At 72.5% G+C, this 111,796-nt stretch carries 109 protein-coding genes and 3 pseudogenes (1 of these 112 running past the window's edge); 41 read left to right on the top strand and 71 right to left on the bottom strand.

What is annotated here, in order from left to right; translation table 11 throughout:
• The first annotated feature begins 192 nt into the window (after positions 1–192).
• Positions 193–975, top strand: coding sequence for a hypothetical protein (locus ACFFHU_RS22545; RefSeq protein WP_377341985.1), 783 nt, complete (start codon positions 193–195; stop codon positions 973–975).
• Between the two features lie 524 nt (positions 976–1,499).
• Positions 1,500–1,931 carry a restriction system modified-DNA reader domain-containing protein gene (locus ACFFHU_RS22550; protein WP_377341987.1) on the top strand — a complete coding sequence of 144 codons (432 nt, stop codon included), beginning with the start codon at positions 1,500–1,502 and terminating at the stop codon, positions 1,929–1,931.
• A 133-nt stretch (positions 1,932–2,064) separates the two neighbouring features.
• On the opposite strand, the gene ACFFHU_RS22555 is transcribed toward ACFFHU_RS22550, so the two are convergent.
• From ACFFHU_RS22555 to ACFFHU_RS22580, 6 genes are all read right to left on the bottom strand, one after another.
• Positions 2,065–2,511 (bottom strand): NUDIX hydrolase, encoded by a 447-nt coding sequence (locus ACFFHU_RS22555; protein ID WP_377341989.1) that lies wholly within the window; start codon positions 2,509–2,511, stop codon positions 2,065–2,067.
• Complete coding sequence (locus ACFFHU_RS22560; RefSeq protein ID WP_377341990.1) at positions 2,508–3,344, bottom strand: protein phosphatase 2C domain-containing protein; 837 nt, start codon at positions 3,342–3,344, stop codon at positions 2,508–2,510. Before ACFFHU_RS22560 ends, ACFFHU_RS22555 begins: the two co-directional genes overlap by 4 nt.
• Before the next feature lie 5 nt (positions 3,345–3,349).
• Entirely contained in the window at positions 3,350–3,889 is a 540-nt protein-coding gene (locus tag ACFFHU_RS22565; RefSeq protein ID WP_377341992.1) for a tetratricopeptide repeat protein, read from the bottom strand.
• Positions 3,882–4,079, bottom strand: coding sequence for a hypothetical protein (locus tag ACFFHU_RS22570; protein ID WP_377341995.1), 198 nt, complete (start codon positions 4,077–4,079; stop codon positions 3,882–3,884). Before ACFFHU_RS22570 ends, ACFFHU_RS22565 begins: the two co-directional genes overlap by 8 nt.
• 61 nt (positions 4,080–4,140) lie before the next feature.
• Positions 4,141–4,413: a hypothetical protein gene (locus tag ACFFHU_RS22575; protein WP_377341996.1), complete on the bottom strand. Its 273-nt coding sequence runs from the start codon at positions 4,411–4,413 to the stop codon at positions 4,141–4,143.
• Entirely contained in the window at positions 4,410–4,721 is a 312-nt protein-coding gene (locus ACFFHU_RS22580) for a DivIVA domain-containing protein (RefSeq protein WP_377341998.1), read from the bottom strand. The genes ACFFHU_RS22575 and ACFFHU_RS22580 overlap by 4 nt, the downstream gene beginning before the upstream one ends.
• A 352-nt stretch (positions 4,722–5,073) precedes the next feature.
• On the opposite strand from ACFFHU_RS22580, the gene ACFFHU_RS22585 reads away from it, so the two are divergent.
• A complete protein-coding gene (locus ACFFHU_RS22585; protein ID WP_377342000.1) occupies positions 5,074–5,310 on the top strand; it encodes a GntR family transcriptional regulator in 237 nt (78 codons plus the stop codon).
• Between the two features lie 12 nt (positions 5,311–5,322).
• Here ACFFHU_RS22585 and ACFFHU_RS22590 read toward each other — a convergent pair whose 3' ends face one another.
• From ACFFHU_RS22590 to ACFFHU_RS22615, 6 genes are all read right to left on the bottom strand, one after another.
• Positions 5,323–6,846 carry a CBS domain-containing anti-phage protein gene (locus tag ACFFHU_RS22590; RefSeq protein ID WP_377342001.1) on the bottom strand — a complete coding sequence of 508 codons (1,524 nt, stop codon included), beginning with the start codon at positions 6,844–6,846 and terminating at the stop codon, positions 5,323–5,325.
• Entirely contained in the window at positions 6,843–8,369 is a 1,527-nt protein-coding gene (locus ACFFHU_RS22595; protein ID WP_377342003.1) for a serine/threonine-protein kinase, read from the bottom strand. Before ACFFHU_RS22595 ends, ACFFHU_RS22590 begins: the two co-directional genes overlap by 4 nt.
• 74 nt (positions 8,370–8,443) lie before the next feature.
• Entirely contained in the window at positions 8,444–11,485 is a 3,042-nt protein-coding gene (locus tag ACFFHU_RS22600; protein WP_377342005.1) for a type I restriction endonuclease subunit R, read from the bottom strand.
• Complete coding sequence (locus ACFFHU_RS22605; RefSeq protein WP_377342007.1) at positions 11,482–12,744, bottom strand: restriction endonuclease subunit S; 1,263 nt, start codon at positions 12,742–12,744, stop codon at positions 11,482–11,484. Before ACFFHU_RS22605 ends, ACFFHU_RS22600 begins: the two co-directional genes overlap by 4 nt.
• Positions 12,741–14,702 carry a type I restriction-modification system subunit M gene (locus ACFFHU_RS22610; RefSeq protein ID WP_377342009.1) on the bottom strand — a complete coding sequence of 654 codons (1,962 nt, stop codon included), beginning with the start codon at positions 14,700–14,702 and terminating at the stop codon, positions 12,741–12,743. The genes ACFFHU_RS22605 and ACFFHU_RS22610 overlap by 4 nt, the downstream gene beginning before the upstream one ends.
• 116 nt (positions 14,703–14,818) lie before the next feature.
• On the bottom strand, positions 14,819–16,723 hold the full coding sequence (locus ACFFHU_RS22615) for an N-6 DNA methylase (protein ID WP_377342010.1): 1,905 nt from the start codon (positions 16,721–16,723) through the stop codon (positions 14,819–14,821).
• A gap of 107 nt (positions 16,724–16,830) precedes the next feature.
• Here ACFFHU_RS22615 and ACFFHU_RS22620 point away from each other — a divergent pair, with 107 nt between their 5' ends.
• The 4 genes from ACFFHU_RS22620 to ACFFHU_RS22635 all read left to right on the top strand — a co-directional run bounded on the left by ACFFHU_RS22620 (position 16,831) and on the right by ACFFHU_RS22635 (position 20,632).
• A complete protein-coding gene (locus tag ACFFHU_RS22620) occupies positions 16,831–17,394 on the top strand; it encodes a DUF4352 domain-containing protein (protein WP_377342011.1) in 564 nt (187 codons plus the stop codon).
• 75 nt (positions 17,395–17,469) lie between these two features.
• Complete coding sequence (locus ACFFHU_RS22625; protein ID WP_377342013.1) at positions 17,470–19,257, top strand: DUF6119 family protein; 1,788 nt, start codon at positions 17,470–17,472, stop codon at positions 19,255–19,257.
• A 24-nt stretch (positions 19,258–19,281) separates the two neighbouring features.
• Entirely contained in the window at positions 19,282–19,551 is a 270-nt protein-coding gene (locus ACFFHU_RS22630) for a hypothetical protein (protein ID WP_377342015.1), read from the top strand.
• Positions 19,552–19,696: 145 nt separating this feature from the next.
• On the top strand, positions 19,697–20,632 hold the full coding sequence (locus tag ACFFHU_RS22635; protein WP_377342017.1) for an HNH endonuclease: 936 nt from the start codon (positions 19,697–19,699) through the stop codon (positions 20,630–20,632).
• 14 nt (positions 20,633–20,646) lie between these two features.
• On the opposite strand, the gene ACFFHU_RS22640 is transcribed toward ACFFHU_RS22635, so the two are convergent.
• The 11 genes from ACFFHU_RS22640 to ACFFHU_RS22690 all read right to left on the bottom strand — a co-directional run bounded on the left by ACFFHU_RS22640 (position 20,647) and on the right by ACFFHU_RS22690 (position 29,711).
• Positions 20,647–21,027 carry a VOC family protein gene (locus tag ACFFHU_RS22640; protein ID WP_377342019.1) on the bottom strand — a complete coding sequence of 127 codons (381 nt, stop codon included), beginning with the start codon at positions 21,025–21,027 and terminating at the stop codon, positions 20,647–20,649.
• Positions 21,028–21,154: 127 nt separating this feature from the next.
• Entirely contained in the window at positions 21,155–21,748 is a 594-nt protein-coding gene (locus ACFFHU_RS22645) for a hypothetical protein (protein WP_377342021.1), read from the bottom strand.
• Between the two features lie 3 nt (positions 21,749–21,751).
• The gene (locus tag ACFFHU_RS22650; protein WP_377342023.1) at positions 21,752–22,165 is read right to left on the bottom strand and encodes a hypothetical protein; all 414 of its coding nucleotides are present in this window, start codon (positions 22,163–22,165) and stop codon (positions 21,752–21,754) included.
• Positions 22,162–23,247, bottom strand: coding sequence for an amidase domain-containing protein (locus tag ACFFHU_RS22655; protein WP_377342024.1), 1,086 nt, complete (start codon positions 23,245–23,247; stop codon positions 22,162–22,164). Before ACFFHU_RS22655 ends, ACFFHU_RS22650 begins: the two co-directional genes overlap by 4 nt.
• Before the next feature lie 574 nt (positions 23,248–23,821).
• The gene (locus ACFFHU_RS22660) at positions 23,822–24,697 is read right to left on the bottom strand and encodes an alpha/beta hydrolase (protein WP_377342026.1); all 876 of its coding nucleotides are present in this window, start codon (positions 24,695–24,697) and stop codon (positions 23,822–23,824) included.
• A gap of 24 nt (positions 24,698–24,721) precedes the next feature.
• Positions 24,722–25,060, bottom strand: a complete 339-nt coding sequence (locus tag ACFFHU_RS22665) for a YciI family protein (protein WP_377342027.1) — start codon at positions 25,058–25,060, stop codon at positions 24,722–24,724.
• 22 nt (positions 25,061–25,082) lie between these two features.
• Complete coding sequence (locus tag ACFFHU_RS22670; RefSeq protein WP_377342028.1) at positions 25,083–25,472, bottom strand: hypothetical protein; 390 nt, start codon at positions 25,470–25,472, stop codon at positions 25,083–25,085.
• Between the two features lie 139 nt (positions 25,473–25,611).
• Positions 25,612–26,700: a CE1 family esterase gene (locus ACFFHU_RS22675; protein WP_377342030.1), complete on the bottom strand. Its 1,089-nt coding sequence runs from the start codon at positions 26,698–26,700 to the stop codon at positions 25,612–25,614.
• Between the two features lie 56 nt (positions 26,701–26,756).
• Positions 26,757–28,754, bottom strand: a complete 1,998-nt coding sequence (locus ACFFHU_RS22680) for a P-loop NTPase fold protein (protein WP_377342031.1) — start codon at positions 28,752–28,754, stop codon at positions 26,757–26,759.
• A gap of 105 nt (positions 28,755–28,859) precedes the next feature.
• Positions 28,860–29,366 carry an SRPBCC family protein gene (locus ACFFHU_RS22685; RefSeq protein ID WP_377342032.1) on the bottom strand — a complete coding sequence of 169 codons (507 nt, stop codon included), beginning with the start codon at positions 29,364–29,366 and terminating at the stop codon, positions 28,860–28,862.
• Positions 29,367–29,369: 3 nt separating this feature from the next.
• Complete coding sequence (locus tag ACFFHU_RS22690) at positions 29,370–29,711, bottom strand: ArsR/SmtB family transcription factor (RefSeq protein ID WP_377342034.1); 342 nt, start codon at positions 29,709–29,711, stop codon at positions 29,370–29,372.
• Positions 29,712–29,831: 120 nt separating this feature from the next.
• Between ACFFHU_RS22690 and ACFFHU_RS22695 the strand changes: the two genes are divergently transcribed.
• Positions 29,832–30,404, top strand: coding sequence for a calcium-binding protein (locus ACFFHU_RS22695; protein ID WP_377342036.1), 573 nt, complete (start codon positions 29,832–29,834; stop codon positions 30,402–30,404).
• Here the strand turns inward: ACFFHU_RS22695 and ACFFHU_RS22700 are convergent.
• The 4 genes from ACFFHU_RS22700 to ACFFHU_RS22715 form a co-directional block, all read right to left on the bottom strand.
• Positions 30,346–33,630 (bottom strand): AfsR/SARP family transcriptional regulator, encoded by a 3,285-nt coding sequence (locus ACFFHU_RS22700; RefSeq protein ID WP_377342038.1) that lies wholly within the window; start codon positions 33,628–33,630, stop codon positions 30,346–30,348. The genes ACFFHU_RS22695 and ACFFHU_RS22700 overlap by 59 nt on opposite strands.
• A 254-nt stretch (positions 33,631–33,884) precedes the next feature.
• A complete protein-coding gene (locus tag ACFFHU_RS22705) occupies positions 33,885–34,457 on the bottom strand; it encodes a calcium-binding protein (RefSeq protein ID WP_377342039.1) in 573 nt (190 codons plus the stop codon).
• A 26-nt stretch (positions 34,458–34,483) separates the two neighbouring features.
• The gene (locus ACFFHU_RS22710) at positions 34,484–35,341 is read right to left on the bottom strand and encodes a calcium-binding protein (protein ID WP_377342042.1); all 858 of its coding nucleotides are present in this window, start codon (positions 35,339–35,341) and stop codon (positions 34,484–34,486) included.
• A 121-nt stretch (positions 35,342–35,462) separates the two neighbouring features.
• The gene (locus ACFFHU_RS22715) at positions 35,463–36,425 is read right to left on the bottom strand and encodes an AraC family transcriptional regulator (protein ID WP_377342044.1); all 963 of its coding nucleotides are present in this window, start codon (positions 36,423–36,425) and stop codon (positions 35,463–35,465) included.
• A gap of 82 nt (positions 36,426–36,507) precedes the next feature.
• Here ACFFHU_RS22715 and ACFFHU_RS22720 point away from each other — a divergent pair, with 82 nt between their 5' ends.
• The 3 genes from ACFFHU_RS22720 to ACFFHU_RS22730 all read left to right on the top strand — a co-directional run bounded on the left by ACFFHU_RS22720 (position 36,508) and on the right by ACFFHU_RS22730 (position 37,976).
• Entirely contained in the window at positions 36,508–37,008 is a 501-nt protein-coding gene (locus tag ACFFHU_RS22720) for an anthrone oxygenase family protein (protein WP_377342046.1), read from the top strand.
• 74 nt (positions 37,009–37,082) lie between these two features.
• Complete coding sequence (locus tag ACFFHU_RS22725; RefSeq protein WP_377342048.1) at positions 37,083–37,379, top strand: cold-shock protein; 297 nt, start codon at positions 37,083–37,085, stop codon at positions 37,377–37,379.
• The gene (locus tag ACFFHU_RS22730) at positions 37,380–37,976 is read left to right on the top strand and encodes a GNAT family N-acetyltransferase (RefSeq protein WP_377342050.1); all 597 of its coding nucleotides are present in this window, start codon (positions 37,380–37,382) and stop codon (positions 37,974–37,976) included.
• A gap of 49 nt (positions 37,977–38,025) precedes the next feature.
• On the opposite strand, the gene ACFFHU_RS22735 is transcribed toward ACFFHU_RS22730, so the two are convergent.
• Positions 38,026–38,604 (bottom strand): TetR/AcrR family transcriptional regulator, encoded by a 579-nt coding sequence (locus ACFFHU_RS22735; protein ID WP_377342052.1) that lies wholly within the window; start codon positions 38,602–38,604, stop codon positions 38,026–38,028.
• Positions 38,605–38,692: 88 nt separating this feature from the next.
• Here ACFFHU_RS22735 and ACFFHU_RS22740 point away from each other — a divergent pair, with 88 nt between their 5' ends.
• The 3 genes from ACFFHU_RS22740 (at position 38,693) to ACFFHU_RS22750 (ending at position 40,378) form a co-directional block, all read left to right on the top strand.
• Complete coding sequence (locus ACFFHU_RS22740; RefSeq protein ID WP_377342054.1) at positions 38,693–39,139, top strand: anthrone oxygenase family protein; 447 nt, start codon at positions 38,693–38,695, stop codon at positions 39,137–39,139.
• Between the two features lie 90 nt (positions 39,140–39,229).
• Positions 39,230–39,940, top strand: coding sequence for a hypothetical protein (locus tag ACFFHU_RS22745; RefSeq protein WP_377342056.1), 711 nt, complete (start codon positions 39,230–39,232; stop codon positions 39,938–39,940).
• Between the two features lie 216 nt (positions 39,941–40,156).
• The gene (locus ACFFHU_RS22750; RefSeq protein WP_377342057.1) at positions 40,157–40,378 is read left to right on the top strand and encodes a hypothetical protein; all 222 of its coding nucleotides are present in this window, start codon (positions 40,157–40,159) and stop codon (positions 40,376–40,378) included.
• 7 nt (positions 40,379–40,385) lie between these two features.
• Here the strand turns inward: ACFFHU_RS22750 and ACFFHU_RS22755 are convergent, their stop codons facing one another.
• The 5 genes from ACFFHU_RS22755 to ACFFHU_RS22775 all read right to left on the bottom strand — a co-directional run bounded on the left by ACFFHU_RS22755 (position 40,386) and on the right by ACFFHU_RS22775 (position 45,710).
• Entirely contained in the window at positions 40,386–42,023 is a 1,638-nt protein-coding gene (locus tag ACFFHU_RS22755) for an MFS transporter (RefSeq protein WP_377342059.1), read from the bottom strand.
• Complete coding sequence (locus tag ACFFHU_RS22760; RefSeq protein ID WP_377342060.1) at positions 42,020–42,715, bottom strand: SDR family NAD(P)-dependent oxidoreductase; 696 nt, start codon at positions 42,713–42,715, stop codon at positions 42,020–42,022. Before ACFFHU_RS22760 ends, ACFFHU_RS22755 begins: the two co-directional genes overlap by 4 nt.
• Before the next feature lie 111 nt (positions 42,716–42,826).
• Positions 42,827–43,906 carry a glycosyltransferase family 4 protein gene (locus ACFFHU_RS22765; RefSeq protein ID WP_377342062.1) on the bottom strand — a complete coding sequence of 360 codons (1,080 nt, stop codon included), beginning with the start codon at positions 43,904–43,906 and terminating at the stop codon, positions 42,827–42,829.
• 409 nt (positions 43,907–44,315) lie between these two features.
• The gene (locus ACFFHU_RS22770; RefSeq protein WP_377342064.1) at positions 44,316–44,897 is read right to left on the bottom strand and encodes a type 1 glutamine amidotransferase domain-containing protein; all 582 of its coding nucleotides are present in this window, start codon (positions 44,895–44,897) and stop codon (positions 44,316–44,318) included.
• Between the two features lie 129 nt (positions 44,898–45,026).
• The gene (locus ACFFHU_RS22775) at positions 45,027–45,710 is read right to left on the bottom strand and encodes a TMEM175 family protein (RefSeq protein ID WP_377342065.1); all 684 of its coding nucleotides are present in this window, start codon (positions 45,708–45,710) and stop codon (positions 45,027–45,029) included.
• A gap of 166 nt (positions 45,711–45,876) precedes the next feature.
• Between ACFFHU_RS22775 and ACFFHU_RS22780 the strand changes: the two genes are divergently transcribed.
• The 5 genes from ACFFHU_RS22780 (at position 45,877) to ACFFHU_RS22800 (ending at position 51,002) form a co-directional block, all read left to right on the top strand.
• Positions 45,877–47,034 (top strand): glutathione-independent formaldehyde dehydrogenase, encoded by a 1,158-nt coding sequence (locus ACFFHU_RS22780; protein ID WP_377342067.1) that lies wholly within the window; start codon positions 45,877–45,879, stop codon positions 47,032–47,034.
• 231 nt (positions 47,035–47,265) lie between these two features.
• Entirely contained in the window at positions 47,266–48,276 is a 1,011-nt protein-coding gene (locus ACFFHU_RS22785; RefSeq protein WP_377342068.1) for a mechanosensitive ion channel family protein, read from the top strand.
• A 340-nt stretch (positions 48,277–48,616) separates the two neighbouring features.
• Positions 48,617–49,159: an SRPBCC family protein gene (locus ACFFHU_RS22790; protein WP_377342070.1), complete on the top strand. Its 543-nt coding sequence runs from the start codon at positions 48,617–48,619 to the stop codon at positions 49,157–49,159.
• Complete coding sequence (locus ACFFHU_RS22795; RefSeq protein WP_377342072.1) at positions 49,156–50,331, top strand: zinc-dependent alcohol dehydrogenase; 1,176 nt, start codon at positions 49,156–49,158, stop codon at positions 50,329–50,331. Before ACFFHU_RS22790 ends, ACFFHU_RS22795 begins: the two co-directional genes overlap by 4 nt.
• A 110-nt stretch (positions 50,332–50,441) precedes the next feature.
• Complete coding sequence (locus ACFFHU_RS22800; RefSeq protein WP_377342074.1) at positions 50,442–51,002, top strand: DUF1345 domain-containing protein; 561 nt, start codon at positions 50,442–50,444, stop codon at positions 51,000–51,002.
• A 42-nt stretch (positions 51,003–51,044) separates the two neighbouring features.
• Here ACFFHU_RS22800 and ACFFHU_RS22805 read toward each other — a convergent pair whose 3' ends face one another.
• The gene (locus ACFFHU_RS22805) at positions 51,045–53,840 is read right to left on the bottom strand and encodes an FAD-binding and (Fe-S)-binding domain-containing protein (RefSeq protein WP_377342075.1); all 2,796 of its coding nucleotides are present in this window, start codon (positions 53,838–53,840) and stop codon (positions 51,045–51,047) included.
• 143 nt (positions 53,841–53,983) lie between these two features.
• Here ACFFHU_RS22805 and ACFFHU_RS22810 point away from each other — a divergent pair, with 143 nt between their 5' ends.
• Positions 53,984–54,823, top strand: coding sequence for an SDR family oxidoreductase (locus ACFFHU_RS22810; RefSeq protein ID WP_377342077.1), 840 nt, complete (start codon positions 53,984–53,986; stop codon positions 54,821–54,823).
• A 175-nt stretch (positions 54,824–54,998) separates the two neighbouring features.
• Here ACFFHU_RS22810 and ACFFHU_RS22815 read toward each other — a convergent pair whose 3' ends face one another.
• Complete coding sequence (locus ACFFHU_RS22815) at positions 54,999–55,370, bottom strand: glyoxalase superfamily protein (protein WP_377342079.1); 372 nt, start codon at positions 55,368–55,370, stop codon at positions 54,999–55,001.
• Positions 55,371–55,435: 65 nt separating this feature from the next.
• Positions 55,436–56,248 carry a MerR family transcriptional regulator gene (locus tag ACFFHU_RS22820; protein ID WP_377342081.1) on the bottom strand — a complete coding sequence of 271 codons (813 nt, stop codon included), beginning with the start codon at positions 56,246–56,248 and terminating at the stop codon, positions 55,436–55,438.
• 80 nt (positions 56,249–56,328) lie between these two features.
• On the opposite strand from ACFFHU_RS22820, the gene ACFFHU_RS22825 reads away from it, so the two are divergent.
• Complete coding sequence (locus ACFFHU_RS22825) at positions 56,329–56,697, top strand: nuclear transport factor 2 family protein (protein WP_377342083.1); 369 nt, start codon at positions 56,329–56,331, stop codon at positions 56,695–56,697.
• Entirely contained in the window at positions 56,694–57,569 is an 876-nt protein-coding gene (locus ACFFHU_RS22830; RefSeq protein WP_377342085.1) for an SDR family NAD(P)-dependent oxidoreductase, read from the top strand. The genes ACFFHU_RS22825 and ACFFHU_RS22830 overlap by 4 nt, the downstream gene beginning before the upstream one ends.
• 36 nt (positions 57,570–57,605) lie before the next feature.
• Here ACFFHU_RS22830 and ACFFHU_RS22835 read toward each other — a convergent pair whose 3' ends face one another.
• Positions 57,606–58,103 carry an Lrp/AsnC family transcriptional regulator gene (locus ACFFHU_RS22835; protein ID WP_377342087.1) on the bottom strand — a complete coding sequence of 166 codons (498 nt, stop codon included), beginning with the start codon at positions 58,101–58,103 and terminating at the stop codon, positions 57,606–57,608.
• A gap of 10 nt (positions 58,104–58,113) precedes the next feature.
• The gene (locus ACFFHU_RS22840) at positions 58,114–58,614 is read right to left on the bottom strand and encodes a MerR family transcriptional regulator (RefSeq protein WP_377342089.1); all 501 of its coding nucleotides are present in this window, start codon (positions 58,612–58,614) and stop codon (positions 58,114–58,116) included.
• 177 nt (positions 58,615–58,791) lie between these two features.
• Between ACFFHU_RS22840 and ACFFHU_RS22845 the strand changes: the two genes are divergently transcribed.
• On the top strand, positions 58,792–59,841 hold the full coding sequence (locus ACFFHU_RS22845; RefSeq protein ID WP_377342090.1) for an aldo/keto reductase: 1,050 nt from the start codon (positions 58,792–58,794) through the stop codon (positions 59,839–59,841).
• A gap of 73 nt (positions 59,842–59,914) precedes the next feature.
• On the opposite strand, the gene ACFFHU_RS22850 is transcribed toward ACFFHU_RS22845, so the two are convergent.
• The 6 genes from ACFFHU_RS22850 to ACFFHU_RS22875 form a co-directional block, all read right to left on the bottom strand.
• The gene (locus ACFFHU_RS22850; RefSeq protein WP_377342092.1) at positions 59,915–61,060 is read right to left on the bottom strand and encodes an acyl-CoA dehydrogenase family protein; all 1,146 of its coding nucleotides are present in this window, start codon (positions 61,058–61,060) and stop codon (positions 59,915–59,917) included.
• The gene (locus ACFFHU_RS22855) at positions 61,057–62,319 is read right to left on the bottom strand and encodes a M24 family metallopeptidase (protein WP_377342094.1); all 1,263 of its coding nucleotides are present in this window, start codon (positions 62,317–62,319) and stop codon (positions 61,057–61,059) included. Before ACFFHU_RS22855 ends, ACFFHU_RS22850 begins: the two co-directional genes overlap by 4 nt.
• Before the next feature lie 126 nt (positions 62,320–62,445).
• Positions 62,446–63,525, bottom strand: a complete 1,080-nt coding sequence (locus ACFFHU_RS22860; protein ID WP_377342096.1) for a DUF4037 domain-containing protein — start codon at positions 63,523–63,525, stop codon at positions 62,446–62,448.
• 254 nt (positions 63,526–63,779) lie between these two features.
• Positions 63,780–64,445 (bottom strand): response regulator, encoded by a 666-nt coding sequence (locus ACFFHU_RS22865; RefSeq protein ID WP_377342098.1) that lies wholly within the window; start codon positions 64,443–64,445, stop codon positions 63,780–63,782.
• Positions 64,418–65,794: a sensor histidine kinase gene (locus ACFFHU_RS22870; protein ID WP_377342100.1), complete on the bottom strand. Its 1,377-nt coding sequence runs from the start codon at positions 65,792–65,794 to the stop codon at positions 64,418–64,420. Before ACFFHU_RS22870 ends, ACFFHU_RS22865 begins: the two co-directional genes overlap by 28 nt.
• A 208-nt stretch (positions 65,795–66,002) precedes the next feature.
• Complete coding sequence (locus tag ACFFHU_RS22875; RefSeq protein WP_377342102.1) at positions 66,003–66,980, bottom strand: hypothetical protein; 978 nt, start codon at positions 66,978–66,980, stop codon at positions 66,003–66,005.
• A 273-nt stretch (positions 66,981–67,253) separates the two neighbouring features.
• Here ACFFHU_RS22875 and ACFFHU_RS22880 point away from each other — a divergent pair, with 273 nt between their 5' ends.
• A complete protein-coding gene (locus ACFFHU_RS22880) occupies positions 67,254–68,174 on the top strand; it encodes a 5'-3' exonuclease (protein ID WP_377342104.1) in 921 nt (306 codons plus the stop codon).
• 52 nt (positions 68,175–68,226) lie between these two features.
• Positions 68,227–68,421: pseudogene (locus tag ACFFHU_RS22885) on the top strand (VOC family protein); the annotation flags it as partial.
• A 101-nt stretch (positions 68,422–68,522) separates the two neighbouring features.
• Here the strand turns inward: ACFFHU_RS22885 and ACFFHU_RS22890 are convergent.
• The gene (locus ACFFHU_RS22890; RefSeq protein WP_377342106.1) at positions 68,523–69,464 is read right to left on the bottom strand and encodes an MHYT domain-containing protein; all 942 of its coding nucleotides are present in this window, start codon (positions 69,462–69,464) and stop codon (positions 68,523–68,525) included.
• A gap of 26 nt (positions 69,465–69,490) precedes the next feature.
• Positions 69,491–72,238 carry a DEAD/DEAH box helicase gene (locus ACFFHU_RS22895; protein WP_377342108.1) on the bottom strand — a complete coding sequence of 916 codons (2,748 nt, stop codon included), beginning with the start codon at positions 72,236–72,238 and terminating at the stop codon, positions 69,491–69,493.
• A gap of 164 nt (positions 72,239–72,402) precedes the next feature.
• On the opposite strand from ACFFHU_RS22895, the gene ACFFHU_RS22900 reads away from it, so the two are divergent.
• A complete protein-coding gene (locus ACFFHU_RS22900; RefSeq protein ID WP_377342514.1) occupies positions 72,403–73,086 on the top strand; it encodes an HAD family hydrolase in 684 nt (227 codons plus the stop codon).
• Positions 73,087–73,162: 76 nt separating this feature from the next.
• Here the strand turns inward: ACFFHU_RS22900 and ACFFHU_RS22905 are convergent, their stop codons facing one another.
• From ACFFHU_RS22905 to ACFFHU_RS22930, 6 genes and pseudogenes are all read right to left on the bottom strand, one after another.
• Positions 73,163–74,107: a diacylglycerol kinase gene (locus tag ACFFHU_RS22905; RefSeq protein ID WP_377342110.1), complete on the bottom strand. Its 945-nt coding sequence runs from the start codon at positions 74,105–74,107 to the stop codon at positions 73,163–73,165.
• Between the two features lie 113 nt (positions 74,108–74,220).
• Complete coding sequence (gene tatC / locus ACFFHU_RS22910; protein WP_377342112.1) at positions 74,221–75,171, bottom strand: twin-arginine translocase subunit TatC; 951 nt, start codon at positions 75,169–75,171, stop codon at positions 74,221–74,223.
• Between the two features lie 18 nt (positions 75,172–75,189).
• Positions 75,190–75,576 (bottom strand): Sec-independent protein translocase subunit TatA, encoded by a 387-nt coding sequence (tatA, locus tag ACFFHU_RS22915; protein WP_377342114.1) that lies wholly within the window; start codon positions 75,574–75,576, stop codon positions 75,190–75,192.
• Positions 75,577–75,880: 304 nt separating this feature from the next.
• Complete coding sequence (locus tag ACFFHU_RS22920; RefSeq protein ID WP_377342116.1) at positions 75,881–76,129, bottom strand: hypothetical protein; 249 nt, start codon at positions 76,127–76,129, stop codon at positions 75,881–75,883.
• A gap of 235 nt (positions 76,130–76,364) precedes the next feature.
• Positions 76,365–77,381: pseudogene (locus ACFFHU_RS22925) on the bottom strand (helix-turn-helix transcriptional regulator); the annotation flags it as partial.
• Positions 77,378–78,373 carry a helix-turn-helix transcriptional regulator gene (locus ACFFHU_RS22930; protein WP_377342118.1) on the bottom strand — a complete coding sequence of 332 codons (996 nt, stop codon included), beginning with the start codon at positions 78,371–78,373 and terminating at the stop codon, positions 77,378–77,380. The pseudogene ACFFHU_RS22925 and the gene ACFFHU_RS22930, both read right to left, overlap by 4 nt.
• Before the next feature lie 107 nt (positions 78,374–78,480).
• Here ACFFHU_RS22930 and ACFFHU_RS22935 point away from each other — a divergent pair, with 107 nt between their 5' ends.
• Together ACFFHU_RS22935 and ACFFHU_RS22940 are read left to right on the top strand one after the other, a co-directional pair.
• Positions 78,481–79,524, top strand: a complete 1,044-nt coding sequence (locus ACFFHU_RS22935; RefSeq protein WP_377342120.1) for a cation diffusion facilitator family transporter — start codon at positions 78,481–78,483, stop codon at positions 79,522–79,524.
• Positions 79,525–79,605: 81 nt separating this feature from the next.
• Positions 79,606–80,700 carry a DUF3866 family protein gene (locus ACFFHU_RS22940; protein WP_377342121.1) on the top strand — a complete coding sequence of 365 codons (1,095 nt, stop codon included), beginning with the start codon at positions 79,606–79,608 and terminating at the stop codon, positions 80,698–80,700.
• Between the two features lie 168 nt (positions 80,701–80,868).
• Here the strand turns inward: ACFFHU_RS22940 and ACFFHU_RS22945 are convergent, their stop codons facing one another.
• The 4 genes from ACFFHU_RS22945 to rfbA all read right to left on the bottom strand — a co-directional run bounded on the left by ACFFHU_RS22945 (position 80,869) and on the right by rfbA (position 84,215).
• Entirely contained in the window at positions 80,869–81,072 is a 204-nt protein-coding gene (locus ACFFHU_RS22945; protein ID WP_377342123.1) for a hypothetical protein, read from the bottom strand.
• A 193-nt stretch (positions 81,073–81,265) separates the two neighbouring features.
• Positions 81,266–82,624: a Pup--protein ligase gene (gene pafA / locus ACFFHU_RS22950; protein WP_377342125.1), complete on the bottom strand. Its 1,359-nt coding sequence runs from the start codon at positions 82,622–82,624 to the stop codon at positions 81,266–81,268.
• Between the two features lie 68 nt (positions 82,625–82,692).
• On the bottom strand, positions 82,693–83,316 hold the full coding sequence (locus ACFFHU_RS22955) for a dTDP-4-dehydrorhamnose 3,5-epimerase family protein (protein WP_377342127.1): 624 nt from the start codon (positions 83,314–83,316) through the stop codon (positions 82,693–82,695).
• Positions 83,313–84,215 (bottom strand): glucose-1-phosphate thymidylyltransferase RfbA, encoded by a 903-nt coding sequence (gene rfbA, locus ACFFHU_RS22960; RefSeq protein ID WP_377342129.1) that lies wholly within the window; start codon positions 84,213–84,215, stop codon positions 83,313–83,315. Before rfbA ends, ACFFHU_RS22955 begins: the two co-directional genes overlap by 4 nt.
• A gap of 74 nt (positions 84,216–84,289) precedes the next feature.
• Here rfbA and rfbB point away from each other — a divergent pair, with 74 nt between their 5' ends.
• Entirely contained in the window at positions 84,290–85,303 is a 1,014-nt protein-coding gene (rfbB, locus tag ACFFHU_RS22965; protein ID WP_377342132.1) for a dTDP-glucose 4,6-dehydratase, read from the top strand.
• A gap of 59 nt (positions 85,304–85,362) precedes the next feature.
• On the top strand, positions 85,363–86,274 hold the full coding sequence (rfbD, locus tag ACFFHU_RS22970; RefSeq protein WP_377342515.1) for a dTDP-4-dehydrorhamnose reductase: 912 nt from the start codon (positions 85,363–85,365) through the stop codon (positions 86,272–86,274).
• Between the two features lie 286 nt (positions 86,275–86,560).
• On the opposite strand, the pseudogene prcA reads toward rfbD, so the two are convergent.
• The 9 genes and pseudogenes from prcA to ACFFHU_RS23015 form a co-directional block, all read right to left on the bottom strand.
• A pseudogene (prcA, locus tag ACFFHU_RS22975) lies at positions 86,561–87,385 on the bottom strand (proteasome subunit alpha); the annotation flags it as partial.
• 51 nt (positions 87,386–87,436) lie between these two features.
• Positions 87,437–88,276: a proteasome subunit beta gene (gene prcB / locus ACFFHU_RS22980; RefSeq protein WP_377342134.1), complete on the bottom strand. Its 840-nt coding sequence runs from the start codon at positions 88,274–88,276 to the stop codon at positions 87,437–87,439.
• Positions 88,195–88,422: an endonuclease VII domain-containing protein gene (locus ACFFHU_RS22985; RefSeq protein ID WP_377342136.1), complete on the bottom strand. Its 228-nt coding sequence runs from the start codon at positions 88,420–88,422 to the stop codon at positions 88,195–88,197. The genes prcB and ACFFHU_RS22985 overlap by 82 nt, the downstream gene beginning before the upstream one ends.
• Positions 88,423–88,521: 99 nt before the next feature.
• Positions 88,522–88,737, bottom strand: coding sequence for a ubiquitin-like protein Pup (locus ACFFHU_RS22990; protein ID WP_377342138.1), 216 nt, complete (start codon positions 88,735–88,737; stop codon positions 88,522–88,524).
• 162 nt (positions 88,738–88,899) lie between these two features.
• On the bottom strand, positions 88,900–90,417 hold the full coding sequence (dop, locus tag ACFFHU_RS22995) for a depupylase/deamidase Dop (RefSeq protein ID WP_377342140.1): 1,518 nt from the start codon (positions 90,415–90,417) through the stop codon (positions 88,900–88,902).
• Positions 90,418–90,571: 154 nt separating this feature from the next.
• Positions 90,572–92,353 (bottom strand): proteasome ATPase, encoded by a 1,782-nt coding sequence (gene arc / locus ACFFHU_RS23000; RefSeq protein ID WP_377342142.1) that lies wholly within the window; start codon positions 92,351–92,353, stop codon positions 90,572–90,574.
• 141 nt (positions 92,354–92,494) lie between these two features.
• Positions 92,495–93,067, bottom strand: a complete 573-nt coding sequence (locus tag ACFFHU_RS23005; protein ID WP_377342144.1) for a hypothetical protein — start codon at positions 93,065–93,067, stop codon at positions 92,495–92,497.
• 25 nt (positions 93,068–93,092) lie between these two features.
• Complete coding sequence (locus ACFFHU_RS23010; protein WP_377342146.1) at positions 93,093–94,130, bottom strand: tRNA (adenine-N1)-methyltransferase; 1,038 nt, start codon at positions 94,128–94,130, stop codon at positions 93,093–93,095.
• Complete coding sequence (locus tag ACFFHU_RS23015) at positions 94,131–95,504, bottom strand: site-2 protease family protein (protein WP_377342148.1); 1,374 nt, start codon at positions 95,502–95,504, stop codon at positions 94,131–94,133.
• A gap of 194 nt (positions 95,505–95,698) precedes the next feature.
• On the opposite strand from ACFFHU_RS23015, the gene ACFFHU_RS23020 reads away from it, so the two are divergent.
• The 5 genes from ACFFHU_RS23020 (at position 95,699) to ACFFHU_RS23040 (ending at position 102,891) form a co-directional block, all read left to right on the top strand.
• Entirely contained in the window at positions 95,699–96,871 is a 1,173-nt protein-coding gene (locus ACFFHU_RS23020; protein WP_446686794.1) for a RecB family exonuclease, read from the top strand.
• A gap of 243 nt (positions 96,872–97,114) precedes the next feature.
• Positions 97,115–98,317: a sensor histidine kinase gene (locus ACFFHU_RS23025; RefSeq protein ID WP_377342150.1), complete on the top strand. Its 1,203-nt coding sequence runs from the start codon at positions 97,115–97,117 to the stop codon at positions 98,315–98,317.
• Positions 98,314–99,012, top strand: a complete 699-nt coding sequence (locus tag ACFFHU_RS23030; protein WP_377342152.1) for a response regulator — start codon at positions 98,314–98,316, stop codon at positions 99,010–99,012. Before ACFFHU_RS23025 ends, ACFFHU_RS23030 begins: the two co-directional genes overlap by 4 nt.
• A 568-nt stretch (positions 99,013–99,580) precedes the next feature.
• Entirely contained in the window at positions 99,581–100,348 is a 768-nt protein-coding gene (locus ACFFHU_RS23035; RefSeq protein ID WP_377342154.1) for an ABC transporter ATP-binding protein, read from the top strand.
• Positions 100,348–102,891: an ABC transporter permease gene (locus ACFFHU_RS23040; protein WP_377342155.1), complete on the top strand. Its 2,544-nt coding sequence runs from the start codon at positions 100,348–100,350 to the stop codon at positions 102,889–102,891. Before ACFFHU_RS23035 ends, ACFFHU_RS23040 begins: the two co-directional genes overlap by 1 nt.
• Before the next feature lie 148 nt (positions 102,892–103,039).
• On the opposite strand, the gene ACFFHU_RS23045 is transcribed toward ACFFHU_RS23040, so the two are convergent.
• The 4 genes from ACFFHU_RS23045 to ACFFHU_RS23060 form a co-directional block, all read right to left on the bottom strand.
• The gene (locus ACFFHU_RS23045) at positions 103,040–103,687 is read right to left on the bottom strand and encodes an HAD family hydrolase (protein WP_377342518.1); all 648 of its coding nucleotides are present in this window, start codon (positions 103,685–103,687) and stop codon (positions 103,040–103,042) included.
• Positions 103,688–103,906: 219 nt separating this feature from the next.
• On the bottom strand, positions 103,907–104,668 hold the full coding sequence (locus tag ACFFHU_RS23050; RefSeq protein ID WP_377342157.1) for a neutral zinc metallopeptidase: 762 nt from the start codon (positions 104,666–104,668) through the stop codon (positions 103,907–103,909).
• A 177-nt stretch (positions 104,669–104,845) separates the two neighbouring features.
• Positions 104,846–105,400, bottom strand: a complete 555-nt coding sequence (locus ACFFHU_RS23055) for a hypothetical protein (RefSeq protein ID WP_377342158.1) — start codon at positions 105,398–105,400, stop codon at positions 104,846–104,848.
• A 79-nt stretch (positions 105,401–105,479) separates the two neighbouring features.
• The gene (locus ACFFHU_RS23060) at positions 105,480–106,478 is read right to left on the bottom strand and encodes a GNAT family N-acetyltransferase (RefSeq protein ID WP_377342160.1); all 999 of its coding nucleotides are present in this window, start codon (positions 106,476–106,478) and stop codon (positions 105,480–105,482) included.
• A 149-nt stretch (positions 106,479–106,627) separates the two neighbouring features.
• Between ACFFHU_RS23060 and ACFFHU_RS23065 the strand changes: the two genes are divergently transcribed.
• The 5 genes from ACFFHU_RS23065 to ACFFHU_RS23085 all read left to right on the top strand — a co-directional run bounded on the left by ACFFHU_RS23065 (position 106,628) and on the right by ACFFHU_RS23085 (position 110,488).
• On the top strand, positions 106,628–107,080 hold the full coding sequence (locus tag ACFFHU_RS23065) for a cupin domain-containing protein (RefSeq protein WP_377342162.1): 453 nt from the start codon (positions 106,628–106,630) through the stop codon (positions 107,078–107,080).
• 31 nt (positions 107,081–107,111) lie between these two features.
• On the top strand, positions 107,112–107,570 hold the full coding sequence (locus ACFFHU_RS23070) for an SRPBCC family protein (protein ID WP_377342164.1): 459 nt from the start codon (positions 107,112–107,114) through the stop codon (positions 107,568–107,570).
• Positions 107,571–107,621: 51 nt separating this feature from the next.
• The gene (locus ACFFHU_RS23075) at positions 107,622–108,416 is read left to right on the top strand and encodes an alpha/beta hydrolase (protein ID WP_377342166.1); all 795 of its coding nucleotides are present in this window, start codon (positions 107,622–107,624) and stop codon (positions 108,414–108,416) included.
• A 119-nt stretch (positions 108,417–108,535) separates the two neighbouring features.
• The gene (locus ACFFHU_RS23080; protein WP_377342168.1) at positions 108,536–109,333 is read left to right on the top strand and encodes a class I SAM-dependent methyltransferase; all 798 of its coding nucleotides are present in this window, start codon (positions 108,536–108,538) and stop codon (positions 109,331–109,333) included.
• A gap of 189 nt (positions 109,334–109,522) precedes the next feature.
• Complete coding sequence (locus ACFFHU_RS23085) at positions 109,523–110,488, top strand: DUF2637 domain-containing protein (RefSeq protein WP_377342170.1); 966 nt, start codon at positions 109,523–109,525, stop codon at positions 110,486–110,488.
• A 55-nt stretch (positions 110,489–110,543) separates the two neighbouring features.
• Here ACFFHU_RS23085 and ACFFHU_RS23090 read toward each other — a convergent pair whose 3' ends face one another.
• Complete coding sequence (locus ACFFHU_RS23090) at positions 110,544–111,098, bottom strand: GNAT family N-acetyltransferase (protein ID WP_377342172.1); 555 nt, start codon at positions 111,096–111,098, stop codon at positions 110,544–110,546.
• Positions 111,099–111,189: 91 nt separating this feature from the next.
• On the opposite strand from ACFFHU_RS23090, the gene ACFFHU_RS23095 reads away from it, so the two are divergent.
• Positions 111,190–111,594 (top strand): hypothetical protein, encoded by a 405-nt coding sequence (locus tag ACFFHU_RS23095; RefSeq protein ID WP_377342173.1) that lies wholly within the window; start codon positions 111,190–111,192, stop codon positions 111,592–111,594.
• On the opposite strand, the gene ACFFHU_RS23100 is transcribed toward ACFFHU_RS23095, so the two are convergent.
• Positions 111,573–111,796: the 3' end of a hypothetical protein gene (locus tag ACFFHU_RS23100; RefSeq protein ID WP_377342175.1), read on the bottom strand. 1,174 nt of this gene lie beyond the right edge of the window; only the last 224 of its 1,398 coding nucleotides appear in the window; the start codon falls outside the window, past its right edge; its stop codon occupies positions 111,573–111,575. The genes ACFFHU_RS23095 and ACFFHU_RS23100 overlap by 22 nt on opposite strands.

A 111,796-nucleotide genomic window follows, 5' to 3' on the forward strand; every position in this document is an offset into this window, starting at 1 on the left:
GCCCCGGCCGCACAATCTCCGCCCGGTCCGGCGTCGGACCCATCGTCCCGTTCGGCAGCCGCTCCCCCGCCCGGCACCGCAGCGAATCCTCCACCCGGTGCGACCGCTCCCCCGCCCGGCGCGCCGACGGATTCCCGGCCCGGCACGGCGGCGGATCCTTCGCCCGGGCCCGCGGCGGCGACGGTCACGGCGGTGGTGCGTGCGGCGTGGCGGCAGTTGTCGCGCGGGACCCGCGCCCTCGTCGCGTTGCTGGTCACCACGGCGATCGCCGCCGCCGTGCCGGGCGCGATCCCGTACGTCACCGACCGCGCCGCGGACCTGGCCGGCAACCCGCCGCTGCGGGTGGACGTGGTGGCCCACGGATCCACCGCGGGCCTGTACCTGGCGTCCGCGACGGCGCGCACCGACCCCGCCGGGTCGCTGCGCGACGCGGAGGGGCAGCCGGGCTGGGTGCCGGTCGGCGAGACGGAACAGGTGCTGACCCTGGAGGGCCGCCGATCCGGCACGGTCGCCATCACCGCACTGGCCGTCGAGATGGTCGACCAGCGTGCCCCGCTGACCGGCACCCTGATCGGCATGCCCGCGCAGGGCGAGAAGGAGAACACCCTGCTGGAGATGGCCCTCGACAACCCGGGCAGCCGTCCGTTGGGCACGGACGGCGCGCCGTACTTCGTCGCCCACCACCTCGAACTGGCCAAGGGCGAGCTGCGGGTGATCCGGGTGACCTCCTGGACCAACCGGTGCTTCTGCACCTGGCGGCTCCGGCTGACCTACCACTACCGGGGCGGCGACCACAGCCTGGTGCTGCCGGCCGCCGACCGCCCGCCGTTCCAGATGACCGCCGCCGCCCCGGCCGCCGACTATCAGGTCCAGTACGTACCGGACAAGAACTTCGTTCTGTTCCGGCTGGACTGCCGGACGCATCGGTCGGACTGCGCCAAGACGCACATCCCGGGCCACAAGCCGGCCCACTGAGTGGTCGGGCGAGCCGTCCAACAGGGTTCGGACGAGCGTCATCAGCAGACGAGCAGCCAGATCAGCAGGACGGCATAGGCCAGGTAGACCATCGCCGCCACGGCCCAGAACACCAGGCCGAATGCGTGCGTCAGCCGTACGACCCCGACATCTCGCCTTACGCTTCCGCACCTGTTGCGGCGACAACCGGGGGTACCCGGCGCCCGCTGATCCGTCACCGCCGCCTCCGGGCGTTGGAAGGGGCGGGTGCGACCGTTCCCCTTGCCCGGGACGGGCCCGCCCCGCCCTGCCGCCGCAGCCTCGTTCGGCGATACGGCGCCAGGGCCCGGTCGTTGCGGGAACGCTCGGGGTCGTGCCGGTCGGCGCACTGATCCCGTTCGGGACCAGGTTGCTGCTCTCCCGGCCGCTCGCGGAGGTCCAGCAGCTCGCGGCGTTCGCGGCCCGCCGAGCACCATAGCTTGAGCGTTTCTCTCTAATCTGACAGAATTGTCGAGATTAGAGATGTGATAGGGGAGGAGGTACAGGTGCATCGAATCGAGATCGATGACGAGGTCTACGCCGTACTCGAACATAACGTCAAGGGCTTCGAACAGCCCAACGACGTGCTGAGGCGGCTGCTCCTAGGGGGGAGCGATGGGCAGGGCGGAGGCGCTCCACATACCTCCCTCTCCGTTCCGGGGGCACTGGCCGACCTGATCAGCGATGGTCCCATCATGCCTGGCGACACCCTCAGCCATGTCCAGGTCCGCAAGGGACGGAGCTTCACTGCGACGGTTGAGGCTGACGGCTGGATCAAGACCGACAAGGGGCGATATCGGAAGCCGTCACCAGCGCTCGCCGCCCTAGTAGATACGTCCATCGATGGGTGGCTGAACTGGAGGCACGACCGCAGTCGCAAGACACTTCGCGAACTACGTGCCGAGAGCGGCCGCCTTGGAAAGGGATCGCTGATATAGCCGCCGAAGCATGATGGTGTCTAAGTCACGGCCCCGGCCGCTCTCAACGGTCCGGGCCGTTCTCGGCCCGTCGTTTCGGAGCCGACAGCGATGGCACGGGCCTCTACCGTCGACGTTGCTCGTCGTCAGTGGATCAGGTGAGCTGGCGGACGCGGTGTCGCCAGCGGGCGATGGTCCGCTTGTAAGGCTCGGGCATGACCAGCGACGCGACCTCGTCGTACCCGAACATGCCCAGTTCCTTGTGCTCGGCGGAATACCGGACCTCCTCGTCGCCGGCGTACCGCGCACCGTAGCTGACGATGAAGACGTGTCGGGCGGCCGTGATCTCGTAGACCCAGGTGTCGATGATGTCCACGGTGTTGATGGTCAGGCCCAGTTCCTCCGCGACCTCGCGGCACACGGTCTGCTCGGGTGTCTCTCCTGGCTCCAGCTTGCCGCCCGGCAGCTCCCACTCGTCGCGCTCGTTCTTGAGCAACGGAACGCGGCCGTGGTAGTCCACGACCAGTTTCACCGAGACCGGCAGCTGGTATTCCAGGTAGCCGGGGCCACGTTCGACAAGGTACGGCGGTTGGCCGGTCACGAGAGTCGGTCTTTCGACGGGTCGGCCTGCTCTGGAGACAGCAGGATCACGGCAATGTCGTCCGATCGCTTGAATCGACCGCCGGCCGGCTCGGGTAGCGCCTCCGCATCCCGGATGAGCTTCTCCAGGTAGGCCAACCCATGCTCGTGAGCGTCGTTGATCACCTCGGGCCAGGTCTCGTACCTGCCGTAGTCCGTGATCAGTCGAGCGAACCCGTCCGTACACAGCAGGATGTCTTCGACGCTGGACCATGCTCCGGCGGTGGAATGCGGGCTGAGGCGCCGGTCAGGGTGGCCCGAAAATACCGACTCGGCGTCGTCCGACGTCATGGTGTGCAGACGCCGGCGGTGCATCGCCGCCTCGACCCGCTGCCGGTCCTCGTCGCCCGACCCGACGGCGGCCGCCTCCCGCCGGTCGAAGTAGTCGGTGGCGAGCGTCGCCGCCACCCGACCTGTGATGGCGATGGTCGTGTCGCCGATCCGGGCCACGTCATAGCGGCTGCCCTGGTCGACACATAGCGCTACCGAGCAGGCCGGCGGAACTCGGTCTGCCGGAAAGCCCTGCCGAGCCTGCTCACCGGCAACGGCGGCGGCAACCTCCATCAGCAGGTCGGCGGCGCTGCCTCGATAGGATGCCGAGCCAGCTTCGCAGAGGTATCGGACGACGGTGTCGACCAGCCACTGCACATCGCTCTCGGCGGGGAGAGCCGCGTTCCCGTAGAGATCGGTAGCCCCGTCGAGCACCCAGGCGAGCGTGCCGCAGGCGCCCACTCGGTCTTCGTTGGCGCCCGTGCCGCCAGCGGTCGTGAGCATGTCCCAGACCCGCATGACCATCCGATTCACTTGATCCACGAGGTCGGCATGAAGATTCCGGCTCCGATCAGGGCAAGACCTACGACGATGGCGGCGGCCACCCGACGAAGGCCGCTGTTGTTGACAAGTGAGAAGGTACCGAACACGGTGCCGATCGCACCGGAGGCGACCAGCAGCAATCGGATCCCGTCGGTCCCTCTGCTCTGGCTGGCGATATTGCCGGCCGTCACGATGAAGGCCACGACCGCCGCCAGCAGCCCGAGGAGTTGGAGTTGCTGCGCCCGGAACTCGTTCAGCTCGGTGCGGAACCGGTGGTGAGCGCGGTCCCACCGGGAGCGCTCCTGCATGAGGTCGACTCGGATCCGAGTCGTTTGATACTGGGTGAGCCGGCGCAGGTAGTCCCGGGACGTCCGAGGTTCCAGCTCGACGGCCTGTGCCAGCGAGGCCCGTGCGGCGTCGAACTCCCCGCGAAGCGCCAGGACCCGCCCCTTCGCCTCGTGGTAGTGCGCGATGCGTCCCTGTGAGAGGGCGATCGCCTGGTCGGCGAACCGCTCGACTTCATTCAAGTCGCGCTGGGTCGGCTGTCCGTCGAGCCGAGCAGCTCATCATGTCGATCGTCGACCCGGCGGCTACAGCGCCAGCCAAGAGATGATCGGACGCCTCCAAGCCGCCACCGTGCAGAAGATCCTTACCGAGGAAGACCTGTGAGACGAGGAACTGGACGCGCTTCTGGGCGAGGCCGTCGAACTCGCCCAATGGCCATAATCCTCTTCGGCCGGCTCCAGCAGGCTGCCTGGTCACTCGCCGACCTGTTCGCTCAGCTGGCTGGCCGACCGGTCGTCGGCCTCAGCCGGCGGGCGCAGTTGCCGTCGTGGTCGGCCGGCAGCACACAGCGCCGGCCGCCGGGCAGCCGGGCGTCGCAGAACACCCGATGGCGTACGCCCTGATCGTCCTCTGCCGAGACGGTGGTCTCCCCCGGGTCCGTCTGCGGCAGGATCGCGGTCCACCGGGCCACCACCCGGGCCAGCCGCCGCGCGGCCTCCACGTCTCGGACGACCACGGGCAGATGGATGACGTACCGGTCGGTCATCGGCGGTGCCTGCCCGCGGGCCGCTCGTTTGGATGCGGCCGGGCCCGGCCCACCACCCGGAACGCGCCCTGTCGATCCGGCCTCGGCCACGCTCCTCCGTTCGACCGCGCCGTCTGCCACTGGTTGAGCGCCAAAGCGGCCTGCGCGGCGGCCAGTTCGTCGGCCACCCGGTCCAGGAACGCGACCACCGCCGCCGGGTCCAGGCCGCGCCGCCCGAACCGAGCACGCGGAAACTCACGCTCGCGCACCTGTTCCGGCGACAACCGAGGGTACGCCTTATCCGGCGCCCGCTGGTCCGTCACGGCCACCTCCCGTCGCTGGAAGGGGCGGGTCCGTCCGTTCCCCTTGCCCGGACGGACCCACCCCGCCCTGCCACCGCAGCCTCATTCGGCGGTACGGCATCAGGGCCGTCGTTGCCAGGCAGCTCGGAGTCGTTCCGGCCGAAGCTCTGGTTCGTCTCGGGACCCGGTCGCAGCTCCCTAGGCCACTCAACCATCTCTATTACGGCCTTCCCGGGCCGCAAGAACCACTTCCATCGCCTGGTCACGGCATCCCTGCCCCTCCCCTCGGGTGGGATGAGTCTAACCCGACCTTCCTAGGTTTGCTAGTAAACCTAGGGTTGCTCTCTTTCCCGCTCCACCCGGGTGATGCGATCACGACATGCCCTACGCCGCGCCACTGTGGCGATCGATCCGCGATGACCTTCGCGCGCGGATCAAGGCGGGCCTTCTGAAGCCGGGCGAGAAGATCCCCACCACGAAGGCACTCATGGAGGAGTACTCCACTACCTCCGCTACCGTCCGCCGCGCGGTCGACTCGATGATCGAGTCTGGCGAACTGGTGGGCCGGCAGGGCATCGGCGTCTTTGTCGCCGACGACTCGCAGCGATCGTCGTAGCCCCGGCAATTCCTATTCGTCTACCGCTCTGATCATATTCGCGAAAGCAAGTACCGATTCCAGCTGCTGAGGCTTCACGGGGTCTGGCGAAAAGTGCATTACCTCGTTACGAATCTTGATGATCTGTTCCAGCTGTCCCAGGAACACCTCGTGGTCGAGTCGCCAACCTAACTTTCTGAACGTGGGCTCTTCCTTCAGAAGATGCTTGTAGCTTCCGAGTGTGAGATTGTCGGCCGATTCGCCCCGCCAAGGCTGGCGAACCACGACTCGTATTTCTTCGGCGCCAAGGCATCTATCGACTCGGCGCCTCAGGCGTAGCTCGATCTCCTCCAGGAGAGCGAAGGGACGAGTCATGTTCCCGAATTTTTGCGTAAGGTCCGACGATGTTACGATGCCCGATATCCTTCTGCGGTCTGGGCTGCGGACAAATACATAGCCCCTTTCGTCGATCTCATCGATCTGACTCAGCAGGTACTCGTCGTGCTCCACGACGCGTGCCGAAATAGTGGCGTCCGAAAGGGAGGCATGATTGTCGCGAAGAAGTGCCTTGCAAACCGATTCCCAGCTTACGGCCCCATGCAAGTTCTCGTCTTCATCGAGAACGGCCAGCTGCGAGTAGTTGTCCTTCAACATCAACGTGATAGCTCGCTCAACCGTCGCGCCAACGGCAACGGAACAGACGCCCCTGTTCGCCGCCTCTAGCTGGCCAACCTGCAGCGAATCTATCCGGAGTGCGTTCTTCTTCTGCTCCTCACTGGAACTGCCGGATTCGTTCGCTGAGGGTTCGATGCGGGCTGGCACTATCTCGATTTCCGCATCGAGTGAGTCCTCGGTAAATGGCGGCCGAGTGGTGAGCCCTTTCTCTGCAAGATCCGCTGATATGTTCTCGGCACTCTGGACCGTGCGGCGGGTGTAGTCCCACCGCTCGATCAGTTCGCGTGTGGTGAGTCTTACCGGTGAACGTGTTGCCATCTCCGCCGCGTGGTTCAGGAAGGCGTCCAGTGTCAGTAGAGACGCTTGATCGTCTCCTTCGCCAGGGCGGCCCGGGTCTACACCGGTCTTGATTACCTTCTCCAACCGTCTTGGAGCGTCATAGCGGGCTAGCGCGCAGACAGTAAGCAGCGAGCCCAGACTGTGCAGGAGGTCCGACTTCAGTGCGGAGCGAGGGATATTGGAGACTAGCCACTTCACTGGCCGGGCGTGGTGGAAGCCTTCCGCACCGTCGGAACGATACAGATACGGGCCGGTCACGCGACCGATGGCGATGCCTGCGCTGGTAGCGCGAAGGGGCATGACTACAATATCGCCATTTTTGATCTCACGCACCGCCCGCCATAGCTGGCCCGTCCAGTTTGCGAGCACGCGCTCACCCTCATCTGGATACGCGCGTCGAAGCTCGGTTCTCAGACCCTCTCGCGTCTCGATTCCGCTGAGGTCGCCAATCTCCGGCCAGCCAAGGATCGCCAAGTTGTCCGCTAGCGCCTGCTTCTCGCGCTGCGGATCCCCGCCTGCTCGGATCATCCACGCAGCTGTCACGATCCTGTCCTCTCAGCAAGCCGATGCAGGTGGTCTAGCAGCGTCCTCAACTCGTGCACCTCCGGTGAGTCGTCTCCGGCAAGCACCTCCATGTCGGCCAGGAGCGACGACAGCTCCTCGATCGCTTCCGGCACCTGACCGGCGGAAGCGGCCAGCACGGCGGTTTGTTGGCGCAGGTCCATGAGCTCCGGCGAGTCTGACCCCTTCGATCGCCGCTGCTCCTCCAGTAGCAGGCGGAGGCCGGCAAGCGCCGGGCCGGTCTCGCCCAGCTCGGCGCGGCACATCGCCGCCTGCTGCCGGCAGTGCCAGATCAACTCGCGATCGGGCGCGGGACGTTGGCTCAGGTCAGCGACAAGACTGGTGAACTCCGGCAGCGCCTGCCGGAAGGCGCCGGCCAGGAAGTGCAGGTTGGCGAGGTCAAGCCGCAGCTCAAGGATCTTCGGCTGCTTGGCCGCAGCGCCGCGGATCGGTTTGAGCACCGATTCGAGCAGTTCCGCTGCCTGGGTGAAGCGCTCCGCCTCTGCCAGTTCCCGGGACCGTTCGACGGCTGCGGCCAACGACGCGGGTGATGCTTGGGCCGCCTCCGCCTTCGTCGGCGGGTTGGCCCGCCGAGGTAGCGGCCCAAAGGGATACCGGTACGGCATCGTCGGGTCGACGGATTGGTCGCCACCTGCGAAGGTTCGTTGACGAGAGGCATCTGTTGGCACGGCTCCCAGCGGGGCCAGGATCTCGTACACCTCGGCGGCCGAGCCGAGCCGGTCCTGCGGATCCTTCGCGAGCAGCCGGGTGACAAGCTCGGCTAGGTCGTCGGGCACCCCGTCCCGGTCGTCACCCACCAGGGGGACGGGGTCGTTCATGTGCCGATGAAGCATCCCGAGAGGGCTCTCGGCCCGGTACGGCGGAGCGCCGGTCAGCATCTCGAACAGGACGCAGCCGAGCGCGTAGAGGTCGGCCCGCGGCCCGACGGCGTTGTTGTTCAGCGCCTGCTCCGGAGCCATGTAGGTAGGAGTGCCAAGCGTGTCGCTGGTCGCGGTGAGGCGAGGCACATCGGCTCCGAGCAGGGCCGCCACCCCGAAGTCGAGGACCTTGACCGCTCCGGAGGGCATAACCATGACGTTCTGCGGCTTGAGGTCACGGTGCACGAGAGACGCCGCGTGGGCGGCGGCCAGCACCGAACAGATCTGGGCGCCGATGGCCGCGGCCCACGGGATCGGAAATGGCCGGTGCTCGGCGATCAGGTCGGCCAGGACCACGCCGGGAACGAGCTGCATCACGATGTAGAGGTCGTCGCCGTGGTGTCCGACGTCATGAACGCTTGGCACGCCCGGGTGGTCGAGCCGCGCGGTCACCCGGGCCTCGCGCATGAAACGCTCGATCACGTTTCCACGCTCGCCCTCGGCGATGGTCTGCCCGCTCAGGAACTTGATGGCGACCGGTCGGTCCAGCTTCTCGTCGAAGCCGGCCCACACCACACCCATGCCGCCCCGGCCCACCGGATACGTCAGCTCGTACCGGTGGGCCACTCGGGTTCCTGCCTGCACGGACGCCTCCCCAACGTGTGGTGCAGTCGGCGCCCACGGGCGCCACGAGTCTCGGATCAGGCGATGCCCTTGCGGCTACGGATCATCTGGTACGCCTGCCTACGGGCGAACTGGTGCATCCGCGACCGCAGGTTCTCGTCGTCGAGGTAGCGCTGCATCAGCTTTCCGTTGTCGTCGTGGCGAGACAGGATGACATCCTCGATTCGCTTCTCGAAGACGACTCCGAAGTTGTCCTCGTCGTTGACGATGGCGGCCGCCTGCATCGCGCCGTCCTCGGCGGCCGCGACGATCTGCTGTTCGAACCAGACCTTGTCCGCCTCCCCGAGCCCGATGCCGAACCGGTCGTTGAACTCGTCGATCAGGTCGGACAGCAGCACCTTCTCCGGGTCGTGCTGCCGACCGGCGCCACCGCCGAGGAAGCCCGGCAGCATCTGCTCGCCCTCCGGGCTGAGCGACGCGTCGTTCTCGCCGGTCTTGCTGACCCGCAGGTGCGTCAGCTGCACCTCGCCGATGTCGACGGACGGGTCCTGCCGGCGCGGCAGCCGGTTGAGCAACGCCCGCCCGTACAGATAGAGCCGTTCCAGGTCCTCATCGTGGTACGGAACGACCTGGCTGAGGAAGGCGTACATGCGGGTGAAGTCGCGCAGCGCGGACCGGAACTCCTTTGCGGCCTCCGGGTCGTCCTCGGCCAGGGCGTTGAAGCGCTGCACGGCCGGCTCGGTGAACCGGTAGAGCGAGGCGTGCGCCCGGGCGAGACCGGTATCCGTGGTCGCCTTCTGCTCGGCGGCGAGCAGGGCCTCGGCGTACGCCTGCATCTCCGACTGCACCAGCACGGGATGGCTCATCACGGCGTGCTGGGCGGTGTAGAGCAGGTTGGGATCGGTCGGCGTGGTGGCGGCAGTCTCGAAGTACGGCTTGAAGTCCTGAGCGATGTCGCCGGCCTCGTTGACGAAGTCGAGCACGAACACGTCACCCTGCGCCTTGAGCGGGTGGGTGCGGTTGAGCCGGGACAGGGTCTGCACGGCGGCGACGCCCTTGAGCAACTTGTCGACGTACATGGTGGTCAGCAGCGGCTGGTCGAAGCCGGTCTGGTACTTCTCGGCCACGACCAGGATCTTGTATTCGGTCTGCTGCTTGGCCCGCGGCGTGCCGGCGTGCCGGTCGTCGGCCGCCGTGTAGGCGAAGCGTTCGGGCAGCTCGGTCTCGCTGAAGCCGTTGATCCGCGGCTCGGTGACCTCGACACCGTCGAGGTTCAGGTCGCCGGAGAACGCGACGAGGGCGTGGCAGTCGGGGTAGCCGTTGGTGTCGACGTACTTCTGGATGGCGGTGTGCAGGCGGACGGCGGCCTCGCGGGAGCTGGTGACGACCATGGCCTTGGCCCGGCCGCCCAACTGCCCGAGGGTGTGCTTGCGGAAGTGCTCGACGATCACCTCCGCCTTTTGCGCCTGCATAGTGGGGTGCAGCAGGGCAAAGCGGGCGAGCTGCGAGCCGGCCTTCTTGGGGTCGACCTCCGGGTCGTCCGGGTTGGCGTTCGCGAGCTTCCAGTACGACTTGTAGGTGATGTATTGCCGCAGCACGTCGAGGATGAACCCTTCGTCGATGGCCTGCCGCATCGAGTACGTATGGAACGCCTTGACGTCACCGGTGGTCGGGTCCTTCGTGCCGAACAGCTCGAGGGTCTTCGGCTTGGGGGTGGCGGTGAAGGCGAAGTAGGACAGCGTCTCGTGCCGGCCCCGGGCCAGCGCCGCCGCGGTAAGCAGATCGCCGGATTCGTCCACAGCATCGCTACCGAGCTTGAGCAGCACCTTCTTGAGGGCAGCGGCTGACTCTCCAGACTGTGACGAGTGCGCCTCGTCGACGATCACCGCGAACTGCTTGCCCTTGAGACCCTCAACCTGGTTGAGGACGTACGGGAACTTCTGCATCGTGGTGATGATGACCTTGGCGGTTTCGCCCTGGATGGCTGCCGCGAGCTGCGACGAGTCCTTGTCGATCCGCTGCACCACGCCGGGGACGTGTTCGAACTGGAACACGGTGTCCTGGAGCTGCCGGTCCAGAACCACCCGGTCGGTGATGATGATGATCTTGTCGAAGACCGGCTCGTTCGGGCGTAGCCGCTCGGTGTCGACGTCGGACCCGGTGTGCAGGCTCGACAGCCGGTGCGCCAGCCATGCGATGGTGTTCGACTTGCCCGAGCCGGCCGAGTGCATGACCAGGTAGTTGTGCCCGGAGCCGTGGCTCGCGGCGTGCGCGGCGAGCCGGGTCACCGCGTGCCACTGGTGGTAGCGCGGGAAGATCAGCGCCTTGGATTCCTTGTCGTGGTGCAGGAACCGCCGGATCAGATCCAGCCAGGTGTCCGGGTGCCAGACCTGCTCCCAGAGGTACGAGGTGCGATAGCCGGACGCGCCGGCCGGCGGGTTTCCCGCTCCCCCGGAGACGCCCGGCCCAGCCGAGCCGGTGTTGAACGGCAGGAACCGCGTCCTGTCCCGGGCGAGCCTGGTGGTGACGAAGACCAGGTCCGGGTCGACCGCGAAATGGACCAGCGCCCGCCGGGCGAAGATCAGCTCCTTCGGGTCGCGGTCTTCGCGGTACTGCCGCTTGGCGTCCTCGACGGTCTGACCGGTCAGCGGGTTCTTCAACTCGGCGGTGGCGACCGGGATGCCGTTGACGAAGAGCATCAGGTCCAGGGTGTTGTGGTTGCTCTCCGAGTACGCGAGCTGCCGGGTGACGGTGAGCCGGTTGGCCCGGTAGAGCCGGAGCGCGTCGTCGGTGATCGAGTGGGCGGGCTTGAAGTAGGCGAGCTTGATCAGCACGCCCTTGTCCTTGACCCCCCAGCGGAGTACGTCGAGCGCGCCGCGCTCGTCGATCTGCTTGGCGAGGTGTTGGGTGAAGGAGCGCTGCGCCTCGGACGGGTTGCCGTAGTAGGCGCAGAGCTTGTCCCAGGCGGCCTGCTGGGTCGCCCCGATGAAGACGAATAGCTCGCTGGTGTCGAGCCCGAGTTTACGGCTGTAGTGCTCGGGTACGCCGGCTCGCCAGCCCGAGCCGAGCAGCGCTGCCTCGATCGCTCCCTCGAAAGACTTTTCCTGGTGCAGGATCACACCGCTACCCCTCTCGCTGTCGTCACGTCGATCTGCCCAGTCACTGCGGCGGTGATCAGCGCCTGTTGACGCTCCAACAGCAGCGAGTTGCCTGACCGAAGCGACGCCACGAGCCGATGTACACTCTGCACTTCCTCGGTCAGCCGAGCGACGCGCCACGATCCATCCGGCGGGATGGGAATCCTGTGCTCACGCAGCTGCTCGCCTGTCAGGTGAGGAATAGTGGCAAGGTTTCCGCCAGACGCGAAGACGCCAACCTCCTTCGCCAGCCGGAGCCAGTACATCAGCCATTCGACCGGAACGTGCTGTCTAGGCCGGACCCTGTGGAGCGACTTTTGGTAGTAGCACTCTTCCACCGACCCGTCCCACACGGCGGCTTCCGCGACACCCGCTCCACCCTCGCAGACCAGCAGGTCTCCTTTCCGGACGAGGTACCGGGGCCGCTCCTCGGGCTCGAAACTCATCTCTGCCAGATCATCCACGTTGACCTGGTACCAGTGAACGTTAGCGTTGCGGAGATAGGGCCGAGGATGCCGACCTGCGGCTCTTTCCGGATTTAACATCTTGCCGAGCAGCACGTCAAAGTACGCATAAACAGGCCCTGTTGCCCAATCCGCCGGAATACTGGGAAGCCAACTCCATCCCGTGTCTCGCCGCTCCGCTGTGGCATTATCGCTCCCCGACAAAGCCGCCGCGATCGCCGCCAATTCGCGTTCGAGTAGCGCCTTAATCTGGCGGGTCCGTCTCTCGCTGATTTTCCTGAGCCGCCCGAGTTCAGCGTCCAGGAAGTCGGCGATGCGCCGCTGCGCCCCAAGCGATGGAGAAGGGAGGGGTATGTTTGCATATCGTTCCGCGTTGAAATTCTGAATTGTCGACGTAACCGCATCGGCGCGAACAGCATCCTGAAAAGGCAACGAAGCAGCGGCATAAGCCAAGAATCGCGGCTCAACATCTTGGCGCGGGCGGAACCGGACAAGGTAACCTGCAAAGGTAGCCCGTTCAGCGGCAGCCGGGGTCAGGAACGAGCGACCAAGTGTCCCGCTGCGCGACAGCAGTAGGTCTCCATACTGGAGAGTGTGCCGGGGCTCCAGAGGAAGATTGACGTACACCCCTGCCGAGCGAAGTGATCCGTCTTGTTCGATGTCAGAAGTTCGAATGAGGCGGGTTCCGGTCTCGACATACGAGTCGGCCGAGATATTCAGGCCGTACTGGCCCGCATCGACGCAAAGGTCCTTGAGCCGAGTCTGGGCCCACGTCACTTCGTCACCTCGCCAAGCAGTGCCTGGATCTCCGCCTCTAACGCCTTGATCTCGGCGTCGATCTCGGCGAGTGGTCGCGGCGGCGTGTAGACGTAGAAGTGCCGTGTGAAGGGAATTTCATACCCGATCTTGGTTTTGGTTTCGTCGATCCAGGCGTGGGGGACGTGTGGGAGCACCTCGCGCTTCAGGTAGTCATGGATGTCCTCCCCGAGCGGCACGTTCTCGTTGTCGCGCAGGTCGGAGTCGGGCAGCGGGTTGCCCTTGCGATCGGTCTGCACCTCCCCCTCCGGGTCGCTGACCGAGAACGCCTCCCACACCGCCTTCTCCGCCGGCGCCGGCAGCTTGCCCAGCGAGACCAGCCGCATGGCGAACACGGACCGGCTGGTCGACGCCGAGCCGATCAGCGCCTTCGCGGCCGTCAGCAGTGACTCGCGCTCGGCGTACTTGATGACCGCGCGCGACTCGGCGAGCAGCGCGACGGTCTCCTCGGTGACCTCGAAGCGCAGCCGCAGTGGGCGCTCGACGGTGATCCGCTGATAGCCGAAATCGGTGTTGGCGAAGACCTTCACCTTGGCGTGCAGCGGGTGCTCGGGGTCGTCCGCGATGGCCAGCGCCTCGACGTATGCCCGGGTCAGCTCGGTGATGTGCTCGGCGGTGAGCATCTTGCGCTTGTCACCGAGGCTCTTGCGCATCTTGGTCCAGTGCTCCCGGCCGTCGAGCAGCACTACCTTGCGGTGGCGAGCCGGCGCCTTGCGATTGGTGAGGATCCAGAAGTAGGTGGAGATGCCGGTGTTGTAGAAGAGCTGGTCAGGCAGGGCCACGATGCCTTCGAGCAGGTCGTTCTCCAGGATCCAGCGCCGGATCTCCGACTCCCCCGACCCGGCCGCCCCGGTGAACAGCGGCGAGCCGTTGAAGACGATCGCGAGCCGGCTGCCGCCGTCCTCCGGCCGCTTCATCTTGGAAATCATGTGCTGGAGGAACAGCAACGAGCCGTCGTTGATCCGGGGCAGCCCGGCGCCGAAGCGGCCAGCGTGGCCGCGGGCTGCCTCAGCCTTGACGACCTTCTCGACCTTCTTCCACTCCACCCCGAACGGCGGGTTGGCGAGCATGTAGTCGAACCGCTCGTTCTCGTGGCCGTCCTGGCTGAACGAGTTGCCGAACGCGATCCGGTTCGGGTCACCGCCCTTGAGCATCATGTCCGACCGGCAGATCGCGTACGTTTCGCCGTTAAGCTCCTGGCCGTAGACCTCGACGGTGGCGTGCGGGTTGTGCGCCTGGATGTGTTCCTGCGACTCGCTGAGCATCCCACCGGTGCCGCACGCCGGGTCGTACACCTTCTTCACGATGCCCGGCGTGATCAGGTCTTCCTCGTCGGGGGCGAGCAGCAGGTTGACCATCAGCTTGATGACCTCGCGCGGGGTGAAGTGCTCACCGGCCGTCTCGTTGCTGATTTCCGAGAAGCGGCGGATCAGCTCCTCGAAGACGTAACCCATCTGATGGTTGGAGACGACGTCCGGATGCAGGTCGATGTCAGCGAACTTCGCGACCACCTGATAGAGCAGGCCGGACTCATCGAGCCGAGCGATCTGGGTTTCGAAGGCGTACTTCTCCAGCACGTCGGCCGCGCCACCGGAGAAGCCGCCGAGGTAGATCCGCAGGCTCAGCGCGACGTTGTCCGGGTCGGCGAGCAGGGTACGGAAGGTCAGCCTGCTGGTGTTGTAGAACGGCAGGCCGGCGACGCGGCGCAGCACCGGATCCTGGTTCTTGACACCCAGCTTCTCCAGCTCGTCGCGCTTGGCAAGCACCGCGTCCTTGGTCGGCTCCAGCACGCTGTCCAGCCGTCTCAGCACGGTCAGCGGCAGGATCACTTTGCCGTACTCGGACTGCTTGTAGTCCCCGCGCAGCAGGTCGGCCACCGACCAGATGAAGTTCGCGAGTTCGTGGTGCTTGGTGCTCACCGGTGTCCCTTCGTTGCCGTTCCGGAAGTATTACGGCGATTGCGGACCGAGGTGGTCAGCCGCTCGGCGCGTAACATCCTCCGACTGTCATGATCACCTAGGCCGGGCAGGTTCCTCTACCGCCCCGGCCGGCCAGAGCCGGGCTTGAGCACGCCTCGGGCCAGTCCATCGGCCGTGGCCTGCGCCAACTCTTCGCCCAGACTGCTCGCTTGTCGGATAGCCGACTCGAAGGCGTCGAGCCGGCAGAACGCCTCGCCCAGCTCCCGCTGCTCCCCCACCGGCACCCGCGCCACCTGCGCCCGCCGGATGTCGAACCGCAGCGTCCCGGACAGGCTGCTGGCCTGTCGCTCGTTGTCGGTGGTGCGCACCTGCCCGGCCAGGAACCACGGGTCCAGCGCGGCCGGGTTTGGCCGCAGCAGGTAGATGTGCCGGCCGAGCAGCGCGCCGCCGGGCTCGTCAACGACCCGGGCCGTGAGCCGGGGCGCGATCATCGGCACCAGCACGTCGCCGGCTTCCAGGAGGATCCGCGGGGTCAGCCCGTCGTCGCGTCCGGAGGGCGGCCGGTTGCGCACGATGTCCTCGGCGGTCATCACGGGGCCACCGGCCTCCGGCTCGGCGGCCGAGGATGAGGACGCGGCGCGTACCGGTCCGAGCAGCTGGAGCGCCCCGGCGCGCGCCAGATCCGCGACCGAGGTGGTGGGTGGTGCGGTCGTGGTGTCGGCGCCGGCCGTGACCTCCGGCAGCAGCGCGGGCAGCTCGGCCAGCAGCGCGGCCAGCCTTTCCCGGGTACGGCCTACCTGCTCCCCCGCCACGTCGGCGTGCGCCACCGGTTGCCGGCGGGCGGGCGTGAGGTCGACCTCGTCGTCCAGCAGCTCGATGATGGGCAAGGTACGGGCGAAGTCGGGCTCCTCGATGGACTCGCCGGGCCACGCGACGAACCGGCGGTAAGTCTCGACCGTCCGGGCGTATGCCGCGGCCAGGTCCGGGCCGGCCGCCGCCACGTCGATGAGCAGCAGCTGGGCGGGCGCCGCGGTCTCCGGTGCGGGTCGCCGCAGCACCCACAGGTGCAGCGGTACGGCGTGCGTGGCCGCGGCCCGGGCGGGCAGCGCCACGACTGCCCGCAGCGCGCCGCGGCGCAGCAGCTCGGCCCGGATCCTTCGCCCGGCGCGGCGGCTGGCGGCGGCGGGCGGCATGAGCATGACGGCAGAGCCGCCCTCCCGCAGGTGCGCGAGGGCGTGCTGCACCCAGGCCAGCTCGGGCTCGGTGCGTGGCGGCACGCCGTACACCCAGCGGGGATCGTAGCCGAGTTCCTCCTGGCCCCAGTTGGTGAGGCCGATCGGGGTGCCGCAGACGACCGCGTCGACGGTGGTGTCGGCGTACGCGTCGTGTCGGAGCGAGTCGCCGATCCGGACCTCGCCGGTGGTCTGGTGCAGCGCGAGCCAGATCTGCGCGACACGCGCGGTGGGCGCCTCGATTTCCTGGCCGCAGATGGCGGTGGCGCCGGCGCGGGCCGCCGCGCGGAGGATCCGGCCGGCGCCGCAGGCCGGGTCGAGGACGGTACGTCGGTCCGCGCCGGCCAGGTCGACCATCAGTTTGGACAGGTCGTCGACGGTGGCCCGGGGCCGGCCGCTGGGGGTGTCGGCGAACTGCCGCAGCAGCTCGTCGTACGTCTCGGCGGCGCCACACTGCGCGGCCACCTCCGCGGCGTCCCGGAGCAGGTCGTCGGTCGGGGTGGATCCGGGGTGCAGCAGGTGCTCGCCGACGGCGACCAGGAGGTCGATCTGGGCGTCACCGGCCGAGGCGAGCCGCCGGGCCAGCCGGTCGGCTGCGGACGCCTCGGGCAGCTTGCCCTGCTCGCGCAGCCAGCCCTCGACCTGGGTCAGTTCGAACTCCGGGCTGTTGGCGGTGCCACCGACGGGCGCCGGGAAGTCGGGGTGCCGCTTGCGCCAGTTGCTGACGGCGGCTCGGCCGACGCCGGCGAGGCGGGCGATGTCGGCGGCTGTGACCGTTGGACTCTCCACCCGAACAGTGTGGCACAGCCGTCAAGCATCGTGTCTGTTGACAGTGTTCACGTCCAGATGCTCTCATGGATGTCATCACAACCAATCACCTTTGTGGAGGCACCCTCATGCGCAAGCTCCCCATCCTCGGAATCGTCGCGGCGTCCGCCCTCGCCCTCGGCTGCGGCGCCGGCTCGACCACCGGCGGCGACAAGCCCGACGACAAGCAGGCCAGCGGCGGCAGCGCCGCTAGCAGCAGCGGCTCGAAGCCGGCCGGCACGGACGCCGGCGCGGCCACCATCGGCCGCCCGGTCCGGGACGGAAAGTTCGAGTTCGTGGTCAAGAAGGTCACCTGCGGCGTGGGCAAGGTCGGCAGCTCGATGCTCAACCAGAAGCCGCAGGGGCAGTTCTGCCTGGTCACCGTCACCGTGAAGAACATCGGCAAGCGGGCGCAGACGCTCGACGGCGCCAGCCAGCAGGCGTACGCGGCCAACGGCACCGAGTACTCCACCGACGCCGAGGCCGGGATCTACGCCAACCAGGACGGCAACAGCACGTTCTTCAACGACATCAACCCCGGCAACCAGGTCACCGGAGTGCTGGTGTTCGACGTACCGAAGAACGTCAAGCTCGCCAAGCTCGAGCTGCACGACTCGGCCTTCTCCGGCGGCGTCACCGTCCGCCTGGCCTGAACCCTCACCATCCCGAGCCGGGCGCGGAACCGCGAAACCCGCCTGGCCCACCACCCCCACCACGAGGAGCACACCGTGCACCGCACCCAGCGCCACCGCACCGGCGGCGGCCCGACGCACCGGCCGCCCACCCGTACCGACCAGAGCCGGCCCACGACCGACCCGCCGCCCAGCGAGGCCGACCCGCCCGAGCCGCCGCCCGCGGTGGGTCCGTCCTCGGTTCGCCCCCGCGACACGTACCGCACCACGCTGTACCGCTTGGACCGGGTCCCGCCGAGCAAGGAGGGACTGGCCGAGGCGCTGAACAGCGAATACCTGGCCGACCGGGACATCTCCATCGAGGAGCGGCGGATCGCGGACGCGCCGGCGCTGGTGGTGCGCGGCATCGTCCGCTGCGACCGCGCCGACTGGTGCGATCCCCTCGACCGGATGACCGGCCGCGCCCCGGACATCGGTCACGCCAGTGCCGGCTGCGCCGTGGTCATCGCCGTCGACGACCAGGTGTACGCGCTGACCTACGGCGCCCTCGGCCGGTTCCTGGTCGACACCTCCCTGGCCAGCCCCGACTTCGGCCTCGCCTTCGCCGTCCGGTCGGTGTCCCCGCAGAAGATCCGGCAGGTCCGCCGCAAGGTGTTCGGCACGGGTGGTCGGGTCGACCGCAACCTGGTGCCGTCCGGCCAGCACATCCGCTGGTACGGCATCGACAAGTGGGGCGAGATCGTCGGGCAGCTCGCCGGGCCTATCGTCAACCCCCGGCTCACCGCCTGCGGCCCGGCGGGGCGGTCCACCAGCATCAGCGGCGGCACCTCGCTCGGGATCGACCTGGGCGTCGAGCCCCCCGACCTGCTCGCCGACCTGCGGGAGATCGCTCGGGTGTGCCGGCGCGAGTCGCCGCTGGCCGACCTCGAGTTCGTCACCCAGATCCGGCCGATCCAGCGCGGCGACGCGCGGCTGGCCGACGTCACCGGGCGGCTGGACAAACTGCTCGGGCAGGCCGAGCCGGACGGCGTCGGGCTGGCCGTCCCGGGCGACCTGGTGGACCGGATCGAGGACGCGCGGGCGTACCGGCTGCGGGTGGCGTACGCCGGTCGGAAGCCGGCAGTGGTCGCGGACCTGGCCCTCGACGACATCCTCGCCCAGACCCGGGAGGCGCCGGCCGGGCAGCGTTGGGACGGCCTGCGCAAGGGCCGGATCGGCCTGTACGCGGACGCGGCGGGCCGCGACGAGCTGGGTAGCGCGCCGGCGGACCGCTGGCTGACCGCGCAGCTCGCGCACGGCGCCAGCCAGCTGTTTCTGCACGAGGGCCGCTGGTACGAGATCGGCGAACGGCACCTGGAGTTCCTGCAGGCGGAGATCGCGGAGATCCTCGCCCGGCCGACCGCCGTGGCCCTGCCGCCGTGGCCCGTCGGGATGGAGGAGAAGGACTACAACGACCTGGCGGCCGGCGCCAGCGGCTACGTGCCGCTCGACCGGCGGCTGCTGCGGACCGCTCAGCATCCTCGCGGCATCGAGGGCGCGGACCTGCTCGGCCCCGGCGGGGAGCTGATCCACGTCAAGCGGGCCTCCGGCAGCGCCCCGCTGAGCCACCTGTTCGCGCAGGGTGTGGTCGCGGTGGACGCGCTCAAGTACGAGCGTGACGCGCGGGCGCGGTTGGTCGAGCGGGTCCGCGCCGAACGGCCCCGTCACTGGCTCGGGCTCGACTTCCGGCCGCACACGGTGGTGTACGCCATCGCGCTGGACCGGGGTCGTGCCCTCACGGCCGGCTCGTTTTTCACCTTCGCCCAGGTGGCCCTCTACCGCGCGGTCAAGGCGCTGCGTGCCGAGAACGTCGACGTGCAGGTCGTCGGCATCCCTTCGTCCTGAGCCCTCCTTGAGTTAGGAGCTGTCATGCGTCCCGACGAGTTCCTCCGCGCCGCCCACCTCCTCCCGCACGAGCTGCGGGTCCGCGCCAACGCGCTGCGCCCGTACCTGCGGGCGCAGGGGTGCGCCGAGTGCGAGCGGATCGGCGACCAGCTCAGCCTCGCCCTCACCGCTGCCACGTATGACGAGATGGTGGCTGCCGGTCAGCTGTTGGCCGCCGCCGAGCGGCGAGCCGCCGCGCACGACGGTTCGCACGACCCGCCAACTGCAGGGTTGGGGCGGCTGTGGGCGGCGTAGCGACCTACCATCGGTACGGCTGCAATCCCGGTGCTGCACAGACGGGCGATCGGGCGGCGGACACCGGGAGTTCCCGTCGCTCGCGCCCGTACCAGTCGGGTATCGGACAGCCCGGTCCACGCTCGCTCGCGGCAAGATCTGTTTCGTGCGCGCGTATGTCGGGGTGACGGACGGCGAGTGGTACCGGTTCCTGGCGGCCCGACCCGACGTGACCGAGGTGAACTTCTGGCGGCCGTCGACGAAGGCGGCCTTCCGCGCCCTCCAACCGGGCGAGCCGTTCTTCTTCAAGAGCCACCACCCGCACAACCGGATCGTCGGCGGCGGCTTCTTCAGCGGGTTCGTGCCGCTGCGGCTGTCCGAGGCGTGGTCCACCTTCTATGAGGGCAACGGCGTGGAAAGCCTGGCCGCGTTGCGCCGCAGTGTCGGCCGGTACCGCAAGGCGCCGCTTGGGCCCGACGAGGATCCCGAGATCGGGTGCGTGCTGATCCGCGACACGGTCTTCTTCCCGCCCGACCAGCCGGCCGAACCGCCACCGGACTTCGCCCCGAACGTGGTGCAGGGCAAGGGCTACGACCTCGCCGACCCGTCGTACGCCGGCTACTTCGGGTTGCTGATGCAGCGCCTGCTCGGGCACACCGTCGAGTTCGACCTGAGCGAGCCGTGGCACCGGCCCGGCCCGGTGTACGGGGACAAGCGGCTGGCGCCGTACCGGCTCGGTCAGCAGGCGTTCAAGGCCGTGGTGCTCGGCGCGTACGGGCGGCGCTGCGCCATCACCGGCGGCCGGATCCAGCCGGTGCTGCAGGCCGCGCACATCCGGCCGCTGCCGGTGGGCGGCGAGCACCGGCTGGACAACGGGCTGCTGCTGCGCTCCGACGTGCACACCCTGTTCGACCGGGGCTATCTCGGTGTCGACCCGAAGTATCGGCTGCAGGTCAGTCCCCGGCTGCGCGCCGAGTTCGGCAACGGCGAGGAGTTCTATTCACGCGCCGGCGAGCAGATCGCCGCGCCGCAGGCACCACGAGATCGGCCGAACCGTGAGTTCCTGGAGTGGCACCAGGACCAGGCCTTCCGGCGTGCCTGACGGCTGTCGAGGCCTCATTGCCCGTGGCAGACGGCTTCCACGTTGTGGCCGTCCAGGTCCCGTAGGTAGACCGCGTAGTAGCCGGGGTGGTATTCCGGCCACTCCCGCGGGGCGTGCAGCACCTCGACACCCGCGGCCACCGCAGCGGCGTGCACCGCGTCGACGGCCTCCCGGTCGGCGGCGCGGAACGCCAGGTGGGCCTCCCGGGTCTCGGCGCCGGCGGCGGGACTGAGCCAAAAGCTGGGGTTGCCGTCCGGGCCGGCGAACCCGACCACGAAGGAGCCGCCGACGGGGAACCGCATGGCCTCGCGGATGCCGAGCGGCGCGAAGGCCCGCAGGTAGAAGGCGACGGACGCCTCGACGTCGGCGACCTGGACTCCAACGTGATCGAGCATGGCGCGGACGCTACCGACTACGTACGACACTTCCGCTCCGATGACGCCCTCGGGGATGACCGCCATCCGCGGCCATCCCCGAGGTTGGTGCCGTTTCAGTTCACGGCGCCGACGGTGTCACCGTCGCCTACAGATTCGACGAGCCGTATGAACCCCAGGCGTCGCCCCACAGGTCAAGGCCGATGTAGGACGTACCGGCACACCAGCTGATGCAGAACTTGGCCTGGGCGACGGTGTCGTACCGGGTACGGGACGGGTTGTAGTAGCCGGTCGGGCTGTTGGTCCACTTGTCGAAGGACCACCCGAAGTTGGTGTAGGTGCTCCAGTTGTAGCCGCCTCCCCAGACCGAGGAGCCGTCCTGGCACCAGTTGATGGTGCCGTTGAGGCGCATCAGCGTGCCGCCGTAGATGTTGTCCTTCCACTGGGACCGCGACCAGGTCCAGCACGAGGACGAGGCCAGCGCCACCTGTTCGTTTGCCGAGAGCGGCCGGCCGGCCGCGGCGCGGGTCTGCGCGTACTGCTGGGACGAGATCCGGGAGATCGGCCCGGACGAGGCGCGGGTGACCACCGGGGTCGTCACGTCGGTGAGCGGCGGCGGCGCCGCGGAAGCTGGCGGGGCCGGGGCCACCGGCTTGGCCGGAGCGGCGCTGGCGGGGCTGCCGGCGAGCAGCACGATCAGCGCCACCCCGGCGGTCAGGACGGGGTGGAGACTCTTGTTCATCTGTCAGGTCCCTTTCGGGTGAGCATTCTTGTTGGGCCCGAGGGCCACGAACCAGCGATCGTCGTGGCGGTAGAGCCACAGCGTCTCGACGTAGTCGGAACCGCTGACCGTGCCCGTGATCTGCACCGACTTGGTGTGGTCGGACTCGGTGTCGGCGAAGGCGGTCCGGGTCACCTGCAACTTCCCGCCCCCGAAGCGGCTCAGCCGCGCCGAGATCTCGGCCCGCGAGTCGTGGTCGGGGTCGGCCACCTGCTCCAGTTGGTGGCGATCGTCAGCGGCCAGCCCGGAGGTGTAGGCGGACACGGCGGCGGCCGGAGTGGCGGCCCCCCGGGGGCCACGGGTGCCGAGATACACGGCGACCGCCGCGACCACGACAACCAGCACGCCGGCCGCCGTCAGCACAACTCTTCTGCTCATGTCCGGTGAGCGTACTTCCAGGCGTTGTAATTGCTCGCGCTCGCCATGATTTCCGTCAGTCGCTTGTCCCGGTAGTCCGAACCGTGCTGGGTCATCAGTGGACCGGTGGAGTCCCGACCGGTGCACACCTGGGTGTGGCTGATGTTGCCGTCGAAATCGTAGTCGTACTGGAGGACGTCACCGCTGCCCATGTCGTACATGTAAATGATGTACGTCCGGCCGGATCCGGTCGCGAACCAGTACCAGTTCTCGGCGCCGCCCCACGTGTAGCTCGACGTGCTGGCGTATGACCCGTACCACCAGTTGGAATTGCTGCTGCGGGAACTGAACGGCCATGATCCGACGGTCTGCCAGCCGCCCGCGCGCATGACCTGGGAGGCGAAATTCGTGCAGTCATCGGAATAGCTGGGATAGGCGGGATTCCGTCCGGTGGCCCAGGCCCGGGCATAGTTGACCATGGCTGTGTAGTCGTATCCACCGGACAGCGTCACGGGACCGCTGTCGACGAACTTGACCTGGGACGGAGCGCCGGCGGCTCGGACGTTGGACGTGGGGCGCCGGCTGGACGCCGTGCCGGCGGTGGCCGCCCCGGCCGCCCGCCGGGCGTTGAGCTGGCGCATGTCGGCCGGCAGTTCGTCCTCGAACTGGGTGGCTGGCGTCGAGAAGGGATTGGCCGGCAGGTACTGAGCCCGGGCCAGCCGCCAGGTCGACCCGGTGCGGTGCAGCTCCAGCTCGTGGTCGACCCAGTAGGTCATGTGGTCCACGTCTCCGGGGGCGACAACGGCGTAGTACAGGTCCGTCTGCTCGGTGACCCGTGCGATGAGCCTCGATCCCTGCGTGTCGACGCTTCCGACCTGGATGGACGTGGCGGCGCGGCGATATCCGCCGTGCAGGTGGTTGAGCTGGGCCCGGACGGCCGCGAGACGGTCCCCGTGCGTCCGCGAGAGGGCAGCCTGCGCCGCCACCTGCGGAATGGGCGTGGCCAGCGGTCCGGCCGCCGTGACGCGGCTGGCCCGATCGGCGAAATAGGCGGTGGCGATGGCCTGCAACTGGCGGAGATCGGCCGGTTCACCGGATGCCACCGGGGCAGCCAAGGCCCGTCCCGGCATTGCCAGGGCCGCCCCACCAAGGGCGGCTGCGGACAGAATCGTCCTTCGATCCATGTGTATCCTCCCCCGTGATCGTGTGACCAATCGGCCGCACGATCACGAATTTAGATACCTGGACAGTGAAGGGAAATCATCTTTTCAGTCAGAGGGGTTCCCCGGAGTCGGCCGACTCGGACATGCGGGATACATACCATGCGGGGGAAACCATGATCGTCCTTAGTGAATGTTCATTGACTCAGTCGGATTGCTGACTGGAGGGCAACTTATTGGAAGTAAAAAATATTTCGACAGGACAAGCAATGATTCCAGGCCCAGCCGGTAGCTGCCGTCGATCCGATCCCCTTCGGCCGCGTGCCGCCGGTGCGCCCATGCCGCCCTGTATCGCCGTACCGCTGGAGCAGCAGTCGAGGATTACCCTCCGGGCCGGGCAGGCCGCTGCGTTGACCTCCGGCGCAGCAGGCCGTACCGCACGGCCCTGCGCAGCCGGATGAGGCCGGCCCGGCCGGGCGCGAGGAAGAGGTCAACGGCCGTGAGTCTCGCTGGCGCGTCAGGTCGCGGCGGTGGTGCGGACCAGGAAGGCCGCCACGGTCCCGGCCACGGCGGTCCATCCGCTGTCTGTGGTGCCGAGCAGGTCCCAGCCGTGGGTCGTGGCCTGCGGTCCGGTCAACACGTCGAGGTGCTTGTCCGCCGAGCCGGTGTCCCGGTACAGGGCCTGCACCTCGCCCCGCTTCAGGTGCGGGTCGTCGCTGGCGACCACATAGAGCGCTGGGCAGCGGATGACGCGCACCGCCGCGCCGACCGTGAGCGGCACCGCCGTCCCCCCGACGTGCGGGGTGAAGCTCGCATGGCAGGACAGGCAGACAACCGCCGAGACCGCCGACTGCGGCTCGGCCGCGGCGGCCAACGCGACGGTGCCGCCCATCGACGCGCCCAGGACCGCCACCCGCCGCGCTCCCCGGCGGTGCAGCTCGGCCACGGCGCCGGAGACGTCGGCCGCCAGGTCGGCCCGGGCCGCGTCGGTGGGGGGACAAGCCGAGCTGCCGAAGCAGCGCAGATCCAGATCCAGCACGTGCAGCCCGCGCTGGCTCAGGTACACCGCGTACGGCCAGAACCCGCACAGGTCCGCCGGGTACTCGTGGACCAGGACCACCCCGGCCGCACCGGACCCCACCTCGGCGGCGTCCAGGCGTACGCCGTCGGAAGCGGCGAGGGTAACGATGCGCCCGCTCGCCTGCGGACCTCCACACCGCTGCCCCGGGGACTCGATCGACGCCGACGCCGCCGGGCGGGGGTGACCGCTGCTGGGCGCGGACGAGCAGCCGGAGACCGCCAGCGCGAGGAGGCTGACGATCGCGATGACCCGTCGACGCCAGTCAGCCGGGCGCCACCGGCGACCGGTGACGTTGATGCGATCCATCCTCATCCCGGCAATGTAGGACCCGAACCGTCAGCTCGTCGGCAGCGCGGCGCCGGGAAAGCCCCGGCAGGGGTGCACGGTGTAGCTGAGGACGCCGGCCTGGATGGCGGGGTCGCCGTCCAGGATCTGGCTGACCTCGTTCGGCCCGTCAACGAAGATGCCGATGCCGGCCAGCCCGGTCCCGTCCCCGACCGGAAAGACGAGCGGCATCGCGCCGTCGGCCTGCAGTTGCATGTTGCGCCGGCCGTGCTCCCAGATGATCTTGTCGGTGCCTTCCATTCCGTACCGGTCGGTGGTTCGCAGCACGACCATGGTGTACCGGGCCGTGGCAGCCAGCCGTTCGCGCATCATCTCGTCGGTGAATGTCATTGCCGCCTGCTTTCCGCGGTGCTCAGGACCGCCTCGTCAAGGTTCGTCTCCGGACCAGCTGCGCCAGCGCCAGCAGCAGCACCACACCGGGCACCGCGAGCCACAGCTGGATCAGGCTGTACCGGCGCAGCTGACCGCGGACGTCCACCCCGGCCAGCTCGCCGGCCAGCGCGCCGGGCCGGGTCAGCGTGGCCGCGTGCAGGGCCAGCGGAAAGTAGTTCGCCCCGATCCCCGCCAGCGCCAGCGCCAGAAGGCGACCGGTGGCGCCGGCCGACCAGAGCCACCAGGCACCGAAACCCGCGCACACCACGGTGCCGAAGAACTCGACGATGACCACCCGCCGCCGCCAGCGCGACCCGCTGGCGCCGTGCATGTCCAGGGCCGCCAGCCGACGGACGTCCAGAAGGGTCACGAGCCTCGTCCCATCTCCGTCGGTGTCACGGCTGTCGAGCCCGCCTAGATCACACCCGACCGGCCCACCCGTGTCATCCGACTGGAGAACGACCCGCCGTCCACCGCGGGTAGCACGGGCGCCGACCAGACCGCGGCGCTCAGCGGGCCACGGCGGGTAGCCGGTGGGCGGCGAGGAAGCCCCAGATCACCGCTGCGGTCGGGTTGCCGGCCAGGGTCGCCGGCCAGCGATGACCACCGGTTACCCGGTACGCGGCGACCGCCGTACCCGGGGCGCAGCCGCTCCACCGGCGCACCCGCACGGCCGGGGTGTCCACCGCGACGGCCGGCCTCGCCGCGCAGCGGTCCAGGGTGGCCCACCCGGCCAGCCAGTCGTCGACCGGCGGCAGCACCCAGGAGGGGTCGCCCCGGTCGCCCCCATAGGCGACGACCGGATCGTCGACGGCGTGGACGTCCAGGATGGACACCGGCCGCGCCGGCCGGCAGCCGCCGTCCTTCGGCAGGTACATGTTGCCCACGACGGGGGCGACCGCGGCGATCCGGTCGGACAGCCGGCAGGCGAGGTAGTTGGCCATCCCGCCGCCGTTGGAGGTCCCGGTGGCGTAGATCCGGCTCGGGTCGACGCAGTAGTCGGCGGCTAGCGTGTCCAGCAGGCCGCGGGTGGCCGGCAGTTCCTCGATGCCGTAATCCACCGGTCCGGCGCTGGCCCACATCGGCGACCCGGTGGAGTCGGGCAGCCCCTGCGGATACACGGCGAGGAACCCGCTCCGGTCGGCCAGGCCGCTGAAGCCGGTCTCGGCGGCCGCGCCTGCCGAACTGCCGCCGTGGCCGTGGTAGACCAGCAGCACCGGGTACGCCTGCCCGGGCCGGTACCCGGCCGGGACGTGCACCAGCGCCGTACGGGTCCGCCGCCCCTCGGCCGTGGCCGGGTCGACGGCGACCTCGACGGTACGGTCCTGCCCCGCCGTGGCGGGTCGACCGCATCCCGAGCGGGCGGGCCGGCCGGTGGGCGCGCCGGCGCCGGGGATGGCGCCACCGGTCACCGCGGCGGCGGGTGCGCCACCCGGCGAGCCGGTCACCAGGGAGGCGGGTGTGCCGCCCGGCGAGCCGGTGCGGGCAGCGGAGTCCCGGCTCGGTGCCGGTGCCGAACACCCGGCCGCCAGCAGCGCCACGAGCACGCCCGCCACCGTCGGCACCCCGGCGGTCCGGCGGAAGGCCCTCGCGTACACCGGGCCTTCCTACCACGCCATGGCCATTCACGATCGGACCCGGCCGCGGCGTGGATCTATCGCCTGAGGTACGCCCCGCAGCGTGGGCAGAAGTGCTGGCCGTCGGCGGCGACCCGCAAGCCGCACTCCGGGCAGGTCAGGTCCTGGTCCGCCGATCGGTGCTCGACGGCCGGCGCCGCCGGCGCCGTGCCGGACCCACCCGAGGGTGGGGCCGCACCCGGCAGCACGGCCCCAACCGGCGGTACGGGCGTGACGGGCGGCACGGCCCCGACCGGCGGCAGGGCCGGCGGCGGCAGCTGGATGCGGACCCGCTCCAGCAGGTCGTGCCGCTGAGCGGCGGTGCCCAGGCTCCAGGCCAGCGAGAACAGGTCGGTGTCGCGGGACAGCTCCACGACGGCGGCGGGCAGGTGGCTCTCCAGCCGGGCGAGGGCGGCGGCCCGTTCCTCGCCGGGCCGCGGCGGGGCCACGCCGCTGGTCTGGAACAGCCAGTCGACCCGCTCGGCGTCCGGTTCCTGGCCGGCGGTGATGGCGGCCCGGTAGCGCACCAGCTCGACGAGCTGACCGAGCACGTCCCGCTCCGGTTCCAGCAGCACCACCCGGAACAGGTCCGGGAAGTACATCCGCAGCAGCAGCATCTTGATGTGCTCGGACGGTCGCAGCCGGGAGCTGCTGCCGTCCAGCTGCCGGGCCAGCACGAAGGTGTTGAGGAAGCGCTTGAGCCGGCGCGGGTTGCGGTCGGTCCGTTCGACGATGAGGTTCAGCTCCGCCGTACCGAGGATGTCCGCGACGCCGCAGTGCCGGGCGCAGGCCAGGGCCATGTCGCGGGCCTGGCCCGGGTCGGGCAGCGGCAGCACGTGATCCACCTGGATGATTTTTTCCAGGTACGTCCGGCTGCGCGGGCCGGCCGAGGCGCCGTGCGTCCGGGACAGCGCGTCCACCACCACCGCATGGTCGTAGCCGATCACGAAGACCAGCCCCGGAGCGTCCAGGTAGAGCCGGATGGCGTCGAGCACCTGACGGATGTTCTCCGGCGAGCAGCGGTCCAGGTCGTCGACGAACACCACCAGCATCCGACGGTGGTTTACCGGGCGGTCCCGGTCGGCCCAGTCGGTGAGGGCGCGCTGGAGTTCCTTGCTGATCTCGTTGCGCTGGGCGGGGTCCACCGAGAACCGGGTCCACAGCTCGTCGGCGAGCCGGCCGATGCCCAGCCAGGTGGCCGCGATCATGAACGGGGCGAGCAGCCAGGACGAGCGGCGGGTCCGGCGCAGCAGCCGGCGCAGGACGCTGGGGTCCAGTTCCTGCAGGACCGACCGGATCAGCGCGGTCAGCGCGCTGGAGCCCTCGGCCGTCCACGCGTTGAACCAGGCCACCCGGGTGAGGCCGCGCTGGGCGGAGGGATCGCTCTCGATCTCCTGGCGGATCATCCGCATCAGGCTGCTCTTGCCGGCGCCCCAGCCGCCCTGGATGCCGATGGTGAACGGGGTGGCCGCCCGGGCGTCCAGGATGATCCCGGCCATCCGCCGGGCGGTGTCGGCGAACCCGAGCACGTCCGCGTCGGGCCGTACCGGATGGTCGCTGAGCAGCCGCCACGCCGGCGCGGCGGCCGCCGGCTCCGCCGCGCCCGGGATGAACACCGGCGGGGTCATCCCGCTGGCCAGGATCCGGGCGTACGTGACGCCGCCGCCGACCTCGGCGCGTACCCGGAACACCACCTCGTGCGGGATCGACTGCTTACCGAACGGCGGCAGCGGCACCGGGGTGACGGTGAAGGTCTGCACGGCGTCCGACGACGGGAAGATGTGCACGGAGGTGGCCTGCGGGGCGACGGGCACGCTGCCCGGCAGCGCGGTGATCTCGAACCGGTCCACGATCGCGCTGCGGTTCAGCACCCGGACCTCGACCTGGTACGGCAACGACGCGTCCGCGAAGTTCACCTGCACGGTCACCGCCGGCGCCAGCTGCTCGGCGGCGGCGCCCGGCTCCGGCTCGCCCGGCCGGGGCCGGGCAACGTCCGGTTGGGGCCGGGGTACGGCCGGGGGCGCGTTGTCGACCATGCCATCGCCTCCCGAACGCCCCGGCGCCGCTTCCGCCCGCGGGCCGGCCACCTCGACGGTGATGCGCTCAAAGGATACCGGGGCCGTTGCGCGCCTTCCCGACCGTCAGCGCCCAGCCTGCTGCCGGGTGAGCTCGGCGACGTACCCGGCCAGGTTGCTCAGCGTCTGCTCGCCACCCTCGATCGCGTGGTACTGCTGCACGGCCTGGTCGCGCAGCTGCCTGGTGGGGAAGACGGTGCGCATCTCCAGCCGGGTCCCGGCGCCCTGCGGCGCGAAGTCCAGCGTCGACTCGAACGCGTTCGGGTCGTCCCGGGACTCGCCGTGCAGCAGCGCGATCCGCGCCGGTGGGGTGATCTCGGTCCAGGTGATCCACTCGGGATAGTCGGTCCCGTCCGGCCCGTGCATCATGAAGTCCCAGACCCCGCCGACGCGGAAGTCGAAGGACCGCGTGGTGGTGCTGAATCCCTCCGGGCCCCACCACCGGGACAGGTGTCGGACCTCGGTAAACGCCTCGAACACCAGCTCCGGTGGTGCGTCGATGACCCGGGTGATCACGATCGCCCGGTCGGCCGCCGCCTGATCCTCCACCGTTTCCTGCTCTGCTCCCGCCATCGGTCAGTCCTCCTGTCGTGTCCGCTTGAGGTCCTGCACATAGCTGTCCAGCCGGTCGAAGCTCTCGGTCCAGAACCGCTCGAACCCGCCGACCCACTCGTGGATCGGCCGCAGCCCGCGGGCGTCCAGGCCGTAGAGGCGCTGCTTGCCCACGCCGCGGACCCGTACCAGCCCCACCTCCCGGAGCACCCGCAGGTGCTTGGACGCACCCGGCACGCTCATCCCCAGCTCTTGGGCCAGGTCGGTCACCGGCCACTCACCCGCGCGCAGCAGCGCCAGGATGTCCCGGCGCTGCAGCTCGGCGATCGCGTTGAACGCGTCCGACGTCGTCGCTGCTCGTGCCACGTCGGCCAGCTTATTTTCCCATATAAGAAAGTGTCAAGCGGCGTAATGACGCCACGATGACGTGCCGGGCAGACCCTCGGGGCGACGCGGCCGCTCCGGCCGCGCGGCGAAGGGGGAACCATGAAGGCGGTACGAACCTGGATGCTGGTGGCGGCCCTGGCGCCGGCCGGGCTCATGGTGGGGCCGGCCGCGCCGGCCGCCGCGGTGGTCACCGACGGCTGCGCCGACAGCCCGAGCCCGTATGTGCTCATCGGTACGCCCGGCAACGACCTGCTGATCGGCACCGACGGCCCGGACAAGATCGATGGCCGCGGCGGCGACGACGTCATCTGGGGCCTCGGCGGCAACGACCTGTTGATCGGCGGCCCCGGCAACGACACCCTGTACGGCGGGGACTGCGCCGACACCGTCGAGGGTGACGCGGGCGGCGACGTCCTCTACGGCGGCCCGGGCACCGACGCGGTGCGCGGCGGCGACGGCGACGACACGCTGTACGGCGGGGACGGCGACGACACGGTGGTGGGTGACGCGGGCGCCGACACGGCCACCGGCGGCGCCGGGCTCAACCTGTGCGACGCCGAGACGATGGCCAGCGTCACCTACCCCGCGTCGTCCGCGCACTTCTACGAGTACTTCACCCTCGGAACGGACTGGTACTACGGACCGGGCTGCGGCGACCAGCCGGTGTACTGACCGGGTGCCGCAACACGTCCGCGGCCGGCGCCGGCACGTCGATGGCGCGCATCGCCGCCGACCACCGGTCGAACGCCCGGCGCGCCTCGCCGTGCCGGCCGCCCCGCACCAGCGCGGTGACCAGCAGGCGGTGCACCGACTCGTCGTACGGGTCGGCGCCGAGCAGCCGGGTGAGCAGGCTGACCGCCTGGTCGAGGTCGCCGGCGTCAACGCTCAACGTGGCGAGCTGCCGCAGCGCCCGCAGCCCGGCCGCGCGTACCTCGTCGCGCAGCCCGTGCGCCCAGTCGGCATACGGCTCGTCGTCGAACGCGTCGCCCGCGTACCGGCCCTCGATCTCGGCGAGGATCTCCCGGGCCCGCCCGGTGCGACCCTCCCGCAGCAGCCGCGCCGCCAGCTCGCTGTCCCGGATGAGATCCTCGGCGTCCACCAGCACGTGGTCGCGGTCCAGCCGGATGCCGATGGCGTCGGCGCGGACGTACCGGTCGACCGGCCAGGCGTGCGCCGGGTCGAGGGCGGCGCGGACGGCCGACAGCAGCACCGACAGCCGGTGCGCGGTGCGTCGGGCGTCATCGTCCGGCCACAGCGTCTCGGACAGCTCGCCGCGGGGCACCGGCCGCCCCCGGCGGGCGACGAGAATCTTCAGCAGCGACCGCGCCTGGCGGGACCGCCAGGCGGCCAGCGGCACCGGCTCGCCCCCGACCAGCACCTCGAACCGGCCGAGCACCCGGATCCGCACGCCGTCGTCGACGCCGTCCGGCGCCGGCACACCGACCGCCGGCACGCCCCGGGCCTGCAGGCGCCGGCCGGCGGCCCGGCCCGCCGCCCGCTGCTCGGCGCCGGCGCCGGCCAGCTCGCCCAACCGGACCAGGACCAGGTCGGCGGCCACCTCGGCGCCGCCGCGCCGCCAGATCGCCTCGGCCTCCTCGAACGCCTCGGCCGCCACGGCGGCATCGGTGCTCGCGGCCCCGGCCAGCTCCAGCGCCTCGGCCAGGCAGTCGACCCGCCGTGTGGCCCGCGCCGCGGCCACGGCCGAGGCGGCCCGCCGCGCGGCGGCGTCCCGATCGCCCTCGGCCAGCGCCACGTACCCGCGCGCGACCATGGCGACCGGCGCGAGCCGCGGCCCCGCCGCCCGCTCGGCCTCGTCGGCGGCGGCCCGGGCCGCCTCAAGATCGGGACCGCGGCCGGCCAGCGCCACCCGGGTCAGCTTCGCCAACGCCGAGACCAGCACCTGCCGGTCGTCGTCGGCCCGGGCCAGGTCGACGGCCTCCTCGAACAGCGCCCGGCTCTGCTCGTGCCGGCCGCGCAGCCGGTGCAGCTCCGCGGACCCGGCCAGCCCCATGGCGGTACGGTTCAGCGCTGCCCGCCGGGACAGCTGCACGGCCCGGTCGAAGCGCAGCGCCGCCTCCTCGAACCGACCCACCATGGTCAGCGCGTGGCCCTCGTTGACCAGCGTCACCACCCGCATGCCGGGCGGGCCGCCGCGCTCGGCGGCCCGGACCGCCCGGGCCGCCACGTCCAGCGCGGCCGCATAGCGGGCCTCGCGGGCCAGCCCGACCGTCTGGTTCAGCAGCACCCGGGCGAGCAGGGCCAGGTCGCCGGCCCGCTCGGCCGCGGCCCGAGCGTCGGCCAGGTGCCGGTCCCGCCGGCCGCCCGCCTCGGTCAGCGCCACGGCCAGGTGCGCGGCCGCCAGCGCCCGGTCGCCGCCCGTCCGGGCCTCGGCGGCCGGCGTCCGCGCGCCCGGATCCACCGGGCCGAGCGGCCGTGCCCCCGGATCCGCCGGGCCGAGCGGCCGTGCTCCCGGATCCGCCGGGCCGAGCGGTCGCGAGGCTGGGTCCGTCGGTCGGGGCGGATGGGCGGCCGACTCCGCGACGGTCAGCGCCTGCGCCGCGGCCTGCGCGGCGGTCGGGTCGCCGAGCATGGCCAGGGTGCTCGCCCGGCAGGCCAGCGCCAGGGCGTCGTCGACACCGGGTGGACCGTCCGGCGGCGTGTGCCGGTCGCAGACCGCCAGCGCGGACCGATAGTCCGACCGCATGTAGTGGACCATGGCCGCCCGCCAGACCAGCCCGGCCGGCCAGTCCCCCGTGCGGGCGGCGCGCTCCAGCAGCGGCGCGAAGGTGGCGGTGGCCGCGGCCGCGTCCCCGCCGATCCGCTGGGCGTCGCCGAGCAGCAGGGTCAGCCGGTCGGAGCGCTCTGGCACCACCCCGAGCAGCCGGGCCGCGGCCGGCGCGTCCGCGGCCACCATGTCGGCACCGGCGGCCTCGATCAGCCGTACGCACCCGGCCAGGTCGCCGGCGCGGCGCAGGGCGTGTGCCGCCGCGAGCGGGTGGCCGTGCTCGCGGTACCAGGCGGCGGCCACCCGGTCCCGGGCCGCTCCGGCCGGGGCGTCGCCGTGCAGCCGGCGCAGCCGGTCGAGCCGGGACGCGAGCACCGGCACCACCCGGTACGCCGGATCGGCCGCATCGCCGTCCGGCCAGCGCGCCGGGGCCACCAGTCCGGTGTGGATCAGCCAGCGCAGGCCGGGCAGCACCCGGTCGGGCCGCCCCAGCTCGCCGGCCGCGGCCAGGTGGGCGCCCAGGCCGAGAGTGATCGGTTCGAGGCCGGCCAGCCGGTCCAGCAGTTCGGCCACCGCGTCCGGCAGGGGCCCCAGGACCCGCTCGTCCAGCCAGGCGGCCGCGGGCGTGCCGGGCGCGGTGAGCGCCCCGAGCAGGTCCCGGCGGCCGATCGCGGACCCCGCCAGGGCCTCCCCGGCGAAGGTCACCAGCGCGGGCCAGCCGGCGGTCAGCTCGGTCACGTGCCGCGCCAGGTCGGTGTCGGCCACGCCGTACTCGTCGCGCAGCACCACGGTGACCGCGTCGGCGGGCAGGGCCAGGTCGGCCGCGGTCCGCTCGGTCACCGGCGCCGGCAGGGCGGCCAGGGTGGACCGGGCCAGCGGCTCGTGCACGGCCACCGAGAGCCGTACGCCGGGCGGCAGCGCCCGCAGCGCGGTGGCGAGCCGGTCCCGATCGGGGGTGTCGAGCAGGCCGAGGTCGTCCACCGCCAGCCGGCCGGTGCGGGCGCCGCCGGGCGCCAGGGCGGCCGGGTCGATCCCGGCCATCAGGTCGGCGGCCCGCCGGTACACCACGGGCTCGCCGCCGTCGCCGGACTCCAGCCGGGTGGTCTTGCCGTAGCCGGGTCCGGCCACCAGCAGTCGACAGCCGTGCCGCTGTCCGCGTACCGCCTCGGTCATGTCGTCCTCCCGACCCGCCGGCGCGGCACGGCCCGGACCGGTCCGCGCGTCGCGCACATGGTGGCATCGGGCGCGACGCCGGGCTGTCGGGCAACCGGCACGGCGGGCCGGCCGGGGCGTCGGGGTAGCGACAGCCCGGCCGGTCCGGGCACGGCGCACGGGGGTGGCGCGGTGGGAGACCCACCGCGCCACGGTGTTCCGGAGGATGAACCCGGGCCGCGACCGTGCTCGCTCGCGGCGCATCCCGGCAGTGCTCAGTCGACCCAGGACTCGCACTCGTCGGCGGTCTTCATGATGGTGTCCTTGCCGGAGCCGCCGATGCACAGGTCGTCCTGCGTGCCGGTGGTCTCGGCCATGGCCACGCCGCCGTAGATGGTGTCGGCGCCGTCGCCACCGTCGACGGTGTCGTTGTCCTTGTCGCCGTAGAGCGTGTCGTCCCCGACGTTGCCCTCGATGTAGTCGTCGCCGTTGCCGCCGTGGATCTCGTCGGCGCCGCCGGTGACGACCAGGCCGCTGCCCTCGCCCCACAGCCCGTCGGCGCCGTCGCCACCGAAGATGACGTCCTTGCCCTGGCCGCCGTAGATGTTGTCGGTGCCGCCGAGGCCGCAGATCGTGTCGTTGCCCCCCTTGCCGTCGATGGTGTCGGCGCCCGAGGAGCCGACGATGACATCGTCCCCGCCGGTGCCGTTGATGACGCCGGAGCCGGTGATGGTGGCGGGCTTGTTGTCACAGGTCGGGGTGGCGAGCGCCGGCGAGGCCGGCAGCACGGTGACCGCCGCCGCGAGCAGTCCGGTGGTGACGATGGCGATCCTGCTGGTGAGTCGCATGTCCGTTGTCCTTTCGGGAATGGCGGTCAGCAGTTGACCCGGGTTTCAGTGGATGCGGTGCAGACGTTGACCCCGGCCCCGCCGTAGCCGGCGTCGTTGGCGCCGGCCTGGCCGGACAGGTTGTCGTCGCCGTCACCGCCGTACATGGCGTCGTCGCCGTCGCCGCCCAGGACGGTGTCGTCGCCGTCCGCCGCGTACACCAGGTCGTCGCCGTCGCCGCCGGCGATCAGGTCGGCGCCCTCGTTGCCGAACAGGGTGTCCGCGCCCTCGGCGCCGTTGATGGCGTCCGCGCCGGGCTCGCCGTACACGGTGTCCACGCCCGGTCCGGCGTTGACCCGGTCGTCCTCGGTGCCGGCGCAGATCAGGTCGTCGCCCTCGTCGCCGCTGATCACGTCGGCGCCGGCGCGGCCGAGCACGACGTCGTTGCCGGCGCCGCCGTTGATGGTGTCCGGGTCCTCGGCGCCGTCGATCAGGTCGTTGCCGTTGCCGCCGTCCACCACGTCGGCGCCCGCGCCGGCGTCGACCGCGTCGTCGCCGGCGCCGCCGAACAACTGGTCGTTACCGTCGCCGCCGGCCAGCACGTCGTCGCCGCCGAGGCCGAAGATGATGTCGTCGCCGCCCAGCCCCAGGATCACGTCCGCGCCGGACGTACCGAACAGCACGTCGTTGCCGGCCGTCCCGACGATCGTGCCGGGCGGCACGACGACGTGGACGTCGCAGGCCGGGATCGGCGCCGGCTCGTCGGCCGCCGCCGCCTGTTCGTGGGCCACGGCCGGCGGCGGCTGGTGGGCCGCGGCCGGGGCCGCGGCGGCGGCCAGCAGCGCGCCGCCGCTGAGCAGGACCGCGCCGGCGCAGGCGGCCAGCCGCACTGATGTTCGCTTCATGGTGCCCTCCCTCGCGGGCCGCCGGGTCGGCGGCCGCCGCGGTCCAGGCTCCGGACGAGCGTCATCACCGCATCAGGGCGCGATCAGCGGTACGTCACTCCGGCCCGTCCGGGCGGCGGCGTCAGGGAATCTGGGAGGCACGCCGGAGGTGGCTGGGGCTGACGCCGTGCCGGCGTTTGAAGGCGGCGCTGAGCGCGAACGGGCTGGCGTAGCCGACCCGCCGGGCCACCGCGCCCACCGTGGCCTCCGGATCGCGCAGCAGGTCGGCGGCGAGCGCCAGCCGCCACCCGGTCAGGTAGGCCATCGGCGGCTCGCCGACCAGGTCGGTGAACCGGCGGGCCAGCGCGGCCCGGGACACCCCACCGCGGACCGCCAGCGCCGCCACCGTCCACGGCCGCGCGGGCTCGTCGTGCATGGCCCGCAGCGCCGGCCCCACCACGGGGTCGCCGTGCGCCCGGTACCACGCCGGCCCGCCGCCGTCGGCCCGGCCGAGCCAGTCCCGCAGGACGGCGATCAGCAGCAGGTCGAGCAGCCGGTCCAGCACGACCGCCTGGCCCGGGTCGTCGCGGTCGATCTCGGCGCCGAGCAGCCGCAGCAGCGGCCCCACGGTGCTGCCGGCCGGCTCGCCGGGCTGCTCCCCCGCGCGGATCAGCACGGGCGGCAACGCGGTCAGCAGCCGGCGTCTGATCTCACCGTCCCCGGTCCAGGTGCCGGTCAGCAGAACCGTCCGGCCGTCCGCCGCGGTGCCCCAGGTGCGTACGCCGAGGTCCATCGAGGCCGGCAGCGGGCGGCCGTCCGGGGTGGCACACCGCTGGCCCGGGTGGATCACCGCCTGGGTGGGCGTCCCGACCGGATCGGCCAGACTGTACGGCTCGGGGCCGCGCACGATCGCGACGCTGCCCGGCCGCAGCCGGTGCCGGTCACCGTCGGCGCCGAGCAGGACGCACTCTCCGGCCACCATCGCGATGAGGCAGAGCGGCGCCCGGTCCTCGATGCGGATCGCCCACGGCGGCTCGAAGCGGCAGCGCAGCAGGAACGCGCCGCGGGCCCGCGGCCCGTCGAGCAGGCCGGCCAGCGCATCCACCCGGCCATCGTAGACGCGTACGCATGGAATCGAGCCCGTGCGGCATGGACCGTCTCACGCTCGCCGGGTTTCGATGGGTGGCATGACGAACGGACTGCGGGTTGCCACCCTGGCGGCCGCGACCCTGACCACCGGGCTGGTGGCCGGGCTCTTCTACGCGTACTCCTGCTCGGTGATGCTGGCGTTGGCGCGGACCGACGACCGCTCCTTCGTGGCGGTCATGCAGCTGATCAACCGGCGGATCCTCAACGGATGGTTCCTGAGCGCCTTCGTGGGCGCCCTGCTGCTGCTCGCCCTGGCGAGCGCGCTGCACCTGCCCCGGGACGCCCGCTCGACGCTGCCGTGGCTCGTCGCGGCGCTGGCGCTGTACGTGCTGACCGTGGGCGTCACCGGCGCGGTGAACGTCCCGCTCAACGACCGGCTCGAGGCGGCCGGCGACCCGGCCCGGATCGCCGACCCGGCCGCGGTCCGGGCCGCGTTCGAGGCCCAATGGGTACGGTGGAATCTCGTCCGCACGGTCACCTCGGTGGCCGCCTTCGGCTGCCTGATCGGCGCGCTGCTCACCCGGCGACCGTCGGCGTGACGCGCCGAGCGGTGCCTACCGCCAGCCGACAAGGGGGTACGACACCTCCGCCGCATTCCAGGCAGACTGGGCCGATGACGAGTGACGGGGTGGTCCGCAGCTACCGGGCCGACGAGGGCTGGGGCGTGATCGACGGACCGGACGTGCCGGGCGGGTGCTGGGTGCACTTCTCGGCGATCGCCGGGGACGGCTACGCCGAGCTCGCGCCCGGGCAGGCCGTCTCGTTCCGGGCCGAGGCGCAACCGCAGGACGGGTACGCGTACCGGGCCGTCAAGGTGTGGACCGGCGACGCCGAACCGGCGGACCCGGAGACGGACGACGGCGACTCCACCGCCTACCGCAGCACCCTGACGCTGAACTTCGACGAGTAGATGCCTCCCACCCCCTCGTTTGCTGTCAAGCCCACCCTGGTTGGGCAGCGGGTGCTGCTACGTCCGGTCGCCGCCGACGACGCCGTGGGCCTTGTCGAGATGCTGAATGATCCGGAGGTCCGGCGGCTGACGGGAACACGTCGACAGGCACGGCCCGGGACGGAGTTGGAACGCGCCGAGCAGTGGTACTCCTCCCGCTCCGCGGACGAGAACCGGCTGGATCTGGCGATCGTCGAGCGGCACACCAACAGCTACGTGGGCGAGACGGTTCTGAACGAGTTGGATGCCGACAACCGGTCCTGCTCGTTCCGGATCGCGCTGGTCGGCCCTCGGGCCTTCGGCCGCGGCTACGGCACCGAGGCCACCCGGCTGATCCTTTCCCACGCCTTTGGGACTGTCGGTATGCATCGGGTGGCGCTGGAGGTCTTCGCCTTCAACCCGCGGGCGCGGCATGTCTACGAGCAGGTCGGCTTCGTCCACGAAGGCACGAAGCGTCAGGCACTGCACTGGCAGGGTGACTGGATCGACGCTCACATCATGGCGGTCCTCGCCGAGGACTGGTCGGCGCACTGCGGATATCCCACATCCGGAAAGTGAATCTTCCGGGCAGGAAGAAGTCGGTGCGGATGGGGGTGCTGCCGGTGCCTCAGGGTACGGCGAGCCGGTCGACCAGCAGCTGCGTCCGTCGTTCGGTGTCCTCCGGCGGCAGCCGTCCCGCCCGGGTCAGGGTCGCCAGGCCGTGCAGGGCCGCCCAGAACAGCTCGGTGAACAGCCCCGGGTCGACGCCGTCGCCGGCGACCTCGCCGAGGCTCTCCAGCAGCGCGGCGAAGGCGTCCTTCAGCGGCTCCGGGGTGTCCTCCCGAGCGAAGGCGAGACCGCCGTCGAGCTGGAACATGGCGTCGTAGACCGCCGGGCTGCGGGCGGCGAACTCGAGGTAGGCGCGCGCGATGGCGGTGACCCGGGCGCGCGGGCCCTCGGCGGTGGAGGCGGCGGCCCGCACCGCCCCGGCCAGCTCGGTGGCGCCGTCCAGGGCCACCGCGCCGATGATCTCGCGCTTGCCGCGGAAGTGGCTGTAGAGGACGGGCTGGCTGTATTCGATGCGTTCGGCGAGTCGCCGGGTGGTGACCGCGTCCCAGCCCTGCTGCTCGGCGAGTTCGCGGGCCGTGGCCACGATGAGGCGTTCCCGGTCCGCCCGCTCGCGCTCCTTGCGTTCCTGTACCGACATGAGCCGATACTAGCACCGCTAGGCATGCGAGCGGCGGCAATGCTAGCGTCGCCACATTCGCTGTCAGTGCTAGATGCTGGAGGTCCTCATGCTCGCCGCACTCGAGGTGTTCACCACCGTGTTCCTGGGCGTCATGGTGGGGGTGGAGTTCGCCGTCGCCTTCGTGCTCAATCCGATCTTCAACGCGCTCCCCGAGGACAGCGGCCAACTCGGCCGCGCCCACGGCGGCCGGATGCTCGGCGCCCTGATGCCGTTCTGGTACGTCATCTCGCTCATCCTGGTCGTGGTCTGGGCCGCCGTCAGATGGCACCGGCCCGGCAACGGCCTCGCCATCACCGCCGGCGCGCTGCTGATCGTCAGCGTGATCATGTCGGTCCTGCTGCTCGTCCCGATCAACAACCGGAGCAAGACGTGGACTCCCGAGAACCGGCCCGCCGACTGGAAGGAGCAGTCGAACCGCTGGGACCGGTTCCACTACGTCCGCGTCGCCGTCCTCATCGCCGCCCTCGCCGCGCTGGTCGCCGCCCTCACCTGATCCCGCCGAGCGGGCACGCAGGCCACCCACCGACACGCTGGACAGCCACTGTCACCCTGACGGCCACAGCAAGCTACGGGGGTGGTCGGCGTGCAGATCATCGAGGTCACCGAGCTCGCGGTACGGTCGGCGGTCATCCGGCTGCGCCGGCGGGAGACACCGCTGCAGTTCGTGCTCTATCCCATGATTCACATGGCGCAGCCGGCGTTCTACCGGGCGGTCACCGCCCGGCTGCGGCGGGCGGACGTCATCGTTGTCGAGGGCGTCGGCGGCGGCCGCCGAAAGCACTCCGTGCTCGCCGGCGCCCTGACGCTCAGCTACAGCGCGCTGCGCTGGAACCGGCGGGCGAAGCTGGTCGAGCAGCACATTGACTACGCGGCGCTGGGCGTTCCCCTGATCCACCCCGACGTCAGCCTGGAGGAGTTCTCCGCCGGATGGCGCCGGGTCCCGCTGGCACATCGGCTGGCCATGTGGTGCCTGCTGCCGTTCCTCATCCTCGCCGATCTGTTCGGCGGCACCCGTATGATCTGGACCCGCGCGACGGAGCTGAACGACCTGCCCTCGCCCCAGGACGAGGCGCTGACCAACTACTCGCCGGCATTGGAAGCCGCCTTCCTCGGCGAACGCGACCAACGGCTGCTGGACGCGCTCTACCGGCTGCACGAGGAACGCGGCGGCGAGAGCATCGAGGTCGCCGTCGTGTACGGCGCCGCGCACATGCCCGCCGTCGTTCACGGCATGCTGGGCCGGTACGGCTACCGGGCCCGCTCGGCCGACTGGCTGACCGTCGCCGACCTGTGACGGGACGCCGTCCGGCCAATGGCCGGCGACGTGCGGCAGTCCTATCGGTGCGAAAGGAGCAGCCGATCCCGGCACATCTCCAGCACGTCAATCGGTACGTCGGCGAACACGACCAGGTGATCGGGGCCAAGGAAACCACGTGTGGCCTCGTGGTGTTCCCTCAGACGATCACGTCGCCGACTGCCTTAGGTCCGCGGGCACCGGGTACGCACCGGCATGGGCAGCCAGAAGCGCAACAAGCATGACAGCGGCGGCGAGTCGGCGCGGGGCCGCCGGCACCCCGGTAGCGGAGAACGGGGCCGGCAGGGGGCCACGGTGGAGCACTCGCCGGGCCAGCGGCACGAGCGCACCGCGACCGGACCGGCCGGAACCGAGCGCGACCATGGCCGGTCGAAGGCGGCTCGGGAGGGGCGGGTCAACCGGCAGGGCACGGCCTGACCCGCGGCTACCCCTCCTCCGCGCGCTCGTCGGTCAGCTCCGGGCCGGCGGCTGCGGGCAGCAGATGCCGCACCGCCGGCTGGCGCTCGGCGATGCTGCGGGCCCGATCCTCCGCCTCCCGGTCGGCCCCGGTGAGTCGGCCGCCGTGCTGGCGTAGGTGCTCGTCCCAGGACGGGACGAGGTAGACCTCGACGAACCGGTTCCGGCACTCCCCCTCGCGGAACAGCCCCCAGCGCATCGCCCCGGTGCGTTGCCGGGAACCGCGGACCAGGTCCATCGCCTGCATGAACTCCGGCTGCCGTTCCGGAGGCACGTCGTAGGCCACCGTCACCAGCACGGGGCCCACCCGCGGATCGGGCTCGTGCTCCAGCTCCAGTCGCGGCCAGTAGGTGGCCGGGTCCCGGTCCACTCCGCGCAGTTCGGGCAGCGGCCAGATCTGACTGGTCACCGCGCCGACCGCCATCAGCGCGGCGGCCGCCACGAACGCCAGCGTCAGCCCCGCCGCGTCGGCCACCAGCCCCCAGACGAAGGCGCCGACGGCCTGCCCGCCGGCGAAAACCACCTGGTAGATCGCCAGGCCGCGGGCCCGCACCCAGCCCGGGAGGAACAGCTGCATCTCCGCGTTCACGTTCGCCAGCACGGTGACCCAGGCCAGGCCGGCCGGCACCAGCGCCACCAGCACCACGGGGACCGACCGGACCGTTCCGGCCACCAGCAGCGCCAGACCGTACAGCACCCCGGCCACGAGCAGGAACTGGTTGGCGGACAGCCGGTTACGGGTCACCGGCAGCAGCAGACCACCCAGGATCGCGCCCACGCCCAGGGCCGCCAGCAGCAGGCCGTACCCGCTGGAGGCCAGCCCGAGCCGGTTTCTGGCCACCAGCGGCAGCAGCGCCCACAGGGCGCTGCCGGGGACCAGGAAGACCAGCGCCCGGCGGAGCAGCCGGCGGACGATCGGCGAATGCCGGACATACCGGCCGCCCGCGCGCAGCGCCGCGGTGAACCGCTCCGGCACCTCGACGGCGCGCGCCGCGCTGGGCCGCCAACGGAACAACGCGAACGCGAAGACGAGGAAGGCCAGGGCGTTGAGCCCGAACACGGGCGCCACGCCCAGTCGGGCGATCAGCAGGCCGGCTACGGCCGGGCCGACGGCGCGCGCCACGTTGACACTGATCGAGCCGAGCGCGGACGCGGCCCGCAGCTGTTCCCGGGGCACCAGCTCGGGTATCACCGCCGCCCAGGCCGGCAGGGTGAGGGCCTGTCCGACGCCGAAGGCGAACGTCAGCGTGAGCAGCAGCGCCGGCGGCATCCGGCCGGTCAGGGTGAGCAACGTCAGCGCCACCGCCACCACCACCAGGAACAGCTGTACGGCGATGAGCAGGTGCCGGCGGTCGAAGGTGTCGGCGAGCGCCCCGGCCGGCAGCGCCAGTAGCAGCACCGGTGTCAGGCTGGCGGTCTGCACCAGGGCGACCAGGGTGGCCGCATTCGGCTGGTGGACAAGCAGCCACTGCGCCCCGACGGTCTGCATCCAGGTTCCGATGTTGGCGGCCAGTAGCGCGAGCCAGAGGCTGCGGTAGACCGCGACCCGCAGCGGCGCCCACGCCGAGACCTGCGGCGCGGTGGTAGCGGTTCCGCCCGGGTTCACCACCGCCCGTCCGCGCGCAACACCTGCTCGCCGGAGACGTACAGGTCCTCCGGGGTGAGCTGGAGCAGCCGGACCAGCTCCGCGGCGACCTGTTCGGGTTGGGCGTACACCTCGTCCAGGAACTGGTCGCCGACCCGCTCCTGCAGCCGGGTCGGCATCGGCCCGGGATGCAGTTGCATGATCTTCACCTTGTTGTTGTGCTGCGCCTCGGCCAGCGACTCCACCAGGCTGCTCCCATAGCTCTTCGTGGCGCGGTAGACCGGGATGCCCGGCCGGGATCGGGTCACCGCCATCGCCCCGACGTACACCACGTTGCCGTAGCCCTGCCGGTGCATGTGGTGCAGCGCCTCCCGGATCACGTAGGTGGGGCCCAGCACGTTGACCTCGACCACCCGGCGCAACCGGTCCGGGGCCAGATCCTCGATGTCACCGCCCGCCCACATCGAGGCGCAGTCGGCCACCCCGTCGAGCGCGCCGTCCCGGGCGACGATCGCGGCGAACGCGGCTCGCACCTGCTCGTACGAGGACACATCGCAGACCGCGCCAAAGCAACCGAGATCATCGGTTGCCGCCGCGACCTCGTCCGGAGCATCGCCGAAGATGGTCACGCGATGCTCGTTCGCCAGCAGCCGAGCCGCCGCCAGGCCGAGGCCACTGGTGCCGCCGACCACCGCAAAGGTTCTGGCTCTCATGTCTCTCCCGCCTACGTACCTGGCCGCCGGAACGCCGGTACGGCGGGCCGACCGCGCTGCTTTCCCGTTGTTCGGACTTGCACACCAGCCGGCCCCGGCTGTCTCGCAAGATCACGGAGCTTCACGGTGATGCGCATAGACCAGCTCGTACCCTTCGGCCATCCGGTCGGTAGAGAAGTTCCTGGCGACGTGCTCCCGGCAGGCCCGGCCGTCAAGGAAGGCGGCGTCGTGGAGGGCTTGCGGAAGATCGCCGGGGTCGTCCCGGACGAAGCCCGTGACGCCATCCTGCACCAGCTCGGGCATCGCTCCCCGGTTCAACGTCACCACCGGCGTGCCGGCGGCCATCGCCTCGATCACCACCATCCCGAACGGCTCCTCCCACTGGATGGGCATGATGAGGCAGCGGCCGGACAGCAGGAGGCGTTTCGTCGCCGCTCGATCCGGGTTGAGCATCACCTCCACGTCCGGGCCGAGCATCGGCTCCACCACCCCGCGAAAGTACTCCTGCTCGTACGGCTCGACGCACTTGCCGGCCAGCACCAGGGGCAGCCCGGCGGCCCGACAGGCCTCGATTGCCAGTTCCGGCGCCTTCTCGGCGTTGAACCGAGCGAGCCACAGCACCCGTCCCGCTCGACCGCCCGGTTGCTCGGTCGGTTCGTTGGCCAAATCGTCGATCACCATGCCGTTGTGCACGGTGCCGTACCAAGGTAGGTCGGGGGCCAACCGGCGTTGGGCGTGGGAGATCGCGACCAGCCGGACGCCGGCGCCGAGCGAACGGAGCGCGTCGCCGTACTCGCCGACCGGGCTGCCATGCACGGTGGTCACGGTGGGGACGCTCCGCCGCTCGGCCGTGAGCGGCCCGACCACGGTGTGGTCGTGCACGACGTCGAAGCGGCCGACATCGACCATCCGGTTGACCCGGGCGATATGGGCCACCTCCGGCAGGAGCTCGCCCATTCGCTCCACCTGCGGCTCCTCGACGGTGGTCGCGAGCCGCGCCTGGGTGCCGCTCTCCGAGCCGGCGCCAAAGAGGGTCACGTCGTGTCCGCGACGAACGAGGGCGTCCACCAGCCCGGCAACCACCTGCTCCACACCGCCGTAGCCCGGCGGCGGAACCTCGTACCACGGGGGCACTACCATCGCGATGCGCAAACCCCTGCGGTCCTCGGTCGTCATGTCACTGGTGGCCATCAATCCGCCTCCTGGTGATCGCACCTTCGCCGGTCCGCAGAATGATGGGCGGCTGGCCGTACGGGACCCTGGTCCGCGGGCCCTCTGCCCGGCCTTCCCGAACCGGCCGCGGTTATCCGCGGTCTTACTGAGTGATTGATCAGTGAAGGACGCCGGGACCACGACGGCTTGGATTCCGAGCTCCTCCACCGCCCGCGCCACCGGCCGGGTCGGCGCAAGACGAAGATCAGATCGAAGAACAGGTCCAGGAACGGGGCCTGGCGGGTCGCCACGCCCTCATGCGGCGGTACGGGGGTGCATGCTTCTCGCGGTGTGCCGGGGAGGTGGGGGACGGTTCTTGAGTTATGGCCCCGGTACCGGCAGGGGCTCCGGGCTGGACCGATCTGGCCAGCCCGGAGCCCCTGCTGAGTCACGCCGTCGCCATCTGCTTGACGTGCTCGCCCTTGGCGAACTCCTCGACCATCTTCGCGCAGAACGCCGGAAGGTCGTTGGGGTTGCGGCTGGTGACCAGGCCGTTGTCGACCTGCACCTGTTGGTCCACCCAGTTCCCGCCCGCGTTCTGGATGTCGGTTCGTAGACTCGGGAACGAGGTGACGGTCCGGCCGTTGACGATCCCGGTCTCGACCAACGACCACGGGCCGTGGCAGACCGCGGCGATCGGCTTCTGCTGCTGCGAGAAGGCCCGAACGAAGTTCATGGCCTGCGGGTTCATCCGGAGCCGGTCGGGGTTGACCGTCCCGCCCGGCAGCAACAGGGCGTCGTAGTCGGCGGCGTTCGCCTGGTCCACGGTCCGGTCCACCCGATAGCGGTTCGCCGGATTGATGTCCTGGTTCATCGACTGGATCTCGCCGGGCTGCAGCGAGATCAGGTGGACCTCGGCCCCCGCCTGCTCCGCGGCCGTCCGAGATTGGGTGTACTCCACGTCCTCCACCCCGTCCGCGGCGAGGCAAGCGACTCGCTTGCCGGCCAGTGGCTGCTGGCTCTGCCCCATCTTTACGGCCCCCTTTCGCGGCGCCACCCCGCCGGCGACGCATCGCTCGCTCGCGGGCCGCCTTCCCGGCGCGGGCACCGGCAAACCAAGCGCCTGCTCCGCCCAGCCGAAGCGGCGGTTCGCTCGTCATCAGTCGCGGGGCGGCCGAAAACGGCGAGTGATCCGACGGGTCATTCGAAACTGGTACAGTCCGGCGCTGGTGACGGCGTAGAACACGGGCGGGACGAGGAAGACGGCGAGGCCGACCAGCGGCGCCACCAGGTAGCCGATGACCCCCGCCAGGACGTACAGGACGACCCCGGCGGCGGCCCGGAACCGCTCGACGTGGAAGAACCCGTCCTTGACCTGCTCCTTCAGCAGGTCGGGATGCCGAGCCAGGTAGTGGTAGAAGGCCAGCCAGGTCGCGCACAGCAACCCGCCGACCATCGCGTAGAAGGCGATGGCCACGCGCTGGTCCGCGTTGTCGTGCTCCTGCAGCGCGTGCGACACCACGATGGTCGGAAACGGCAGCAGCGCCGTGGTGAACAGCACGAACAGGTTCATCCAGTGCAGGCCGCGGTCGACCTGCCGGATTCGGTTGAACGCCGCCTTGTGGTTGAGCCAGACGACGGCCACGTACGAGTAGGACGCGAGATAGGCGACGTAGCTCGGCCACTGGCCAAGCAGTCCGGACAGCAGACGACCGGGCGGGACGTCCGGCACCCGGAGGTCCAGCACCAGCAGCGTGATGATGATGGCGAAGATGGCGTCGCTGAACGCCACGGCACGGCTGGGGTCCGATCTCTCGCCGAGGTCCATCTCTGGCCCGCTCATCAGGCTCTCGTCCCCCAGGCCGTCCGCGGCAAACGCCTAGGACACAGCCACCCCCTGCGTGCGGATCAATAGTGCCGATCACGACTCGGGTGGGGTAGCTGAGCGTGACAATGTGGGTGCCAGGAGTTCCTGGCGTCTGGGGAAACCGGCATCACGGGGGGCACGAATGAAGGCTGTCGTCTACGACGGACCGAAGTCGGTGAGCGTGAAGGAGGTGCCGGACGCCCGGATAGAGCGACCGACGGACGCTCTCGTCCGGATCACCACGACCAACATCTGCGGCTCTGACCTGCACATGTACGACGGACGCACGGACATGCAGCCCGGACGCGTGCTCGGGCACGAGAACCTCGGCGAGGTGATCGAGGTCGGCGACGGCGTCGACCTGGTGAAGGTCGGGGACATCGTGTGCCTGCCCTTCAACGTCGCGTGCGGCTTCTGCGAGAACTGCAACAAGGGGCTCACCGCGTTCTGTCTGGTGGCCAACCCCGCGCCCGAGATCGCCGGCGCCGCCTACGGCTACGCGGACATGGGTCCGTACAACGGCGGCCAGGCGGAGTTGCTCCGCGTGCCGTGGGCCGACTTCAACTGCCTGGTGCTGCCACCGGACGCCCGCGACCTGCAGCGGCAGCGCGACTACGTGATGCTCGCCGACATCTTCCCCACCGGCTGGCACGCGACCCAGCTCGCCTGCGTGCAGCCGGGCGACAGTGTGGCGATCTACGGCGCGGGGCCCGTCGGTCTGATGGCCGCCCTGTCCGCCACCATCAAGGGGGCCGGCAAGGTGATGGTGGTCGACCGCCACCCCGACCGGCTGCGCCTGGCGGAGCAGATCGGCGCCATCCCGATCGACGACTCGAAGGGATCGCCGGTGGACCAGATCAAGCAGCTGACCGGTGGGATGGGCGCCGACCGGGGCTGCGAGTGCGTGGGTTACCAGGCGCACGACCCCCAGGGTCAGGAGCACTCGGGGCTGACGCTGAACAACCTGGTGCAGTCGGTGAAGTTCGGCGGGACGCTGGGGGTGGTCGGCGTCTTCACCCCACAGGACCCGGGCGGTCCGGACCCCCTGCAGAAGCAGGGCAAGGTGCCGTTCGACTACGGCATGTTCTGGTTCAAGGGGCAGACCATGGGCACCGGCCAGTGCAACGTCAAGAACTACAACCGCCAGCTGATGAACCTCATTGCGGCGGGCAAGGCGAAACCCTCCTTCATCGTGTCCCACGAGCTGCAGCTGGACGAGGCGCCGCAGGGATACGAGAACTTCGACCGCAGGGTGGAGGGCTGGACGAAGGTGCTGCTGCACCCCGACGGTCGCCGCTGACCCGGGAACGGGCGCCGGCTCGGGAACTCGCGGCGGGTCGGCGCCGGACCCTCGCCCCCGCCGGATCTCGTCACCCGCCCACCTCATCGTTCCTCGTCATCCTCGCCGGCATCGAGGCGCTGCCTCGGGCGAACCCAGCCGGCTCGTCCGGGGCAGCGGCCTCTCTCGGTCCCGGTGAACGGCCGGGACGGATCGGCTTCCGCGGCGCCGTTCAGCGATCAAGGGAATGCGATGCGCATAGCGTTGATCATCCTGGGCGCCGTGGCGGTGGCCTTCGCGCTCGACCGGTTGACCGCCCTGCTGATCCGACGGATCTCCCGCGGTCGCTACCGATGGATCCTGGAACCGATCCACCGGGACTGCCGCCGGCCGGCGATCGCGGTGGCCATCCTCACGGTCCTCTACCTGGCAGTGCCGACCTGGCTGGGCCTTCCGGAACGGAAGGCGCGCCACATCATCGTGATCCTGCTGATCGCCGGCGTCGCCTGGTTGATAACCAAGTTCCTCCACGTCGGCGAGGGCGTCACGTTCAGCCGGTTGCCGTCGACCACCGTCACGGACCGGCGCATCCGCCGGGCCCGGACCCAGCTCCGTCCCGTACGCCGTCTCACCTCGGTCGTGGTGACGATCGGGGCCATCGGCCTGATCCTGGTCACCTTCCCGCGCATCCGGGCGTTCGGGATCTCCGTGCTGGGCTCCGCCGGCGTGATCGGCGCGCTGATCGGCCTGTCCGCCCGCTCCGTGCTGGCCAACGCCTTCGCCGGTCTCCAGGTGGCCTTCTCGGACAGTCTGCACATCGGCGACGTGCTGGTGATCGACGACGAGTGGGGCCGGGTCGAGGAAGTGAAGCTGACCCAGGTGGTCATCCGGCTGTGGGACGAGCGGATGCTGATCCTGCCGAGCTCCTACTTCACCGATCGCCCGTTCCAGAACTGGACGCGGAACGAGGCCCGGGTGGTCGGCAGGGTCGAAATCGAGCTGGACCACACGGCGGATCTTGACGACCTGCGGGTGGAGGCGCGACGACTCATCGAGTCGTCTCCGCTGTGGGACCGGGACCGATGGGTTTTACAGATGGTCGACGTCAACGCGCAGGCGGTCAAGATAGAGGTTCAAGCCTCGGCGGCCGACGGGGCAAGCGCCTGGGATCTTCGCTGCGACCTGCGGGAAAGCCTCATCCGCTACGTGCGCGATCAGCATCCGCAGTGGCTGCCGCGCACCCGCAGCGAGTACAAGCCGTGAGCACTCACCGATCGACGGTGCCGGTTGCCAGATGGCTGGCCGCGGCTGGCGGAACGAGTAACCCACCGCGGGCCGGCCGCGCCGGCGCGTGTACGGGACCCGCCGTCGCGTAGCGGCTCCGGGTAGTTGGTGCATTACTCGCGCAGCGGTCGATTGGCTCGTTTGGATGTTTTTCCCAGGGGTATGGCCGAATTGGTAACCCCGGCTCGACATGGACTGCTCCATCCATCGCCGCCGTGTGGCGACAACGCCGTGGTCCTGCTGAGGGCCGGCCGTGCAGGCAACCCGCGAGCAGATCAGCGCCGTGCCGGCGGCACGGGGCTCCACCCAGAGGAGGATCATGGAACTGACAGCCGCGACCACCATCCGCAAACCCCCACCGGAGGTCTATGCGTTCTGGCGTGATCTGGGGAACCTCCCGACGTTCATGGCGCATCTCGAGGAGGTCCGCGCCACCGGTGACCGGACGAGCCACTGGGTCGCCGTCGCCCCGTTCGGCAAGGACATCGAGTGGGATGCGGAGATCGTCGACGAGACGCCGGGCGAGAAGATCGGATGGCGGTCGACCGGCAACGCCGACGTGCCCAACGCCGGCACCGTCCGGTTCGTGCCTGCCCCGGACGGTGTCAGCACCGAGGTGCAGGCCGTTCTGACGTACGACATCCCGGGCGGCGCGGCCGGCAAGGCGGTCGCGAAGTACTTCGGCGAGGAGCCGCACCAGCAGCTCGACGACGACCTGCGCCGGCTCAAGCAGGTGCTGGAGACCGGCGAGGTGGTCCGGTCCGACGGCGCCCCGGGGGGCAAGCGGGCCCGCAAGGAGTTTCCGCAGCGTCCGGCCCAACCACTGTCGGACTCCGAACTAGCGAAGGGAGCGGACCAGTGAGGGCGAACACCTGGGCGGGCCGTAACAAGGTCGAGGTCCGTGACGTGCCGGACCCGAAGATCCTGAACAGCCACGATGCCATCGTACGGATCACCTCCACCGCGATCTGCGGCTCCGATCTGCACCTGGTCGACGGATACATCCCGACCATGCAGGACGGCGACGTCATGGGGCACGAGTTCATGGGCGAGGTGATCGAGGTCGGATCGGCGGTGCCCGCGGACCGGCTGCGGGTCGGCGACCGGGTCGTCGTGCCGTTCCCGATCGCCTGCGGCGCGTGCGGCGCCTGCGCCGCCGAGCTGTACTCCTGCTGCGAGAACTCCAACCCCAACGCCGGGATCGCGGAGAAGATGTTCGGTCATCCCGTCGCCGGGATCTTCGGCTACTCGCACCTGACCGGCGGCTTCGCCGGCGGCCAGGCCCAGTACGCGCGGGTGCCGTTCGCCGACGTCGGCCCGCTGAAGATCGAGTCCGAGCTGACCGACGAGCAGGTGCTGTTCCTGTCCGACATCCTGCCCACCGGCTACATGGGCGCCGAGATGTGTGACATCCAACCCACCGACGTGGTGGCGGTCTGGGGCGCCGGCCCGGTCGGCCAGTTCGCCATGGACAGCGCCCGGGTGCTCGGCGCCGCGAAGGTCATCGCCATCGACAAGGAGCCGTACCGGCTGCGGATGGCCGAACAGGCCGGCCACACGACCGTGAACTTCGAGGAGGTCGACGTGCGGTCCCGGCTGCTGGAACTGACCGGCGGCCGGGGACCGGACAAGTGCATCGACGCGGTCGGCATGGAGGCCAGCCACGGCGCCGCGCACATCCACGCCTACGACCGGATCAAGCAGGCCGTCCGGTCGGAGACCGACCGCCCGCACGCGCTGCGCCAGGCGATCATGTCGTGCCGCAGCGGCGGCGTGGTGTCGGTCATCGGCGTGTACGGCGGCTTCGTCGACAAGTTCCCCGCGGGCGCCTGGATGAACCGGTCGCTGACCCTGCGCACCGGCCAGTGTCACGTCCAGCGGTACATGCGGCCGCTGCTGCAGCGCATCGAGAGCGGGGAGATCGACCCGACCCGCGTCATCACCCACACCCTGCCGCTCGACGAGGCGGAACGCGGCTTCGAGATGTTCAAGAACAAGCAGGACAACTGCGAAAAGGTCGTCCTCAAGCCGTGACCGACAACCATGGTCACGGCGTCGGACCGGCGTCCAACGGACGGCTCTTGTCGGTTCGACGCGTATCACTGTCCCTGGCCGCCGGCATCGCGGCCGCGGCGGTAGCCGCGGTGCTCGGCGCGCCGGGACTGAGCATCCTCCTGGGCTGGACCGTCGCGGCCGGCATGATCCTGATCTGGGTGTGGCGGATCAGCTGGCCGCAAGGTCCGGAAGGGACCGAGCGGCTGGCCGAAGCGGAGAGCCGGTCACGGTCGACCGACTCCGCCCTGCTGATCGCCAGCGGAGTCAGCCTGGCCGCGGTCATCGAAGCGCTGATCCGGTCCTCTGGTGACCAGGACGCCGTCGACGTGGCCGCCGTCATCCTGAGTGTCGTCGTGGTCGCCCTGTCCTGGGCGCTGGTGAACACGGTGTTCGCGTTCAAGTACGCCCGGATGTACTACCGCGACACCGACGGCGGCATCGACTTCAAACAACAGACGCCGCCGCGCTACAGCGACTTCGCCTACATGGCGTTCACCGTCGGCATGGCCTTCGGCGTCACCGAATCCGAACCGACCCTCAGCAGCGTACGCCGGGTGGCTCTCGGGCACGCCCTCCTGTCCTATGTCTTCGGTACCGGCATCCTCGCTGTTGCGATCAACCTCGTCACGAGTCTCGGGCAGTCGTCCTAGCAGGGGTGACCGGGACGCCCGCTCCGGCGCCCGGCCTGTCCCTCAGGTCGGGCGCTCGGGCGCGCAGGCGGCGTCGAGCAGTTCCAGCAGATGCCGGTACGGGTGCCCGGTGGCCCGGCTCATCCCCAGCTCGCAGGTGCGGTTGACCGAGGCGTGCGCCGTACAGCCGGCCGCCCTGACCTCGGCGGCCTCGGCCCGGGTGGCCGACGCGGTGAGCTCCGGATGCAGCAGGCCCCGGTCGCCGGCGAAGGCGCAGCACTGCCAGTCGGTGGGCACCACCACGCGGTCGGCCACCGCTTCGGCCACGGCGGCGATGGCGGCGTCCAGGCCGAGCCGGGTCGACGAGCAGGTGGGATGCAGCGCCAGCGACGGCAGCCGCCGCTCCACCGACAGCCGCGGCAGGATCCGCTCGGCCACGAACGCCACGGCGTCGACCACCTCGACGCCGTCGACCAGCTGCCGCAGACCCTCGGTGCAGGAGGCCGCGTCGGTGATCAGCGGAGCGTCGGGCGCGCCGGCGAGCGCCGCCCGCACCCGTTGCCGCATGGCCGCGTACCCGTCGGGCAGTCCCTTGCTGGACCACGGCGTGCCGCAACACAGGTCGCCGACGCCGTCCGGGATGTGCAGCCGGACGCCGGCGCGGTCGGCGAGCCGGCGCACGGCCGCCAGCACCCCGTCGCCGCCGGGCGCCGGGCCGAACAGGGTGTTCAGGCAGGACGGCAGGTACACCGCGTCGGCGCCGGGGTCGGGCGCGGCCCGCCGGCGGGCGCCGCCGCGCGGTAGGTCGCGGTCGTACCGCGGGACGGCGTCGGGGTTACCCACCCGCCGGGCCGTCCGGGTGGCGGCCGCGGCGGCCGGCGGCGCGGCGGCCGCGGCGTCCAGGGCGAGGTTCATCCCCCGGGTGGTCGCGTCCCAGTGCCGGGCCGCGGTGGTCCAGGCCCGCCGGGCGGTACGACCGTGCCGCTCGGCCCGCAACCGCTTGGTGAGGTCGCCGGTGTTGATCAGCACCGGGCAGGCGGTGCCGCACATGCCGTCGACGGCGCAGGTGTCCACGGCGTCGTACCGGTATTCGGCCCGCAGCTGCCGGGCCAGCTCGATGTCGCCGGCGGCGTCCGCGGCGGCGAGCTCGCGGCGCAGCACGATCCGCTGCCGCGGCGTGGTGGTCAGATCCCGGCTCGGGCACACCGGCTCGCAGTAGCCGCACTCGACGCACCGGTCGACCTCCGGCTCGACCGGCACGACGGGCTTGAGGTGCCGCAGGTGCGCGTGCGGGTCGTCGCTGAGCAGCACGCCCGGGTTCAGCGTGCCGGTCGGGTCGCAGGCCCGCTTGACCTCCCGCATCACCTCGTACAGGTCGTCGCCGTACTGGCGACGGACGTACGGCGCCATCACCCGGCCGGTGCCGTGTTCGGCCTTCAGGGTGCCGTCCCGGGCCAGGACGGCGTCCACCATCTCCTCGGTGAACGCGGCATACCGGGCCACCTCGTCGCCGGCGCCGAACCGCTCGTTGAGCATGAAGTGCAGGTTGCCGTCCTTGGCGTGCCCGAACACGACGCTGCGCTGGTAGCCGTGCCGGTCGAACAGCCCGGTGAGGTCGTCGCACAGGTCGGCCAGCGCCGGTACGGGCACCGCCACGTCCTCCAGCAGCGCCACCGTGCCGGCGGGCCGGGCCCCGGCCACGGCCGCGTACAGGCCCTTGCGGAGGTGCCACAGCGCCGCCCGGCCGGCGGCCTCCCGGCTCAGCGTCGCGGGCGTGGTGAGGTCGTCCCAGCCGGCGAAGAGCCGCCGCGCCTGGTGTTCCCGCTCGGCGAGCAGGTCCGCGTCGGCTTCCTGCCACTCGACCAGCAGCGCGGCGTGCCGGTCGACGGTCAGCTCGGGCAGCGCCCCGGTGGCGGGCAGCGCCTGCGCCACCCGCAGCGACTCGGCGTCCAGCAGTTCCACCGCCGCCGGCCCGGCCGCCACCAGTTCGGGCAGCACCCCCATGGCCGCGCGCAGGCTGGGAAACACGACGAGGCCGGTGGTCACGTCGCCGTGCACCGGAACGGTCCGGAAGACCGCCTCGGCCACGAAGCCGAGGGTGCCCTCGCTGCCCACCACCAGGTGGGCCAGGATCTGCGCCGGCGAGTCGTGGTCGAGGAAGCTGTTGAGGCCGTACCCCATGGTGTTCTTCAAGGCGAACTGCCGGCCGATCCGCCGCGCCCAGTCAGCGTTGCCGCGGATCCGGTCGCGCAGCCGGTCCAGCGCCCCGGCCAGGCCCGGCTCGACGGCGCGCAGCCGGGCGTCGGCGTCCGGCGCGGCCGTGTCCACCACCGTGCCGCTGGGCAGCACCAGGACCATCGACTCCAGGGTCCGGTACGCGTTGGCGTGGGTGCCGCAGGTCATCCCGCTGGAGTTGTTGGCGATGACCCCGCCGATCGTGCACGCCGACTCGCTGGCCGGGTCCGGGCCGAGCCGGCGCCCGTACGGGGCGAGGCGGGCGTTGACCTGGCGCAGCACGGCGCCGGGCTGCACCCGTACCCGGGCGCCGTCGTCCAGCACCTCGACGGCCCGGAAGTTGCGGCGGACGTCGACGAGCAGGTGCTCGGTGCCGGCCTGGCCGGACAGGCTGGTGCCGCCGGACCGGAACGTCACCCCGAGACCCAGCCCGGCCGCGGCGCGCATGATCGCGGCCACCTGGTCGACGTCCCGGGGCACCAGCACGGCCTGCGGGGTGAGCAGATAGTGCGAGGCGTCGTGCGCCATCCCGAGCCGGTCGCTGACCCGGGCGCGGACCGCGCCGGGCGCCGCAGACTCCAGGGCGGCCGATATCCGCGGATGCACGGGCTGCGGGCGGGTCATGTGCGCCGATGCTAGTGCGGAGTCCACCGACGTGCAGCGGTCCACCGCCATCGGCTAGAGTCGCGTACTCGTAACCCGGATTCCCGGGCGGGGCGGCGGACCAGCCAGGTCGCCGTTCGATGGCTCCCCCATCGGGAGAGTTCATGACCACCCTGATAACCGGCGCGAGCGGCGCGGTCGGTGGCGCCGTCCTGCGTGCCCTGCACGCCGCCGGACACCCGCTGCGCGCCTCCAGCCGCCGGCCCGAGCGACTCAGCCTGCCCGTCGGCGTCGAGGCCGTACCTCTCGACCTGGCCCGACCGGACACGGTGGCCGCCGCCTTCGACGGCGTCGACCAAGTGTTCCTCTACGCCGAGCCGGGCGGCATCGACGAGCTGATCCGAGCCGCGGAGACCGCCGGCGTGCGGCACGTCGTGCTGCTGTCCTCCTCGGCGGTGCTGTCACCCGACGCGGAGAGTCAGCCGCTCGGTCGACACCATCTGCTGGTCGAGCGGGCGCTGCGGCGGTCCGATCTGGACGCCACGCTGCTGCGCCCGGGGTCCTTCGCCGGAAACGCGCACGGCTGGGCGCACCCCATCCGCGCCGGCGGTCCCGTCGAGCTGCCCTACCCGCAGGCCCGGATGGCCCCGATCCACGAGGCCGACATCGCCGATGTCGCCGTCGTCGCGCTGACCGGCGCCGCCCGCACCGGCCGGGAGGTCACGCTCACCGGGCCGGAGGCGCTCACCCTGGGCGAGCAGGTCGGCCAGATCGCCGCGCGGCTCGGTCGCGACATCCCCGTACGCGAGCTGAGCCGGGCCGAGGCCGAGCGACAGTGGAGCCGGTTCATGCCCGCCGACCTGGCCGCCTCGCTGTTGGACTACCAGGCCGGACAGGTCGGCGTCACGCCCGAGATCACCGACGCGGCACAATTCACCGGCAGACCGGCCCGCACCTTCGGGCAGTGGGTGGACGAGCACCTCGACGCATTCCGGCCGGGCTGATCACCGGAACACCGCGCTCGGCTGATCACCGTCCCCGCTGGACGCGGCGCGGCGCGGCGCGACGCGACGCCCGCCACCGCACCCTGGCCGGCGGCCCAGCGTCGCGTCCCGCCCGGCGGCCCAGCGTCGCGTCCCGCCCGGCGGCCCAGCGTCGCGTCCCGCCCGGCGGGGGCGGTCAGCCGTTGGGGCGGGAGGCGATGGCCTGCAGCGACCACCGGTTGCCGTCCGGATCGGTGAAGTGGACGAAGTCGCCCCACGGCTGCGCGTCCACCTCGCTGGCCTCGACCCCGGCGTCGAGCAGCTGCTTGCGGGCCGCCTCGGCGTCGGCCACCACGACCTGGATCTCCTGGGTGCCCGGAGTCTTGTCGGTGATGCCGTCGCCGAGCACGATGGAGCAGGCCGAGCCCGGGGGCGTCAGCTGGATGAACCGCAGCCCCTCGTGCACCCGGTGGTCGTGGTCGGCGTTGAAGCCCACCCGCTGATAGAACTCCTTGGCCCGGTCGACGTCGGTCACCGGCACGGGAATCAGCTCGATCTTCCAGTCCATGCGCGCAGCCTAGGACCGGGCTGTGACATTCCCGGCCCGCCGCGTTCACCGTTCCCGGAGGCTGGTCAGGTGGGAGTGAGGCGGAAGATCGGCCAGCCGATCTCGGTACGCCAGGCGGCGGGCACGTCGGTGTCCCGCGGCCCGACCAGGTACGTCTCCCGGATCGGCCCGTCGACGGCCAGCGCGTGGTCGACCACCCAGGCCCCGAGCCGCCCGTAGGTCACATCGATGTCATCGTGTGGCCCGGCGTGAACGGCGACGGCGAACTCGGCCGCCGCCAGGTCGACGACCTCGATCCGCCCGGCTGGCCGCGGGCGCCGGACCGGCCGGTAGACGGTCATGACGCCCGTGCCGTCGGTGAACAGCTCGTTGGCGTACTGGCCACCGGGCGGCCCGGTGCGCTCAGCCACCGGGTACGCCGCGTCCAGCTCCGCCATCGCGCCGTCGTACCAGGCGCCGGCCCGCGCCAGCTCGACGGTTCCGCGGACTGCGGCGACGGCCCGCCCGGGGACCGAACGCAGCTCGACCGGCAGATCGTCATGGTCGGGTCGCAGCAGTTGGCGCAGGGCGGTGACGGCCCCGCGGGTGCGCTCCAGCGCCTCCTCCAGCCGACGCAGGTGCCCGGCGATCAGGTCGGTCCGCCGCTGGGGGTCGTCGCTGGCGAGGATCGCCTTGACCTCGGCCAGCGGCACGTCCAGCTCGCGCAGTCGGTGGATCACCTGTGCCGGCGGGATCTGCTCGGTAGAGTAATAACGGTAGCCGGTGAAGGGGTCCACGGTCTGCGGCTCGAGCAGACCGGCCTCGTGATAGCGACGCAAGGTCCGCACGCTCAGGTGGGTGACCGTCGCGAACTCGCCGATCGTCAGGCCCCTACGCATGCCACTCACTCTGCACCTTCCCCGCGGGAGAGAGTCGACGGACTTGACCCTCCCCCGCCGAGAGACCTCATGGTGGGCACATGGACGCAATCGACTGGAGCCGGGCGATCGGGATCGCGCCGGACGAACTGCCCGGTCCGATCACCCGGTACCTCGCCGCTCATCAGGCGCGGGACCTCGACACGGCCGTGGCGCTCTACACGCCCGACGCGTCGGTGACCGACGAGGGCCGTACGCACCAGGGAAGCGAGCAGATCCGGGCCTGGTTGTCCCGGTCGGCCAGCGAGTACACCTACACGACGGAACTCGTCGCGGCGGCCATGGTCGATGACCGGCACTACGACGCCGTCCACCACCTGGAGGGTGACTTTCCCGGTGGCGCCGTCGACCTGCACTTCCGGTTCACGCTACGCGACGGGCTGATCGCCCGGCTGGTGATCGAGCCGTGACGCACGGGTCCCGGCCGGCACGGACCTGGTTCATCACCGGCGGCAGCCCGGGCGGCTTCGGGATGGCCTTCGCCGAGGCCGCTCTCGAGGTCGGGGACCGGACGGTGCTGACCGCGCGGCGGACCGAGCCGCTGCGCGAATGGGCACAGGCCCACGGCGACCGGGTGCTCGTGCTCCCGCTGGACGTGACCGACCCCGAGCAGGTACGCGCGGCGGTGTCGGCGGCGCAGGCGCGGTTCGACGGCATCGACGTGCTGGTCAACAACGCCGGCCGCGGCTGGTACGGGTCCGTGGAGGGGATGGACGAGTCTTCCGTACGGCAGATGTTCGAGCTGAACTTCTTCGCGGTGCTGTCGGTCACCCGCGCGGTGCTGCCCGGCATGCGTGCCCGCGGCGCCGGGTGGGTCGTGAACATGTCCTCGGCGGCCGGGCTGCGCGGGGTGACCGGGTTCGGGTATTACAGCGCCGCCAAGCACGCGATCGAGGGGCTGACCGACGTGCTGCGCGAGGAGGTGGCCGGGCTCGGCATCCGCGTACTGGCCGTCGAGCCCGGAGCGTTCCGCACCCAGGCCTACGCCGGATTCGCCACCGAGCCGATCCGGGAGACCATCCCCGACTACCAGCCGATGCTGGAACGGGTGCGCGCCGCGATGGTCGAGCAGCACGGCGGACAACCCGGCGACCCGGTGCGCGGCGCGCGCGCCGTCGTGCAGGCGATGGACCGGGACGCTCCGCCGCACCGGCTGGTCCTGGGCGGCGCCGCTTTCGACGCGGTCACCGCCACCCTCGATCAGGCCCTGGCCGACATCCGCGCCAGCGAAGCCCTCTCCCGCGGCGCCGACTTCCCGACCGACCCACAGCCGGCCCGGTAGGCGTCGAGGTGCCGCGAGCGCCCCAGCCGGCCGCGGTCAGCGCGCGGCGGTCGTGCCGGGTGGCACGTCGGCGGGGGCCGGGTCGGCGGGCGGGGCCAGCCGGGGCGGCCGACCCTCGTACGGGGTGGACAGCACCACGGTGGTCCGGGTGGTGACGTTGGCCGAGGTACGGATCTCCTGCAGCACCCGCTCCAGCTCGACCGGGCCGGCCACCCGCAGCAGCAGCAGGTAGAAGTCCTCCCCCGCCACCGAGTAGCAGGACTCGATCTCGGACAGGTGGGCCAGCCGCTCGGGCGCGTCGTCGGGCTGGGACGGCTCGAACGGGCGGATCGCCACAAACGCCGTGAGCGGAAGATCGACCGCGTCGTACGCGACCCGGGCGGTGTAGCCGCTGATCACCCCGCGCTGCTCCAGCCGGCGTACCCGCTGGTGCACCGCGGACACCGACAGCCCCACCCGCTCGGCGAGGTCGGTGTAGGACAGCCGGCCGTCGGCGGTCAGCGCGGCGAGGATGGCGCGGTCGGTGTCTTCCACGCCGAGAAACCTACCGGTGTTCCCGCTCCCGGGGCACGCCGGAACCGCCGGCCGCCGTGCGGTCGCCGAGCGCCGGCGGTGCCGGGCGGTCGCCGAGCGCCGGCGCGGGGCTGTCGGGCGGGGACCCCGCCGCGTCGAGGATGTCCTCGTAGATGCCGACCTTGTAGTTGACCAGGTCGAGGCTGCGTTCCAGCTGAGCCATCTGATCCAGCACCCGGATCCGGTGCGCGCGCAGCAGCTCCAGCCGGGCCACCTCGTTGCCGGCGCCGGCCCGGACCAGCTCGGTGTAGCGGCGGATGTCCGGCAGCGGCATGCCGGAGGCGCGCAGGACCACGCAGACCGTCAGCCAGTCCACGTCCTCCTCGCGGTAGACGCGCCGCCCGCCCGCGCCCCGCGAGACCGGGTTGGCCAGAATCCCCTCCCGCTCATAGAAGCGCAGGGCGTGCACGCTGAGCCCCGTCCGCTCGGAGACCTCGCCGATGCTCAGCGTGCCGGTGGTCAGCTCGGGCATGACGCCCAGGATAGGGCTTGACCTAGAGTCGGCTCCAGCTCCTAGGGTCCGGGACACAGGCGGCCGACCGGCCGCCCGCACGGCTGCCCGGCAGGTCCGCGCGCCCGGACGGGCGCCCGGCAGGGCCGCCCCGGCGGCCCGGACCGGGCCGCCGGAAACCACGGAACGGAGCAGCACATGCGATATCGCGTCCTCGGCCGCACCGGCATCGAGGTCAGCGTGCACGCCCTCGGCACGATGATGTTCGGCCCGATCGGCAACCCGGACCACGACGAGTGCGCCCGGATCATCCACAGCGCCCTCGACCGCGGCGTGAACCTCGTCGACACGGCCGACATGTACTCCGCCGGCGAGTGCGAGGTGATCGTCGGCAAGGCCCTGCGCGGCCGGCGGGACGACGTGGTGCTGGCCACCAAGGGGCACTTCCCGATGGGCGAGGGCCCCAACCACGGTGGCAACTCGCGGCGCTGGATCCTGCGAGCGGTGGAGGACAGCCTACGGCGGCTCGGCACCGACTGGATCGACCTCTACCAGATCCACCGGCCCGACCACACCACCGACATCGAGGAGACCCTGTCGGTGCTGACCGACCTGGTCACCGCCGGCAAGATCCGCGCCTTCGGCTGCTCCAGCTTCCCGGCCGAGGAGATCGTCGAGGCATACCACGTGGCCGAGCGACGCGGCCTGGGCCGGTTCCGCACCGAACAGCCGCCGTACTCGATCCTGGCCCGCGGCATCGAGGCCGACGTGCTGCCGGTCTGCCGGCGTACCGGGATGGGCGTGCTGACCTGGAGCCCGCTGGCCTGGGGGTTCCTGTCCGGCAGGTACCGCGCGGGCCGGCCGGTGGACCTGGCCAGCGGACGGGCGGCGCTGAACCCGGGCCGCTTCGACCCGGAGCTGCCGGACACGGCCCGCAAGTTGGCGGTGGTCGAGCGGCTCGTCGAGCTGGCCGGCGACCTCGGCCGCAGCCTGCCGGAGCTGGCCGTGGCCTTCCCGGTCGCCCATCCGGACGTCACCTCGGTGATCATCGGTCCGCGCACCATGGATCAGCTCGACGGGCTGCTCAAGGGCGCCGAACTCGCCCTCGACGACGCCACGCTTGACCGGATCGACGAGATCGTGCCGCCCGGCACGAACGTCTATCCGCCGGACGGCGCCTGGCGCCCGCCCGCGCTCACCGACCCGACCCTGCGCCGCCGCCCGCCAACCGACCGCGCCGCCAGCTGAGACGTAAGGAAGGGCCCCATCCTATCGTTTCCGGTATAGGAAGGGTCCCCTCCTAACAGGGCGCCGAGCGGGCTCAGTCCCGGGACAGGGAGCGGGAGATCACCAGCCGCTGGATCTGGTTGGTGCCCTCGACGATCTGCAGCACCTTGGCCTCCCGCATGTACCGCTCGACGGGGTGGTCGGCCACGTAGCCCGACCCGCCGAGCACCTGCACGGCGTCCGTGGTGACCTTCATGGCCGTGTCCGTGGCGAACACCTTCGCCTTGGCCGCCTCCACCGAGTACGGCCGGCCGGCGTCGCGCAGTCGGGCCGCGGCCAGGGTGAGCGCTCGGGCCGCCGCCACCTGGGTGGCCATGTCGGCCAGCAGGAACCCCAGCCCCTGGAACGCGATGATCGGCCGGCCGAACTGGTTGCGCTCCCGGGCGTACCCCGTGGCGTAGTCCAGCGCGGCCTGGGCCAGCCCGACGGCGCAGGCGGCGATGCCGAGCCGGCCGGAGTCCAGCGCCTGCATGGCGATCCGGAACCCGACCCCCTCCGGCCCGACCAGCCGGTCGGCCGGCACGCGCGCGTCGTCGAAGGCGATCTGCGCGACCGGCGAGGACCGCAGCCCCATGGTCTTCTCCCGGGCCTGCGGGACGATGCCCGGGGTGGCCGCGTCGGCCAGCAGGCAGGAGATGCCACCCGGGCCGGGTCCGCCGGTACGGCAGAAGATGTTGTAGAAGTCCGCGACGCCCGCGTGGGTGATCCAGGCCTTGGTGCCGGAGACCACGTACTCCTCGCCGTCCCGCACGGCCCGGGTGGCCAGCGCCGCAGCGTCCGAGCCACCCTGCGGCTCCGAGAGACAGTACGCCCCGAGCAGCTCGCCGCCGATCAGCTCCGGCAGCATCCCGCGCAGCTTGTCGCTGCCGTACGCGGCCACCGGGAAGCAGGCCAGGGTGTGCACGCTGACCGCCTCGGCCACCGCCAGCCAGCGGCTCGCCAGCACCTCCAGGACCTGCAGGTACACCTCGTACGGCTGCTCGGCGCCGCCGGCCGACTCCGGGTACGGCAGCCCGAGCAGGCCGGAGCGGCCCAGCGTGCGCAGCAGCTCCCGGGGGAACTCGCCGCGGGACTCGAATTCGGCCACCCGCGGCGCGAGCTCGCCGTCGGCGAGTTCGGTGGCGAGTCCGAGAAGCTCCTGGGCCTCCTCGGTGGGCAGGATGCGGTCGACGGTGGTCATAGCAGGACGAGCTCCGTGGAAAGGGTGTTGAGCCGTTCGACGCCGTCCGCGGCGCAGACGACGATGTCCTCGATCCGGGCGCCGTGCCGGCCCGGAAGGTAGATGCCCGGTTCGATGGAGAACGCCATCCCGGGCTCCAGCGGCCGGTCGTTGCCGGCCACCACGTACGGCTCCTCGTGCCCGTCCAGCCCGATGCCGTGGCCGGTGCGGTGCAGAAAGGCGTCGCCGTACCCGGCCGCCGTGATGGCGTCCCGGGCCGCCGCGTCCACCGCCTCGGCGCGGACGCCGGGACGTACCGCGGCCACCGCCGCGCGCTGCGCGGCGTGCAGCACCGCGTAGTAGCGCCGGAACTCCGCCGGCGGCTCGCCGAGCGCGTACGTGCGGGTCGAGTCGGAGCAGTACCCGGACGGCATGGTGCCGCCGATGTCCACCACCACCGGGTCGCCGGGCTCGATGGTCCGGTCGGCCGTGTCGTGGTGCGGGCTGGCCGCGTTCGGTCCGGAGGCCACGATCACGAAGTCCGCGGTGGCGTGGCCCGCCTCCCGGATGGCCGCGGCGATGTCCGTGCCGACCTCGCGCTCGGTGCGGCCGGGCCGCAGCCACTCCGCCATCCGGGCGTGCACCGCGTCGATCGCCGCGCCGGCCGCGCGCAGCGCCGCCACCTCGGCCGGGGACTTGTGGATCCGCAGCTCGCGCAGCACCTCGCCGGCCAGCCGCCAGCGGGTGTGCGGCAGCACGTCGCGCAGCGCCAGCACCTGCTCGGCCCACATCCGGTTGCCCAGCCCGATCGCACGCGCCGGGACCGCGCCGCCGGCCGCGCGCCGGCCGCCGGTCTCCGGGTCCGCGCCGGTCGCCCCCGGACCGCCGCCGGCTGCCGCGCCCGTCGCCGCCGGGCCGCCGCCGGCCGCGCCGATGTCCGTCGCGGCCGAACCGCCGCCGGCGCCAGCGGCGTCGCGGAGGGCGGCCAGCACCAGCGGGTACGGGTCGGCGCCGTCGGCGTGGTCGACGATCCGCAGCCCGGTGCCGGGCGCCGGCGAGGCCTCGGCCGCGGGCCGTTCCAGGCGCGGCACGATCAGCGTGGCCGGGCCGGCGGCCGGCAGGACCAGGCAGGTCAACCGCTCCAGCGCGTGCGCGTGGTAGCCGGTCAGGTAGCGCAGGTCCGACCCCGGCGTGAGCAGCAGCGCGTCGAGGCCGGCGGCCGCGGTGGCCCGCTGCGCGGCGGCCAGCCGGTCCGGCGGGTACAGCTCGTCGGGGCGCATGCCGGACAGCTTAACGGTCGTTCGGGTGGTTCCCCAACGCCTTGGCCGACTGCGGACCGCGGTGTCGCCGAGGTGTTAGGAAGGGCCCCTTCCTATACAAAAAACGATAAGAAGGGGCCCTTCCTTCTATTCGAGGACGGCCGCGGCGACCCGGCGGGAGCGGGCCGCGTCGGCGGTCACCTCGGTGCTGTCCACGAACTGGTCGATGGCCCCCACCGGCGGGCGGTCCCGCAGCGCCGGGTCGGTGATGGCGGCCCGCAGCGCCGCCACGAACCGGTCGGCGCCGAGCACCAGGAACGGGCGGCGGTGGAACGGTCGTACCGTCGGGTCGGCCGGCGCGGCCAGGCCGGTCGCGTTGGTCCGCTCGGCGGCCAGGCTGAGCGCCGCGCCCAGCGCGCGCTCCCGGCGGGGCCAGTCGGTGGCCCGCACGGCGCCGGTCAGCGCCGCGGTGGCCGGCGCTATCCCGGGCAGCCGCGCGAACTGGCTACCCAACCATTTCCCGTACGGGGGATAGCGGCGCTCCAGCAGCATGAACAGCCGCATCAGGTCCCGGGCCAGCCGGGCGGCCAGCACCGTGCTGCCCAGCTCGTCGTCGACCTCGGCGCACCGGCCCGCCAGGTGCTCCTCCTGGCCGATCCGCGCCCACTGCGCGGCCAGCACGTACCGCCACACGTCGTCGGGATACCAGCTCAGCGCGGCCCGCGCCCCGCTGAGCCCGGCCCCGGGCAACCCGTCGTGGAAGACCGCCCCGCCGGTGAACTCGGCCAGCCGCTGGGTGGGCACCGCGAGCCAGTCGGCGACGCCGATCCCGTCCCGCGGGTCGAAGCCGAGCGCCGCTACCAGCCACCGGCCCAGTTCCACGGCCGTCACGCCGTGCCGCTGGCCGCCGGGCGCCAGCACACCGAGCCCCGTGTCGGGATGCCCGACGAACCGGGTGGGCAGCCCCAGGAACTCGGCCGGCAGGGCCGCGTCGACCGCCGCCGTCACGGCCGGGGCCAGCCCCGCGTCGGCCCGGTCCAGATAGATCTGCAGCCGCGGCCCCCAGTCGTGGTCCATGGACCGGGGCGAGTCCAGGCCGAACAGCTCGGAGCCGGAGTCCAGCCGTGCCGCCGCGTAGGCCAGCCGCGGGAACCGGTCGCGCAGGACGGGCCCGACCAGCTCGTCGTGGAAGCGCTGGCACAGCTCCAGCCCCGGGACGAACGTCATGGCCCCAGCCTGCCCGCCCGGCCGCCGGATCGCCGCCCATTTACCGCCGGGCCGCCCGGTCACAACCCGCCTGCGGTTAGGAAGGGCCCCTTGTTATCGCTTTCTGTATAGGAGGGGACCCTTCTTAACGCCCGCCCCGGACACCGGCAGCCGTGTACCCGGCGTCCGCGCGGCCCGGCCGGCCGCGGGCCCGGCCGGCCGCGGGCCCGGCCGGCCGCGGGCCCGGCCAGCCGCGGGCTCAGCCGGCCGCGGGCTCAGCCGGCGCTGCCGCGCAGGTACGCCAGCACCGCCCGGACCCGGCGGTTGGTGTCGTCGCTGGCCGGCAGGTCCAGCTTGGTGAGGATGTTGCCGATGTGCTTGCCGACGGCCCCCTCGGACAGCACCAGCCGGGCCGCGATGGCCGAGTTCGACCAGCCCTCGGCGATCAGCTCGAGCACCTCCCGCTCCCGCTGGGACAACTGCTCCAGCGGGTCCCGGCGGCGTCGGACCAGCTGCCGGACCACCTCCGGGTCGACCACCGTGCCGCCGGCCAGCACCCGGCGCAGCGCGTCGACGAACTCGGCCACGTCGACCACGCGGTCCTTGAGCAGGTAGCCGATCCGCCGCCCGTCGCCGGAGTCGAGCAGCTCGGCCGCGTACCGCTGCTCGACGTACTGGCTCAACGCCACCACGGCCAGGTCCGGGTCGGCGGCGCGCAGCCGGACGGCCATCCGCAGGCCCTCGTCGGTGAAGCCCGGCGGCATCCGGACGTCGGTGAGCGCCAGGTCCGGCCGGTACGCCCCGACCGCGTCCCGCAGCCCGGCCGCGTCCCCCACCGCGGCCACCACCTGGAAGCCGAACCGCTCCAGCAGCCCGACCAGCCCCTCCCGGAGCAGTACGGCGTCCTCCGCGATCACGACCCGGGGCGACTCGACCGGCACGGCAGCTCCACTCGCACGACGGTCGGACCCCCGACCGGACTGGACAGGTACATGGTGCCGCCGGCCGCGGCCACCCGGTCGGCGAGGCCGGTCAGCCCGGTCCCGCGGCCCGGATCGGCGCCGCCCCGCCCGTCGTCGACCACCTCGACCACCAGCAGCCGGGGTTCGGCCGGGGGCTGGCGGGCGCCGGCCCGATCCGCGGCCTCGCAGGCGGCGGTGACGGTCACCCGGGTGGCCGCCGCGTGCTTGGCCACGTTGGCCAGCGCCTCGGCCGCCACGAAGTAGGCGGTCGACTCGGCCGCGGCGGGCAGCCGGGGCAGCTCGGCCCGCACGGTGACCGGCACGGGCGCCCGCTCGGCCAGCTCGGCCAGCGCCGCCGGCAGGCCCAGTTCGGCGAGGGTACGCGGGTGGATCCCGTGGATCAGCCCGCGCAGCTCGGTCATCAGCGCCTTGGCCTGCTCGTGGGCTCGGCCCACCGACTCGGCCGCGGCCGACCCCTCCGGCAGGTCCAGCCGGGCCAGCCCGAGCTGCAGGGTGAGGCTGACCAGCCGCTGCTGGGCGCCGTCGTGCAGGTCCCGCTCGATCCGGCGGCGCTCGGCCTCGAACGCGTCCACCAGCCGAGCCCGGGACCGGGCCACCTCGACCAGCTCGGTGCGCAGCGGCTGCTCGCCGCCGCCGAGCAGCGCCCGGGCCAGCGCCGCGTACCCGCCGGCCAGCCCGGCCGTGAGGTAGGCCAGCCCGGCCAGCAGCAGGACCCCGGCGGCCGCGGCCAGCAACGCCGGCGGCAACGTGCGGATCTCCACGAAGATCACGACCGGGTCGTCGGTGGTGAGCACGATCAGCGGGGCGGCCAGCAGCCCGGCCGCCAGCGCCAGCGCCAGCAGCAGCCCGGTGCCGAGCGCCGGCGCCAGCACGGCCAGCACCAGCAGGTACGCCACCTCCCGCCAGGTGGCCTGCTCGGCGTACCGGGTGCGTAGCCACGGCCACGCGCCCGGCGCCGACGGTCGGGCGTGCCCCGGCGTCAGCGGCCGCTGGTCGACCAGCCGCAGCCGCAGCCGTTCCAGACTCGCCACCGGCAGCGCCAGCAGTGGGCCGAACACGCCCAGCATCCCCGCGCCGAGCAGCACCAGCACGGCCAGCCAGGCGGCCGAGCCGGCGCCGGGCATGTCGCCGGCGCGCACGAGGCGCTGCTCCAGCGCGCCGAAGATCGCCCAGGGCAGCGCCAGGATCATCAGCGGACCGGCCACCACGCCGGCCACCGCCAGACCGGTGAGCAGGTAGACCAGGGACCGCCAGGGCCAGGCTCCGAGCAGGAACCGGGGCCGGCGTACGGCATGCAGCGCGGACATCGACACGTGATTGACCGTAACGAGCGTGCACGGCCGGAACCCAGCCGTCGGGCCCCCGTTCGCGGGTGGTGCTGGCCCCACCTTCCCGGGCCGGTGGCGCCGGAGGACCGGGCCGGCGACCGTTCGCCGCGGTCGGGCTCGTGGGCCGTTCCGCCCGACCCGAGGCAGGTTTGCCTGCTGCCCTTACCGGATCAGCCGTGGCCGCGGTTCATGATCCCTCTTGCCACTCCAGGATCCGCATGGTCCCGCGCTTGGGCAGCGGGCCGAAGGCCCGTTTCGGGGTGCCGCCGGCCGCCGTGGTGGCGTAGAAACCGTCGGCGCGCTCGGCCAGCAACCGCTTACCGTCCGGGGCCACGTAGAGGTTCGTGAACGGCCTGCCGCCAAGCTTCGCGATGATCCGGATCGTGGCAATCTTGGTGGCCGGGTCGGCGGTCAGGGTCGCCAGTTCGGCGTGTGGTCCACCGCCGAAGCAGGGCACCGTCCACGAGCGGACCTGCGGACCGTGGCACGTGTAGAGCAGGTCACTCCCGCCGTCCTGATCGTCGTCCCGCCCGATGACATCCGCCTCCACGAGTTCCTGCTGGCTACGCCGCACGACGACGGAACCGACCTTCGGCTGGCCCGGCATCTCGACGTACGCCACGTCTTCGACCGGTCGGCCGCCGGAATCCCACTGCGGAGCGAGTCCCACGTCGGGCCGTGATGTAAGTCGGGGATCCGCCGGATCCAGCGAGACCGCACGAAGACCTTCACGGTCGGGGTCCTCCAGCTCGACGGCCAGCCGATTGGTCCGGGGGAGGAAGCCGACCCGTTTCGGTCGGGTGTCCCTGGCCCCCCACGACTGCGGGTCCAGGCTCCCCGACGACTCGTAGCGGTCACCCTTCAGCGTATAGAGCAGGACGTTGCCCGACCGGTCGATCTCGGCGGCGTACTGGAAACTCGCGCTGAACACCACCTTCCCGTCGGTCGGGACCATGACCGCCCGGCGCAGGGTGCCGGTGGTGGCGTCGTACACCCGCAGTTGGGCTTCCTCGCCTGTCCCGGCGCGGGTCAGCGCCACCAGCCCGGCTGGCAGAGCGGACCGGGGCGGCAAGCCGGCGGCAGCGGTCCCGGTGGCCACGGTGGGACTGGGCTCGGGGGCAGGCGCCGGGTCGCAGCCGGTGTTGGCCGCGACCGCGGCGACCATCAGCCCAGCCAGCGCCGCACAACGGCCGAGCCGGTGGCATGCCGTCGCGCTTCCCCGCGATAGCCGAAAAGCCAGCACGCCGAGCCTCCCCCGTGACGATGCCAGCGCGGTGCCAGCCTAGAACATCGCACCAACCCATCGACGACGACCGCGATGGTCCGTCCTGACGTCCCCACCTACGCCGACTGTCGTTGTGGACCGAGGGCCGGCCCCGCGCGGTGGACCCGACCGCGCGGGGCCGCCGGTGTCGGACCGCTGTGCGAGGCTGTGCCGGTGAACCAGCGCTCTCCCCTGCTTCTCGTGGACTCGGCCAGCCTCTACTTCCGCGCCTTCCACGGCATCCCGGAGTCGGCGGCCCGGGCGCCCGACGGCAGCCCGGTGAACGCCGTGCGCGGCTTCCTCGACATGATCGCCACGCTGGTCCGCACCCGCCGGCCGGACCGGCTGGTCTGCGCGCTGGACTACGACTGGCGCCCGGCGTGGCGGGTCGAGCTGCTCCCGTCCTACAAGGCACACCGGCTGGCCCCGGCGGGCGGCGAGGTGGTGCCGGACACCCTGGTGCCGCAGGTGCCGCTGATCCTCACCGCGCTGGAGCTGATCGGCATCCCGGCGGTGGGCAGCGACGGCTACGAGGCCGACGACGTGGTCGGCACGCTGGCCACCACCCAGCCGGGGCCGGTCGAGGTGGCCTCCGGCGACCGGGACCTGTTCCAGCTGGTCGACGACGCCAAGCCGGTCCGCTTCCTCTACTGCGGCCGCGGGGTGGCCAAGCTGGAGGACTGCGACGGCGCGGCGGTGCGGGCCAAGTACGGCGTGCCACCGGAGGGCTACGCCGACTTCGCGGCGCTGCGCGGGGACCCCAGCGACGGCCTTCCCGGGGTGCCCGGCGTGGGCGACAAGACCGCGGCCCGGCTGATCGACCGGTACGGCGACCTGGACGCCCTGCTGGCCGCGGTGGACGATCCGGCGGCCGGCTTCGCCCCCGGGCTACGCGGCAAGCTCGTCGCGGCCCGGGACTACCTGGCGGTCGCCCCCACGGTGGTGCGGGTGGCCCGGGACGTCCCGCTGCCCGACCTCGACCCGGCACTGCCCCGCGTGCCGGCCGACCCGGACGGGCTGTTGGCGTTCGCCGAGAAGTGGAACGTGGCCGGGCCGTGCCGGCGCCTGGTCGACGCCCTGGCCGAACGGGGCTGATCCGGCACGATCTACGATCGCCGGCATGGCGACCCGGCTCGTTCAGATCAACATGAAGGCTCGGGACGACGCCGGGCTGGGCCGTTTCTGGGCGGCGGCGCTCGGCTGGGAGCTTTCCAGCGAAGGACCCGGCCTCACCAATCTCGAACCGGTGGGCTTCGACTATCCCGACCCCGCGGCCGTCTGCATCGACCTGGTGGCCGCCGCCGAGCCCAAGGTGGGAAAGAACCGGGTGCACGTGGACCTCGCCGCCAGCTCGGCGGGTCTACCGAGCCGGCGCCCTCGTCGGGCCCTCCGGACGCCAGCCGGGCTGCGCGGTGCCGCGGAACCGGGGTGCCGCGGTGCCCCCTATCGCTCCACGCGGTCCGGCCGGCTGCGGCCGGGCCGGGGCCCGAACGCGTCCCGTCCGGCCAGGCCAACCGGGTCGAACGCCGCCTGCTCGCCGTGCCGCGCGGCAGGGTCGCCCGCCCGAGCGGTCTGCCGCTCATCCAGGTAGGCCAGCCCGGCCCGGTCCTCGGGACTGGGCGCGAGCATCAGCGCGTACGCCAGCCCGAGGCCGACCACGATGACCGCCAGCACGATCGGAACCAGCAGGGTGCCCACCGTGGCGCCCTCGGTGGGCGGGGCCGTGGACCGCAGATGCACCGACATGGCGGTCATGCCGGTGTAGTGCATGCCGCTGACCGCGACGCCCATCACCAGGGCGGAGCCGGCGATGGCCAGCGGGCGGCGGACGGTGAGGGCCAGCCAGAACGCGGCCGTGGCGGCCACCACGGCGATCAGCACCGACAGCACCACCCGCAGCGGGTCGTAGTCGATGTCGCCGTTCAGCCGCATGGCCGCCATGCCGGTGTAGTGCATCCCCGCCACGCCCAGCCCGGTGATCAGCCCGCCGGCGGCCAGCCGGACCGGCGCCGCGCGGCCGCCGACCACGGCCAGGCCGACGCCCACGGCCACCACCGCGATGACCGCGCTGGCGAGGGTGAGCCCCACGTCGTACCGCAGGGTGGTGCCGGTGACGGCGAAGCCGAGCATGGCCATGAAGTGCATCGACCAGATCGCCGTACCGCCCAGCGCGAACGAGGCCAGCGCCAGCCACCACATCCGCTGGCGGGCGGTCGAGGCGGACCGCAGCCGGATGGCACAGATCAGCCCGAGCAGCGAGCCGAAGACGGACAGCGCGTAGCTGAGCACCGGTGTGCTCCAGCCGTACGCGAAGTGGTTGACGTGCGCCATGGGTCCCCTCCGGAACGAGTCCGGGACGCCCACCGTCCCGGCGGTCCCGTTCACGGGACCCACCCAGCCTAGCTGATCACTCAGCTGGCCTGGTGGTAGGCCAGTACCCCACGATTGACGGCCGCAATCGCGGCCCGGGCCACGGACCGCAGCTCGGCCCCCGCGCCGCCGGCGTCGGCGATCTGGCCGAGCAGGTCGGCCACCTGGCGCGCCCAGCGGACGAAGTCGCCGGCCGGCATCTCGCCGTCCAGGCCCGCCCCGCTGGCCAGCACCTTCGCCAGCGGCTCACCGCGGGCCCACCGGTAGACCGGCCAGACGAACCCGAGGTCCGGCTCCCGGGTGGTCTCCAGCCCGCGCCTCGCCTCGTCGGCCTCCAGCGCCGACCACAGCCCGAGGGTGGCGTCCACCGCGTCGGCGACCGGGCCGCGCGGCACCGAGCCGCGCTCGTCGGTCTCCCGGCGCGCCTCGAACACCAGCGTGGAGACCGCAGCGGCCAGCTCGGCCGGGGCCAGCCCGTCCCAGACCCGCCGCCGCAGGCACTCGGCGACCAGCAGGTCGGTCTCGCCCCAGATCCGCGCCAGCATCCGCCCGGCGTCGGTCACCTCGCCGCCGTCGGTCAGGTAGCCGCGGGCCACCAGCAGCTCGCAGATCTTGTCGAAGGTCCGGGCCAGCGACCCGGTACGGCTGGCCACCCGCTGGCGCAGCTCCTCGGTGTCCCGCTCCAGCCGGGTGCGCCGCTCCGCCCACCGGGCGTGCTCCTCGCGGTCCGGGCAGGCGTGGCACGGGTGCCGGCGCAGCTGGTTGCGCAGTTCGACGAGCTGGTTGTCCTCGTCGCTTCCCCGGGACCGGCCGCCGCGCCGGCCGGCGTGCCGGGGCAGCCCGGTGCCGCTCACCGCGGCCGCGAGGTCGCGGCGGGCCGCCGGGGACCGGTGGTTGAAGTGCTTGGGCACCCGCACCCGGGCCAGCACCTCGGCGGGGGCGGTGAAGTCGGCCTGGGTGACCCGGCCGGCCCAGCGGTCCTGGGTGAGCACCAGCGGGCGCGGCTCGCCGAAGCCGCCGACGCCCGGGTCCAGCACCACAGCCAGTCCCGCGCGCCGGCCCGACGGGACCCGGATGACGTCGCCGACGCGCAGCCGCTCCAGCGACCGCACGGCCGCCGACCGGCGCTGGTGCTGCCCCTCCCGGGCCAGCGACCGCTCCCGGTCCGAGATGGCCCGGCGCAGCGCGAAGTATTCGGCGAAGTCGCCGAGGTCGCACTGCGCCTCCCCCTCGTACGCGGTCATCGTCTCGGTGTTGCGCTGCACCTGCCGGGCCAGCCCGACCACCGACCGGTCCGCCTGGAACTGCGCGAACGACGCCTCCAGCAGCTCCCGGGCCGGCGCGAACCCCACCGAGCCGACCAGGTTCACGGCCATGTTGTACGACGGCCGGAAGCTGGAGCGCAGCGGATAGGTGCGGGTGGAGGCCAGCCCGGCCACCTGCCGCGGATCCACCTCCGGCGACCAGACGACGACCGCGTGCCCCTCCACGTCGATGCCCCGCCGGCCGGCCCGGCCGGTGAGCTGGGTGTACTCCCCCGGCGTGAGGTCCACGTGCGCCTCGCCGTTGAACTTCACCAGCCGTTCCAGCACCACGCACCGGGCCGGCATGTTGATGCCCAGCGCCAGCGTCTCGGTGGCGAAGACCGCCTTGACCAGGCCGCGGACGAACAGCTCCTCCACCACCTCCTTGAAGGCGGGCAGCATCCCGGCGTGGTGCGCGGCCAGGCCGCGCTCCAGCCCGTCGAGCCACTCCCAGTAGCCGAGCACCGACAGGTCCTCGCCCGGGATGGCGGTGATCCGCCGCTCGACGATCTCGCGGATCTCGGCCCGCTCGTCCGGGGTGGTCAGCCGCAGCCCCATGGCCAGGCACTGCTGCACGGCCGCGTCGCAGCCGGCCCGGCTGAAGATGAACAGGATCGCCGGCAGCAGGCCCTCCCGGTCCAACCGCTCGACGATCTCCGGGCGCAGCGGCCCCCGCCAGCGCGGGCCGCGCCGGGTCAGCGCGCCACGCGGGTCGGCCATCTCCAACCGGCGCAGCGTCTCCCGGGTATAGCGCAGCAGCTCCGGGTGCACGTCGTGCTTGCGGGCCGCGTCGGCGTCGTGGAACAGATCGAACATCCGCTTGCCGACCAGCATGTGCTGCCACAGCGGCACCGGCCGGTGCTCGCTGACCACCACCTCGGTCTCGCCGCGCACCGTGACCAGCCAGTCGGCGAACTCCTCGGCGTTCGATACGGTGGCCGACAGCGAGACCAGGGTGACCGAGGCGGGCAGGTGGATGATCACCTCTTCCCACACCCCGCCGCGGAACCGGTCGGCCAGGTAGTGGACCTCGTCCATCACCACGTACGCGAGGCCGTCCAGCGCCGGCGACCCAGCGTACAGCATGTTGCGCAGCACCTCGGTGGTCATCACCACCACCGGGGCGTCCCCGTTGATCGCGTTGTCGCCGGTCAGCAGGCCCACCCGCGCGGCGCCGTAGCGGCGGACGAGGTCGTGGTACTTCTGGTTGGACAGCGCCTTGATCGGGGTGGTGTAGAAACACTTGCGCCGCTCGTCACCGGTCAGCGCCAGGTGTACCGCGAACTCGCCGACCACCGTCTTGCCGGCGCCGGTGGGCGCGCACACCAGGACCCCGCTGCCCCGCTCCAGGGCCTGGCAGGCCGAGCGCTGGAAGTCGTCAAGATCGAAGCCCAGATCCGCGGCAAACTCGGTGAGGGCGGGAAAGCTGCTCGCGTGCGCGGCCCGGCGGCGCGCCGCGGCGTACCGCTCGGCGGGGCTCGACATGACTTCCAGGTTAATGCGTGTCGGTTTGCCACACCGGAAGAGGGCATCGGGCCGACCCGTCGGAGCCGGTCGGTAGGGTGCAGCGCGTGCCGGACCATCCCAAACCGCGAAGCGGGCGCAGCGACGTCGCCAGCGCCCCGACCGCCGCCGCGCCGAGGCGCCCGGTGGAGGCGGTGCTGTTCGACTTCCACGGCACGCTCGCCCAGGTCGAGGACCCGATCGGCTGGGTCCGGGCCGCCGCCGCCGACCGCGGGGTCGAGCTGGACCGGGCCCGGGCCACCGCGCTGGCCGACCGGCTGGTCACCGCCGGCCGGCCCGGCGGGCCGCTGCCGCGCCGGGTGCCACCGCACCTGGCCGAGGTCTGGGCCGACCGGGACCTGTACGAGCACGCCCACCGGGCCGCGTACACCGGCCTGCTGGAGACGGTCCCGGCCGGCATCGACGGGCTCGCCGACGCGCTGTACGACCGGCTGCTCGACCCGGCCGGCTGGCTGCCGTACGCCGACGTCGAGCCGACCCTGCGCCGGCTCCGCACGGCCGGCGTGCCGATCGCGCTGGTCAGCAACATCGGCTTCGACGTCCGGCCGCTGTTCGCGGCGTGGGGGCTGGCCGACCTGATCGACGAGTACGTCCTCAGCTACGAGGTCGGCCGGTGCAAGCCCGACCCGGCGATCTTCCTGGCAGCCTGCGGCCGGCTGGGCGTCGACCCGGAGCACACGCTCATGGTCGGCGACACGCCCGCCGACGCCGGGGCGGTGGCCGCCGGCTGCTCGGTGCTGGTCCTCCCGCCCGCGCCCCCCGGCGCCCCCAACAACCTCACCGCGGTGCTCGACCTCGCCCGCCGGTAAGGAAGGGCCCCTTGTTATCGCTTTTTGTATAGCAAGGGGCCCCGGTTAACGCTCAGCCTTCGGACAGCCGCCGCGCTCAGCGCAGCAGCCGGACCGCGCCCGGCACCGCGGTCACGGTCACCGGCAGCGCGGCCGAGCGTTCCCCGTCCGCGTACGTGGTGATGCCCTCGGCCGCCAGCTCGATGGTGCGCGCCCGGTAGCTGGTGACCAGCGGATGGTCCACGTGGGTGCCCTGGTAGAGCCGGGGCCGCACCCGCATCAGCGCGGTCCGGCTGAACCGGCCGCCGACCACCACATCGAGCAGCCCGTCCCCCGGGTCGGCGGCCGGGCAGATCCGCAGCCCCCCGCCATAGCTGGGGCAGTTGCCCACGGCCACCAGCACGGCGTCCACGGTCAGCTCCCGGTCGTCCAGCCGCAGGGTGTAGCGCCGGGGCCGCAGCCGGGCCAGCTCCACCACGATGGCCAGGTCATACCGGCGGCGGCCGCGCGGCCAGCGCATCCGGTTGGCCCGCTCGTTGACGATCGCGTCGAAGCCGGCCGCCAGCACCGCGCCGTACCAGCCGGTGCTGCCGTCCACGGCGGTCACCCGGGCCAGGTCCACCGGCCGGGTCCGGCCGGCGGAGATCGCCGCGGCCACCGTCTCGGCCGCGGCCAGCGGCTCGACCGGGAAGCCGGTGTCCATCGCGAAGTCGTTGCCGGTGCCGGCCGGCACCGGACCGAAGCCCACCGGCGTGCCCGCCACGGCCTGCAGCGCCTGGTGCACCGTGCCGTCGCCGCCCACCGCGACCAGCGCCGCGGCCCCCTCGGCCACCGCCGCCACGCAGGCCGCCCGGCTCTGCTGGGCGCTGTCGGCGGTGAGCAGCCGGACGTCCCGGCCGGTGCCGGCGAGCCGGTCCATGATCTCCGGCAGCAGGTCGCGGTGCCGCCCCCGGCCGGCGGCGGGGTTGGCCAGCACCGCCACCGGGCCGTCGGCCAGGCCGCCGGCCGGCGCCGGGCCGGGATGATGGTCGGACACGGTCACGGCGAGCACCGTACCCGTCCGGCACCGGGGACGTACGCCCCGGTGCCGGCACCCGTTCGCCGTCAGGTCATGCAGACGTCACGTCTTCTTGCGGACGTCAGGTCGTGCCGCCGTCAGGTCATGTCGTCGTAGTCGCGGTCGATCGGCCGGCGGGGCGCCACCGGCTCCGGGCCGGCCACCGGGGCCACCGCGTCGATCCGCTCCCCCGCCTCGACCGGCTCGTTGTCGAAGGTCAGCGGCGAGATCTCGTCGTCGCCGATCCCCGCGTACGTCTCCCGGCCCCGGCCCTTGCGCCGGTCGTTGATGAACGCGACCGCCACGGCGGCGAAGTAGAGCGCGCACAGGCACACGCCCAGCATGCTCATGCCGAACGGGTCGGGCGTCGGGGTGACCAGCGCGGAGAAGGCGAAGAGCAGGAAAACGACGCTCCGCCACCAGCCCAGCAGGCGCCGGCCGCTGACCAGGCCCACGAAGTTGAGCATCAGGATGATCAACGGGAACTCGAAGGCCACCCCGAACAGCATGATCAGGTTGGTCACGAAGCCGATGTAGCGGGTGATGTCCAGGGTCGTCTTGATGTCCCCGCCGGAGAACTCGATCAGGAACTCCAGGCCCTTGCGCACCACGAAGAAGGCCAGGAACGCGCCGGCCGCGAAGAGCGGCGCGGCCAGCGCCGTGAACGCGTACGCGTACCGCCGCTCGTGCCGGTGCAGGCCCGGGGCGATGAACGCCCAGAGCTGGTAGAGCCAGACCGGGGCGCCGACCACCAGACCGATCCAGAGCGCGATCTTGAGATCGAGCAGGAACAGGTCCGCGACCCCGAGCTGGACGAAGTTGCAGACACCCTTGTCGTCCCGGGAGCCGGGCAGGTCGCAGTACGGCTGCTCGAGCAGGTGCCGGACCGGCTTGGCGAGCCAGAAACCCACCGCGAAGCCGGCGAGGATCCCCAGCGACGCCTTGAACAGCCGGCTACGCAGCTCGCGGATGTGCTCCATGAGCGTCATGGAGCCGTCGGCGGCCCGCTCGAAGTTGCTCTGCCGACGCTTGCGCAGGGCGAAGGCCACGGTCGTTGGACCGCCGGCTCAGTTGTCGCGTACCCGGTGCACCGGGTCGACGACGGGCGGCTGCTGCTGGTACGGCTGCTGCTGTGCGTACGGCTGCTGACCAGCGGGCGGCTGCTGCCCGGCCGGCGGCTGCTGGTACGGCTGCTGCTGCGCGTACGGCTGCTGCTGGTACGGCTGCTGCTGGTAGGGCTGCTGGCCGTTCGGCGGGAGCGGCTGGTAGCCGGTCTGCGCCTCGGCCTTCTCGGCGAGGTCGTTGTCATCGTCGACCAGACCCTTGGTCTCGGCCTTGATGATCCGCATGGACCGACCGAGCGAGCGGGCAGCGTCGGGAAGCCGCTTCGCGCCGAAGAGCAGGATCAGCAGGACCACGAGAACGGCGATGTGCCAGGGCCTGAGGGCACCCATGGGAAGCTCCAGTCGGTGGGCGGGCCGGATGTCGGACTCCATGGTACGTGTGTCCGCGGACGTAACCAGGGGCCGGGCCGACCTTGACCGATCCCGATCGGCGCGGTCCCCGACCATCGTCACCCGGCCCGCTCGAACCGGTCTCGATCACCGGTCGAGGCGCGGCCGGTGCCGGCGGATGCCGGCCCGACGGTCGCCCGGAACGCGTTCGGCGCAGGCTCGACCCGGCGGCGGGCGCCGTCAAGCACCCCGACCCCGGTCAGCGGGCGGTGGCGGTCCGGTCAGCGGCCGATGGTGGGCTCGTTCAGCGGCCGGTGGCGGCCTTGATGGTCGCGATCCGCCGTTGCGTCTCGCCGGCGTCCGCGGCCAGCCCCTCCAACTGCTCCTGCAGCGCCTCGGCCGACTCCTGCAGGGCGGCGATCTCGGTCTGGCGCCGTTGCAGCCGCTGCGCGGCCCGGTTCAGCGCGGGCAGCCCGGCCAGCACCGGCCGGATGGCCAGGGCAAGCACGAGCAGGGCGAGCACGACGACGGCGAGCACGATCCAGAGCACCACGGCGGCCAGCCTACGGCCTCCCGGCCACCGCCGCCGGACCGGCGTCCCGGGCCGGCGCCCGATCGGTCGCACCGGCGCCCCCGGCCCGCGCCACACCGGTCTGCCCCGGACCGCCCGACCCCGGACCGCCCGACCCCGGACCGGCCTGCGCCGGACCGGCCGCAGCGGCCGGCTGGCTGGGCACGGCGGCCGCATCGGGCTCGACGGCCGCACTGGGCTCAACGGCCGCACCGGGCTCAACGGCCGCACCGGGCTCGACAACCGCACCGCCGTCGACCGGCACGGCGTACGCGTCGAGGGCCGCCGCGGCGGCGTCCCGGACGGCGGCGGCCAGCTCCGGCGGGCCGACGACCGTGACGTCCGGTCCCAGCCCGAGCACGAACCGGCGCGCCCACCCCAGATCGGTGACGCGCAGCCCAACCAGCCAGTCCTCGCCGCCGCCGCGGCGCACCGACTCGCACGGGTAGTACTCGGTGATCCACCGGGCGCCCCGGCCCACCCGCAGGCTCACCAGCGGCAGCTCGGGCGTGGGCCGGAAGATCCCGGCGCTCAGGTCGATGGGCTGCGCCTGCGGCGGGGCCTGCGCCGGCTCGGACAGCTCGGTGAGCGCGTCGATCCGGTCGGCGCGGAACAGCCGCACCGCCTCGGCCCGCCGGCACCACGCCTCCAGGTAGGCCCGGCCGCCCACCATCAGCACCCGCAGCGGGTCGATGGTCCGCTCGGTCGTCTCGTCCCGGGTCGGCGTGTAGTAGGTGATCCGCAGCGCCCGGCCCCGCTGCACGGCCGCGCGCAGCGAGTCCAACCGCTCGGCGTCGCCGGGCAGGCGTACCGCCACCGGCGCGCCGGCGAACTCGCCCGCGGCCGACTCGATCTTGGCGAGCGCCCGCTCGATGGCGTCCCGGTTGGCCATCCCCGGCGTCTCCACCAGCATCCGCAGCGCCACCAGCAGGGCCAGCGCCTCGTCCGGGGTGAGCCGCAGCGGACGGTCGATGCCGGCGTCGTAGGTGATCGTCACCCGGTCACCGTCGAAGGCCATGTCGATCAGGTCGCCGGGGCCGTAACCGGGCAACCCGCAGACCCAGAGCAGCTCGAGGTCCTCCCGCAGCTGCCGCTCGCTCACCCCGAGGTCGGCGGCCGCCTCGGCCACCGTGATGCCGGGCCGGGACAGCAGGTAGGGCACCAGGTTGAGCAGCCGCCCAAGCCGGTCCGCCGAGGCGGCCCGGGAGCTTCCGGTACGCGCCGCGGGGCTCACGAGCCCACCGCCGCGGGAACCTCGTCGTGCCGCGCCACGGCCTCCTTGAGCAGCTGGATGACCGCGTCCCGCACCTCCGGCGGGTCCAGCACCCGCACGTCCGGCCCGTACCCGGCCAGCGTGCCGGCCAGCGACTCGGCGTCGGCGTACGCGAGCACCAGCCGGTCCCCCGCGGCGCCCGGGGTGACCTCGCGGGCCCACCGGCGCAGCCCGGCGGCCCGCCCCGGCCGCACCAGCACGGTGGCCCGGCCGCGGTGCTCGGTCGGGCCGGACCAGCTGGCCACGTGGCTGATCAGGTCCACCCCGGCGGGCGGCTGGTAGGCGTCCGGCGCGCCCTGGGCGCGTACCGTCCCGACGATCCGGGACAGCCGGAAGCAGCGGGTGGCGTTCCGGTCCAGGTCGTGGCCCACCACGTACCACCGGCCGCGCCAGCAGACCACGCCCCATGGCTGCAGCCGGCGGCCGGCCGCGGCGTCGTCGTCCGGGGTGCGGTAGTCGAAGGTCACCGCCCGGCGCTCCCGGGCCGCGGCGGTGAGCGGCGCGAACGCCGGATCGGCGGTGACCACCGGCTCCAGGCCCAGGGTGGCCTGCGGATCCACGTCGATGCCGGCGGCCCGCAGCTTGGCCAGCCCGGAGGAGGCCGCCGCGGCCAGGCCGGCGTGCTGCCACAGCCGGGCCGCGATGCCCACCGCGGCCGCCTCGTCCGGCTCCAGCAGGATCTCCGGCAGCGCGTACTCCCGGTGCGCGATCCGGTAGCCCGGCTCGGTGTCGAACGCGCTGGCCGTGCCGGTTTCCAGCGGTACGCCCAGCTCACGCAGCTCGGCCTTGTCCCGCTCGAACTTGCGCTGGAACGCCTCGTGGTCCCGGGCGTCGTCCGGGTCGTGCTCGTAACCGGGCACCGTGGCGGCGATCTGCGCCGCCGTCAGGAACCGTCGGGTGGACAGCAGACAGATCACCAGGTTGACCAGGCGTTCGGTACGGGTCCGGGACACCTGGGCAACGCTAGCAGCGTCGTGGGGGTCCCGGTGCACCTGCGCCGTGGCGTACACCACCATCGCCCGTCCGGCGGATGCGTGGCTCGGGTCATAGGCTGATTCGCATGGGTCAGGACCAGCAGGGAGAACAGTCGGAGAGCGCCGGCACCGTGGTGGTGGCCGGGGCCGCCAACCTCGGCATCGCGGTGGCCAAGGCGGTGGCCGGCGTGTTCTCGGGCTCCTCGGCGATGCTCTCCGAGGCCGCGCACTCACTGGCCGACACCACCACCGAGGTCCTGCTGTTCACCGCGCTGCGCCGGGGCGCGCGGCCCGCCGACGCCAAGCACCCGTTCGGGTACGGCAAGGAGAGCTACGTCTGGGCCTTCCTGGCCGCGCTGTTCACCTTCCTGGCCGGCGCGGGCTTCTCCATCTACCAGGGTGTGCACACGGTGGTCGCCGGGGAGGAGAGCGGCCCGGCGCTGCTGTCGTACATCGTGCTGGCCATCTCGTTCGTGCTGGAGGGCATCTCGTTCCTGCGGGCCGTCAAGCAGGTCCGCGGCGAGGCCGAGCGGTGGAACACCACCGGACGACGGTTCCTGCGCTACTCGGCCGACACCACGGTCAAGGCCGTGTTCCTGGAGGACAGCGCGGCGCTGATCGGCCTGCTGCTGGCAGCCGTCGGCATCGGGCTCACCGAGCTCACCGGCAGCTCGGTGTGGGACGGCGCGGCCTCGATCGGGATCGGCGCGCTGCTGCTGGTGGTGGCCGGCATCCTGGCCAAGAACAACGTGTCGCTGCTGGTCGGCCAGGCGGTGCCGCCGCGGGTCCACGAGGCGATCCGGGAGGAGCTGGCCGGCCTGCCCACGGTCACCCGGGTGGACACCCTGCTCACCATGCAGCTGGGCCCGGATGACGTGCTGGTCGCGGCCAAGGTCGACTTCGTCGACGAGGCCACCGGGGCCGACATCGAGGCCGGGTCCGACGAGGCCGAACGCCGGCTCACCGAGCGGTACCCGAACATCCGGTACGTCTTCCTCGACCCCACCAGCAGCCGGCGCGCCGAGGGCAGCCGCTCCCGGCTGGAACCGCCGGCCCAGGGGAGCCGGTCGGCCGACGGGTCCGGCCTGCCGACAACCGGCCCCACCGCCGCCCGTTCATCCGGCTCCTGACCCTCCCCCGCCCCCAGATCTCGCCGGGAAGCCCTGGGGGGTGGGGCGCGGGCGGAGGGCGGGCGGCTAGCGTGTGCGGTCATGGTGCGATGGCGGTCCGGAACGGTCACGGCGGTGCGTCGCCGGTGGCGGGGCGCGATCGAACTCGACGCCTCGCTGCCCGACGGCGCCGCGGTACGCGCGCTGGCGTACCCGGAGCTCGTCGGCGCCCCCGAGGTGGGCGACCGGGTGCTGCTCAACGTGGGCGCGCTGCTCATGGGCCTGGGCACCGGCGGCTACGCCCTGGTGGTGGCGCTGCCGGACCGGCTGCCGCCGGACCCGCCGCAGCCGGCCGACACCCGGGCGGCCGGCCACCTGGTGAAGGCCCGCTACACGCCGCTGCAACCGATCCTGCTCGGGGTCGACGAGGAGGCGTCGCCGCACCGGGCGGCGCTGGCCGACGCCGACGATCTGGCCGGGATGCCGGTGGTGGTGGCCGACCTGCACTCCGCGCTGCCGGCGATCGTGGCCGGCATCCGGGCCGACCGTCCGCAGCTGCGCATCGCGTACGTCCTCACCGACGGCGCGGCCCTGCCCGCCTGGTTCTCCCGCACCCTCACCGGGCTCGCCGACGAGCTGGTCGGCACGGTGACCGTGGGCCAGGCCTTCGGCGGCGACCTGGAGGCGGCCACCGTGCACTCCGGGCTGCTGGCCGCCCGGCACGTCCTGCGGGCCGACGTCACCATCCTGAGTCAGGGGCCCGGCAACCTGGGCACCGGCACCCGGTGGGGCTTCTCGGGCGTCGCGGCCGGCGAGGCGATCAACGCCACGGCCGTGCTCGGCGGCCGGCCGGTGGGCTCGCTGCGGATCTCCGCGGCCGACCCGCGACCCCGGCACCGGGGCGTGTCCCACCACAGTCTCACCGCGTACGGGCGGGTGGCGCTGGCCCGCGCGGACCTGGTCGTGCCGGACGGGTTGGCGCCCGAGCTGGCCGCCGCGGTGGATGCGGCGCTCGCCCCGCTCGCCGCCCGGCACACCCTGGTCCGGGTCGGCACCGACGGCCTGGACGCGGCGCTGCGCGGCGCGCCCGTGCCGCTGTCCACGATGGGCCGCGGGCTGACCGACGATGCCGAATACTTCCTGGCCGCGGCCGCCGCCGGCCGCCACGCCGCCACGCTGGCCCCACCGCCCCCCTGACTCCGCCTCTCCGCCTCTCCGCCTCTCCGCCTCTCCGGGGTCGATCATGCAGTTGGCGGATGGTTGGATCGATCCAACGACCGGCTAGCTTCATGGTCGACCCCCGAACCGGACGCGGAACCAGGCCGGCGCGGAGCCGGACGCGGAACCGTTCAGGGTGGGGCGGCGTCAGCTGAGGACGATGAGGGCGATCCAGGCGCCGACGATCAGCACGAGCGCGAGCGCCATGACCCAGGTCGGGACCCGGTATTCGCCCCGCCGGTTGCGGGCGATCTCGTCGGCGATCTTGTTGCGCCGGCGGTCGACCCAGTTCTGCCGGGTGCTCGCCGGGTCGCGGTCCCGATCCGGGTCGGGCGGCGTGGCTGCGCTCATAGCGCGGCCAGCCTACCGGCCCGGCGCCCTGACCGGGCGCCGGGCCGCGAACCCGCCGGCCACAACGGGATCCGGCAGCCCCGGTCGGCCCGCAGCCGCCAGCGAACCGGCCGCCAACGGCCGCCGAGCGGACCGGAGCCGCCGAACCGCAGCCGACGCCCGACCGGCAGGCGAAAGCAGCGGCGCGCGGGGGTCACATGCTGGCGATGAGCCGCTCCACCCGCTCGTCGTACGCCCGGAACGGGTCCTTGCACAGGACCGTGCGCTGCGCCTGGTCGTTGAGCTTGAGGTGCACCCAGTCCACGGTGAAGTCCCGGCGCTTCTCCTGGGCGTGCCGGATGAACTCGCCGCGCAGCCGGGCCCGGGTGGTCTGCGGCGGGGTCTCCTTGGCCTCGAAGATCTCCACGTCGGTGCCGATCCGGTCGACCTGCCCCCGCCGCTCCAGCAGGCCGTACAGGCCCCGGCCGCGGCGCAGGTCGTGGTATGCCAAATCCATCTGGGCCACCCGGGGATGCGACAGCGGCAGGTCGTTCTTGGCCTGGTACCGCTCGATCAACCGCAGCTTGGTCACCCAGTCGATCTCCCGGGCCACCGGGTCGAGGTTGCCGCTCTCGACCGCGTTCAGCACCCGGCCCCACAGCTCGACGACCCGCTTGGCGGTCTCGTCCCCGCCCCGGCGCTCCACGAACTCGGTGGCCTTGGCCAGATACTCCTGCTGGATCTCCAGCGCGCTGATCTCCCGGTTGTTGGCCAGCCGGACCTTGCGCCGCCCGGTGACGTCGTGCGACACCTCCCGGATGGCCCGGATGGGGTTCTCCAGGGACAGGTCCCGCATCACCACCCCGGCCTCGATCATCCGCAGCACGATGTCGGCGCTGCCCACCTTGAGCAGCGTGGTGACCTCGTTCATGTTCGAGTCGCCGACGATCACGTGCAACCGCCGGTAGCGCTCGGCGTCCGCGTGTGGCTCGTCCCGGGTGTTGATGATCGGGCGGCTGCGGGTGGTGGCCGAGGAGACGCCCTCCCAGATGTGCTCCGCCCGCTGGGACAGGCAGTACACGGCGCCGCGCGGGGTCTGCAGCACCTTGCCGGCCCCGCAGATCAGCTGCCGCGTGACCAGGAACGGGATGAGCACGTCGGCCAGCCGGCCGAACTCGCCGTGCCGGGAGACCAGGTAGTTCTCGTGGCAGCCGTACGAGTTGCCGGCCGAGTCGGTGTTGTTCTTGAACAGGTAGATCTCGCCGGCGATCCCCTCATCGTGCAGCCGCTTCTCCGCGTCCACGAGCAGGCCTTCGAGGATCCGCTCACCGGCCCGGTCGTGCACCACCAGGTCGGCCACCGAGTCGCACTCCGGCGTCGCGTACTCCGGGTGGGAGCCGACGTCGAGGTAGAGCCGGGCGCCGTTGCGCAGGAACACGTTGCTGGACCGTCCCCAGGACACCACCCGGCGGAACAGATAGCGGGCGACCTCGTCGGGGGACAGCCGCCGCTGGCCGCGGTAGGTGCAGGTGACGCCGTACTCGGTCTCGAGACCGAAGATTCGCCGCTCCATGCACAGACACTAGCCGCCCGGAGCCGCCCGTGGTCAGCGTCGGACTACGCGTTGCGGACACGGGCGGATCAATTACCGCCCGGAAGCGGCATATTGGGCACCATCCGGCCGGCCGCGTGGGCGCGGCAGGTGGCCAGGTCCGGCAGCAGGCCGGCGGAGCGCTGCTCGGCCAGGCTGGGCGCGGCCGCGTCCCGGTCGGAGAGCAGCGGGACGGTCGCCGGCCACGCGATCCCCAACGCCGGGTCCAGCGGATGAACCGCCCGTTCGGCCGCCGGGTTGTACGGGGTGGAGCACAGGTACGCCAGCGTGGCGTCCCCGGTCAGCGCGCAGAAGCCGTGCCCCAGGCCCTCGGCCAGGAACACCGCCCGGCGCTCGGCGTCGTCCAGCCGGACCGCCTCCCACTGCCCGAAGGTGGGCGAGCCGGTCCGCAGGTCCACGATCACGTCGGTCACCGCGCCGCGGACGCAGGTGACGTACTTGGCCTGCCCGGGCGGCACGTCGGCGTAGTGGATGCCGCGGACCACGTCCCGGGCCGAGACCGACATGTTGGCCTGGGCCAACCGGAACGGGATGCCTACCGCCGCGGCGAGCCGGTCCGACCGGTACCACTCCAGGAAGAGCCCGCGGGGGTCCCCGTGCAGCTGCGGGGTGATCTCCCAGGCGCCCTCCAGGCTCAGCTCCCTGATCTTCATGGCCGCCCGACCACCTCCCGGTCGGCGTTGAGCAGGCGGAGCAGGTAGTCCCCGTACCCGCTGCGGCTGAGCGGACCGGCGAGCGCCCGCAGCTGGTCGTCGTCGATCAGGCCGGCCCGCCAGGCCACCTCCTCCACGCAGCCGATCTTCAGGCCCTGCCGCTCCTCGATGACCCGGACGAACTCCGCGGCCTGCACCAGCGAGCCGAAGGTGCCGGTGTCCAACCAGGCCGTTCCCCGGTCCAGCACCGTCACGGACAGCTCGCCGGCCTCCCGGTACACCTCGTTCACGGCCGTGATCTCCAGCTCGCCGCGGGCGCTCGGGCTCAGCTTGCCGGCGATCTCCACCACCCGGTTGTCGTAGAAGTACAGGCCCGGCACGGCATAGCGGGACCGGGGCAGCGCCGGCTTCTCCTGGATGGACAGGACCCGGCCGGCGCCGTCGAACTCGACCACGCCGTACTGCTGCGGGTTGGCCACCGGGTACGCGAAGATCCGGCCGCCCACCGGCTCGGCGCCGGGCCGGGCCCCGGCGCGGGCCAGCTGGCGGCCCAACCCGGCCCCGTAGAAGATGTTGTCGCCGAGGATCAGCGCCACCGCCTCGGTGCCGATGAAGTCCGCGCCGATCAGGAACGCCTGGGCGATCCCCTCCGGCCGCGACTGCTCGGCGTAGCAGATCCGGAGTCCGAACTGGGCGCCGTCGCCGAGCAGCCGGCGGAACTGGACGGTGTCCTCGGGCGTGGTCACCACCAGGATCTCCCGCACCCCCGCCAGGATCAGCGTGGACAGCGGGTAGTAGACCATCGGCTTGTCGTACACCGGCATGAGCTGTTTGGAGACGGCCCGGGTGATCGGCCACAGCCGGGAGCCGGTGCCACCGGCCAGCAGGATTCCACGCACCCCCGCAGGATAGTCATCGTGACGACACGGCTACGCTGCGCCATACCGGCAGCTCATTGGCGTATTTTTGACCAGTGCGGATTCTCGTCACCGGCGGCGCCGGCTTCATCGGCTCGGAGTACGTCCGGATGTTGCTCAACTCGCCGGCCGCGGTGCCCGCCGAGGTGACCGTCCCACCCCCGCTGCTGGAGCCGAGCCTGGTCACCGTGCTGGACAAGCTCACCTACTCGGGCAACCCGGCCAACCTCGACCCGGTCCGCCGCGACCCCCGGCTCCGGTTCGTCCGGGGCGACATCTGCGACCCCGACCTGGTCGACCGCGTCGTACCCGGACACGACGTGATCGTCCACTTCGCCGCCGAGTCGCACGTCGACCGGTCCATCACCGGCGCCGCGCCGTTCGTGCAGACCAACGTGGTCGGCACGCAGACCGTGCTGGACGCCGCGCTGCGGCACGAGACCGGCCGGTTCGTCCACGTCTCCACCGACGAGGTCTACGGCTCCGTCGAGACCGGCTCCTGGACCGAGACCGCGCCCCTGGCGCCGAACTCGCCGTACTCGGCCAGCAAGGCCGGCTCCGACCTGCTGGCGCTGGCCTACCACCGCACCCACGGAATGGACGTGGTGGTCACCCGCTGCTCCAACAACTACGGGCCATACCAGTTCCCGGAGAAGGTGGTCCCGCTGTTCGTCACCAACCTCCTGGACGGGCAGCCGGTGCCGCTGTACGGCGACGGCGCGAACGTCCGGGACTGGTTGCACGTCCACGACCACTGCCGCGGCGTGGCGCTGGTGCAGGACAAGGGCCGGGCCGGCGAGGTCTACCACATCGGCGGCGGCACCGAGCTGACCAACCGGGAGCTCACCCAGCGCCTGCTGGACGCCTGCGGCGCCGGCTGGGAACGGGTCCGGCCGGTCCCCGACCGCAAGGGCCACGACCGGCGCTACTCGCTGGACATCACCAAGATCGGCGCAGAGCTCGGCTACGCGCCGGTGATCGACCTGCCGACCGGGCTGGCCGCCACGATCCGCTGGTACCGCGACAACCGCGCCTGGTGGGAACCGCTCAAGTCCCACGCCGCGCTGTGAACGCCGCGGCGCGGCCGGCCGAGGCCCGGCGCCGGGTGCTGGTCACCGGCGCGGCCGGGATGCTGGGCCGGGACCTGCTGGCGGCCCTGGCCGCCCACCCCCGACTGGCCGCCACCGCGGCCACCCGCGCCGAGGTGGACATCACCGACCCGGACGCCGTGCGCGCCGCGGTGGCCGGGCACGACGTCGTGATCAACGCGGCCGCGTGGACCGACGTGGACGGCGCCGAGCGGGACGAGGACGCCGCCACCGCCGTCAACGGCACCGCCGTCGGCCACCTGGCCCGGGCGTGCGCCGTCATGGGCGCCCGGCTGCTGCAAATCTCCACCGACTACGTGTTCCCCGGCACCGGGCGCCGGCCGTACCCGGAGGACGCGCCCACCGCGCCGGTCAACGCGTACGGCCGCGGCAAGCTCGCCGGCGAGCAGGCGGTGACCCGGCACCTGCCGGACGCCGGCTACATCGTCCGCACCGCCTGGCTGTACGCGCCGCACGGCCGCAGCTTCGTCGGCACCATGCTCCGGTTGGCCGCCGAGCGGGACCACCTCGAGGTGGTGAACGACCAGACCGGCCAGCCCACCTCGGCCGCGGCGCTCGCCGGGCTGCTGATCCGGCTGGCCGAGGCCGCCCTCGCCGGCCGGGCCGCGCCCGGCATCTACCACGGCACCGCCGCCGGCCAGGCCAGCTGGTACGACCTGGCCCGCGCCGCCTTCGCGCTGCGCGGACTCGACCCGGACCGGATCCGCCCGGTGTCCAGCGACCGGTTCCCCCGGCCGGCCCGGCGACCCGGCTACAGCGTGCTGGGCCACGACCGCTGGGCCGCCGCCGGCCTGCGGCCGCTGCCGGACTGGCGCACCGGCCTGGCCGCCGTGCTGTCCCCCGCGTCGATCCCCGCCCCGGCCGGATCGACGGCCGGATCGACGGCCGGATCGGTGGGCGCCGAGGGCGCGCCGGCGGGCACGGGCGCGTAAAGTCCGGCGACCCGGGCTACCGCACCCTCCCGGGCCACCGACCCGCGCTGCCGTGCGTCCCGTCCCGGGGCTACCGGCTCTCGCTCCCGCCGTCGGCGGTCCCGTCCGAGCCCTTGGCCGGCTTGTCGGCGCCCTTCCCGGGCTTCGCCGCGTCTCCGGCCGGCTTGTCGGCGCCCGACTTCCCGGCGTCCCCTGCCGGCTTGCCGGCATCCCCCGCCGACCTGTCGGTGGCCGGCTTGTCGGCCTCTCCCGCCGGCTTACCGGCCTCCCCGGCCGGCTTGTCGCCGGCCGGCTTGTCGGGGCCGCCCTCCAGGTCGGCGGAGCCGGCCGACACGGTCGGCTTGCCGGTCGGCTCGGCCGGCGGCTTCGGCTCCGCGGCCCGCCCGGCCGCCGCCTCGGCGGCCTTGCTCGCCGTGCCGTTCAGCAGGCCGGTCAACGCCGCGCCGGTGATCCGGCGGAACGTCCGGCCCTTGCGCTGCCGGTCGAGGATCGCCACCTCGAGCTGGTTGGCCGGGATCGTCCGGGCCGCGGCGCCCTCACCGCCCACGCTGCTCAGCGCCCGGATCGCCAACTGCACGGCGTCGCCGAGGGTCATGTCCAGCCGGTGGCCGCCGCGCAGCACCCCCGAGATCGCCTCGGCCTGACCACCCATGGCCATGAAGCCCGGCTCGTCGTTGACCGAGCCGTCGTAGGTCACCCGGTAGATCTCGTCGTCGTCCGGCGTGATCCCCACCTCGGCCACGCAGAGCTCCACCTCGTACGGCTTGGACTGCTCGGTGAAGATCGCGCCCAGCAGCTGCGTGTACGCGTTCGCCAGCCCGCGCCCGGTGACGTCGCGGCGGTCGAAGCTGAGGCCGTTCAGGTCGGCCATCCGCACGCCGCCCCGGCGCAGGTTCTCAAACTCGTTGTAGCGGCCCACCGCCGCGAAGCCGATCCGGTCGTAGATCTCGCTGACCTTGTGCAAGGCGCTGGACAGGTTCTCCGCGACGAAAAGGACGCCGTCGGCGTAGCTCAGGACCACCGCGCTCCGGCCCCGGGACACGCCCTTGCGGGCGAGCTCGGAGCGGTCGCGCATGATCTGCTCGGGCGAGGCGTAGAACTGCATGGCCACGGCGGCGGCTCTCCTTCTTCGCTGGTCTCGACTGGCGGTGACGGCGGCGGCTCAGCCGCCCGGATTCTCCATCCGGCCGGTCACAACGGCGTTGGCGATCTCCGCGGTCTGCGCGTCGGACAGCCGCTGGGTGCCGTCGGCGGTGGCCGTCATGACGACCGGATAGATCCGGCGGGTGAGGTCCGGGCCGCCCGTCGCCGTGTCGTCGTCGGCCGCGTCGTACAGCGCCTCCACGGCCGACCGGGCCGCCTCGGTCGTGCTCAGCCCCGCCCGGTACCGCTTCTTCAGGGCCGACTTGGCGAACAGCGATCCGGAGCCGATGGCGTCGTACCCCGTCTCCTCGTACGGGCCGCCGGTGACGTCGAAGCTGAAGATCCGCCCGGCCCGGGCCGGGTCCGCGGCGGCCAGGTCGAAGCCGGCGAACAGCGGGATCACCGCCAGGCCCTGCATGGCCGCGCCCAGGTTGCCGCGGATCATCGCGGCCAGTCGGTTGGCCTTGCCGTCGAGGGAGAGCATCGTCCCCTCGATCTTCTCGTAGTGCTCCAGCTCCACCTGGAACAGCCGCATCAGCTCGATGCCGATGCCGGCCGTGCCGGCGATGCCGATCAGCGAGTACGCGTCGGCCGGATGCACCTTCTCGATGTCCCGCTGGGCGATCAGGTTGCCCATGGTGGCGCGGCGGTCCCCGGCCATCACCACACCGTCCGAGCTGGCCAGCGCCACGATCGTGGTGGCGTGCGGCGCCAGGTCGGCCGCCATGCCGGGCGGCAGGGCACGCCGGCCGGGCAGCAGTTCCGGGGCGGCCACGCTCAGGAACTCGGTGAAGGAGGACGTCCGAGCGTTGGTGAAAACATCTGGAAGACGCCCGGATGGATCAAAAGCCGCTGCCACGTGGCTCCTTTCAGATACGTGATGGCGCTGGCCAGCCGGACCGGGTCGTCCTTGAACTGGCCAAGACCACCGTTGCAGTTGAAGCAGAGTATCCCCCGCACCCACCCGGTGCGATGATCGTGGTCCAGGTGTCGCGGGTCGGGCATGCAGTAGCTGTGTCGACCGCTCGTGTTGGTCGTGCGGGGAACCTCGTCACGCCTCGGAGCAGGCCGTGGCCGACGTGCTCACTGAAACGGACATATCGGTCACTGGCCCCCCTTCTGTACATAACCTCTGACGAATTCCTCCGCATTTTCTTCGAGGACGGAGTCGATCTCGTCGAGCAGGTCGTCGACATCCTCGGTGATCTCGGCGTGCCGCTCGGCCACCTCGGGGTTGGCCTCGACGGTGACGTCCTCGATCTCCTGGTCCTGCCGCGCCTTGCCGGACTGCGACTGACCGCCGGTGTCCCGGGTAGCCATGTGGTGCCTCCTCAACATCGCCTAGGAAAAACCTACCCCGCCGATACGACCAAGTGGCGCGCCAGACGCCACGTTTCGCGTACGGCGGACGACGGACCGCATGCGCTCAGCGTCAGACGCCGGCGCGCGGCCCGGCAACACCTGCGGGCGCGGGCCGCGGCCTCAGCCGTGGGTGATGGCCTCGAGCAGGTCCTTGGCGCTGGCGCAGCGGTCGAACAGCGCGCCCACGTGCTTGCGGGTACCCCGCTCGGGTTCCATCATCGGCACCCGGACCAGCGACTCCCGGCCCACGTCGAAGATCACCGAGTCCCAGCTCGCGGCCACCACCTCGGAGGCGTACTGGGCCAGGCAGCGGCCGCGGAAGTAGGCGCGGGTGTCCTCGGGCGGCTCCACCATGGCCGTCCGGGTGGCCTCGTCGTCCAGCAGGGTGGCCATCGAGCCGCGGGCCACCAGGCGGTGGTACAGGCCCTTCTCCGGGCGCACGTCTGAATACTGCAGGTCGACCAGCTGGAGCTTGTGCGAGGACCAGCCGAGGTTCTCGCGTTCCCGGTAGCCCTCGAGCAGCCGCAGCTTGGCCACCCAGTCCAGCTCGCCGGCGCAGAGCATCGGGTCCTGGCCGAGCCGGTGCAGCACGCTCTCCCACCGGCTCAAGACGTCGGCGGTGGGCGCGTCCACATCGGCGCCGTACCGGTCCTCCACGAACGACCGGGCCCGTTCGTAGTAGGCCCACTGCAGGTCCAGCGCGGTGAGCCGGCGGCCGTCCCGCAGCCGCATGAGGTGCGCCAGCGACGGGTCGTGGCTGACCGCGCGCAGCTCCGCGACCGGGTCCGCGATGCCGAGGTCGGGGCCGAGGGCCTTCTCCTCGATCATGTTGAGCACCAGGGCGGTCGTGCCCACCTTGAGGTACGTCGAGGTCTCGGACAGGTTGGCGTCGCCGATGATGACGTGCAGCCGGCGGTACTTGTCGGCGTCGGCGTGCGGCTCGTCGCGGGTGTTGATGATCGGTCGCTTGAGGGTGGTCTCCAGCCCGACCTCGACCTCGAAGAAGTCGGCGCGCTGGGAGATCTGGAAGCCGGGCTGCGAGCCGTCCTGGCCGATCCCGACCCGGCCGGCGCCGCAGACGATCTGCCGGGTCACGAAGAACGGGGTCAGGTACGCCACGATGTCGGCGAACGGGGTCTGCCGGCGCATCAGGTAGTTCTCGTGCGAGCCGTAGCTCGCGCCCTTGTTGTCGGTGTTGTTCTTGTACAGGTGGATGGGGTGGCTGCCGGGGATGGTGGCGGCCCGCCGGGATGCCTCGGCCATCACCCGCTCGCCGGCCTTGTCCCACCGGACCACGTCCATCGGGTTGGTGACCTCGGGCGTGGAGTATTCGGGGTGGGCGTGGTCGACGTACAGCCGGGCGCCGTTGGTGAGGATGACGTTGGCGAGCCCGAGGTCCTCGTCGGCGAGCGCCTCGGCAGGGTCGTACGCGGCGCCTGAATAGGTGAAGCCGCGGGCGTCGCGCAGCGGCGACTCCTCCTCATAGTCCCAGCGCGCCCGGCCGCCGCGGTTGAGTTCCGGGCGTGCCCCGTAGGCGTTGACCACCTGGGACGAGGTGACCATCGGGTTGGCTCCCGGCTGGCTCGGCACGGAGATGCCGTACTCCACCTCGGTGCCCATGATCCGTCGTACCGTCACGCCGCCACCTCGCTTCGATCACCTTACGCTTCGAGAGTAGTCGCCCACGCGCGACGGACCGGAGTGGCGTGCCGACCGGGCGCGGTCGGCGGGTCCCCCGGACGGCACGACGGCGGCCCGGTGTCGCCGGGACACCGGGCCGCCGCCGCGTGCGTTACAGGTATTGACCCGTGTTGCTGGCCGTCTCGATGGACCGGCCGGCCTCGGTGCCCTTGCCGCCGGAGACGAGCGTGCGGATGTAGACGATCCGCTCGCCCTTCTTGCCGGAGATCCGGGCCCAGTCGTCCGGGTTGGTGGTGTTGGGCAGGTCCTCGTTCTCCCGGAACTCGTCGACGCAGGCGTCGAGCAGGTGCTGCAGGCGCAGCCCCTTCCGTCCGGAGGCGAGGAACTCCTTGATGGCCATCTTCTTGCCCCGGTCCACGATGTTCTGGATCATGGCGCCGGAGTTGAAGTCCTTGAAGTACAGGACCTCCTTGTCACCGTTGGCGTAGGTGACCTCGAGGAACCTGTTCTCCTCGGTTTCGGAGTACATCCGCAGCACCACGGCCTCGATCATGGCGCCGACCGTGGACTGCGGGTCGTTGCCGTGCTCGGCCAGGTCGTCCGGGTGCAACGGCAGCCCGGACAGGATGTACTTGGAGAAGATGTCCTTGGCGGCCTCGGCGTCCGGCCGCTCGATCTTTATCTTCACGTCGAGCCGGCCGGGTCGCAGGATGGCCGGGTCGATCATGTCCTCCCGGTTGGAGGCGCCGATGACGATGACGTTTTCCAGGCCCTCGACGCCGTCGATCTCGCTGAGCAGCTGCGGGACGATCGTGTTCTCCACATCGGAGGAGACGCCGGAGCCGCGGGTGCGGAACACCGAGTCCATCTCGTCGAAGAACACGATCACCGGCGTGCCCTGGCCGGCCTTCTCCCGGGCCCGCTGGAACACCAGCCGGATGTGCCGCTCGGTCTCGCCGACGTACTTGTTGAGCAGCTCCGGACCCTTGATGTTGAGGAAGTAGCTGGTGTGCTTCTCCTCGCCCCGCCGTTCGGCGATCTTCTTGGCCAGCGAGTTGGCCACCGCCTTGGCGATCAGGGTCTTGCCGCAGCCGGGCGGCCCGTAGAGCAGGATGCCCTTCGGCGGCCGCAACTGGTGCTCGCGGAACAGGTCCGCGTGCAGGAACGGCAGCTCCACGGCATCCCGGATCTGCTCGATCTGGGAGTGCAGGCCCCCGATGTCGGTGTAGTCGACGTCGGGCACCTCCTCGAGGACGAGCTCCTCCACCTCGCTCTTCGGGATCCGCTCGTACGCGTACGACGATCTCGGCTCGATCATGAGCGAGTCGCCGGCGCGCAGGCCGACCCCGATCAGCGTCTCGGCCAGGTGGACGATCCGCTCCTCGTCGGCGTGCGAGATCACCAGCGCCCGGTCGGCCGCGCCGCCGGTCGGGTTCTCCAGCACTTCCTTGTAGGTGACGACCTCACCCACCCGCTCGTAGCCGAAGGCGTCGACCACGTTGAGGGCGTCGTTGAGCAGCACCTCCTGGCCGCGCTTGAGGTCGTCGACCTCCAGCGACGGCGACACCGCCACCCGCAGCTTGCGGCCGCCGGTGAAGATGTCCACGGTGCCGTCCTCGTGCCGGCTCAGGAAGACGCCGTACCCGCTGGGCGGTTGCGCCAGCCGGTCGATCTCCTCCTTGAGCGTGACGATCTGGGCCCGCGCCTCCTTGAGGGTGTTCACGAGCCGATCGTTGTTCTCCGTCAACCGGGCCAGTTGGGCCTGGGTTGCGGCCAGCCGCTCTTCGAGCTGCCTGACGTGTCGGGGGCTTTCGGTCAACTTCCGCCGCACCAGAGCGAGTTCCTCTGTAAGGAACGCGACCTGGGTGGAGAGATCGTGGGCCTCCTTCTCCCACCGTGCGGCGCGCGAGTCCGCGTCGTCGCTGCGTGCCACGTCCCACCTCCCCGGGGGCTTGAACGTTCTGCCCTAACACTAGCCGGTATGAGGCCCGTTCGGTCCCGCGCAACACCCTCGTCACCGAAGCTTGATCACTTGATCCGCCTCTTGCGGCGCGTCGGAGCCTAGGCGTGGCGCTCAGAGAACCGGTCGACCGACCACCGAGGCGACCAATCGGGCGAACTCCTCAAGCCGCCCGATCTGCCCGGCTCCGCCGTCGTCGAGGGTCTTGCCGAACCGCAACGCGTCGTGCCGGGGCGGCAGCGGCGTGTCGTCGGCCGGGACCGTCTCGTCGATCGAGCTGAGCAGCAGGTACACGTCGACGCTGTCCACCCGCATGGTCCCGGCCGGCGTCCGGGTGAGCCGCCGGCGGCAGCCCACCTCGGTGATCGTGGAGGTCGGCACCACCCGCAGCGACGAGGTCATCGAGCCCGCCGGCCCCTCGTCCGGCGGCACGTCCTCGCCGTGCCACAGCACCAGCCGGCTGCCGTCGCAGACGGCCACCTCCTGCCACACGCCGTTCACCTCGTTGACGAAGCGCTCCAGCGTGAACCCGAGCACCGAGGCGCCGTCCAGCACCGCCGACAGCTCGTCCAGAGCCACCTCCGGGTCCCGCAGGTAGGCCCGCGCGGCCGCCGGCAGGTCGCGGTAGGGAGACCAGTCCGGGAAGACGGCGGGCAGGTCACCCCCGCCGAACGCGGGCCGGCTCATGACCGGACCGACCGGCCGGGCCGGGTCACCGGCCACCGTCCGCGCCCGCACCGCCCACGCCGGCGCCGTCGGTCCGCGCCGCGCCGTCGCCACCGGTCCGCGCCGCGCCGGTGCCGCCGGCGTCCTCCGGCGCCCGGTCGGCCACCCCCGCGGCGGTACGCGCCGAACGCAGCTCCTGGCGGCGCAGCGCGTACGCCTCGGCGCCCTTGCTCGGCTTGCGCCGGCGCGGCGGGGCGGTGACCCCGGGGGCGAGCCGGCGGGTCGACACGAGGAACGCGGTGTGCGCGATCATCCGGTGGTCCGGCCGGACGGCGAGGCCGTCGGCGTGCCAGTCCCGCACCAGCGACTCCCAGGCGCGGGGCTCGGTGAAGCCGCCCCGCTCGCGCAGCGCCTCCACCAGCTCGGACAGCTGCGGCGTGGTGGCCACGTACCCGATGAACACCCCACCGGGCACCAGGGCGCGCTCCACCAGGTCCAGCGCGTCCCACGGAGTGAGCATGTCCAGGATGATCCGGTCGAACCCGGTCTCCGGATATTCGGTCACGTCGCCGACCCGCAGGGTCCAGGCCGGATGCGGCCCGTTGAAGAACGCCTCGACGTTGCGCCGGGCGATCTCGGCGAAGTCGGGCCGCAGCTCCACGCTGTGCACCTCGCCGGTGGGGCCGACGGCCCGCAGCAGCGAGCAGGACAGCGCGCCCGAGCCGGCGCCCGCCTCCAGCACCCGGGCGCCCGGGAAGACGTCGCCCATGGCCACGATCTGCGCGGCGTCCTTGGGATAGATGACCTGGGCGCCGCGCGGCATGGACAGCACGTAGTCGGCCAGCAGCGGTCGCAGCGCCAGGTAGGCCGTGCCGCCCGTTGAGGTCACGACGCTGCCGTCGGGCAGCCCGATCAGGGCGTCGTGCTCGAGGGCGCCCCGGTGGGTGTGGAACGCCTTGCCGGGCTCGAGGGTGACGGTGTGCATCCGCCCCTTGGGATCGGTGAGCTGCACCCGGTCGCCGGGCCGGAACGGGCCGCGGTGCGGCGGGGCGACGGCGGGCGGGGCGGCGGGCTGAGCGGTCACTTATGTCATCTTCCGTGTCGGTTCGAGAACTCGGGCGAGGTCGTCCAGGTGGAGCACGCCCACCACATCTTCGCCCGACGTCACCACGTACTGAGCGCCCGGGTGGTCCTGGACGGCGCGCAGCAGCTGCTCCCCGCGCAGCCCCACCGCCAGCCGGGGCACGGCCTCCAGCCGGCGGGACACCGCGTCCACCGCGATCCAGGGCCGCCGCTCGGGCGGCACGGCCGCGGCCGCGGTCCGGTCCACCAGCGCCACCAGCCGGCCGGCCGCGTCGCTGACCCCCACGGTGGCCGGCCCCGCACCGGGGCCGGCCGTCGCGACCAGGGCGGCTGGCTCGCCGCCGGCCCGGTCGGGCTCGCCGGTGACACCCGCCGACGCCGGGCCGCCGGACGACCCCGTACCGCCGAAGGACCCCGCGCCGGACGGCGCCGGCGCCCGGTGCGGCGCGTCCTGACCCGGCGCAACCGCGACCGGCGGCGCCGCGGCGGGCGTCCCGCTGGCGGGCGTCCCGGTGGCCGGCGGCGGGCCGGCCACCGAACCGGCCCGGCGCTGGGCCTCGGCCAGCGGGGTGCCGGACGGCACCGTGAGCACCGGCCGGACCAGCCGGCGCAGGTCCACCAGCGGCGCCCGGCGGGCGATCCGGGCGACCCGGACGGCCTGGCCGGCGCCCTGCCACAGCGAACCGGCCACCACCAGCATGAGGATCAGGGCCACCGGCCGCAGCACGCCGACCAGCGTCAACGCCAGCATCCCGGCCAGCACCACCAGCGCCACGCCCCGGCCGGCCAGGCCGGCCACCTCGGTGGCCCGGTGCCGGTCCCGGGTGATCCGCCAGACCACGGCGCGCAGGGCCCGGCCGCCGTCCAGCGGCAGGCCCGGCAGCACGTTGAAAACGGCCACCACCAGGTTGCTGGCCGCCAGCTGGACGGCGAGCCGGTCCGGCACCGTCCCATCCGGCAGCAGCGCCGCGGCCCCCACCGCGAGCGCGCCCAGCGCCAGCGACACGGCCGGGCCGGCCAGCGAGACCCGCAGGTCGGTACGGGGTTCCGGGGCCTCGCGGTCCAGCTCGGTGTAGCCGCCGAGCAGATCCAGGGTGATGCCCCGGACGCCGATGCCGTGCCGGCGCGCGGTGACGGCGTGCCCCAGCTCGTGCAGCAGCACGGAGGCCGCCAGGCAGGCCACGAAGAGCAGCCCGAACAGGTAGCCGGCCAGCCGGGACGCGCCCGCGACCGGGCCGGCCATTCCACCGTAGGCGACCGTCACCAGCACGGCGAGCAGCGCCATGGAGGGGCTGAGCCGCACGGGCACCCCGAGGACCCGACCGATCGGCAGGCCGTCCCGGCCCGGCATGCGGCGCCGCCCGGTCTGCTCCATCCTCCCGATGCTACGCACCGGTCGGCGCGCCGCACGGGGGCGGCCCGGGCGATCTTGTCGGTGCGGTGCCTTAGCCTTCGGACATGGCGGCGGATACGGCGACAGAAACCGGCCCGGGTGGTCCCTCCGGCACCGCGGCGGTGCCGCACAGCGGCCCGGGTGCGGCGGTGCCGCGCAGCGGCCCGGGTGCGGCGGTGCCGGCACCCCGGTCGGACGACCCGGCGGCCGCGGCCACCGAGCCGCACCGGCCGGCCGCCTCGCTGTCGCCGTCCCGGGCCGCCGACTTCAAGACCTGCCCGCTGCTCTACCGCTTCCGCACCATCGACCGGCTGCCCGAGCGGCCCACCGCCGAGCAGGCCCGGGGCACCCTGGTGCACGCCGTCCTGGAGCGGCTGTTCGACCTGCCCGCCGGCGAGCGCACCCCTGAGGCGGCGGCCGCCCTGGTCGATCCGCAGTGGCAGCGGTTGCTGGTCGAGGAGCCGCGCCTGGCCGAGCTGTTCGGCACCGGCGATGGGGATGCGGATCCGGCCCAGCCCAGCCTGCTGGCCGCCGTCGGCGGTCCGGCGGCGCCGCCCGCCAGCTCGGCCACGTCCGGCGGCAGTCCAGCCCCGTCCGGCAGCAACTCGATGTTCTCCGGCACCGAGCCGGTGGCGCCCGACACCGAGCCTGCGGCGCCCGACACCGAGCCTGCGGCGCCCGACACCGAGCCAGCGCCGTCCGGCGCCGAGCCGGCGGCGCCAGCCTTCGCGGCCGGGGCCGTCCCCGGGTTCGCCGGGCAGGACGCCGAGCGGCTCGGCGCCTTTCTGTCCTCGGCCCGCGAGTTGCTCGGCGGCTACTTCGCGGTGGAGGACCCGCGGCGGCTCGAGCCGGCCGAGCGGGAGAGCCTGGTCTCGGCCACGGTCGACAACGAGCTGCTGATTCGGGGCTACATCGACCGGCTGGACGTGGCCCCGGACGGCGCCCTGCGGGTGGTCGACTACAAGACCGGCGGCGCGCCGCGGGAGGCGTTCGAGGCGCGGGCGCTGTTCCAGCTCAAGTTCTACGCGCTGGTGCTGTGGCGCACCCGCGGGGTGGTCCCCCGGGTGCTGCGCCTGCTCTATCTCAAGGACGAGGAGATCTGCGACTACACGCCGGACGCGGAGGAGCTGCTCCGGTTCGAGCGCACCCTGGTGGCGCTGTGGCGGGCCATCGAGCGGGCCACCGCCGCCCGGGACTTCCGACCGAAGCCGAGCCGGCTCTGCGGGTGGTGCAGCCACCAGGCGCGCTGCCCGGCGTACGGCGGCACTCCCCCGCCGTTCCCGATTGCTCCGGCGCCCACCGGGGCCAGCCCGGCCGGTGTCCCGGAGGCACCGGGCGCCGATGAGTGAGCCGCCCCCGGCCGGTCCGCCGCCGACCGACCACCACCGGCGGGCAGGAGACAGCGAGCCGACCAGCCACCACCGGCGGGCGGGAAACCGTGAGCAGGCCGGCCACCACCGACGGGCCGGAGACCGCGAGCCGACCGGCCACCACAGAGGGGCCGGAGACCGCGAGCAGGCCGGCCACCACCAACAGGCGGGCAACGGCCGGCCGGCCGGCCACCGGGAGCGGGCCGGCGGCCGGGCAGCGGTGTGGTCGGCCGGCTGAGCACGGCCGTCGCGAGCCGGCCGCTGCTCGGTGACGCGCTGCTGGCCGCCGGGACGATGGTGCTGGAGCTGGCGCTGCTGGTGCTGGCCGGCGGCGACCGTGGACCGGTCCGGCCGGTCGCCGAGCTGACCTGGGGCGTGGTCTGCGCCGCCCCGGTCGCGCTGCGCCGGGTCGCGCCGGGCTGGGCCGTGGCGGCCGCCATGCTCACCGTGGCCGGCTCGGCGGCGCTACGGGTCGCGCCGGCGACCCAGGGCCTCGCCTTCGTCCTGCTGACGTACACGCTGGCGGCCCGCTGGCCGATGCGCCGGGCGGTCATCGGCTCGGCCCTGCTCTGGGTGCCGATCGCCGTCCTCGACCTGCTCCGGCCGACGCCCGCCGGCGCCCTGGGCGGCGTCGGCTACTTCGTGCTGGACAACGTGCTGATCGCGCTGGTGTCGTTCTTCGTCGGCCGGACCGTGCACGCCCGCCGGGCCTCCACGGCCGCGCTGCGGGAACGGGCCCGGGTGGCCGAGGAGAACCAGCGGGCCCTGGCCGAGCAGGCGGTGGCCGACGAGCGCCGCCGGATCGCCCGGGAGCTGCACGACGTGGTGGCCCACCACGTGAGCGTGATGGGCGTGCTGGCCACCGGCGCCCGCCGGACGCTGGCCCGGGACCGGGCCGCCGCCGACGAGGCGCTGGGCAGCATCGAGGAGACCGGCCGGACGGCGCTGCGGGAGTTGCGCCGGCTGCTGGACGTGCTGCGCACCGAGGCCGAACCGGCGGAGCTGGCCCCGCAACCCGGGCTGGCCGGCATCGAGGCCCTGGTCGAGCAGCTCCGCGAGGCCGGGCTGCCGGTCACCCTGGAGGTCGCCGGCACGCCCCGGCCGCTGGACCCCGGCATGGCGCTGACGATCTTCCGCATCGTCCAGGAGGCGCTCACCAACGTGCTCAAGCACGCCGGGACGGCCACGGCCGGGGTGTCGATCGCGTTCCGCGGGCGGTGGCTCGAGCTGGAGATCGTCGACACCGGGCGGGGTCCGGTTCCGGACTCGGCCACCCTGGGCCACGGCCTGGTCGGCATGCGCGAGCGGGTGGCCCTCTACGGTGGAGCCCTGCGCACCGGCGCCCGGGCGGGCGGCGGCTACCGGGTGCAGGCGCGGATCCCGGTGGAGCAGCCGGGCGGATTCGACGACGAAGGGGCAGCATGACGGGGCTGGACGGCGCGGCGACCCGGGACGACCGGCCGATACGCGTGCTGCTCGCCGACGACCAGCCGCTGCTGCGGACCGGGTTCCGGATGGTGCTCGGCGCCGAGGACGACCTGGACATCGTCGGCGAGGCCAGCGACGGCGCCGAGGCGGTCGAGCTGTCCCGCCGGCTGTTGCCGGACGTGGTGTTGATGGACATCCGGATGCCGCGAATGGACGGCGTCACCGCCACCCGGAGCATCGTCGAGGCCCGCCTGCCGGTCCGGGTGCTCATCCTCACCACCTTCGACCTCGACGAGTACATCGTCGGCGCGCTCCGGGCCGGCGCCAGCGGCTTCCTGGCCAAGGACGTACCGGCAGAGGATCTGGTGACCGCGATCCGCACGGTGGCCGCGGGCGACGCGGTGGTGGCGCCGCGGATCCTGCGACGGCTGCTGGACCAGTTCGCCGGCGTGCTGCCGGACCCGTCGGCCGCCCCGGCCCCGGTGGTGGACACGCTGACCGAGCGGGAGCGCGAGGTGCTGGTGCAGGTGGCCCGCGGCCTGTCGAACCAGGAGATCGCCCGGGCGCTCACGGTGAGCGAGACGACGGTGAAGACGCACGTGGGACACGTCCTGACCAAGCTCGGCCTGCGGGACCGGGTGCAGGCCGTGGTGCTGGCGTACGAGTCGGGCCTGGTCCGGCCCGGCGGCTGACCGCGGACCCAGCCGGCCGGCCGCCCGCGACCGGCCCCCAGACCCACCCCGCGAGCGATCCCAAACCCGCCCCGCGACCGACCCCGGACCCGCCCCGGCGACCGACCCCGGACCCGCCCCGAACTCGGCCCACCCGGCCCATCCCCGGCCCATCCGGCCCGTCCCCGGCCCATCCGGCCCGTCCCCTGCTCATCCCCGGCCGCTGAGGGCCGACGAGCATCTCCGCCATGTTTCGTCAACCGGAGTTGACGGATGAGGTCTTGTCAACGTAGATTGACGACGGGTGGCAGAACTTGCCCCTCCCGTCGCGGGAGGCCGTACGGTCGAGCGCGCCGGGCCGGGGGAACCCGCCGGCTCGGGGGAACCCGCCGGATCGGGGGGAACCCGCCGGATCGGGGGAACCCGCCGGATCGGGGGGAACCCTGAGCCCGGGTCGGGGCCGACCCGCACCCGGAAATCCGCCCGTCCTCCGTCGGGAGTCGGAGGGATGCGTTGTCCCGGCGGCCGACAATGGAGGCCGCCGGCCGGGCTCTCCGCCCGGCCGGACCATGATCAAAGGAGTGGAGCATTGACCGCGACGGTGGCCCGCAATACGGGGGCGGCGGCCCGCGCCCGGGAAGTGTGGAAGGTGTACGGCAGCGGCGAGGCGCAGGTGGTGGCCCTGCGCGGGGTGACCGCGGAGTTCGAACGGGGACGGTTCACGGCCATCATGGGCCCGTCCGGATCCGGCAAGTCCACCCTGATGCACTGCCTGGCCGGCCTGGACACGGTCACCCGGGGAACGATCGAGATCGGCGACACCACCGTGACCGGCCTCGGTGACGCCGGGCTGACCAAGCTGCGCCGCGACAAGGTGGGGTTCATCTTCCAGCAGTTCAACCTGCTGCCCACGCTGAGCGCCCAGGAGAACATCCTGCTCCCGCTGGCCATCGCCGGACGCAAGCCGGACCAGGCGTGGTTCGACCTGGTGATCGACACCGTCGGGCTGCGGGACCGGCTCGGGCACCGGCCGAGCCAGCTCTCCGGCGGCCAGCAGCAGCGGGTGGCCTGCGCCCGGGCCCTGGTGGCCCGGCCCGAGGTGGTGTTCGCCGACGAGCCGACCGGCAACCTGGACTCCCGCTCGGGCGCCGAGGTGCTCAACTTCCTGCGCCGCTCGGTCGGCGAGTTCGGGCAGACCATCGTGATGGTGACCCACGACCCGGTGGCCGCCTCCTACTCCGACCGGGTGGTCTTCCTCGCCGACGGGCAGATCGTGTCCGAGCTGGTGGAACCCAGCCCGGAGACCGTGCTGGACACGATGAAGAAGCTGGACGCGTCCGGCGAGGCGACGCTCTGATGCTGCGCGCCACGCTCAAGAGCCTGCTGGCCCGCAAGCTGCGGCTCATCCTGTCCGGCCTGGCCGTCGTGCTGGGCGTCATGTTCGTCTCGGGCGCCTTCGTGCTCACCGACACCCTCGGCCGGTCGTTCGACGCGGTCTTCGCCGACGCGTACGCCGGCACCGACGTCGGGGTGAGCGGCAAGCCGAAGGTGAGCGGCGACAACGGCCAGGCGCCGGCGCTGGTGCCGGCCGCGGCCCTGAACACCGTGCGCGGAGTGCCCGGGGTGGCCTCGGTGACCGGGCAGGTCGGCGCCGACGGCGCCCGGCTGATCGGCGCGAACGGCAAGGCGCTGACCTCGTTCGGGCCGCCCCAGCTGGGCGAGAACTGGACCGGCGAGGACAAGCTGGTCAAGCTGCGCGAGGGGCGCGGGCCGAACGCCGACAACGAGATCGCGGTGAACGCCGCCACCGCGGCCGCCGCCAAGGTCAAGGTGGGCGACCGGGTGGGCGTGCTCACCATCGCGGCGCCGAAGCGGGAGTTCACGCTGGTCGGCATCTTCGGCTACAGCGGCGACCGGGACAGCATCGGCGGTGTCCAGGAGGTGACGTTCACCGAGCCGACCGCGCAGCGGTTGATGCTCGGGCAGCCCGGCGTCTACACCAACCTGCGGGTGACGGCCGCGTCCGGCGTCTCCGACACCGAGCTGCGGGACCGGATCGGCACGGCGCTCGGCGACGGGTACGTGGTCAAGACCGGCAAGCAGCTCTCCGCCGACTCGTCCGCCGACCTCAAGCAGGGGCTGTCGTTCTTCAACAAGATCCTGCTGGGCTTCGCCGGGGTGGCGCTGTTCGTCGGGATCTTCCTGATTCTCAACACGTTCTCGATCGTGGTGGCCCAGCGGACCCGCGAGCTGGCGCTGCTGCGCGCCGTGGGCGCCAGCCGGCGGCAGGTGATCAACTCGGTGCTGGTCGAGGCCGTGGTGGTGGGCCTGCTCGCCTCGGTCATCGGGCTGGGCGCCGGGATCGGCGTCGGCGCGCTGCTGGCGTACCTCTTCGGCAAGCTCGGCGGCGGCCTCGCGCTGGCCGGCATCGGCGTGCCCCCGGCGGCGGTGATCAGCGCGTTCGCGGTCGGGCTGCTGGTGACGCTGGTGGCGGCCGTGCTGCCCGCGCTGCGGGCGGCCCGGATCCCGCCGGTGGCCGCGCTGCAGGACGTGGCGACCCCGGACCGGCCGCTCACGAAGATCACCGTGGCCGGCGCGCTGGTGGGCGCGGCCGGTGGCACCCTGCTCGGCCTCGGCCTGGCCGGGAAGGCCGGTGACAACACGCTCTGGACGATCCTCGGCGGGGTGCTGGTGGCGTTCATCGGCGTGGCGCTGCTCACCCCGGCCATCAGCCGGCCGGTGGTGTCGGTGCTGGGCCGGCTCTTCTCCTGGTCGGTGGCGGGCAAGCTGGGCCGGCTCAACTCCGGCCGCAACCCGCGGCGGACGGCCATCACCGCGGCCGCGCTGATGGTCGGCATCGCGCTGGTGACCGGCGTCAGCGTGATCCTCGACTCGGCCAAGGGCAGCATCACCGCGCTGGCCAAGGACACCATCCAGGCCCAGCTGGTGATCTCGGGCGGGCGGAGCGGCCCGCGACCGGCGAGCTTCGACCCGGCGGTGCTGGAGAAGGCCGCGGCGCTGCCCGGGGTCCGGCTCACCGACGGCGAGTACGGCGACATGGCGGTGGTGAACGGCCAGCGGACCTGGGTGGCCGCCAGCAGCAACGTGGCGGCGCTGACCCAGATCTTCCAGGCGAAGCCCACCGCGGGCAGCATCGACCGGTTGGCCGACAACGAGGCGCTGGTCAGCTCGGACACGGCCAAGAGCCGGGGGCTGTCCGTCGGCTCCAAGCTCACCGTGCAGCTGTCCCGGGGTGATGCGCGGACGTACACGGTCAGTGGCGTCTACGGCAGCTCGCAGCTGACCAACCCGATGGTGCTGCCGCCGGCCGCGGTGAAGGACTTCGCCCTGCCACAGCCCATCCAGGGGTTCATCCAGCTCACCGACGGCACGCCGGTGAGCCAGGTGCAGCCGCGGGTGGAGGCGCTGCTGGCGGACAGCCCCGAGGTCTCGGTGGCGGATCGGGACGCGTTCATCAAGCAGCAGACCAACCAGTTCGACACGATTCTCACGATGATCCAGATCCTGCTGGCTTTGGCCATCCTCATCGCGGTCCTCGGCATCGTCAACACGCTCGCGCTGTCGGTGCTGGAACGCACCCGGGAGCTGGGACTGCTGCGCGCCATCGGCCTGCGGCGTAGCCGCACCATGTGGATGATCACGGTCGAGGCGGTGGTGATCTCGGTGTTCGGCGCGCTGCTCGGGGTCGTGGTCGGCAGCGGGCTGGGCGCCGCGGTGGTCCGCGCGCTGCGCGACGACGGGATCGACCGGCTGATCCTGCCGTGGGGTCAGATGGGCCTGTTCCTCGGCCTGGCCGCGATCATCGGCGTGGTCGCGGCGGTGCTGCCGGCCATCCGCGCGGCCCGGATCAACGTCCTGGGCGCGATCGCCCACGAGTGAAAGGAAGGGCCCCTTCTTATCGTTTTCGGTATAGGAAGGGGCCCTTCTTAACGCCCCCGGCCGGGCGACCGTCGGCCGGCCGTAACGCTCCGGGCGGGCGACCGTCGGCCGGCCGTGACGCTCCGGGCGGGCGAGCGCGGCCGGTGGCTCAGCCGGTCGCCCGGGCCTGGAGGCTGGCCAGCAGTTCCAGGTCCGCGGCGGTCAGGCTGTCCAGCCGGCGTACGCCGTCGGCCGGCGCCAGCGGCACGTCGGAGGGCACCGCCAGCACCGCGGCGCCGGCGGCCAGCGCGCTGGCCACCCCGGTGGGCGAGTCCTCGATGGCCACGCACCGGCCGATCGGCACGCCGAGCAGCCGCGCCGCCGTCAGGTAGGGCTCCGGATGCGGCTTGGTGTTGTCCACCTCGTCGCCGCAGACCACCACGTCGAAGTTGTCGCGCCCGATGGTCTGCAGCGCGACCTCCACGAGCTGCCGGGCGGTGGAGGTGACCAGCGCGGTCGGGATGCCGGCCGTGCGGACGGCCCGGACCAGCTCCCGCGCGCCCGGCCGAAACCGGACCTCGGTGCCGAACAACTCGGCCACCCGCTTTTCCAGCCAGGCGGCCCCGGCGGCGGCGTCCCGCCACGGCTGGCCCAGATCGTCGTGCAGGAGGACCATCGACTGGTCCATCGACGTACCGACCATCGCGGCCCGGGCCTCGGCCGAGAGGCTCCCGCCGTACGTGGCGGCGAGTTCGTTGAGCGCGATGGTCCACAACCGTTCGCTGTCGATCAGGGTGCCGTCCATGTCGAACAGCACCGCGGCGGGGGCGGGGGTGGCGGCGGTCAGGGGGTCCTCCTTCGGGCACGGGACGACCGGCGCAGCCCGCCGCGCCGCCGGGCGCGGCGCGGGGCGGGACCCGGCCGCTCGGCGCGGCGCGGCCGCGACGGTCGTCAAGGACCGGCAGTTCGATCCTGCTCGATCCTGCCAGCGCGCCGCCACCGGTGGCCGCACCGGCCGTCTCCGGGGTGACCTAGCTCAACGGCCCAGGTCACAGGCGGCCAACGACCGCTGGTAGCCGTTGAAGAAGGAATCGGTGCGCTGCTTGGCGCTGCCGTGCGCTCCCTCCGCGAACCACGGTTGGCCCGGGTCGTCGGCCACCGCGGCCAGCCCCCGGCGCAGCTCGTCCAGGTCGCCGTCCTGAAGGTCGAGATCGCCGTCCTTCACCGAGTCGCCGATGTACGCGCCGGCCATGCAGTCGGCCTGCAGTTCCTGCTGGATCGTGTAGCTGTACCGGATGCCGAGCCGGGTCTGGATGCCGTGCGCGTACTCGTGGCCGAGCAGGTAGTAGAGGAACGCGTCACCGATCTTGCGGAAGGCCTGCACTGCCCAGTTGACGTCGTAGGCGATGAAGTCGCCGTCGGAGCAGTAGAGCGCGTTGTTGCGCGGCACGCCCTGGCCGGCGCACGACACCTCGCCGGTCCGCTGGTAGGCCACGACCCGACGGACCGGCTGGAACCGCTGGCCGTTCTGCTGGAAGCGCGCCCCCCAGTACTGCTCGGCCAGGTCGACCGCGCCGTTGAGGTCGCTCTTGAACTCCCCGATGGTCATCGTGCCGTCCTCCTGCCGGCCCTGCGGCGGGGAGGACCGGCCGGCGGAGGAGCGACCGGCCGCCGGGCGGTCACCGCCACCCCCGTCCGGCGTGGTCCCCGCCCCGCAGGCCAGGGCCACGACGAGCGCGGACAACAGCGCCGCGAGGCGCAGGACGGGGCCGGACCGGTCACGGGTTGCGGGCTGCACGGGAACCTCCTGGGCTACGGCGGTGCGCCATCAATACCCAATAACTCCGCCAGCAATGGCCGCGGATTCCTGTGCCGGGCCGAGGGCCGGCCGCCGCTCGGCGGCCCGCGCCGGGCAGCGGTCATCGCGCGGGCCACGGCCAGCGCCGTTTGCCGGGTCCCGGCCGGCGGCGCAAGGTCAGCCCGCGACGCCGGCCTCGCCACCGGCGAGCGCGAAGGCCGCCGGATCGACGGCGCCGGTCTGCACCACCGGCAGCGGGTCGCCGCCGACCGCGCCGAGTTCGCGGCCGGCCGGGTCGTGGTCACGGCCGGCCGGGTCGGCGCCGACCGCGCCCGCCCCGCCCGGACCGACACCGCCGCCGGTGGGCGCGGCCGCCGATGAGGCGGCGGTGGCGCGGTCCGGCGCCACGCCCGCTGCGCCGGCCAGCACGGCCGGCCCGTCCACCGCGCCCGACGCCGTGGGCGGGCCGAGCGGCTGCGTCGGCGGCACGCCCGGTTCCGTACCCGACCCGGGGGTCGGGCTCTCCGGCGCCCCCTCGTTGGTGAGCGCGGCGACCAACCCGTCCACCTGGTCGACCGGCAGCCGGAACGAGCTGCGGCACAGCGGCCCCAGCCAGAGCGACAACACCACGATGTCCTGCTCCGGGTGGTGGGTGACCCGCATGGTGCGCTCCGGCCCGCGCGCGTCGGCGAACACACCACCCCGGCCGGTGCCCGGCAAGATCTGACCCATGGCATCAGAATGCCCTACCCGCGGGGAGCCGAGAAGCCCTCGATGCGATCTCAGGTAAGGGGAACCGGGCCCGGACAGCTCAGGTGGCCAGCTCGTACTCGTGCAGCTGCTCCACCATCCGGAAGCCGAACCGGTCGTTGACCGCGCGCATCGGCGCGTTGCTCTCGGCGGTCCAGCTGTGCAGCCAGCGGCGTTCGGCGCCGTGCCGGCCCAGCTGGCGCAGGTTGGCCACCTTGAGCAGCACGCCCAGGCGATGGCCGCGGTGCCGGGCGAACACGAACGTGTCGTCCTGCTTGGCGTTCGAGCGGTCCTTGCGATCGAGATAGCACAGCGTGTAGCCGGCGGGTTCGCCGTCCCGGGTCCGGGCCAGGGACACCACCGAGAGGTAGGTGGCCGCGAGACGCTGCTCCTCGGCCCGGAGCCGGTGCACGTCGTACTCCACCGCTGCCCGGTCCAGCTCGCCGACCGGCACCTCCCGGGACATCGCGGCCCGCATGGCCGCGTACGCCGGAAGGTGTTCCTCGGGGCAGGGCCCGGCCCAGGAGACCACGCGGTACCCGGCGGCCCGGCCGGTCGCCGCGGCCGCGAGCCGGTCCAGCAGGTCCTCGGCCGCCGGCAGGGCGAGCCGGAGGTGGTCCTCGACGTGCCGGCTGGCGAACCCGAGCCGCCGGGCGAACAGCGCGCCGGGCCAGGTCGCCACGGTCTGCCCGGCCGGCACGGCCACCTCGGCCTGGAAGACGGTACGGCCGTCGGCCGCAGCGCGGGCGGCGGCCCATAGCGCGGCGCCGACGCCGCGCCGCCGATGCTCCGGCGGTACGGCGATCCCGAGCTGCGCGACCTGCCGGTTCTCGGTGAGCGGCAACTCCAGCAGCAACGCGCCGAGCACCGTACCGGCCTCGACGGCCGCCACCGGCAGCCGCCGCAGGTGGGGGCCGGGTTCTCGCAGGGACCTGGCGAGGGCCGGGAAGGTCTCCACCACCGCCGCCGGTCGCCCGGCCGTGCCGCCGGCCAGCGACGCCGCGTGCCAGGCCCGCAGCGCGGCGTCGTCGTGCGGATCGACCTCCGCGATTTCGATCATCGGCCGAGCCAACCAGCCGGGACCGGCCGTCGCAACGCCGTTTCGACCCGGCCCGGCACGCCTGCGCCGTTGCGACCCGCCCGTTACGCCAGCCCGTTAGGCCCGCCCCGTCGTGGCCCGGCCTCGGTACGCTGACGCCGGGAGGACGGATGAGCGCAGGTGACAACGCCGCGATCTTCGAACGTGGCGAGGGGGTACGACGGGAGGCGCGCGGCAGCGTGATGCTGTTCAAGGCCCTCGCCGGCACCACGGAAGGCCGACTGTCCCTGATGGAGCGGACCCTGCCGCCGGGCGGTCGGATGCCGCCGCCGCACCGGCACGCCGGCAACGACGAGGCGTACTTCGTGCTGGACGGCGAGGTGACGTTCATCCTGGACGGCGAGACCCGCCGTGGCGGCCCGGAGACCTTCGTGCTGGTGCCCGCCGGCGTCGGACACACCTTCGGCAACGCCTCCGACCGGCCGGCCCGGCTGCTGGTGCTGCACTCCCCCGCGCTGGACGGATACTTCGCCGACCTGGCGGAGCTGTGGTCGGGGGAGCAGCCGCCCACCCCGGAGCAGGAGCGCGCCCTCATGGCGCGGCACGGCATGGAGCCGGCATGAACGGCGGTCGCCCGTACCGCGGAGCGCTCCGGTGCGGCACCGGCCGCTGGCACCGGCCGTCATGATCGTCCGTGGCGGCGTCGATGTGGCCGCGCCGGCCGCGCGGGCGTACGACCTGTACGCCGACTACCGGAACTGGCCGGCGCTCTTTCCGGCGATCAACGCGGTCCGGGAGACCGGCCGCGACGGTGATGCGGTGGAGCTGGCCATCGAGCACCGCGAGGGCTCGGTGACCAACCGACTGCGGCTGGAGCCGCCGGCCCGCATCGTGGTCACCGAACGCAAGCGGCGGTACGACGCGGAGTTCGTCAACACGTTCCGGGACACCCCCACCGGCAGCCGGTACGAGGTGGTCGGCGAGGTGCGCCTACGTGGCTGGTTGCGCCCGCTCGCCCCGATCATCCGCCCGTACGCGCGCCGGCAGCTCCGCCGACTCACCCTCGCCCCGATGAAGGCCGCCGCCGAGGCGCGGCGAGGCGGACCGGAATGATCGGCCCTCCGTGCAGGCCCGCGCCGCGGGCACCCGATAAGTTCATCCGGTATGGCGCTGCTTCGGTGTGACTTCTTCTCGGACGTGCTCGGCCTGAGCACCTCCATGACCGTGCTGCTGCCGCAGCGCACGACGGCGCAGATCGGGCTGTCCGGCGCGGCCGCCGACGGCGACCCGCCGGTGCTGTACCTGCTGCACGGCCTCAGCGACGACGACACCGTCTGGCTGCGCCGGACCTCCATCGAACGGTACGTGGCGCCGCTCGGGCTGGCCGTGGTGATGCCCCAGGTGAGCCGCAGTTTCTACACCGACGAGGCGAACGGCAACCGGTACTGGACGTTCCTGAGCGAGGAACTGCCGCGGGTGTGCCGGGACTTCTTCCGGCTGTCCGACCGGCGGGCCGACACCTTCGTGGCCGGGCTGTCGATGGGCGGGTACGGCGCGCTGAAGTGGGCGCTGCGCGACCCGGGCCGGTTCGCGGCGGCGGCCAGCCTGTCCGGCTGCCTGGACCTGGCCAGCCGGGTGGCGGACACCACCGACCGACCGCTCGACCCGGCGATCTGGCGTACCGTCTTCGGCGGGCGACCGGTGGCCGGGACCGACGACGACGTGCTGTCGCTGCTCGACCGGGTCAACCCGGCGACGCTGCCGGACCTGTACGTCTGCTGCGGCACCGAGGACCACCTGCACGCCGACGCGGTCCGGTTCGCCGAGGTGGCGGGGGCGCGCGACGTACCGGTCACCCTGGAACTGTCCCCGGGTGGGCACGACTGGGCGTACTGGGACGCGAAGATCCAGGACGTGCTGGCCTGGCTGCCGCTGCCGGCGAACGCCCGGCAGCGGTAAAGACCTGCGAGGCGGGGCGGCACGAAGGTCATCCGGGGCCTGACGCACCTGGTCGTGGCCGCCGCGCTCATCCCGGTAATCGGTCGCAACGACCGGGATCTGGCCGGTACCGTGCCCGGGTGACCGACGCGCGCCGCGAACTGCTTCGGAGCACCTTCGGCCAGGACGCCGACCGCTACGATCGGGCCCGGCCGGGCTATCCCGACCAGCTGGTCACCGACCTGGCCCGGCTGGCCGGACTGGGTCCACAGTCGCGGGTGCTGGAGATCGGCTGCGGCACCGGACAGGCCACCCGGCCGCTGGCCCGCCTCGGCTGCCGCATCACCGCCGTGGAACTGAGCCCCGACATGGCGGCGGTGGCCGAACGCAATCTGCGCGACTTCCCAAATGTCACCATCGAGGTGTCCCCGTTCGAGAGTTGGACGCCGCCAACGACGCCATTCGACCTGGTGTTCGCCGCGACCGCCTTCCACTGGATCGACCCGGAGACCCGGGTCGGCAGGGCGGCTGACGTCCTACGACCCGGCGGCGCTCTCGCGGTGGTCCACTCCGAGCACGTAGCCGGCGGCACCGAACGCTTCTTTGCCGACTCGCAACGCTGCTACGAACGCTTCGACCCGGATACGCCGCCCGGGCTGCGCCTGAGGCCCGCCGCCGAGGTCGTGGACGAACCCGGCGAGTTCGATCGCTCCGGGCGGTTCGGCCCGGTGCGGTTCCGCCGGTACGAATGGGAGAAGTCCTACACCACCGACGGCTATCTCGATCTGCTGATGACCTACTCCGGCCACCGGGCGCTGCCCGAGCCGGCCCGCGACGGGCTACTCGCCTGCCTCGCCAATCTCATCGACGGAAACCACAATGGCCGGATCAGCAAGCGGTACCTCACCTGGCTGGCGCTCGCGCGCCGCACCGTCTGACAGCGCGCTGCACCGTCTGACAGCGCGCCGCCCCGGACACGGTGAGCGCCGGACGGGGCGTGGCGTCCGGGGCGCGGAGCGTATTCGGACTTGCCAGCCATTCGGGGGTGATCGGTAAGGTCCAGGTCGCCAAGCGCTCTTAAGGCCGCCCGCCGGGCGGCCGGCCAGGCTGGAGGAGGAGAAGGCCCGGTGGCCCTCACGACCATCTCGTCGCGCGCCGCGGCAGCCCTGGTGGCGGCCGTCGCGGGCTTCGCCTCGTACCAGCACATCTACCGGGTCGCGATCAACGCGGGCGAGCACCGATCGGTGTCGGCGGTGCTGCCGCTGGCGATCGACGGGCTGATCCTGGTGGCCACCCTGGCGATGCTGGACGACAAGCGGAACGGCCGGCTGCCGCGGTTGTCGGCCCGGATCGCCCTGGCGTTCGGCGTGCTGGCCACCCTCGCGGCGAACATCGCGAGCGCCCAGCCGACCGTCACGGCCCGGATGGTGGCGGCCGTGCCGGCGGTGTCGTTCATGCTGGCCGTGGAGGTGCTGGCCCGGACCGGCAAGCCGGTCGCCGTGCCGCCGCCCGGGCCCGTCCGGGCCGGGGAGGTGGCCCGGTCGGCAGCCGAAACCCCGGCGGCCGAGGCGGCGGTCGTCGAGGCGGCGGTGGGCTCGTGGGAAGCCCCGACCCGGCCCCAACCGGGCGCGGCCCACTCGGGAACGCCGCATCCAGGCGCCGGCGCGGCCCAGCCGAGGCCCGCCGCGCCAGCGCAGCGGGCCGCCGTGCCACGGCAGCGGGCCGCGGCGGCGCGGGCGCTGCCCGTACCGTCGGTCGAGCCGGCGCCGCACGACCCGGCGCCGCCGTTCCCCGGGCCGGCCGCGACGGGCCGGCGGCGGGCCGGCGACACCGAGCCGGCTCCGGCGGCGAGCGCGCCGGCGTACCGGCCGGACGTCAGGCCTCGGACGAACCGGGCCAAGATTCCGGCCGCGCAGCGGGTGGCCAGCGCCGCGGCCACCCTGCCGGACGCCACGGTGGCGCAGATCGCCGCGCGGGCCGGCGTCTCGGAGACCACCGCGCGCCGGCACCTGGCCGCGACCCCCGGGCCGGGGTCGCTTGATCCCGCGGACGCCGTGCGCGCCAACGGCCACCCGGTGGGCGCCGCGACCTGACGACCACCGGGCCGGTCCCGGGCGGCGGCCGGCTCGGTCCCCGGCGGCGGCCGGGTCAGTCCCCGGCCGCGGCTGCAGCGTCGAGGACGAAGGCGACGACGGTACGGCCGCCGCCCTCGGCCGCCTCCGCGCGGGTGCCGACCCGGCGGAACCCGCACTTCTCCGCCACCCGGACCGAGGCCTGGTTTTGCACGTCGGCCTCGAGGATCAGCCGCCGCAGGCCGAGCTCCGCGACGGCCCACCCGGCCACCAGCCGAACCGCCCGCGGGGCGATGCCCCGCCCGCGATGCTGCGGAAACACGCTGTACGCCACGGTGCTCGTGCGGTCGTCCGTGAACTGCAGGTTGATGATCCCGACCGGCTCGTCGGTGCGCGCGTCCGCGATCACCAGCGGCGCGGCGCGGCCGCTGCGCCACGCCTCGTCGATGCGCGCCATGCTGGTGCGCCGGGCCTCGGCGTCCATCGGCCGGTCGTCCAGCCACCGCAGCGTCTCCGGGTCGCCGCTCGCCGCGGCGATCGCGTCCACATCGGCGGCCCGCCGCGGGCGTACGGCCACGACGCCGTCGGTGAGCGGCGCCGCGGGCGGCTCGGCCGGCGTCGATCTGACCACCGCCCGATGGTACGGCCCGGACAGCGGCGTCGTTGCCCGCCGATGCCGAGCGCCGTGCGTGCGCCCGGCCGCCGGCGGGTATTCCTGCCCTGTGCTGCGCCGACTGCTCTGGATCCTGTGGTCGCTCCTGTTCGGCATCGGCTCGGCGTGGACCTTCTCTTCCGTCCCTTCGGTTCCGACGTGGGTGCTGGTGGCGATCCCCGCCGTGCTGATCTCGCTCGGTGTGCTGACCGCCTGGCGTGGGCGGGGGCCGATCGGCCTCGGGCAGCGGGCGCCCCACCTGGCCTGGGCCGGAGGCATGCAGGCCGCCGCCGCGTTGGTGGTGCTGCCCCTGACCTGGCGGAGCCTACCGACGGCGATGGCCGTTGGGGGCGCCATCATGGCGGCCGCGATGACACTGTGGATCCCCATCGGCATGCTCGGCGAGGACGCCCCGAGCCAGCGGGGTGCCCGCGCCGCCGCCGGTCAGCCGGGTCAGTTGCCGCCGTCGCCGTAGCGGCCGCCGGTGGATTGCGACCAGACGCGCCGGTTGGACATCTCGGAGATGAAGTCGACGTGGGCCTGCAACGGCCAGGTGAGCATCGAGTAGTCGCCGATGATGAAGGTCATGTTGTACGGCCCGTCGGCCGGGGTGGTGAGGAAGGTGGGCGCCACCAACTTGTAGTAGTTCTCCACCTCGGTCGGGAGCTTGCCGGAGT

The organism is Plantactinospora siamensis (genome assembly GCF_042434095.1).
Classification (GTDB): domain Bacteria; phylum Actinomycetota; class Actinomycetes; order Mycobacteriales; family Micromonosporaceae; genus KBS50.

What these genes read in the sequence shown, in the direction of transcription:
- ACFFHU_RS22560 (WP_377341990.1), bottom strand. Translation starts at nt 3,344, where the DNA reads ATGGTCATGCGGGTCTGGGACATGCTCACGACCGCTGGCGGCACGGGC.
- ACFFHU_RS22575 (WP_377341996.1), bottom strand. Translation starts at nt 4,413, where the DNA reads ATGACCGACCGGTACGTCATCCATCTGCCCGTGGTCGTCCGAGACGTG.
- ACFFHU_RS22585 (WP_377342000.1), top strand. Translation starts at nt 5,074, where the DNA reads ATGCCCTACGCCGCGCCACTGTGGCGATCGATCCGCGATGACCTTCGC.
- ACFFHU_RS22620 (WP_377342011.1), top strand. Translation starts at nt 16,831, where the DNA reads ATGCGCAAGCTCCCCATCCTCGGAATCGTCGCGGCGTCCGCCCTCGCC.
- ACFFHU_RS22630 (WP_377342015.1), top strand. Translation starts at nt 19,282, where the DNA reads ATGCGTCCCGACGAGTTCCTCCGCGCCGCCCACCTCCTCCCGCACGAG.
- ACFFHU_RS22640 (WP_377342019.1), bottom strand. Translation starts at nt 21,027, where the DNA reads ATGCTCGATCACGTTGGAGTCCAGGTCGCCGACGTCGAGGCGTCCGTC.
- ACFFHU_RS22645 (WP_377342021.1), bottom strand. Translation starts at nt 21,748, where the DNA reads ATGAACAAGAGTCTCCACCCCGTCCTGACCGCCGGGGTGGCGCTGATC.
- ACFFHU_RS22650 (WP_377342023.1), bottom strand. Translation starts at nt 22,165, where the DNA reads ATGAGCAGAAGAGTTGTGCTGACGGCGGCCGGCGTGCTGGTTGTCGTG.
- ACFFHU_RS22660 (WP_377342026.1), bottom strand. Translation starts at nt 24,697, where the DNA reads ATGAGGATGGATCGCATCAACGTCACCGGTCGCCGGTGGCGCCCGGCT.
- ACFFHU_RS22665 (WP_377342027.1), bottom strand. Translation starts at nt 25,060, where the DNA reads ATGACATTCACCGACGAGATGATGCGCGAACGGCTGGCTGCCACGGCC.
- ACFFHU_RS22680 (WP_377342031.1), bottom strand. Translation starts at nt 28,754, where the DNA reads ATGGTCGACAACGCGCCCCCGGCCGTACCCCGGCCCCAACCGGACGTT.
- ACFFHU_RS22685 (WP_377342032.1), bottom strand. Translation starts at nt 29,366, where the DNA reads ATGGCGGGAGCAGAGCAGGAAACGGTGGAGGATCAGGCGGCGGCCGAC.
- ACFFHU_RS22695 (WP_377342036.1), top strand. Translation starts at nt 29,832, where the DNA reads ATGAAGGCGGTACGAACCTGGATGCTGGTGGCGGCCCTGGCGCCGGCC.
- ACFFHU_RS22700 (WP_377342038.1), bottom strand. Translation starts at nt 33,630, where the DNA reads ATGACCGAGGCGGTACGCGGACAGCGGCACGGCTGTCGACTGCTGGTG.
- ACFFHU_RS22705 (WP_377342039.1), bottom strand. Translation starts at nt 34,457, where the DNA reads ATGCGACTCACCAGCAGGATCGCCATCGTCACCACCGGACTGCTCGCG.
- ACFFHU_RS22710 (WP_377342042.1), bottom strand. Translation starts at nt 35,341, where the DNA reads ATGAAGCGAACATCAGTGCGGCTGGCCGCCTGCGCCGGCGCGGTCCTG.
- ACFFHU_RS22720 (WP_377342046.1), top strand. Translation starts at nt 36,508, where the DNA reads ATGACGAACGGACTGCGGGTTGCCACCCTGGCGGCCGCGACCCTGACC.
- ACFFHU_RS22725 (WP_377342048.1), top strand. Translation starts at nt 37,083, where the DNA reads ATGACGAGTGACGGGGTGGTCCGCAGCTACCGGGCCGACGAGGGCTGG.
- ACFFHU_RS22730 (WP_377342050.1), top strand. Translation starts at nt 37,380, where the DNA reads ATGCCTCCCACCCCCTCGTTTGCTGTCAAGCCCACCCTGGTTGGGCAG.
- ACFFHU_RS22735 (WP_377342052.1), bottom strand. Translation starts at nt 38,604, where the DNA reads ATGTCGGTACAGGAACGCAAGGAGCGCGAGCGGGCGGACCGGGAACGC.
- ACFFHU_RS22740 (WP_377342054.1), top strand. Translation starts at nt 38,693, where the DNA reads ATGCTCGCCGCACTCGAGGTGTTCACCACCGTGTTCCTGGGCGTCATG.
- ACFFHU_RS22750 (WP_377342057.1), top strand. Translation starts at nt 40,157, where the DNA reads ATGGGCAGCCAGAAGCGCAACAAGCATGACAGCGGCGGCGAGTCGGCG.
- ACFFHU_RS22760 (WP_377342060.1), bottom strand. Translation starts at nt 42,715, where the DNA reads ATGAGAGCCAGAACCTTTGCGGTGGTCGGCGGCACCAGTGGCCTCGGC.
- ACFFHU_RS22765 (WP_377342062.1), bottom strand. Translation starts at nt 43,906, where the DNA reads ATGGCCACCAGTGACATGACGACCGAGGACCGCAGGGGTTTGCGCATC.
- ACFFHU_RS22770 (WP_377342064.1), bottom strand. Translation starts at nt 44,897, where the DNA reads ATGGGGCAGAGCCAGCAGCCACTGGCCGGCAAGCGAGTCGCTTGCCTC.
- ACFFHU_RS22775 (WP_377342065.1), bottom strand. Translation starts at nt 45,710, where the DNA reads ATGAGCGGGCCAGAGATGGACCTCGGCGAGAGATCGGACCCCAGCCGT.
- ACFFHU_RS22780 (WP_377342067.1), top strand. Translation starts at nt 45,877, where the DNA reads ATGAAGGCTGTCGTCTACGACGGACCGAAGTCGGTGAGCGTGAAGGAG.
- ACFFHU_RS22785 (WP_377342068.1), top strand. Translation starts at nt 47,266, where the DNA reads ATGCGCATAGCGTTGATCATCCTGGGCGCCGTGGCGGTGGCCTTCGCG.
- ACFFHU_RS22790 (WP_377342070.1), top strand. Translation starts at nt 48,617, where the DNA reads ATGGAACTGACAGCCGCGACCACCATCCGCAAACCCCCACCGGAGGTC.
- ACFFHU_RS22805 (WP_377342075.1), bottom strand. Translation starts at nt 53,840, where the DNA reads ATGACCCGCCCGCAGCCCGTGCATCCGCGGATATCGGCCGCCCTGGAG.
- ACFFHU_RS22810 (WP_377342077.1), top strand. Translation starts at nt 53,984, where the DNA reads ATGACCACCCTGATAACCGGCGCGAGCGGCGCGGTCGGTGGCGCCGTC.
- ACFFHU_RS22815 (WP_377342079.1), bottom strand. Translation starts at nt 55,370, where the DNA reads ATGGACTGGAAGATCGAGCTGATTCCCGTGCCGGTGACCGACGTCGAC.
- ACFFHU_RS22820 (WP_377342081.1), bottom strand. Translation starts at nt 56,248, where the DNA reads ATGCGTAGGGGCCTGACGATCGGCGAGTTCGCGACGGTCACCCACCTG.
- ACFFHU_RS22825 (WP_377342083.1), top strand. Translation starts at nt 56,329, where the DNA reads ATGGACGCAATCGACTGGAGCCGGGCGATCGGGATCGCGCCGGACGAA.
- ACFFHU_RS22840 (WP_377342089.1), bottom strand. Translation starts at nt 58,614, where the DNA reads ATGCCCGAGCTGACCACCGGCACGCTGAGCATCGGCGAGGTCTCCGAG.
- ACFFHU_RS22845 (WP_377342090.1), top strand. Translation starts at nt 58,792, where the DNA reads ATGCGATATCGCGTCCTCGGCCGCACCGGCATCGAGGTCAGCGTGCAC.
- ACFFHU_RS22850 (WP_377342092.1), bottom strand. Translation starts at nt 61,060, where the DNA reads ATGACCACCGTCGACCGCATCCTGCCCACCGAGGAGGCCCAGGAGCTT.
- ACFFHU_RS22855 (WP_377342094.1), bottom strand. Translation starts at nt 62,319, where the DNA reads ATGCGCCCCGACGAGCTGTACCCGCCGGACCGGCTGGCCGCCGCGCAG.
- ACFFHU_RS22860 (WP_377342096.1), bottom strand. Translation starts at nt 63,525, where the DNA reads ATGACGTTCGTCCCGGGGCTGGAGCTGTGCCAGCGCTTCCACGACGAG.
- ACFFHU_RS22870 (WP_377342100.1), bottom strand. Translation starts at nt 65,794, where the DNA reads ATGTCCGCGCTGCATGCCGTACGCCGGCCCCGGTTCCTGCTCGGAGCC.
- ACFFHU_RS22875 (WP_377342102.1), bottom strand. Translation starts at nt 66,980, where the DNA reads ATGGTCGCCGCGGTCGCGGCCAACACCGGCTGCGACCCGGCGCCTGCC.
- ACFFHU_RS22895 (WP_377342108.1), bottom strand. Translation starts at nt 72,238, where the DNA reads ATGTCGAGCCCCGCCGAGCGGTACGCCGCGGCGCGCCGCCGGGCCGCG.
- tatA (WP_377342114.1), bottom strand. Translation starts at nt 75,576, where the DNA reads ATGGGTGCCCTCAGGCCCTGGCACATCGCCGTTCTCGTGGTCCTGCTG.
- ACFFHU_RS22935 (WP_377342120.1), top strand. Translation starts at nt 78,481, where the DNA reads ATGGGTCAGGACCAGCAGGGAGAACAGTCGGAGAGCGCCGGCACCGTG.
- ACFFHU_RS22940 (WP_377342121.1), top strand. Translation starts at nt 79,606, where the DNA reads ATGGTGCGATGGCGGTCCGGAACGGTCACGGCGGTGCGTCGCCGGTGG.
- ACFFHU_RS22945 (WP_377342123.1), bottom strand. Translation starts at nt 81,072, where the DNA reads ATGAGCGCAGCCACGCCGCCCGACCCGGATCGGGACCGCGACCCGGCG.
- pafA (WP_377342125.1), bottom strand. Translation starts at nt 82,624, where the DNA reads ATGGAGCGGCGAATCTTCGGTCTCGAGACCGAGTACGGCGTCACCTGC.
- ACFFHU_RS22955 (WP_377342127.1), bottom strand. Translation starts at nt 83,316, where the DNA reads ATGAAGATCAGGGAGCTGAGCCTGGAGGGCGCCTGGGAGATCACCCCG.
- rfbD (WP_377342515.1), top strand. Translation starts at nt 85,363, where the DNA reads ATGCTGGGCCGGGACCTGCTGGCGGCCCTGGCCGCCCACCCCCGACTG.
- ACFFHU_RS22985 (WP_377342136.1), bottom strand. Translation starts at nt 88,422, where the DNA reads ATGCCCGACCCGCGACACCTGGACCACGATCATCGCACCGGGTGGGTG.
- ACFFHU_RS22990 (WP_377342138.1), bottom strand. Translation starts at nt 88,737, where the DNA reads ATGGCTACCCGGGACACCGGCGGTCAGTCGCAGTCCGGCAAGGCGCGG.
- ACFFHU_RS23005 (WP_377342144.1), bottom strand. Translation starts at nt 93,067, where the DNA reads ATGAGCCGGCCCGCGTTCGGCGGGGGTGACCTGCCCGCCGTCTTCCCG.
- ACFFHU_RS23015 (WP_377342148.1), bottom strand. Translation starts at nt 95,504, where the DNA reads ATGGAGCAGACCGGGCGGCGCCGCATGCCGGGCCGGGACGGCCTGCCG.
- ACFFHU_RS23030 (WP_377342152.1), top strand. Translation starts at nt 98,314, where the DNA reads ATGACGGGGCTGGACGGCGCGGCGACCCGGGACGACCGGCCGATACGC.
- ACFFHU_RS23040 (WP_377342155.1), top strand. Translation starts at nt 100,348, where the DNA reads ATGCTGCGCGCCACGCTCAAGAGCCTGCTGGCCCGCAAGCTGCGGCTC.
- ACFFHU_RS23055 (WP_377342158.1), bottom strand. Translation starts at nt 105,400, where the DNA reads ATGGGTCAGATCTTGCCGGGCACCGGCCGGGGTGGTGTGTTCGCCGAC.
- ACFFHU_RS23060 (WP_377342160.1), bottom strand. Translation starts at nt 106,478, where the DNA reads ATGATCGAAATCGCGGAGGTCGATCCGCACGACGACGCCGCGCTGCGG.
- ACFFHU_RS23065 (WP_377342162.1), top strand. Translation starts at nt 106,628, where the DNA reads ATGAGCGCAGGTGACAACGCCGCGATCTTCGAACGTGGCGAGGGGGTA.
- ACFFHU_RS23075 (WP_377342166.1), top strand. Translation starts at nt 107,622, where the DNA reads ATGGCGCTGCTTCGGTGTGACTTCTTCTCGGACGTGCTCGGCCTGAGC.